We start from the raw sequence: 91,619 nt of genomic DNA, 5'->3' as shown, positions 1-91,619 counted from the left end.
AGAGCAAGAACGCATTGCTGCAGAAAAGGCAGAAGCGGAGCGTTTAGAACAAGAACGCATTGCTGCAGAGAAGGCAGAAGCGGAGCGCTTAGAGCAAGAACGCATTGCTGAAGAACAAGCAGAAGCTGAGCGTTTAGAGCAAGAGAAAGCTGCTCAAGCCGCTGCTGAAAAACCAAAGAAAGAAGGTTTCTTCGCACGCCTTAAAAAAGGTCTATTAAAAACTCGCGTTAATATTGGTTCAGGCTTTGCGTCTATTTTTAGTGGTAAGAAAATTGACGATGAGTTATTTGAAGAACTAGAAACACAATTACTAACAGCCGATTTAGGTGTTGATACAACAATGAAGTTGATTGATAACCTAACCGATGCCGCTGATCGTAAGCAATTAAAAGATGGCGATGCTTTATATGAGTTAATGAAGCAAGAAATGGCTAGTATGCTTAAAACCGCCGAGCAGCCGCTGGTTGTAAGTGGTGACAAAAAGCCATTTGTTATCTTAATGGTGGGTGTAAATGGTGTAGGTAAAACCACCACGATTGGTAAATTAGCTAAGCAGTTCCAAAGCGAAGGTAAGTCAGTGATGCTTGCTGCCGGAGATACGTTCCGCGCTGCAGCGGTTGAGCAGCTGCAAGTATGGGGTGAGCGTAATAGCATCCCAGTGATTGCTCAGCATACAGGTGCAGACAGTGCGTCAGTGGTATTTGATGCATTTCAGGCTGCAAAGGCTCGTAATGCTGATGTGTTAATCGCTGATACAGCAGGTCGCTTGCAAAATAAAGATAACCTAATGCAAGAGCTTGAAAAAATTGCCCGTGTAATGAAGAAAATTGACCCAGATGCGCCGCATGAAGTTATGCTAACTATTGATGCAGGTACAGGTCAAAATGCAATTAGCCAAGTTAAATTATTTAATGAATGTGTTGGTTTAACGGGCATTACTTTATCTAAACTAGATGGTACCGCTAAAGGTGGTGTGATTTTCGCCGTTGCAGATAAATTTAATATCCCAATTCGTTACATTGGTGTTGGTGAAGGTATTGATGATTTACGTACCTTTAATAGTGGTGACTTTATTGATGCACTATTTAGCCAAGACGAGGATGACGCATAATTAACTAAAGGGAGCTTGCTCCCTTTTTCGCTGCAAGATGATTGATAACTAAAATGATAAATTTTCAGCAAGTCAGTAAAACATATCCAGGTGGCCATCGTGCCCTTGAAAAAGTCAGCTTTCATATTAAGCCTGGTGAACTGGCCTTTTTAACCGGGCACAGTGGGGCAGGTAAAAGTACATTATTGAAGCTTATCAGCTTGATGGAGCGTCCATCAGCCGGGCAGGTGCTTATTAATGGTGTTGATTTAAATGCTGTTAAATCGCGCCAGATCCCTTATGTGCGCCGCGATATTGGTATCATCTTTCAGAATCACCGCTTACTAGAACGTTACTCAGTGTTTGATAATGTTGCCTTACCTTTAATCATTGAAGGTACGCACCATAAGCAAATAGCTAAACGTGTTCACGGTGCGCTTGATAAAGTCGGGTTACTTGATAAAGCTAAGTGTAATCCAGCAACCTTATCAGGTGGTGAGCAGCAGCGTGTTGGTATTGCTCGCGCTATCGTTAATTCACCGCCAATCCTATTAGCCGATGAGCCAACTGGTAACTTAGACCCTGAACTTTCGATGGACATTTTACGTTTATTCGAAGACTTTAATAATCATGGTACAACCGTGCTGATTGCAACCCATGATATTGGCTTAATTGCGCGTATGCGTTATCGCAGTCTAACACTTAAAGATGGCCGTATGATTGACGATCCGTTAGCTGAGGGGGCACTATGAGTTTATTGTTTAAAAGCCGCAACAGCCAAAACGAACGTCAGAAGAAGTCATTTTTAGCAGCGCCTTATTTCTTCTTTATTAATCTTATTCGCCAAGGTGTGCACAGCCTCGGTGAAATGTGGCGAACGCCTTTAGCCTCATTGATGACCATTGCGGTATTGGGGTTAAGCTTAACACTGCCAGCGACGCTTTATTTAGTGGTTAAAAATGTCTCGCAAGTGAGCAGTGGCTTTGAAGATGCCGCAGAGATCTCGTTGTTCGTAAAAGAAACTATGAGCGAACAGCAAACGCAAACCTTGGTTAAGCGTTTAGCTCTCTACCCTGAAGTAGATAAAGTGGAGTTTATATCAAAAGGCGATGCCCTCACTGAATTTAAACAAGTATCAGGATTTGGCCAAGCACTTGAATATTTAGATGCGAACCCGTTACCTGATGTTGTGATTGTTACGCCGACAGCACGCTACCGTCAGCCAAATACTGCAAAACAATTACTGCAAAAACTTGAAGGCGAAAGAGAAGTTGATTTTGGTAAACTCGATATTGCTTGGCTTGAGCGATTAAATGCACTTTTAAGTTTATTAAAAGAAAGCGTGATTACCATTGCTCTACTATTATTAACCTCCGTCACCCTGATCATTGGTAATACTATCCGCTTATCAATCATGGATAAGAAAGATGAAATTCAAGTGATGAAGTTAGTAGGGGCGACAAACACCTTTATTCATGCACCATTTTTATGGACAGGGATTTGGTACGGTATTATTGGCGGTTTGTTCTCTTTTATTTGTGTTGCATTAATGATGTGGTGGCTTGGTGCTGCTGTAAGTGATGTTGCGGGTGTTTATGAAACCAGCTTTGACTTAATTGGTTTAACACTCTCAGAGTTTGGCATTTTAGTCGCTCTTGCAACAGGCTTAGGATTTGTTGGTTCTTACCTATCAGTTAACCGCTACATAAAAGAAATTGAACCCGATAAAGTGTAACAATTCGTTGTTACACTGCTCTTTTAGCGATAAATAGTAGTCGCTGTTAATTTGTCAAAATATCACTTCAAGCTAGAATTCATCGCTTATTCAGCGTGTTAGCGTAGACTAAAAATAGATGCAAAAACCACTTGATTTGAACTTTAAAAAAGTTTTTAATTGAAGTTAGCACTCTCGCTTAAAGAGTGCTAAGATGGTTTCAAATGTTTATCACTGAGGTGAAAAATGAGTAAAGATTTATACGCAATGGCACTTACTGCAGGTCAACAGAGCGCAAGTATGGACGGCTACCTTCAAGCGGTTAGCACTATTCCTATGCTTGATGCAGAGAAAGAAAAGCAGTTGGCGACACGTCTTCAGGAAGAAGGTGATCTTGAAGCTGCGAAGCAACTCATTATGTCGCATCTACGCTTTGTTGCTCATATTGCGAAAAGCTATTCAGGTTATGGCTTACCGCAAGCTGATTTAATTCAGGAAGGTAATATCGGTCTGATGAAAGCGGTAAAACGTTTCGACCCAAGTGTAGGTGTTCGCTTAGTTTCATTCGCAGTACACTGGATCAAAGCTGAAATTCATGAATACGTACTGAAAAACTGGCGTATCGTGAAAGTTGCAACTACAAAAGCGCAACGTAAATTATTCTTCAACCTACGTAAAAACAAAAAACGTTTAGGTTGGTTTAACCAAGCTGAGGTTAGCACAGTTGCTAATGAGCTAGGTGTAAGTGAAAGAGAAGTACGTGAGATGGAATCACGTATGAGTGGCCAAGATATGGGCTTTGACTTAACGGGCGACGACAATGACGACGCACCGACAAGCACATACTCGCCAGTACAGTATTTAACAGATGGCAGTGCTGACCTTGCTGATGATATCGAAGAGCAGCAATGGCAAGAACAGTCTCATGCACGTTTATTCAGCGCCTTAAAAACCCTTGATGAACGTTCTCAAGACATCGTAAGTGCACGTTGGTTAGCTGACGATAAAGCGACATTACAAGAGCTTGCTGAGAAATATAACGTTTCAGCAGAGCGTGTTCGCCAGCTAGAAAAAACAGCAATGAAAAAACTGCAATCAGCGATGAGCTAATAGCAATCGCTATAGCAAACCATCTTTAGTAGACTACAAAGCCTCGCAAATGCGGGGCTTTTTGTTTTAAAGGACGCGGTATGTCACAGATTGATTATCAACATGTATTAGATGAAATCACAAAAGAAGTTCAACCATTACTGAGCCAAGGTAAGGTTGCTGATTATATTCCTGCGCTTGCAGAGGTTGAGCCAAACCAGTTTGCCATTGCTATTCATACAGTAGATGGGCAAACCTATTGCGCGGGTGATTGTAGTGCACGTTTTACAATTCAATCTGTTTCGAAAGTAATGACCTTAACTTTAGCACTTCAGCGTTATGGTGATGAGCTGTGGCAACGAGTTGGTAAAGAGCCATCAGGCACCGCTTTTAACTCACTTACACAGCTTGAGTTTGAACAGGGCATACCACGCAACCCATTTATTAATGCCGGTGCGATTGTCACCTGTGACGCGTTATATAGCCGTTTATCTGCGCCGATGCACTCTATGCTTGAGTCGTTTCGCCAGTTATCAGGAAATGCTCAGGTTGTTATTGATAAGAAAGTGGCAAACTCTGAATATGAGTTTCGTCATCGCAACGCCGCGATGGGGCATCTAATGAAGTCATTCGGCAACTTTAATAATGAAGTTGATGATGTGTTATGGGCTTACTTTAACTTCTGTGCCATAGAGTTAAACTGCGTAGAATTAGCAAAAGCTTACAATTACTTAGCAAACCAAGGTAAAGATGCCAATGGCCAAGAAGTACTCAGTGCAAGGCAAAATAAGCAGTTAAACTCGTTACTGTTTACCAGTGGTTTATACGATGCTGCAGGGGATTTTGGCTACCGTGTTGGTATGCCGGGTAAGTCAGGGGTATCTGGTACTATATTAGCTGTGTTACCGAATCAATTTACTGTGGCTGTGTGGGCGCCAAGGCTTAACTCGTATGGTAACTCAGTAGCTGGGATAGCGGCTCTTGAGCGTTTATCCCAGAAACTGGATATTTCGATTTTTTAGTTGCTGTTACTGATCCCAGTAAACTTGCTCTAAACAATCTTCACGTTCAGGTAAGCCACGAGATAAACGTGGCGAGTGCTGAACAAGTACTTCATAACTTGCACGGTTAGCGTATTTACTAATTTGTGCAAGTGATGAGTAGGTCATAGCAGGTTGCTGATGCTTCGCTGAGTTTGCCACATTAAGTTTGTGGTAAACGTTTGCTGATAAGTCATGCAGTACCGCAGCTAGCGCACAGTCGCCCGCACCATTGGTATTTTTAATACTATCTGGGCCGCCCATAAACGGTGCTGTATGGCTGTACGCACGAATAGGGTTTTGGCAGTCGTCTTTACGCATTGCGCGCGAAAATTCATAACGGTTAAAGTCAGCAATCGCGCCTGGTAATAGCGGGTATTCTGTTTCACGCTTGAATGAGTCGTCTACGTAACCGGCCATAAATAAGCCTTTTTCGCCAGCCGTACAAATAACTAAATCAGTCCAATCTAGCGCTTTGTCGGCAGCTAGAAGCGGATCTTCAAAGCCAGTAATCGCAAGACCTTCTTCTTCATTCATAGCAAGAATATCAACATGCTCTTTTACAAAGTCAGCCCACCAAGCAGGGTCTTGTTCAATTAGGAACTTAGTGCCAAGGGTTAAAACCACAGGGACACCTGCATCATTGGCATATTTTACTGCCTGCATGGTGGCTTCTGTCATGGTTTCATCACCTTGAGTACGCATTAGGTATGCGCTGATAACCAGTGCTGATGAATTCTCAATAAGTGCCTGATCGATTGATTCAGGGCGAAGATGATTCATTAGCCCCGCGCTGATTGCGAAGGTACGCTCACCGGTCTCGTCAATTAAGGTAAAACAACGACCAATTGGGCCATCTACAGGCTGAAGGTAGTCAAGGTCAACGCGGCTAGAGGTGTTACATAAAAAACGGTATGCATAGCTGCCGATTTTGATATTTTCACTCATTACCCCTAACAGTACTGATCGGTCGTCAGCTAGGGTAGAGTAGTTGTGCATGGTGTTACCTACCGTACCACCGGCAAACTCATAATCGATCATATTGTCGAGTTTTAGTCTGTCGTATAGCGCGTTGGTAATATCGTTATCGATCACTTGCGACATGCCACGGCGCAATTGAAATTCATCTAGGAAAGCTTGATCAACTTTCGCTTCAATATCTACCACAATTTGGTCGATACCCGTAATATAACTACGTTGTAGTCGGTCGGTTGAGTTAAGTTGATTCGTCAGTGGATCTTTGGCTTCCACCGGAAAATAATGTTTATGCCTGCGGCGTCCAGGAAATTTCATTTGCTACCCGTGTTGTAAGCTAAATAAAAAAAGCGCGAGATTATAGCGCAATATGGGTCCATTGAGCCATGAAAAAGCCACTAAATTTTGCGTTAATTTTTAAGTGTAGCAGTATTTATTGCCGACATTTTTCACTAACTAGGTATAATTACTCACAGTTTTACAAGATTTGTGTGATATATGAGCGAACAATTTAGCGACCAATATTGGATGGAAAAAGCATTAAACTACGCTAATGAAGCGGCTGCGATTAATGAAATTCCGGTTGGTGCTGTGCTGGTAAAAGACAATCAACTGATCTCCTATGGTTATAACCGCTCAATTATCGATAACGACCCATCCGCTCATGCTGAAATGATGGCAATCCGCGAAGCAGGTAAAGTACTTAATAACTACCGATTAATCGATTGCACCCTGTATGTAACGTTAGAACCTTGTTCTATGTGCGCAGGCCTGTTGGTACATAGCCGCATTAAGCGATTGGTATTTGGTGCTAAAGATGCCAAAACGGGATCGGCAGGATCAATTATGAATCTGCTGCAAGAGCCTAGGCTTAATCATCAAGTTGAAGTAACCGGCGATGTTATGAGTGAGCAGTGTGGGGCGGTGATATCTGCGTTTTTTAAGCGTCGTAGAGAAGAGAAAAAGGCGGCAAAGCAGGCTGCTCGCAACGCCTAGTTATACAACCGGCGTTGCAGGAACTTGTGCTTCCATTAACTGCATCGCAAATAAGCGGCGACGCCAAATAACTTTTTTGTGTGTATTACGTAGCATGATACGACGGCGGGTCGCCGTTGAGTAAATAACATTACGCTTGAACTTATGTGTCGTGCGTCTTCTTTTTAACATGAGTGCTCCTTAAGTGAGAGTAAAGCATTATATTGATCTCTACAGGAAGATAATGATCATTTGATGACAAGTAAACAGATTTCGGTGCTTGAAGTTAGTTGTTTTCTAATTCTTGCTGCTCTGAGTTGGTTTGTTGCGTGTTGTCATTTGGCTTTGGCTCGCTTGCTTGCGCTTCAGGTTGAGCTTCTTCAGTGCTTTGTTCTTTTTCGCTTGGGTTAGCAATCGCATCATTTTCATCAAGCCAAACCAGTGCGTCGTAATAGCGACGGATATTATCAACGTACTTTACTGCAACATCGCCACGGGCATAACCATATTTGGTTTTTCGATAGTAGCGCTTTTTAATTAAAAGCGGTAAGCGCTTTTTAACATCAGCCCATTTATCTGGGCTTGCACCTTCTTGCTCGGTAATAATGCGTGCGTCGTTGACGTGTCCCCAGCCAACATTGTAAGAGGCTAAGGCAAACCAGGTTCTGTCGGGCTGCGGAATGCGTTCAGGGATCCAAGAAATCACTTTGGCAAGATAATGCGCACCGCCTTTAATATTTTGCTCAGGCTCTAGTCGATTTGTTACGCCGACCTGTTTTGCTGTTGCTTGGGTTAGCATCATTATGCCACGTACACCGGTTGGTGACTTAGCCCTGGGGTTCCACATTGATTCTTGATAACTCAAAGCTGCCAGTAATCGCCAGTCTATGTTACCTGCGTATTGCTCAAACCAAGGTTGGTATTTAGGTAAGGTGTCTTTTATTGCTTCGATATAAGCAAGCGTGTTCACATAGTTAAACTGACGAACATGGCCGAAGTATTTTTCTTCTAACACATAAAGCTGGTTGCTTTTTTTCACGTCGCCAAAAAATGGCACCATCAAGGCATATAAAGAGTCGTCACCATCTTTTCTTAGTAACCAAGCGATAGGGTCGTTACGGGTAACCGAAAAGCCGATACTCAAATTTGGGTGATAGCGGCGAAACAGCGATAAGGTGTGTGAATCTGCTAGGGTGTAATCAATTTCACCGTCGATAACTGCTTGCAGAAGCTCTTCTTCATCCATGTCTTCTGTTTCGTTCCAGCTAAGTTCAGGATGCAATTGTTTTAATTGCTGTAGTGCCAACGAGTGGCTGCTTTTGGCTAAAACAGTGAGATTACCGGTTAAATCCTCAAACTCTCGAGGGCGAGTACGGCCTTGTTTATAAACTAATTTTTGGCTAATTGTTCGGTAGGTTGGGCCAAATCGATAATGCTCTGCCCGAATCGTATTATAGGTAAGACCTGAAGCTATAATATCTAAATCGCCACTTTCTAAGCGTGCGAACATATCGGATAGATTAAAAAAAGGCACCATCTCGAGCTCTACACCAACATAGTCAGCAAACTCTTGGGCAAGCTCATATTCAAAGCCTTGCACACCTTGTGGAGCCTGATAGTAGTTACTCGCGCCAGCTAATGTGCCTACTCTAATTTTGTTCTGCGCCTTGATATGAGCAAGTTGCGACGGTTGCTGTTGCATATCGCACGCACATAACATGAGCACTAAACTAAAAATAGCGAGTAACTTTTGCATAGATTATAAATGCCCCTTAAACCATTACCTTAGTGTTATAACAAAACTTCTAAGCCACGTCACTTGGCGAATAGTTTTAGTTATCTATTTAAAAATTAATAACTATAACAAGGCAGCTGGTAGATAAGTCATACAGAACAAGTACCTGCAGAGAAATAAAGACGACTAAGATAGTTAATTGTTGCAACCATAAAAGCGGTTATGAAGATTATTTAAATAAAAGCGTAATTTTGAGTTAAATCTAGACGTTATTTGCACTATAATATGCGCCTAAAATATCGTTCAATCCCTAACCCCGGATGAAAATACCTATGTTGATCCTTCGTGGTGCACCAGCACTTTCCGATTTTAGAGTTCAGAAAATTTTAGCGCGTTGCCAACAGGCACAACTTCCAGTCACTGACGTTTATGCTGAGTTCATGCATTTTGCTGATCTTACAGCCGAGCTTTCAGCTGATGAGCAAACCAAGCTGGAAAAACTGCTTACTTATGGTCCAACAATTGCTGAGCATACCCCTGCGGGCACGTTAATTCTTGTAACGCCGCGTCCAGGTACTATCTCGCCTTGGGCATCAAAAGCAACTGACATCGCACATAACTGTGGCTTAAGCCAAGTTCACCGTGTTGAGCGTGGTATTGCATACTACGTAGAAGGTAATTTATCAGCTGAGCAAACAGCTGAAGTTGCAGCGTTATTACATGACCGAATGACTGAAGCAACGCACGCGGATATGGCTGATGCAGCTAAATTATTCCGTCACGATGAGCCGCGTCCAATGTCATCAGTTGACATTTTAGGTGGTGGCCGTGAAGCGCTTGCTAAAGCAAACGTTGAGCAAGGTTTTGCGCTTGCAGATGACGAAATTGATTACTTGGTAGAAAACTTCCAAAAGTTAGGGCGTAACCCGAACGACATCGAATTATTCATGTTTGCGCAAGCAAACTCTGAGCATTGTCGTCACAAAATCTTTAACGCCGATTGGACAATTGATGGCATCGAACAGCCAAAATCATTGTTCAAAATGATCAAAAACACTTACGAGCAAAACCCTGAAAACGTACTATCTGCATATAAAGATAACGCAGCGGTAATGAAGGGTTCGTTAGCAGGTCGTTTCTTCCCTAATGTTGAAGGTGAGTACGCGTACCATCAAGAAAACATCGAAATCTTGATGAAAGTTGAAACTCACAACCACCCAACAGCGATTGCGCCATTCTCAGGTGCATCAACAGGTTCTGGTGGTGAGATCCGTGATGAAGGTGCAACAGGCCGCGGCTCTAAACCTAAAGCTGGTTTAGTTGGCTTTACTGTATCTAACCTACGTATTCCTGGTTACGAGCAGCCATGGGAAACAGACTTCGGTAAGCCTGGTCGTATCGTTAATGCACTTGATATCATGACTGAAGGTCCATTAGGTGGCGCGGCATTCAATAACGAATTTGGTCGCCCTAACTTACTTGGTTACTTCCGTACATACGAAGAGAAAGTATCAAGCCATAACGGTGAAGAAGTACGTGGTTACCACAAGCCAATCATGCTTGCAGGTGGTTTAGGTAACATTCGTTCTGAACATGTTCAAAAAGGTGAAATCCCTGTAGGTGCTAAGCTAATTGCACTAGGTGGTCCGGCAATGAACATCGGTCTTGGTGGTGGTGCTGCCTCTAGTATGACATCAGGTCAATCAAACGAAGACTTAGACTTTGCATCTGTGCAGCGTGAAAACCCAGAAATGGAACGTCGTTGTCAGGAAGTTATCGATAAATGTTGGCAGCTAGGTGATGCAAACCCAATCGCTTTCATCCACGATGTGGGTGCAGGTGGTCTTTCTAACGCATTCCCTGAGCTTGTAGACGACGGTGGTCGTGGTGGTAAATTCCAACTTCGTGACATTCCAAACGATGAGCCGGGTATGGCACCACACGAAATTTGGTGTAACGAATCTCAAGAGCGTTACGTATTAGCTGTTGCAGCAGAAGACTTCGCGCGCTTCGAAGCAATCTGTAAACGTGAGCGTGCAGAATACGCTGTTATTGGTGAAGCAACAGAAGAGCGTCACTTAACGGTTGAAGATAGCCACTTCGGTAACAACCCAGTTGATCTTCCGCTTGATGTTTTACTTGGTAAAGCACCAAAAATGCATCGTGAAGTTGAATCGAAAAAAGCGCAATCTCAACCATTAGACGTTGCTAACATTGATGCTGCAGACGCTGCACAGCGTTTATTACGCTTACCAACGATTGCTGAGAAAACATTCTTAATCACCATTGGTGACCGTACGGTAACGGGTTTAGTTGCGCGTGACCAAATGGTAGGTCCTTGGCAGGTGCCAGTAGCAAACTGTGCGGTAACAGCCGCTGCGTTTGATACTTACCACGGTGAAGCAATGTCATTAGGTGAACGTACACCAGCTGCACTTTTAAACTACGGTGCTTCTGCTCGTTTAGCTGTGGCTGAGTCACTAACGAACATCGCGTGTGCGAACATTGGTGGCCTTGAAAATATCAAGCTATCTGCAAACTGGATGGCTGCAGCAGGCCACCCAGGCGAAGATGCGGGTCTTTACGAAGCTGTAAAAGCGGTAGGTGAAGAGCTTTGTCCGGCGCTCGGTTTAACTATTCCTGTGGGTAAAGACTCAATGTCGATGAAAACTCAATGGGATGAAAACGGCGAGCAAAAATCGGTTACTGCACCATTATCATTGATCATTACTGCCTTTGGTCGTGTTGAAGATGTGCGTAAAACCGTAACGCCACAGCTACGTACTGATAAAGGTGAGTCATCACTATTATTAGTTGATTTAGGTGCGGGTCAAAACCGTATGGGCGCATCAAGCCTTGCACAGGTTTATAAGCAACTAGGGGATGTAACGCCTGACGTTGATAACCCTGTATTATTAAAAGGCTTCTACGAAGCAATGCAAGCGCTTGTTGCTGATAACAAGCTACTTGCTTACCATGACCGTTCAGACGGTGGTTTATTCACTACGGTTGCTGAAATGGCATTTGCTGGTCACACGGGTGTTACTGTTGACCTTGCTGGCTTAACAGGTTCAGACATCGAAGCGCTTTACAATGAAGAGCTAGGTGCGGTTATCCAAGTGGCAAACGCTGACTTAGACGCAGTTAAAGCCGTTCTTGCAGACCATGGCTTAGCAGCTATCAGCCATGAAATTGGCGCACTAAACGCTGATGATCGTGTGGTATTCACTCGTGGTGATGATGTGGTTCTTAACCACACGCGTACTGAGCTTCGTACTATGTGGGCAGAAACAACTTACCAAATGCAAGCACGTCGCGATAACCCTGAGTGTGCTAAGCAAGAGTTTGACGCTAAGTTTGACGCAAAAGACCCTGGTCTTAATGTAAAACTAAACTTTGACTTAAACGAAGATGTTGCAGCGCCTTACATTGCAACAGGTGCGAAGCCGAAAATGGCGATTCTACGTGAGCAAGGCGTTAACTCTCACTTAGAAATGGCTGCGGCATTTAACCGTGCAGGCTTTGCTGCGGTTGACGTGCACATGAGCGACATTCTTGAAGGTCGTTTAACACTTGAGCAATTTAAAGGCTTAGTGGCATGTGGCGGTTTCTCTTACGGTGACGTATTAGGTGCAGGTGAAGGCTGGGCTAAGTCAATCTTATTTAATGAGATGGCGCGTGAGCAGTTCCAAAGCTTCTTCCACCGCGAAGATACATTCAGCTTAGGTGTGTGTAATGGCTGTCAAATGCTTTCAACATTGAAAGAATTGATCCCGGGCACTGAGCACTGGCCTCGTTTCGTAACGAATAAGTCAGAGCGTTTTGAAGCTCGCTTTAGCCTTGTAGAAGTACAAGAAAACCCATCGGTATTCTTTAACGGTATGGCAGGTTCACGTATGCCTATCGCTGTTTCTCACGGTGAAGGTCATGCTGAGTTCGCAAACGGTGATGCAGTTAAAGCAGCGCTTGAATCAGGTACTGTGGCAGTGAAGTTTGTTGATAACTACGGTAACCCAACAACGCAATACCCAGCTAACCCGAATGGCTCGCCAGAAGGTATCACAGGTATTACCTCAACTGATGGCCGTGCAACGGTTATGATGCCGCACCCAGAGCGTGTATTCCGTACTGTTGCTAACTCATGGCACCCAGATGAGTGGACTGAGGATAGCCCATGGATGCGTATGTTCCGCAACGCTCGTAAAAACGTTGGCTAGAACTTAATTGTGTACCTAGCTATACAAGCTAGGTTCATACAAACCGTTTAAACTAAAAAGGCTGCACTATCATGTGTGGCCTTTTTGTTTATAATGATCTGAGAAGCGAGAAGCGAGAAGCGAGAAGCGAGAAGCGAGAAGCGAGAAGCGAGAAGCGAGAAGCAAGGAGAGTTTTTTGAGTTTTAAGCGTGCGTGTGTTGGGTTGCTAGGTATCGTGCTAAGCATGGTGTTGTTGGCGTATCTTTTCAGATTACCACTGACATCGTGGTATTTAACGCCTATGCTCAGTAAAAATGGCGCCGAGCTTCACTGCATTGATTGGTCATTAACTCGCCAGCTTGATTTGAATATTGAGAAATTATGCTTAACTTATCAAGGGCAGCAAATAGAGTTAGCTGACATCCTTGCTAACAAGCAACAGGTTAGTGTTTCTCGAGCCAATCTTATAATTAGCAATCAGACTAATAATCAACAACCTGACGCTTCAAAAACTGAATTTAAAAAGCTTGCCTTGGTATTACCCGAGCAAAGGCCGCTAATTCGAATTGAGCAGCTTGATGTAGTCTCACCGTTTACCGACACCCCTGTTAGGCTGGAGATACAAGAAAAGCGCCTAAATCATTTTACGATTTCGCGGGATCTCAATGCTGACGTTGTAATATCTAATTATGAAGTCAAAGCCAACATCACGTTTGATAAGCAAGTGGCAGAGCGGTTCGTAACATTGCCAACAAGCAGCCATTTTATCACTCAGTCACAATTAAAGTTTGATGGTATTACAGTTGCAATTGAAAGCTCAATTAATGCAAGTTATCAGCATGCAATAAAGCAGTGCGACCTAGGCTTTACCACTGAAGGGCAATTGAGTGCTAAGTATCAATTAAATCAACAGCACTTATACGCGGATTTATCAGCTTTACAAAATCAGCTTAGCGCAAACCGAGATTGCTTAAACACCATAGCAGATCAACAGCATCAATCATTTATTGAAGCGCAGTTACCGCTTACTTGGCAGTTACACATTGAAAAACCAGTCAGTGTAGAAGGTGAGCTGCTATCAATCCCAACTGTAAAGCTGCAAGCTACAGAAGGGCAAAGTGAGGTGACAGTCAGTAATACGAGCCTTTCTTTGCTGGAGCCGCTCGCATCACTTAATAGCCAAGTTAGCATTGATTTTAATAGTAAAGATATAGATGAGCTTAAACTCAATGCGCATTTGCATGAAAGCAGCGTTAGCGCTGATTTTCAACTGTCGGTGGAGTCATTACCAGCATTTTTAGATTTTCAGGCTGACGGTGCTCTGGTTGAGGGTATTGGGGCTAAAGGAAAGCTAGATATCGATGAGTTATTTACTAGTCCTACAGCTAAACTGAATACCAATATCAGTGCTAAAAATGCGCTAATATCAGGTGCACAGTTAGCTGATTTTAGCAGCGCGATTGACGCTGAGTATAATGCCCAGCAGCACCTCGTTGTTAAAGCCAATAGCAAGGTTAAATCATTAAATTATGATGATATGAATGCAGTAAAAATAAGTAATGAGCTAACCCTTAGTACAGACCTCAGTGTGGGGGAATTATTTGCTGATATTGATGCTAAAACCACTGCCGCCAAATTATCAACAGCAGAGCTTAGCTTAAATAAGTTGTCTGTTGTGTCAAAGGCTCTTCAAAGCCGCGCCTTGCAGGCAACGCATCATGTATTTGCAGATGGCTTTGAAGCGCTTGTCAGTCATCATATGTCTGAGGTTGCGCATCCGTTTGAGTTGGTGATACCAGAGCAAGCAGTATCCAAACTTAACCCAATAATTGCTCAGTTTGAGCCGCTTGCTACAGTCACCGACGGAGTCGTTTCGGGCAATATAAAAGGGGATGTAAATCTTCAACAAGCACAGGGCAATTTGCAGATAGATAAACTTAGTGCGCTTTATAATGATTATCTAGCGAATGATTTTGCAGTGAATTTGAACGGCACGTTTAATTCAGGCCAGCTTAATATTGCAGCGACTAAATTTACACTCAATGAACTGCGCGCTGGTGCCGTGGTCAAAAATATACAAGGTCAGTTGCAGGTAACGGCTAATCAGCCTTGCGCAGCTAATTTAACTGGTCAGGTTATGGGCGGCGCATTTGTGGTAAATAAGTACTGCCCACTCAGTGATAACCAAACCGCGACTGTTAAGTTTGAAAATATTGATGCTAGTAAATTGGTCACCCTTGATGCTGAGTCTGGCATTAGCTTAAGCGGGCGCTTAGCAGGCACCTTACCTGTTGTTATAAGCAAACAGGGCATAGAGGTAAAGCAAGGGCTGCTAGTTAATCAGGGCGATGGTAAATTACTGATTTCCAATAACGCAGGTTTTGAAGCTGTAAAAGCGCAGCAACAAGAGCTGAGCACCACGCTGAGTTTACTTGAGAATTTAGATATTAAAAAACTACGTAGCAGTGTTAACCTCAAACCGGATGGATGGTTGCATTTAGGTGTTAATTTAGAGGGTTATAATGAAGCGCAGCAGCAAGCAGTGAACTTTAATTATAATCATGAAGAGAATATATTTACTTTACTTAGAGCGCTGCGTTTAAGTGATGAAATTACTCAAAAAGTTGAGAAAGAGTATGCAAAAAAAGGAAGCAATGATGGCTAAGTGGTTAGTAATGCTGACGGCGGTAGGCATGCTGAGTGCCTGTACTCACCGTGTTGAGGTGGCAGCAAAAGAGCCGATTACAATCAACTTAAATGTAAAAGTTGACCATGAGATCCGCGTAAAAGTGGATAAAGAACTTGATACCTTATTCAGTGATGACAGCGAATTATTCTAAGGAGCACACATGCGTAAATTACAACTTAAAAAACTAAATGTGATCACCTTGATCAGTGCTGTTTGTTTATCTTTCTCTGCTTGGGCTATCAGCCTTGATGATGCAAAGAGCCAAGGTTTAGTGGGTGAAGACAGCTCAGGCTATTTAGGTTTAGTGGTTAATAACAGCGAAGCAAAAGCGGTCGTTGACGAAATTAATGCAAAGCGTAAAGAGCAATATTTAAAACTTGCGAAAAAGAACAACCTTTCGTTAGCACAAGTTGAAGCCCTTGCTGCGGCTAAAACTATCGAAAAAACTAAGCCGGGTCACTACATTGAAGTGAACGGTGAGTGGGTAAAAAAATAACTCACTAAATTTAATAGCTATAAAAAATAAAAAGCCAGCATTGCTGGCTTTTTATCTATTAAACGCCGGTAGGTGTTAGCGCTTATCGATGCAGTTTTGCAGCAGCTGCTGCCAAAAGTCGATGCCTTTGCGTCTTGCTAGTTTAATGTTGTGCTCTGGGATCGATTCGGGTTCATCGTAGCTGTCTAACGCTTCGCTCATGCTGGCTTCACGGATCAAATGCAGTGTTGGGTAAGGTGCACGATTCGTATAGTTTGCAGCGTCGCTGTCATCGCTATCAGCAAACACATAGTCAGGATGAAAGTTGGCTATTTGATACTTACCTTCATAGCCTTGCGCAGCTAAAAGCGCATTGGCTAAATCGACTAAATCTAAGAACTCTTCAAAATCCTTAAAGCCTTGCTCAAACATTAATAAAGTGGTTTCGCGCTCTGCTTGTTGGTCTAACGCGCTACATTGCTCAAGCATATCCATTACTGCATCATCAAGCGTAATAGACTGACTGATTTGATAATGAATGCAATTGCTTTCAACTTCTTTACGGGCAAACGGGCAGAAATTGTATTTTACGATTACGCTTGATACCCATTCGCGCATTTGTATTTCTGGGCGATTCATCGCTTGCTTTGAAGTCACATTATTTCTCTATTCTATTTTACTTTTCTATCTTACTTTTCTAAGTAAAGCTCAATTAAATTAACCGTTTTACTGATGGCGCCTTGATTGTTAGCAACGCATTTCTGAGCTTGTTGACCGAGCTTAATCGTCTTTTGTACATCAGTACTCAAAGCGATAAGTGTGTCAGCAAGGTGATTTTCATCGGTAACGGTTTTAGCTCCTTGAGCACTAATCAGCTCAGGATAAATATGGTCAAAGTTATAGGTATGAGGACCTGCTAATACGCCAACAGAAAACGCTGCTGACTCTAACGGATTATGGCCGCCTCGCTCGATTAAACTACCACCAACATAGCTGATGTTTGCCACACCATATAAGCATTGTAACTCACCTAACGTGTCAGCTAACACAACTTGTTGGTTGTTATAGTTATCTTCACTGCGACGGCTAAAGCTCAAATTTGAGCTTTTTAAAACTTCAGCGACTTTATCAAATTGCTCTGGGTGACGTGGAGCAATAATCAAAAGTGCGTGGGGTAACGCTTTTAACAGCTTTTCATGAGCAGTTAAAATAAGCTCATGTTCAACAGGGTGAGTGGAGCCTGCAACCCAGATAAAGCGCTCGTTGTTATACTGTTTTTTTAGTACTGCAACTTTATTTAATTGCTCTTCTGTAGGCGTGATATCAAATTTAATTGAGCCAAATACGCGTGCCTTTTCAGGTTTTAAACCAAGTTCAATAAAACGTTTGGCATCATCTTGATTATGACTGGCCAAGTCGCTAATTGACCGCATTATCACCTTAGTTAAAGGCATTACCTTTTGGTAGCCTTGCTGTGATTTAGCTGAAAGTCGGGCATTTAAAACAAGTACTTTTGTGCCGTAATTGTTGCTTTGCGCCATAAGGTTTGGCCAAAGCTCAGTTTCTAAAATACACAGTACCTTTGGCTGGATTCGTTTTAAAAATCGATTGGTAGCGAAAAAAAAATCAATCGGTAAATAACTAAAGCTAACCGCATCTTTAAAGTTATTTTTTATTTGCTCGCGACCTGTTGGGGTATTACAGGTTACTAAAATAGTAAGCGCTGGATTTTCTGATTGAACAGCCTTAATAAGCGGGGTTGCCGCTAACACTTCCCCTACAGAGGCACAATGAAAAACAACATCGTGATGAGATAAGTTCGAAAAGCCAAAGCGCTCAGCAAAATGCTCACGGTAACCCTTATTCTTTTTGCCACGTAAAACATACAGGTAAAAAACAACCAGTGGACTTAGTAGGTATAAAAGTAAAGAGTATAAAATGCGCGCCATTGCTTAGCCTAAATGGGTAAAACGTTATGATAGCGTGGAACATACGCGATCTAAATATAAAATGTTAAAAACGGTTATCAATGAGAGTTTTGAGTGTTTCGCAGTGGCATATTTGGTAATATTTCGGTTACTTAATAAATCAACGAAGCAGTTATGAAATTTAAAATGATAAAAGCCACGGTAATTGGTGCTTTTTTTTGTTGCTCAATGCCTTTATTTGCAACACCAACCGCCTACTTACCTATCGGCATGGATGCACAGCTAGATCATCAATTAGATACTTTGTTTGCACTAACCTTTGGCACACCTATGGCTAAACCCTATCGTTTAGCAGAAGTCGAGAAAGCGCTTTTGGTGCTTGAAAAGGAAAAGCCAGAGTTAGCAGCCGCTATTCGCTTTAAAATCAAACCCTATCAAAGTAATGATGCAGTGACTCGTGTCGGTGTAAAATTACAAGTTGATACAGATAATTCAAAGAAAATTGCTAACCAACGCGGACTCAGCTCTGATGAGTGGGGACAAGGCTTTTTCGAAGGTATTTGGCGTGCCAATGACCACATGTTAGTACAAGTTGGTGTTGATTATCGAGCCAAAGCAAATAAGTTTGTAAATTACAATTCGTTTATCAGTTTTGCTGGTGAAGATTTGCAGTTAAATCTGGGTTATAAAGAACACTGGTTCTCGCCGTTTAAGCATTCTGCGCAAATCATTTCTACCAATGCTAAAACTGCACCCTCTATTTCGATTGGCATGGTAAAGCCAGCCCATAATTGGTGGAATTTTGATTTTGAATTGTATTATTCAGAATTAGAACATGTTGATAATGGTATTCTTTATCAAGGTGAACTTCATAGTGGTACGCCTAAACTTGCAGGTACTCACTTCAGTATTGAACCTCTTGAAGGTTGGAAAATTGGTATCAATCGTATGATGCAATTTGGCGGTGGGCCTCGTAAAGTAGATGCTGGTGATGTATTTGACGCATTTTTTGATCCCGCCGGAAATGATAATGTTGCTTTAGTCGGAAGCCCTGATGCGGAACTAGGCGATCAGTTCGCTTCAATTACAAACGTAATAAATTTTAATTGGGGATTACCAACTGAGCTTTATTTTGAATACGGCGGTGAAGATACTAAAGAGCACAAAAACTATCAATTTGGTAATGTTGCTTATAGTTTAGGGGCTTTCTTTCCTAAATTGACAGACTCAATAAGTTTTAGATTTGAACATACCAATATGCACAGCTTTTGGTATAAAAATTATATTTATCCTACTATGGGCAATACAGTAGATGGATTTGTTGTCGGACACTTTGCTGCAGATCAGCGCTACTTTGGTGACGGCGTACCGTCGGAAGTAAATGTTTTAGAAATGACCTATTCTGAATCTTTTCAGTCTTTATGGCGCGCTAAACTGTCGACTATTTCTAATAAAAGCAATTATGAATACGATATAGGTGGATTTAGCGAAGAATATGATGATGCTATTGAACTTCAACTAAGTAACACACGTCAATTAAATGAGCATACACTAGAGGCAACTTTTACCTATGGTGAAGATGTATTTGGCGATAACTATACTTGGTTATCTGTAGCCTATTTTTGGTAAGCAAGCCGTTAAAACTTTTTAAGGAATATTTATGTCTAATCTTGATTCTGTAGCGGCAAGCTACCTCGAAAGTTTAAATCGTCATCAAATGTTATTTGAAACGATGGAAACCTACCACCCTGAAGTAATGCAACTACTTGAAGCTTGCCACAGTGCTTTGCAAGCAGGTGGTAAGGTTATTTGGTTTGGTAATGGTGGTAGCGCGGCTGATGCGCAGCATTTAGCTGCAGAGTTTGTTGTGCGTTATAAATTGGAGCGCGGCCCACTTGCTTCTATCGCATTGACAACAGACACCTCAATTTTAACCGCTCACAGTAACGACTATCATTTTGATACTGTATTTGAGCGACAAGTGCAGGCGTTATGTAAACCTGAAGATTTGGTGATTGGTTTAACCACCTCAGGTACTAGCCCTAACATCAACCTAGCACTGGCAGCGGCAAATGAAATCGGCGCCTTTACTGTGGCATTAACAGGTCGAGATGGTGGTAAGGTAAAAGATATCGCTAAGCTACCTATTATTATTAAAAATGATGAAACCGCGCGTATCCAAGAGGCGCACATGTTTATCGGGCATTGGTTATGCGAAGCCCTCGATATGGTTGTAGCGGAGCAAAAGTAATGGATTTAGCGTTACTAAAAAACCTTTCAAAGGCGCGTATTTTAGTCGTTGGTGATGTCATGCTAGATAGATACTGGCATGGTGACTCAGGTCGTATTTCGCCTGAAGCCCCTGTACCTGTTGTAAAAGTCAGTAAGTTTGAAGACAAAGCCGGTGGTGCAGCAAACGTTGCAAAAAATATTGCCCGTTTAGATGGTAAAGTGGGCCTACTAGGCTTAGTTGGTGAAGATGAAAGTGGGCAAATCCTCGAAACAATTTTAAGTTCAGAGAAAATTGATTCGCAATTAGTGAGTGTTTGCGATTTACCGACTATTTCTAAAATGCGAGTAATCAGCCGCCATCAACAAGTTGTGCGTCTTGATCTTGAAGAGACCTTTACTGAGCAACACAGTCAACTGTTATTAAACCGTTTAGAGCTGGTTTTAAATGACTACGATTTTGTGTTGTTTTCTGACTATAACAAAGGCTCACTGAGCTTAATTCAACAAATGGTTCAGGTTGCAAAGAAAGCGGGTAAAACGGTTCTTATTGATCCTAAATCATCTGATTTAAGCTTATACCGAGGTGCTGATTATATAACACCTAATTTAAACGAATTTAAACTTGCTGGTGGTAAAACTGATTCTGAGCATAGCTTAACCCAAAGCGCTCGTGATCTAATCAATGAGGCTGGTATTGCAGCTATGCTATTAACGCGCTCAGAGCAGGGCATGTCGTTAATTAGCCAAGCAGAAAAACATGATTTTGCAGCCCAACAACTTGAAGTCAGCGATGTTACTGGCGCAGGCGATACCGTAATCGCGACATTAGCAGTGATGCTTGGTGCGGGAATGGCTGCAAAAGATGCAGTTGAAATTGCCAACCTTGCAGCAGGTATTGCGGTGAGTAAACTGGGTGCCGCAACCGTGTCGCCAGAAGAGTTGAGCCGTAAGCTTGGTCAATATTTACAGCAAACTGGCGAGCATTACCAAACGCCTTTTGAAGATGTGCTTCAGCACATTGAGTTTGCTAAGCAAAATGGTGAAAAAATAGTGTTCACTAATGGCTGCTTTGACATTCTACACGCAGGTCATGTGCGCTACCTAGCACAGGCAAAAGCAAGAGGTGACAGACTTGTTGTTGGCTTAAATAATGACGAATCAATCTCTCGTTTAAAAGGCCCAGAAAGACCAATTAATCCGCTGGATGAACGTGCCATGGTATTAAGTGCGCTAGGGTCAGTTGATTGGGTTATTCCATTTGGCAGCATTGAAGAAAATGACACGCCAGCTAAGCTTATTGAGCAAATTAGCCCTGATGTACTGGTTAAAGGTGGTGATTACACCGTTGACCAAATTGCCGGTGCCGATCATGTTCTACGCCATGGCGGCAAAGTCGAAGTACTTGAGTTTCTTAATGGTTGCTCAACTTCTAACGTAATTAGCAAAATTAAGTCTTAAGCAATGCTTGGTAGTCACACACCAGTGACTGCCAATCACTTTGTTGCCAATGCATCACTTCGTTACGGCCTTGCTCTTTTGCAAATGAACGGGCAAGGCGTTTGATATTCTCTGTTTGCCAGCTAGCGTGCGGTTGTTTGATTTCACCGCGGTCAAAGTCGATGATAAACACCTTGCCTGCATCATCAAACAAAATGTTATTGATGTTTAAATCTGCGTGATAGACGCCGTGATTGTGGAACTCGCTGAGGGTGACTGCAATCGCTTTGAGTTCAGACTGGCTGAGTGGGCGCGTGATTAAAATATCTAACACGCTTTTTGCGCCTGTCACTGCCTCGGTAATGATATCGCCGCGATAGATTAAGCCGCGGGTGGTAATTTTTGCCGCAATGGGTGTCGGTACGTTTAGGCCAAGCTCAAGTAAGCGCATCATCAGTGTAAACTCTTTATAGACACGAGTTTGTTTTAAACCAACATATAGGTACTGATCGCTCAGTAACTTACCTACTAACCCACCGCGCCAATAGTGACGCAGAACGCCTGTAAGCTGTTGATGTTTAAAAAACCACGCTGTCGCGCGGCCTTTTTTTGCGCCAACTATTTTATCTTGTTGTTGCCAATAATTGGCATCGAACCACTGTTGCGAGAGCTCATCTTTATAAGCTGGGTGACACAAAAGGGTGGTGTTTTGTAGATGCTGAGTTTCAAACATAACAACTTCAAGATTAAATAAAATTAGCGCTATCTTACCGTATTTTTAGCTTTTCGCATAAGTGCTTGCATTAGCATCAAGTTAATTTAAGATCGCATATTATTTGCTGTAGCTAAGGGCGCACGTGACTCAATCAACCTCCTATTCAGATATTTGTATTTTAAGGCTTTCGGCTATTGGTGATGTATGTCATGCCGTATCAGCAGTGCAAGCAATTCAAAAGGCACATCCGAAGGCAAAAATTACTTGGGTGATTGGTAAAGTTGAGGCCATGTTACTGGCTGATTTACCTGGCGTTGAGTTTGTTGTGTTCGATAAAAAGCAGGGCAAACAGGCTTATCAGCAACTAAAAGATACTTTTAAAGGGCGTAAATTTGATGTGCTCTTACATATGCAAGTTGCACTCAGAGCGAATCTAGCAGCCCGTTGTATTCCGGCAAAGGTCAAAGTGGGGTTTGATTGGGCTCGCTCAAAAGAGTTACATAGCTTGTTTATTAATAAGCGGATTGCCCCGCAATCAGAGGCGCATGTATTAGAAGGCTTTAAAGGTTTTGCTCAAGCAATAGGGACCCCTGATTACAAACCTCAATGGCAAATGCCAATTACTGCACAGCACCAACAAGCAGCCGATGCGCTATTAGGCGATGAGCGTTTAGCCGGGCGTATTTTTGTTATCTCGCCTGCGGCAAGTAAAAAAGAGCGTAATTGGTTACCTGAGCGTTATGCTGCACTTGCTGAACATGCTCATCAACAAGGCTTTTCGGTGGTTATTACTGGCGGCCCAACCCCTTTAGAGATTGAGCTTGCTGAGCAAATTATCGCGCAGAGTTCGGCTCCTGTGCTTAACTTAGTAGGGAAAACTCAACTAAAAGAACTGTTATGTGTTTTGAAACGTGCGGCGTTAGTGTTAGCTCCTGATACTGGGCCTGCACATATGGCGGTAACGGTAGGAACGCCTGTTATTGGTTTGTATGCCCACTCAAACCCAAAACGCACAGGGCCTTATTTATATCAAGATTATGTTGTTGAGGTTTATCACCAAAACTTACGTGAGCAAACAGGCAAAACAGCGCAAGAGCTACCTTGGGGAACACGCGTTAAAGGGGCTGATTTAATGGCGCAAATAAGTATTGAAAAGGTGATTTCGATGTTTGACCACGTGGTAGATAAAGAGCAATTGTAATGAGCAAAGTTTTATTTTTAGACCGTGATGGTGTGGTCAATATTGATCATGGCTATGTATACAAACCTGAAGAGTTTGAATTTGTACCTGGTGTATTTGAGGCGTGCAAAGCCTTCTCTGATGCCGGTTATAAAATTGTGGTGGTAACTAACCAGTCAGGTATTGGCCGTGGTTATTATTCAGAGCAAGATTTTTACAACCTCACTGAGTGGATGAAGGGCGAATTTTTACGCCATGGCGTTGCTATTCTTGATGTCTATTTTTGTCCGCATCATCCAAGCAAAGCAGAACCTGCCTATTTGCAAGAGTGTAATTGTCGCAAGCCTGCCCCGGGTATGCTTTTACAAGCCATTGATGAGCATCAAATCGATCCATCACAAAGTATTATGGTTGGCGATAAGCTTGGCGATCTTATTGCCGCTGAAAGAGCTAATATCGCGACCCGTGTTTTAGTTCGCTCAGGGCAAAGTTATGCCGAGTCAACAGAACAACACGCTGATGTGGTCTGCGAGTCTTTAGCTGAGTTACCTGCTTTAATTTTACAGTCTTAGCAGGTAAGACCAGTTTATTTCGCAACCCTTACGGTCTGCGACGAACTGCAAACAGTGCAATTGTTCGGCTAAGCTTTTACAATAGGCGCAAAATTTAATGTCATGCTAATCATTTCTGGTTAGATACAAGAATATGTGGAGATTACAGATGAGAGCATCTGCGTTTTTTAATCAGTTGCAGCAGCAAATTGATGAAGTGAAAGCTGAAGGCTTATACAAAAGCGAGCGTGTTATCACGTCACAGCAACAGGCTCAAATTGAAGTTGCCTCTGGTGATAAGGTCATTAACTTTTGTGCTAATAACTACCTTGGCTTAGCAAATAGCCCAGAGTTAATTAAAGCAGCTCAACAAGGCCTTGAAGATCATGGTTTTGGTGTTGCGTCTGTACGCTTTATTTGTGGTACTCAAGATATTCATAAAACTTTAGAGCAAAAGATCTCAGAGTTCTTAGAAACAGAAGACACTATTCTTTACTCATCATGTTTTGATGCAAACGCAGGTTTATTCGAAACAATCTTAGGCCCAGATGATGCAATCATCTCAGACGCCCTAAACCATGCTTCGATCATTGATGGTGTGCGTCTTTGTAAAGCAAAGCGTTTCCGCTATGCAAATAACGACATGAGCGACCTTGAAAAGCAACTTATTGCTGCTGATGAAGCGGGTGCTAAAACTAAGCTAATCGCTACTGACGGTGTTTTCTCAATGGACGGCGTCATTTGTAACCTTGAAGCGGTTTGTGACCTAGCTGATAAATATGATGCATTAGTGATGGTTGATGACTCTCACGCGGTTGGTTTTGTTGGTGAAAATGGTAAAGGTACGCCAGAGTATTGTGGTGTACTTGACCGTGTTGATATCATCACAGGTACCCTTGGTAAAGCACTTGGTGGCGCATCAGGCGGTTACACTTCAGGTAAAAAAGAAATTGTTGAGTGGTTACGTCAACGCTCTCGTCCATACCTTTTCTCAAACTCACTTGCACCATCAATTGTTACTGCATCAATTAAAGTACTTGAGATGCTAAGCAATGGTGGCGAATTACGCGCTAAGCTTTGGGATAACGCAAAGTATTTCCGTGAACAAATGGAAGCAGCAGGATTTACCTGTGCAGGCAAAGACCACGCTATTATCCCTGTCATGTTAGGCGATGCTAAAGTTGCCTCAGCCATGGCTGACAAATTACTTGCTGAAGGTATTTACGTAACAGGTTTCTCATTCCCTGTAGTACCAAAAGGCCAAGCACGTATTCGTACGCAAATTTCTGCGGCGCATACAAAAGAGCAATTAGATACCGCTATTGCTGCCTTTACCCGTATTGGTAAAGAAATGGGTGTTATCTAATTTTATTTCCTAAACCGAAGCTTTTGCTTCGGTTTTGTTTAATTGAGTGTAAATCATGAAAGCATTATCTAAATTAAAAGCAGAACCAGGGATCTGGATGACTGATGCGCCAAAACCTGAAGTTGGCCATAACGATCTGCTTATTAAAATCCGCAAAACAGCAATTTGTGGAACAGATGTCCATATTTATAAATGGGATGAGTGGGCACAAAATACAATTCCTACGCCAATGGTTGTTGGTCACGAGTATGTAGGTGAAGTGGTTGATATGGGTCAGGAAGTACGTGGTTTCCAAGTGGGTGACCGTGTTTCTGGTGAAGGCCATATTACCTGTGGTCACTGTCGTAACTGTCGCGCTGGTCGTGTTCATTTATGTCGTAATACAACAGGCGTAGGTGTTAACCGCGAAGGTGCATTTGCTGAATACCTTGTGATCCCAGCTTTCAACGCATTTAAAATTCCAGATAACATTCCTGATGAACTAGCATCAATCTTTGACCCATTCGGTAATGCAGTACACACAGCGTTGTCGTTTGACTTAGTAGGTGAAGACGTATTAATCACAGGTGCTGGTCCTATTGGTATCATGGCTGCTGCTGTTGCCAAACATGTTGGTGCACGTCATGTGGTTATCACCGATGTAAACGAATACCGCTTAGATTTAGCACGTAAAATGGGCGCGACTCGTGCTGTAAACGTAGCAACTGAAAAGCTTGAAGATGTAATGAAAGAGCTTGGCATGACCGAAGGCTTTGATATTGGTCTTGAAATGTCAGGTGTGCCAGTTGCATTTAACAGCATGCTAAACAACATGAATCACGGCGGTAAAATTGCCATGTTAGGTATTCCACCTTCAGATATGGCGGTTGATTGGAACCAGGTTATTTTCAAAGGTCTAATTATTAAAGGTATTTACGGCCGTGAAATGTTTGAAACTTGGTACAAGATGGCGAGTCTAATTCAGTCAGGTCTTGATCTGAAACCAATTATCACTCACCAGTTCTCCGTGGATGACTTCCAAGCAGGCTTTGATACAATGATTTCAGGCCAATCAGGTAAAGTAATCCTCAACTGGGATTAATACCGAGTAATTTGATAAGGCGGCTTTGGCCGCCTTTTTAGTTTAGAGAGTACTATGTCGTATAAACATATTTCAGTGAGCGAAACATTTGCGCTGTTAGATAAAGAAGAGGTTGTGATTGCCGATATTCGCGATCCTAACTCATTTCAAACTGGGCATATCCCAGGCGCTGAGCATTTATCAAATGCTAATATCAGCGAATTTATGATGCATAAAGAGTTTGATCAGCCAATCATCATCGTTTGCTATCATGGTGTGAGTTCTCAAGGTGCTGCGAGCTATTTAGTAGAGCAGGGGTTTGAAGACGTATACAGCATGGATGGTGGCTTTACAGCTTGGCAAACGCAACTTCCGGAGCACATTGAACGATGATTGAGTTGGGTAGCATAAATAATCCTCGCGCCGCACAAGGCTTTATAGATTACATAAAAAGTAAGGGCTTACATGGAGAGCTGCGCTCGCAAGATGGACAAACTGTGATTATTTGTGTTGCTCCAGAGCACTTTCATCAAGCTCAACCACTTTGGCAGGAGTTTGCTGCTAACCCTCATGACGAAAAATACCAACAAGCTTCATGGCAGGTAGGCAGTACACAATCGCCTCTGTCATATCAGGGGCAATCCCTTAATTTAAAAGCCCGCTTTAAGGCATTAAGCTGGCTAAACCGTACGGTTACTTTAGTCTCGATAGCTATATTTATTGCCTTCTTATTAGGTGGTTTTGAAACTATTTACAGTATGTTGCAGTTCAACCCTGCACAGCCACTAACTTGGTTTACACCTGCCATTGTGCATTTTAGCGCTATTCATCTTATTTTTAATTTGATCTGGTGGATGACGCTGGGTAACGATATAGAAAAACGCAGTGGCAAATTAACCTTAGTGGGTTTATTTTTAGTGACGGCATTCATTAGTAACTGGGCACAGTTTTTAGTAGCTGGGCCTAACTTTGGTGGTCTAAGCGGCGTTGTGTATGGCTTACTGGGTTTTTGTTGGATTTACAGCGTAATGAGGCCAACAGAGCCGCCACTAGTGAGTAATAGCATTGTTGGTTTTATGCTGGTATGGCTTATTCTAGGCTTTGTAAATATGTTACCTGTGAGTATGGCGAACTGGGCGCATTTAGCGGGGTTATTGGCTGGTATGGCTTATGCCGTGTCAGACAAGCTGTTTTCAGGCAAATAATCGCGTAAATAAAAATGGCGGCTTATGCCGCCATCTTACAATTAATGATATAAATACTTAGTAAATAACACTTCTCGGACAATTTCTTGTCCTGTTTCTTGTTTTAGCAGTGCTTTTAGCTTTTCGGTGCAGCGCTTTCTGATTTCTTCGCGACCGGTAAGCGATTTAATGTTTTCTTCAGGCTCTTTTGAGAGTATTTCAACAATCGCATCACGTAATAGTGGAGTGTGATGTTCTACGATTGCGATATCAGATAGATCATTGAGCATGAGATCCACCGTAATACGAACATAGCCAAGCTTTTTATTACCTTGACCTATGTAGTTTGTGATGATGTCAGGCTCAAAACCAAAGTAGCCAACATTTGATTCAGCGCGTACAGACCAACTTGTTGCAGTAACAAGTAGCATGCTTATCAAGTAAATTGATAACAATGATTTTTTCATAGTTAAGAATATTCCACCCTTTCAATGATTTTTAGTCTATACCCAAATTCACTCAAGATACAGGCTGTTCTGCGTTTTTTAACCCTGCTTGAGATTAAATCATGACTTTTTCGAAACGTGCAGCAGTGATATCATTTGCACGGTATTTAAAAATAATGAGTCGTTGTGATCACATTCCCAGTTTCATTAGCTGCAAATTGGCAGCCTGCTTCAGCATTTCCAGATTTGACGCAACAACAGCAAGGTTGGTTGCTTGAAGCTGGGTCATTAACAGCCAAGCTTAAAAGTCACTGTCGGGCTTTTTCAGTTGAAGTTTTAAACGAGGCGCCATTTGACCTAACCGCCGAGCAACAAGCGTTACTCAATACCTCTCTAAGTCAGGCATTAAATCGCGAAGTGTTACTTCTATGCGATGGTAAACCGATGGTTTATGCACAAAGCTGGTTGCCGGCAGATGATACATTAAAAAAGCAGCAGTTACTAAGTATGGGAACAAGGCCGCTCGGTGATGTTATTTTTCAAGACCCAAGCTTATCGCGCACAGAAATAGAAGTTGCTGAATTTTCACAGCAGCACGCTATCCAAGCTTTAACATCTGAAATTGGCTTCTCTTCACAACCATTGTGGGGAAGACGCAGTGTTTTTAGCTTATCTAATGCTCATTTTCTCGTGGCTGAAGTATTCTTACCTGGAGCGTATATTTACCTATGAAGCTAGCTGCACTTAAGGTCGCACATATACCTTACTATAAACAGTTAATGCGTACCGATAAGCCAATTGGCACCTTGTTACTATTGTGGCCAACTTATTGGGCGCTGTGGCTTGCTGAGCTTGGCACGCCGAGCTTATTAAATTTTGTGGTTTTTAGTTTGGGCGTCTTTGTGATGCGCAGTGCTGGGTGTGTAATTAATGACTTTGCCGATCGTAAAATAGATGGCTCTGTTAAGCGCACAGCCCAGCGACCGCTGGCATCAGGTTTGGTATCAAGTGGTGAAGCTCTGAGCTTATTTGTACTGCTTATTGTTGTGGCCTTTGGTTTAGTATTAACACTCGGGTGGTCAACGATATTATTGTCGTTTGGTGCCTTAGCACTGGCGTTTTGTTATCCATTTATGAAACGCTACACGCAATTACCGCAAGTTGTGCTTGGTGCTGCATTCAGTTGGGCTATTCCAATGGCCTATATGGCATCAATTGGCTCAGTGCCATTAGAAGCATGGCTACTATTTATCGCGAATCTTGTTTGGACTGTGGCTTATGACACTATGTATGCCATGGTTGATAGAGATGATGATTTAAAGATTGGCGTTAAATCAACAGCAATCTTGTTTGCCAGCTATGACAGACACATCATTTTTTTACTCAATGCCTTGTTTATTACGATTCTTGCTTACATAGGTACGAGTAATCACCTTGGTTTTCCTTATTGGCTGGGCTTAGCTGCAGCGGTTGTTTTTTTACTTTATCAACAAATGCTTATTCATAAACGAGAGCGAGATCCTTGTTTCAAAGCGTTTTTGAATAACCATTATGTAGGGTTAGTGATTTTTATCGGTATAGCAGCATCCTTGCCACTGCCGTTTTAATTACCTTGGTGGGTCGATAATACCGCTGATTGAGGTATTTTTTCTGAACCAGCCCGCAATAGAGTAGCGTACATCGTTTGCGGGTAATACTTCATGCATAAAGCGTTCGCTTTCAAACATCACCAATAAGCCCGCTTGAGGTTTAATGACTATTTCAATGTCTTTACTTTTTGGTTTGTAGATCACCAATTCACCGCCAGACTCTGGCGTATTTAAGTAACAAACCGTTGTAAAAATGCGATTCGAACGGCCTTTGAAGGCATCATAGTGCTTTTTATAAAAGTCACCTTGTTGATACTTTGCATAATGGCATTCATAATCAAATAAGCCTAAATAGAAGCCACGATTTAACTGTGTCTTTATCGCTTCCATGGTCGCAAGATAAGTAATTTGTGCTTGGCTTGAGCTATCAAACCAAAAGGTTTTATCTTTACGCACGGTTTTATCTATTTGTTGGTCGTTTAATCGGCCAATACCTGCAGTATGGAAATGCGGGTTAATGCGATAGCAATCTGCAATTAAATCGGCAATTAAGCTTTCATCAATCGCGTTTTCAACAACAGCATATCCTGTACGTTCAATAGCATCTAAGTATGTGTCGGTAATAAGCGGTGCGGTCATTCATGTGCACAATCAAAAAAAGGTGCGTAAGTGTATATGAAAAATTGTGTGATGCACGCTTTTTATGCAGTAAAAAAATGAAGAAATAAAGGGGATTGGCTAGCCTGATTAATTACAGGCTAGCAGCATATAAAATAGCTTTTAGCTTTGGCTTGATAACGCCGTTTTTTCAATGAGGTCAAGTAAATGACTAACATGAGAATTCTCATTGATTTGTTGATTTGTTTGGATCACAAGCTGCTCGTGTGCGATACCTTTATTGGTTTTCAATAACAGTAAATCTGGGTCTGAAGAGACAATATTTGTGTGTTCAATACTGGCTATTGCGATGTGGTTTGACTTTTTAAGGCCATTCATTACTTGCTCAATACTACCTACTTTGATGCTTGATGTTTTATCAAAAGACTCGATAGCATCGTTTAGCATAGCTTGCACTTGTTTAGACTGTGAAAAACAGCTGTACATTGGGTAGTCTGCAAAGTCGCGTTTACTAATGTCGCTCTTATGCGCAAGTGGGTGGTTTTTAGCTACAAAAATAATCAGTTGATCAGGTAAATGTATATCACTACCAATGCTGTTCATTGCCTGAGAGCATACGCTAATATCAATTTCACCTAATTGCAGTTTACGTACAAGTTCACTTTGCTCTTGTAGTTGCATCTCTATTTTTACATGCGGATACTGCGCTAAAAATTGGCCGCAAGAAACAGGCACGACCGTGCTTGCTTTGTTGGTATAACCAATAACTAATTTTTCGTTAGTGCAACCGTTTAAAGATTCGAATAAACGCTTTTTGGTTTCTTCTAGATTGTCGAGGGTTTGTTTAGCGTACTCAAGAAAAAGTTCACCTTCTTTGGTTAACTTAACTGAGCGTGTAGAGCGGGTAACGAGCTCATAGCCAATTTCATCTTCGAGCGTCTGAATACTGCGAGTTAACGCTGAAGTGCTGATTTGGGTTTTTTCTGCAGCTTGTCGGAAATGCCTCAGCACCCCGAGCGCCACAAATTGTTCAAGTTGTTCAAATCTCACTTTAATAGTCCCTTGTTATAAGTAAGCCTTTTACGTCCAGGCAATATTATTATACTTCACGGTAGGCATAGTAAATTATTGTACCTATTTTGGGAAGTGTTTTACAGAAAAGTTACATCTAATCAGGATAACGGTCCTTAATCTCTAAGAAAAGTGGTAAATTTTCAAGTAATAAGTCGACTAGAATTGGATCAAAATGTTTCGCGCGCTGATCTTTTATGAGAGTTAACGCCTCTTCTAATGGCCATGCCTTCTTATAACAACGGTCGCTGCAAAGGGCGTCAAACACATCGGCGAGGGCGGTTATGCGGCCAACTATATTAATATCGTCTGCCATTAAACCTTGCGGATACCCTGAACCATCCCACTTTTCATGATGCTGGTAAGAAATTAAAGCACCGCATGTCAATATCTCGTTACTTGAGTTTTTTAATATTTCATAGCCGATTTCTGCATGGGTTTTCATTATTTCCCACTCATCATCAGTGAGTTTACCCGGTTTATTCAATATGCTGTCTGGAATGCTGATTTTACCAATGTCATGTAGTGGTGAAGCAAGCTTAATTATTTCACATTGAAATGGATTAAGCTCTGAAAGTTGAGCAAGTAACTCACTATATAAAGCAACACGTTTAACGTGAGAGCCGGTTTCTTTAGAGCGTTTTTCTACTGCTTCTCCAAGAATGTACGACAGCTCTTTTTGCGACTCTTTTACCATTTCTCTGAGTTTTAAATTATCGTAAGCAAGCGCGATATTGTTGGCATAAAACTCTAACAGTTGATGTTCTGTGGCCTGTAACTTACTGCCTTTATGAACATAAAGCATGGTTTCAAGGCCGGCTTTGGTAGGGAAGTAACCAATATAATCATTACTTGTTTTTAGTGATGATTTTCGCTCATGTGCATCTATAAATAAGTTTTTTACTTCATCAGGAATGGTGTTTTGCTGTGGTGTGGGGCCTAAACCTGAGGCTGCAAGCAATTGAAAATCTTTTGCTGGTGACGATTGTAGATTAACGGCTGCAGCACAATAAATTTGCGTGTCATTAATGCCCATCACGTTAGTGACATGGCTTAAAATTGTTGAAGCAAATTCATGAACACTGTCACATTTTAAAAAGTTAGCGGACGCGTTGATGATCTGCTCAAGACCATGCTTGTGCCGGTCTATAATTTGAATATCTCGGTGTGCTCTTAACGCGGAGTAAAGCAAGGTTTTAATTTTAATCGCGGTGAGCTCAGTTTTGTTTTTATAATCGTTAATGTCGTAGTCGCGGATAATCGCTTCTTCTGGGGCTTCACCTGGCTGACCTGTGCGAAGAATTAAACGAATATCGTGGTTTTCTATTTCATCGCGAATGTATTGAATAAGCTCAAGACCAGCATGGTTGGTTTCCATAACCACATCAACTAGAGCAACAGAAAAGGGAATATCTTTTTTTAAAAACTCTTTTGCTTCGGCCGCAGAGTAGGCGTCATAAAAGCGCAGACCTTTATTTTCGAAAGTGAAGCCAGCTAATACTAGTTTCGTAACTTGATGGATATCTTCTTCATCATCAACAACAAGAATATGCCAGTATTCAGGCTCTTCAGTTTCTAAATTATTTTCTTCTAACTGTTCTTCAGAAAATAAGAAATCATCCACAAAAACACCACTTATTGTTGTATCTCATACAATAAGTATAGAGGCAGAAATTTACTCTGCCTTATCTGAAACTGGTTTTTTTTCGATATTCTTTAATTCGATTTCAATAGCATCACAAGAAATGTGGATCTCATACAAAGAGGTGAGAAGTGACAAGGCTAAGCAAGCGAGGCTGATACCAAATAAAATGATTCCTGTAGTATTAAACTCTATAAATAATGCAAACATTGATAAGGTACACATCAGAAAAGAGGCAACACCATAAACCTGCATCACCCGAATGAGTTTAATGCGTTTTCTTAAATTGGTAATTTGTGCAACAACTAATGGGCGGATACTTTCCCCTTCACGTGCATTGAGTTCTCTAATAAGTTGAGCAAGCACCAAAAAACGGTTGGTGTAAGCAAGTAACAGTAAAGAAATTGCTGGGAATAACAATCCCGGTGTTGTTAAAGTCATGTGGCTACCTTGAAATAAGCATTGCAGCGAAGTTAGTTGCTAGCGTAGTTTAGGATTTAAAGATAGAAAAGTAAAAGGGAAGTGATTTGCAAAACAATAATTTAAATCAACCTGCTAAGCAGGACCCATTCGCTTGGGTGAAAGTGTTTCAGGCTGAAAATGGCTTAGAAGCCAACATTATTAAAGGGCTTTTAAAAAGTAAAGGGATCGAATCGCAACTGCAAGGTGAGCTTTTACAAGGGGCGCTTGGGGAGATCCCATTTGAACAAACAGGGGTCGATATACTCGTTTACGCATTAAAAGAGCGCCAGGCGCAAGAAATATTGCTAAACTACCGGCAATTAAAACAATCGGCTCCTGACTGGGTATGCCCTAAGTGTCATGAGCTTAACGGAGCAACATTTGAAATATGTTGGTCTTGTGGGACTGTAAAGAATGACAAAAGCGAATAATTTTCAACGTATTAGAGAATTAAACTATTTGCAAAAAGCGGTATTAGGTGGCGCATTACTTGAGCGTATGCTGCCTAATTACAGCTTATTTAGTGAAGCAACAGGGTTTGGTGATGCCGCGGTTTTTCGTAGCGCATTAAGTGTCTGCTGGGAAAAAATCTTACTACCAAAAAGTAAAATCAGCCTTGAAAAGCAAATTGAAAAAATAGAGCCGAATGTGCCTGAGTTAACTGACTTTGACATGTTCGGGACTTATCCCGCAATCGATACAGCAACTGCTTTGCTTGGCATGTTGCACGGTTTGATAGCTAAAGATGAACAAGAGTTTTTAAATATTAGTAAAATTTCACAAGCTTCAGTGGCTCGTTTCATTGAATATCAACTAACAGTGGATGGTGAAATTGCTGATAACAAAGCTGTTCGTGAACACCCTTTAATGCAGTATGAAATTGATGTGCTTGCAGAGCTTATTGATTTTGTAGAGCAAATGGGCCGAATTACCTCAGAGAACGTAAAAGAGCTTAAGCAACTTGCTGTATCTGACGGCCAAACCAACATCGGTATTGCAATTTAATATTCAGTAATGCGTATTTTCACTGTAAAATACGCGTTTGTTTTTTCTTGGCGGAGTAATTGATGCGAATTTTAGGTATTGAATCATCATGTGATGAAACGGGTATTGCCATTTATGATGATGAACAAGGCTTATTAGCACATCAACTGTATAGCCAAGTAAAAGTGCATGCCGATTACGGCGGTGTGGTACCTGAGCTTGCGTCACGCGATCACGTACGTAAAACCTTACCTTTAATTGATGCCGCACTTGCACAAGCTGGCTGTGGCCCAGAAGACTTAGATGGTATTGCTTACACCGCAGGTCCTGGACTTGTTGGTGCACTCCTTGTGGGAACTTCTATTGGTCGCTCATTGGCCTATGGTTGGAATATTCCTGCTGTTGCTGTTCATCATATGGAAGGCCACCTTCTTGCGTCAATGCTTGAAGAGGACAAACCGGAATTTCCGTTTATCGCACTACTGGTGTCTGGCGGCCATACCATGATGGTTAAAGTATCTGGCATTGGTGAATACGAAGTGTTGGGAGAGTCTGTTGATGACGCTGCCGGTGAAGCATTCGATAAAACCGCGAAGTTATTAGGTCTTGATTATCCTGGTGGCCCACGTTTAGCAAAACTTGCGGAGCAAGGTACGCCTGAGCGTTTTGTATTCCCACGTCCGATGACAGATAAACCAGGCTTAGATTTTAGTTTTAGTGGCTTAAAAACAGCGGCATCGCTTGCGATTCGTGATAGCGACGATGATGAACAAACCAAAGCTGATATTGCTCATGCATTCCAAACAGCGGTAATTGATACCCTAATCATTAAATGTAAACGTGCATTAAAGCAAACAGGTATCAAACGTTTAGTGATTGCCGGTGGTGTAAGTGCAAACGTGCAATTGCGTGCGCAACTTGAACGAGTAATGCAAGGCATGAAAGGGCGCGTTTATTACCCGCGCACAGAGTTTTGTACAGATAACGGCGCTATGATTGCTTATGCTGGTATGCAGCGTTTGAAAGCAGGTCAGTTTGCTAGCCTTGATATGAAAACAAAGCCGCGCTGGCCTATTGATTCACTCGAAGCACTTTAATTTATAACACTATTCCTGCTCTGGGGCTTTTTTCTTAGCCCCTACTTTAGGTTCTTCCCCCGCCATCAAGCGAGTAATATTTGCTCTGTGACGGAAAATTATCAACACGGTTAAAAAGGTAACTGGCAAGGTATACAAAGGTTTTATCCACCAAGTATAAAGAGGTGCTAACGAAACCGTAACCAGTGCCGCAAGTGATGAATAACGTGTGATAGCAACAATTAAGATCCAAGTTGCAATCAACATCCCACCTAGCGATAAACCAATGGGTAATAACGTGCCAAAAGCGGTCGCGACGGCCTTACCACCTTTAAAGCTAAAAAACAGCGGATACATATGCCCTAAACATGCTGCCACACCAATTAAACCTAGCATTAGTGGGTCTATTTTTAAAAAGTAGGCACCCCAAACAGGGATGGTTCCTTTTAAAATATCAAAGACAAGAACTAAAACAGCGGGGACTTTACCACCTAGGCGATAAACATTTGTAGCACCCGGGTTATTCGATCCATGACTGCGTGGGTCTGGTAGTTTAAACAGCCGTGATACAAGGATAGCGGAAGAGACCGATCCCAGTATGTAAGCTAAAACTAACATTAAAACTTCTAACACGCGCTTCCTTATTTTTTAATCTGCACTTTTGGGCTATCATTGGCGGCAAAACCATCTGCCGCTCTCATCGAGTAGAATGTAAGCACCTTATTGCAATGCATCTATCCGTTATTGTAGGGGTAATTTTTATATATTAAAACAGTATGACAGCTTATATAGCGCATTATTGTTATCAATAAGCGTTTAGTATGAGGAGTTGTTTTAATATTCATGTCACTTGGAGTATCAATGGACAAGGTATATATATCACAACTACATGTAGACACCATTATTGGCGTGTATGATTTTGAAAAAGAAAGTAAACAAAGCCTGTATTTTGATATCGAAATGTTATGTGATATTTCTGCCGCAGCGGCAACTGATGATATAAATTTAGCGCTTGATTACGCCAAAGTGAGTGAACGAGTGATTGAGCATACAACGGCAAAACCCGTTGAGTTACTTGAAACTTTAGTTGAGCAATTAGCTGCCATTATTTTAGCTGAGTTTGCTACTAACCAAGTCACTATACGTGTTAGTAAACCAGCCGCAGTACCACAAGCGCAAACGGTGGGAGTTGAGATCACCCGTCGTAAGGCAAACTAACCATGGCGCAAATTTTTATAAGCTTAGGCTCTAATGTCAATAAAGAGCATTATCTTCGACAAGCGCTTATTGCCTTAAAGCCTCACTTTCCAGACTTTATACATTCGTCTGTTTATGAAAGTGAAGCGGTGGGGTTTGCAGGTAGTAATTTTTATAATTCAGTGGTCGCAGCAAAAACAGATATGCCATTAGCTGAACTATGTAAACTACTGAAAAAAATTGAGCTTGATAATGGCCGCACTCGTGAGGATAAAAAGTTTAGTCCTCGCACATTAGACCTTGATTTATTGTTTTATGATGACATTATCTGTGATTCGCCTGCGCAATTACCGCGGGATGAAATAACCAAAAATGCGTTTGTATTGCAGCCTCTCGCTGAAATTGCTCCCGATTTTTATCACCCCGTAGCTAAGCTAACTTTGGCTGAGTTATGGAATAATTATAACAACCCACAACAAAAACTATGGAAGGTGGAGTTTTCTAACCCATGAGTATTATTGAGATAATTGTTTTAGCCTTAATTCAAGGATTGACTGAGTTTTTACCTATTTCGAGCTCAGCACATTTAATTTTACCCTCACAAGTTTTAGGTTGGCACGACCAAGGCTTGGCATTTGATGTTGCGGTACACGTAGGTACGCTAGGTGCTGTGGTACTGTATTTTCGTAAAGAAGTGGTGGATATTCTCGGTGCGTGGTTTAAATCTTTTGGTTCACAAGGCGCAACCGATGATAGTCGTTTAGGCTGGTGGATTATTGTTGCGACCATTCCAGCATTATTAATTGGTTATTTATTTAAAGATTTTGTGGAAAGCTACTCGCGTAATGCCTGGGTTATTGCTACTTCAACCATCGTATTTGGTTTGTTACTTTGGTATGCCGATGTAAAAGCAAAGCAAGTTAAGAATATTTACCAAGTAAACTTTTTCAGTGCGCTTTTATTAGGCTTCTCGCAAGTACTCGCTATGGTATTTCCTGGCACATCCCGTTCAGGTATTACCATTACTGTGGGCTTAATGCTGGGTCTAAATAAGCAAAGCGCTGCACGTTTTTCGTTTTTAATGTCGATTCCGGTTATTGCCGCAGCTGGTTCATATTATGTATATCAATTGGCTACAGCGGGCGAGGCAATTGATTGGCATGCAATTCTATTAGGCGCAGGTTTATCATTTGTATCGGCTTATGCATGTATTTTCTTTTTCTTAAAAGTGATTGAGCGCATGGGCATGATGCCATTTGTTATCTATCGCTTACTATTAGGTGTCGGTTTGTTTGCATTCTTAATGCTGTAAAATAGGCTTTAAACTTAATTAAAAAACACCTCAAGTTGAGGTGTTTTTTTATGTTGGCAATTTGGCAATACTCTAATGCCGTGTAGTAATGGTAAGTAAAGCTTATATTTGGCATTATAACGCCTTACTTATCTCTTATTCATTTTGCTCAGGACAGTAGATGCATATTCACATTCTTGGAATTTGTGGCACCTTTATGGGTGGTATTGCCGCAATCGCTAAATCGTTAGGTCACACAGTGACAGGCTCTGATCAAAATGTGTACCCGCCGATGAGCACGCAATTAGAAGAGCTAGGAATTACACTCACCCAAGGTTATGACGTTGCCCAACTAGAACCCGCGCCAGATATGGTGGTGATTGGTAATGCTATGAGCCGAGGCAACCCTTGTGTTGAATACGTTCTTGATAAAGGCTTGCCTTATACTTCTGGTCCAGAATGGTTAAAGCATAATTTACTGCAAAACTCTTGGGTGTTGGCTGTGGCCGGAACACACGGCAAAACGACTACAGCCAGTATGCTGGCATGGTTACTAGAATACGCAGGAATGAAACCGGGCTTTTTAATTGGTGGTATCGTACAAAACTTTGGTGTGTCTGCTCGTGTTGGCGAAACGCCATTTTTTGTTATTGAAGCCGACGAATACGACACGGCGTTTTTCGATAAACGCAGTAAATTTGTTCATTACTTACCACGCACCTTAATTCTAAATAACCTTGAATTTGATCATGCTGATATTTTTGAAGATTTAAACGCGATAAAGAAACAATTTCACCACTTGATGCGTACATTACCCTGTAGTGGCAAAGTGATTTGGCCAAGCCAAGACGAAGCACTACAAGATGTGATTGAACGCGGCCTTTGGAGCGAGAGCGAAACACTGGCGGGTGATTGGGATTACCGTTTACTAAAAGCTGATGGTAGTGAATTTGAAGTACTACTAAATTCACAAGTGCAAGGTGTTGTCAGCTGGCAAGCCATGGGTGAGCACAATGTCAAAAATGCCATTATGGCTATTGCAGCAGCCAGACATGTAGGCATCGCGGTATCAGTCAGTATTGCTGGATTAGCTGAGTTTATCTCACCTAAGCGCCGTATGGAGCTTAAGGCCGACGTTAACTCAATAAAAGTGTATGACGATTTTGCTCATCATCCAACGGCAATTAAAACGACCTTAGCAGGGCTACGTGCAAAAGTAGGCACTGATAAGATAATTGCTATTTTAGAGCCTCGTTCAAACACCATGAAAATGGGCGTGCATCAACAAACCCTGATTGATTCACTCGATGCAGCAGATGATGTGTATTTATTTGAGCCAGAAAATTTAAGCTGGTCGTTAAAAGAATACGCAGACAAAGCAGGTATGCATTGCATGAAAAGCACTGAGGAAATCATTACTCAGGTTGTTGGCAACAGTGCGCCGTCACAGCATATTTTAATTATGAGTAATGGTGGTTTTGAAGGTATTCATCAGCGTTTAATCACAGCCCTTGAGCAAAACTAACCAGTATACGGAGCTTAACTGTATGCAATTTAAAGATAAAATAACGTTAGCTTTTAGCGGTGCTTCAGGTGCTCCCTATGGCTTACGGTTACTAGAGGTATTACTTGAACAGCAGTTTCAGGTGTATGTATTGATCTCAAGTGCGGCAAGAGTGGTCTTTGATACAGAATCGAATATCAAACTTTCGGGTAATGAAGACAAAGCGACAGAGCAGCTTAGTACACTTTTTAATGCCGCTCCTGAGCAACTAAAAGTATTTGGTAAAGACAACTGGTTTAGTCCTGTTGCATCTGGTTCAGCCGCGCCGAAAAAAATGGTGGTGTGCCCTTGTAGTGCAGGTTCAGTATCTGCAATTGCGGTCGGCGCATCAGATAACTTACTCGAACGCGCTGCTGACGTGGTTATTAAAGAGCGTGGGCAACTGATTTTAGTCCCGCGTGAAACGCCATTTAGCGAAATCCACCTTGAAAACATGCTGAAGCTAGCACGACTAGGCGTAACTATTATGCCTGCAGCACCGGGGTTTTATCATCAACCAGAGCAGATTTCAGATTTGGTTGATTTTATGGTGGCGCGAATTTTAGATCATTTAAATATTGAACATACTTTGACGAAACGTTGGGGTTATGGAGAGGGCAAACAGTGAGCGAAAAAACGATCGCATTAAATATTGAAGGCCTACAAAAGGTTTATAAAAATGGTGTTGAAGCCGTAAAAGGCATTGATTTACAAGTTCAGCAAGGCGACTTCTTTGCTTTACTTGGACCAAATGGTGCTGGTAAATCAACCACTATTGGTGTTATCTCATCGTTAGTGAATAAAAGTGCCGGCCGTGTCCAGGTATTTGGTCACGATATTGATACAGACCTTGAAGCTGCTAAGTCTGAACTAGGCTTAGTACCGCAAGAATTTAATTTCAGTCAGTTTGAAACACTAAATCAAATTTTGGTTAACCAAGCAGGCTATTACGGTGTACCAAGAAAGCTGGCGCATGAGCGTGCCGAAAAATACTTAAAGCAGCTAGGCTTATTTGAGAAAAAAGATAAACAAGCGCGCACCCTTTCAGGTGGTATGAAACGCCGTTTAATGATTGCTCGTGCACTGATGCATGAACCTAAATTACTCATTTTAGATGAACCAACAGCCGGTGTTGATATTGAGCTACGTCGCTCTATGTGGGACTTTCTTCGCGAGATTAATAAGCAAGGTGTGACCATCATCTTGACCACCCATTATCTAGAAGAAGCTGAGCTGTTATGTAAAAACATCGCGATTATCGACAGTGGTGTGATTGTTGAAAACACCACCATTAAAGCATTACTTGCCAAGCTTGATAAAGAAACTTTCGTACTTGATTTAAAGCAGCCAGTACAGCCAATTAGCATTGAAGGTTATAAATACACACTGACCGATGATCACACTTTAGAAGTTGAAGTGGCTAAGTCTCAGGGCTTAAACCAGGTGTTTAGTGCGCTGACTGAACAAGGTAATACTGTGCTGAGTATGCGAAATAAAGCAAACCGTTTAGAAGAGCTGTTTGTAGGGTTATTAGAACAAGGGCGAGGCGAATAATGTTTAGATATGGAGTAGCGCTAAAAAGTATTTGGATCAAAGAGTGTATTCGCTTTTTACGTATTTGGGTGCAAACCTTAGTTCCACCGGCAATCACGATGAGCCTGTACTTTGTGATTTTTGGTAATCTGATAGGTTCTCGTATCGGTGATATGGGTGGCTTTAGTTATATGGAGTTTATTGTCCCGGGTCTGATTATGATGTCGGTGATCACCAACTCTTACTCGAATGTTGCCTCGAGTTTTTATTCCACTAAATTTCAAAAAAGCATTGAAGAGCTCTTAGTTGCACCAGTGCCAAACTACATCATTGTACTTGGCTACATGGGCGGTGGTATGACACGAGGTATGCTGGTTGGTTTAATTGTTACCTGTGTCTCTTTGCTATTTGTTGATATTCAAATTCATAATATTTTTGTGATTATGGCTACGGTTATTTTAACGTCGGCTGTATTTGCGTTAGGCGGACTTATCAATGCAATTTATGCTAATAGTTTTGATGATATTAGTATTATCCCGACCTTTATTTTAACGCCGCTGACTTATCTCGGTGGGGTGTTTTACTCTATCACCTTGTTGCCAGAATTCTGGCAAGGCGTATCGCAAGTAAACCCAATTATTTATATGGTAAATGCATTTAGATATGGTTTCTTAGGTGTGTCTGATGTCGACTTATCGGTAGCATTTGGTGTACTTGGTTTATTTATTGTGGGTTTATTTACGTTAGCATTAACCCTTATTAAACGTGGTGTGGGGCTTAGACACTAATGACGGATGCAAATTCGAGAAGTATTGTATCGAATCAACATAGCTTACATGAAAAGCTAGACGAAATTGTTTTAAAGCACCTAAGTGCTGAATTTAAAAAGCCGATTGCAGAGCATACGCAAGCGGCTTTTGATCAGGTAAACGAAAAGGTGCAGGCATTTAACGGGCCTATTATTCTTGATTCGTGTTGTGGTGTGGGTGAAAGCACCGCTAACTTAGCTAAACGTCACCCTGATGCATTGGTGATTGGTATTGATAAGTCATCACATCGTTTAGATAAGCATGATATCGAGTACAAGCAAACAGATGCAGGGCAGTACATTTTAGTACAAGCTGATTTAAACGATTTTTGGCGCTTAGCAGTGGCTGCAAACTGGCAACCTAGTCATCATTACCTGTTGTATCCAAATCCTTGGCCAAAAGCAAAGCACTTTCAAAGACGCTGGCACGGTGCTGCAATTTTTCCGTATATCGTTAAATTAGGCGGCCGCTTAGAGCTGAGAAGCAACTGGGATATATACGTAAAAGAGTTTGCCCGCTCATTAGAGCTTGCAGGGCATAAGTGCGATGTTGAGCTGTATGAAAGCGATACTGCAATTACCCCATTCGAACGTAAATATTGGGCCAGTGGTCAACAAAGTCACCGTTTGGTGATCAACCTTTAATGAATATAGGGAGTCGGCGGTGCAAAATGACTCCCTTGCATTAAAGTAACACCTGCTCGAGCAAGCGCGTCAGCTATTTGTTCGTTCTCAACTTGCTCAGCAATTACATCTAATTTTAATTGCTGAGCATATTTCACCAAGTTTTCAATAAATAGATAGTTATCAGTATTGGTATGAATTTGGCTCACCAACCCTTTATCTAGCTTCAAGCCATCAATTTCTAGCTTCCTAATGTGGGGTAAGTTTGAAAAGCCCGCGCCGAATTCATTGATAATAACCTGAGCACCTTTATTTTTTAGGGTGTTAATAAAGGTTTTTACTTCACTAAAGTAAGCAATGGCATCACGCTCATAAAACTGAAAAATAATATTATGAGGCTGCGGATAGCGCCTAAGTTGTAACTCTAAAAACTCGCTTAAGCTTGGGTCGAGAATATCTTGTGCGGTAATGTTGATACTCCATCGCACATTGGTTTTTCTAAACTGCTCAATGCAGCGAGTAAACATGGTGCGCCTTAAAAGACCGTCCATACGTGAGCGCTTTAGCACCATCATAAAGTAATCTGGCGCATGAATACGACCCGTGGCACTGGCCATTCTGGCTAGGCATTGATAATGGTCAATGTGTTTGCTTTGGTTATTATAGACCGCTTGAAAGTAAGGTACGATACGGTTGTTATCGAAGGCTTCTTTTACTTCTTTGGCAAGCGTAACATTGCTTCTAAACTTCTCTTCAACCTGCTTAAACACATTTTCATAACGTACAATACGCTGATTATTTAGCTTTGCTTGTTGCAGCGCAACATGGGCATTTTCAATCAGCATTAATTTATTACCTGTAGCAATACCTGCATACAAGCTCACGTAGATATAAGGCTCTTTTAACGCAGGAATAGCATAGTTAAAAGCATTAATAACATCATCGATATTACGCTCATCACTATGCGTTCGTAATAGCGCAATTTTATTCGTTGCTAATCGATAGACAAATCCTTCGCTAGGCATCCTTGATTGAAAATAGCTAAGCAAGTTAGCCATTACTTTGTCGCTCACTTCAGTGCCATAAAAACTGCTAATATCTTCTAACTCATTAATGGCAATAACTGCTAGCTCCATACGGTGTTTGGTGGTTTTCTTTATGTAGTATTCCAGCGCGACATGGTTAGCAAAGCCGGTGCGGGCATCTGTTGAGAGGGAGCGTTTTAGTTGTAAAAAATACAGCCCAGCAATTAGCGCTGCAATAAAGAAAAAGAAGCAGCCTGTGATCATTGCACGGGTCACACTGTACTGCAGCTGCTGATTTAAGTCACTAATGGTTATGTCGGCACCAGTTATATAGGTGTGACCATTATCATCAACAAAAGTGACAAAGATGCTTTTAAAATAGCCCCATTGATCTTTTGATACCTCAAATACCGGCTCTGTTGAAAAAAAAGCTTCTTTGTTAAGTTCTGTCGCTTCGGGGTAGGCATCTAGAAACTGTGTTACGCGGCCATTGTTTTGATCTTTTTGCGTGTAACTCGACGCACTAAAGTAGACTTTGCCGTCGCGCAGTACCATTGCGTACACATAGGCAAGCTGCACTTGTTTTGCATACTCAGATAGGGCTCGGCTTTTGTCTTTATATATTGCCGAAGAGATTGGTAAGCCCGCATTAACTATATTGTGATAGTCATCACCTAGGATATGTTTGACACTGACCGCAGCATTAAGCAGTTTGGTATCGATATTCTCCATGATCTCACTACGCGTGGTTTCATAGGTGTAATAGATATAGCCAAATAAGCTAATAAAAAATGCGGCGAAGCCATATAGCAGCCAGCTGGTTTTTTGCATTCCTTTGGGCATAGAGGTTCCCTTTGCAGTTATCGTTTGATTATACTCAAAAAAAGCGTGTCTGATAGTATAAAATGACTGCAAATTTCATTAACTGATCACTTTTTTGTCATCGAAATTAGCGCTTTTTTGCTTTATGCGAGACATTTTCGTGATATTCCAGTAAAGTTAGCCAATTTCGTAGAAACAGTGCCGCAAAAGTGCTTACCTAGATGTCCCATCATCGGGTGCATTTTTAGCTGCTAATTATGGGTATTAGGATGGATCAAAAGCGTTGTGCCGTCGCCTCTAAAGAAAGCTTGATTCGTATTTTTACGGTGCCAGAAGCACCAGACTCGACATTAAGTAAAATCGAATCTGAAATTTCTAGCAACTTAGCTGGGTTCTTAAATGAGAACATAGCTGCTATCGAAAAGCCTTTGCACGAAATTGAAAAAGACTTTCAAACGGCTACTATTCCAGAAGAGCCGACCTTTGTATCTGACTATGCTCAAGACATTATGGAGCAGTTGGTTGCTCATTCTGTTCATACCGCTGCGCCGAGCTTTATTGGCCATATGACCTCAGCATTACCGCATTTTGTGTTACCGCTGTCTAAGTTAATGGTCGGTCTTAACCAAAACCTAGTAAAAATTGAAACTTCAAAGGCATTTACGCCTCTTGAAAGACAAGTTTTGGGCATGATGCATCACCTTGCATATGGTGAAGACGACAGCTTTTATAGTAAATGGATGCACAGTGCGAAAACGTCATTAGGCGCATTTTGTTCAGGTGGCACTGTTGCTAACATTACTGCACTATGGATTGCCCGCAACCGTTTATTAAAAGCGGATGGTGACTATAAAGGTATTGCTGCACAAGGTTTAATCGCTGGAATGCTGCATTATGGTTATAAAGGCTTAGCTGTGCTTGTTTCTGAGCGAGGCCATTACTCATTAGGCAAAACCGTTGATTTACTGGGTATTGGTCGCGATAACATTGTCGCAATTGCAACCGCCGAAAACAATAAAGTCGATGTTGATGCGATGCGTAAAAAGGCTCATGAGCTTGAAGCCTCTGGCATTAAGGTAATGGCACTCGTGGGTGTTGCTGGGACGACTGAAACAGGCAGCATAGATCCACTTAATGAAATGGCTGATTTGAGCGAAGAACTTGGCTGTCATTTTCATGTCGATGCTGCATGGGGTGGTTCAACCTTATTATCTTCAAATTACCGCCACCTATTGAGCGGTATCGAACGCGCTGATTCAATAACCATTGATGCACACAAACAAATGTATGTACCAATGGGGGCAGGTCTGGTGTTATTTAAAGACCCAGCTGCGACGGATGCTATTGAGCATCATGCGGAATATATTCTTCGTAAAGGCTCAAAAGATTTAGGCAGTCATACCCTTGAGGGCAGCCGCCCTGGTATGGCAATGTTAGTGCATGCTTGCTTACGTGTTATTGGCCGTAAAGGCTACGAGATGCTAATTGATCGCAGTATCGTGAAAGCACGCACTTTTGCCGACATGATCACGCAGGATGAAGACTTTGAGTTAATCTCAGAGCCTGAGCTTTGCTTATTAACCTATCGTTATGTACCAAAAGAAATCCAAGCGAAGCTTAAAGATGCTGACGAAGAAACGAAATTAGATATTTACGCTTCATTGAATCGCTTTACTGCAAGCATGCAAAAACGTCAGCGTGAAGCGGGTCGTTCTTTTGTATCGCGTACACGTTTAACACCTGCAAAATATGACCATCAACCTACCGTGGTATTTCGTGTTGTATTAGCTAACCCGTTAACCTCTAAAGCAATTCTAAAAGATATTTTAGCGGAGCAAAAAGAGTTGGCGAAAACTGATCCGGTATTTAAAAAGTACTTGAGTAAGTACATGGATTAGAAAAGGGAGCGTGATGCTCCCCTTTATTATACCCAAGCCACCTCAAGATGCAGAATTCAGCGTTTCACAGGTGCTTAATATCAAGGCGTTACTTTGCAAGAATGGTAGTCCCTTTTAAGAAGTAACAACGATGAGAGTAAGTGCCTGTGAAGCGCCCGAAGGGTTGGTTTAAAAGCGATTTATACTGCGTTATTGATTTTAAAAATAGAACCACTATTACTTGCAATCAATGCCTTGGCTTTTAATTCCAACTGAAACTCGCATCTTGAGGTGGTTTGGGTATATTACTAAAGCAGCTTGCTTTAATCATGTCACTGATAATCGCTTGCGAAGGTTTTATTTTTTCCATCGCCAAAAACTCATCTGGCTGGTGGGCTTGGTTAATTGAGCCAGGTCCCATGACGATGGTTTCACAGCCAAGCTGTTGAATGAAAGGAGCTTCTGTACAATAGTTTACAGCGACAGCAGGTTGACCTGAGACTTTTTCGGCCAGCTTTACAAGTGCTGTATCAGTGCTACCACTAAATGCTGGGATAGGTTCATGCATGTCGATAACGCTCACTGCATTTGGGTATTGGGCATTAATTTCTTCTGCAGCTGTTAGCAAAATCGCTTGTAGTTCTTGCACACTTAAACCAGGTAAAGGCCGCATATCAATGTGCATTTCACAACAACCACAAATGCGGTTGGCATTATCGCCACCATGGATATGGCCAAGGTTTAAAGTAGGGTACGGAATTTCAAAGTGCTCAACTGAATATTTATTCTTTAATTCTTCTTTGATGATTAACAACTTTGTAATCATTTTATGCATGACTTCGATGGCGTTTAAACCACGTTCAGGATCAGAGCTATGGCCTGAGCGACCAATTACCCGGATCGCTGTACTCATATGGCCTTTATGAGTAAATACCGGTGTCATATCAGTTGGCTCACCAATGATGCAGCGCGCTGGTTTTAAGTCTGGGTGGCGGCAAATTTGTTGTGCACCCGCCATTGTGGTTTCTTCATCGGCTGTGGCTAAAATTAAAAGTGGCTCTGTTTGCTTCGTAGCATCAAGCTCACTAATTGCTTGCAATACAAAGGCAAAAAAGCCCTTCATATCAATACTACCTAAACCATAAAGTTTATTGTCATGCTCGCTGAGTTTAAACGGATCGTAGTTCCAGCGGCTATCATCAAATGGCACAGTATCAGTATGACCTGCAAGCATTAAACCGCCATCTCCTTCACCGCGTTTCGCTAATAAGTTGTAACGGCCTTTACCGTTTTCAAGCTCTGTGATTTCACATGTAAAACCCAGGCTTTCACACCAGTCTGCGAGCAAGGTAATAACCCCTTTATTGCTCATGCACAAAGAATCTTCAATCGCACTAATTGAAGGGGCAGCAATCAGCTGCTGATACATAGATATAAAAGAGGGTAGCGACATAAAAAAATCCAAAAATAATTATTCAATCTAATTGCATAACAATATAAAAGTATTTATGATGAATATCAATTCACTTTTTAAGCATAAATATTAGTAAAGCTGTACGATGAACACGAAACGACGATAACCTGATTTCATTACTTTAGACAGTGTTTTTATTCGCAATTGAGCGAGTAATTTTAGGCGTATCGATAAATAGATTTAATAGGTAAAAGTAAGCAATGAATGTAGTGATTATTGGCGCAAGTGGTTATAGCGGCGCAGAGCTAGCAAGTTTAGTTGCTAAGCACCCAAAACTGACCCTACAAGCATGTTATGTGTCTGAAGGGAGTTTAGATAAAGGTAAATTATTAAGCGATTTATACCCTGAGCACCTTGGATTGTTAGAGTACCCACTACAACCTCTAACTTCTGAAGCGTACAAAGATATCGAAAGCAATGCTGACTATGTATGCCTGTGTACAGATCACAAGGTCAGTGTTGATCTTGCGCCGCAATTTTTAGCCATGGGTAAAAAAGTATTCGACCTATCTGGTGGTTTCCGTTTAGCTGGGAATGAGGATTACCTGACTTATTACGGTTTCGCACATGAACACCCAGATCTTTTAGATCAAGCAGCATATGGTTTAGCTGAATGGAATGGCGATGCGATTAGTAAAGCGAACCTTGTAGCTGTAGCGGGTTGTTACCCTACAGCAGCACTTAATTCTTTAAAACCACTTAAAGAAGCAGGGCTATTAGCTGATCAAGCCATTATTGTTAATGCGGTGTCAGGTGTTACAGGCGCTGGCAGAAAAGCCAGTGTTAACACGCACTTTTGCGAAGTGTCACTTGCTCCTTATGGCTTGTTTAACCACAGACACACACCTGAGATTGAGCAGCACCTTGGTCACCCTGTGCTATTCACGCCACATTTGGGTAACTTCCCCCGTGGAATTTTAGAAACTATTTATGTGCAATTAAAACCAGGCGTAACTGCAGAGCAAGTGAATGCGGCTTATCAAGTATTAGCTAACGAGCCGTTAATTCGTTTACTTGGCAATAAAATTCCAAGCATTAAAGGCGTGGCTAAGCAACCATTTGTTGATATTGCATGGCAACAAAAAGGTGAGCAACTCATCGTTATGTCAGCGATTGATAACCTTCTAAAAGGTGCAGCTGGGCAAGCATTACAGTGCATTAATTTAGCCATGGGTGAACCTCACCATACTGGCTTAGTAGGAGCGCTGTAATGAAAACTTGGATCATTAAAGTCGGTGGTGCTGTGTTAAATAGCGCAGATGCCGCAAAAGCGCTTTTTGATGTTTTAGCCTCTGAGCAACAAGATAACTTTGTGATTGTTCATGGTGGTGGAGCCTTGGTTGATGCTTGGCTTAAAGACGCCGGATTTGTAACTGCAAAACATCAAGGCTTACGTATTAGCCCAAATGAGCAAATGCCATATATTGTTGGTGCTCTTGCCGGTTGTGCCAATAAACAATTGATGAGCCAAGCAATCAGCGCTGGCCACAAACCTGTGGGTTTAAGCCTTTATGAAGCGGGTGTACTGGTATCTGAAAAACTTAAAGTATTGGCGCAAGTAGGTCAGTGCTCAGGTAGTTGTGACAGTGTGCTACCTAGCATGCTTGAACAAGGTCGTTTACCCCTAGTGAGCTCTATTGGCTTTGGAGAAGATGGCCAATGGTACAACGTCAATGCAGATGAAGCTGCAGCGGCTATCGCTAAAGAGCTTAATGCAGAACTTATTTTTATGACAGACGTAGAAGCTGTGCTTGATGCCAATAAGCAGCCTCTACATCAACTTAATACGCAGCAAATCGAAACACTTATCCTTGAAGGAGTCATTCAGGGCGGGATGGAGGTCAAAGTAAAGACCAGCCTTCTTGCTGCCCAACATTTACGACGTGGTGTGTATATCTCAAGCTGGCTGAAGCCAGAGAATTTAGTCGCTTTATTAAAAGGCGAGCATGTAGGAACGAAAATTACACCATAGGTATTTCATGTTAAAGAATTTCTTAAATGGTCTTGAGTTAGACCAAAAAGGTGCACTTAAATTACTAAACTTAGCGCAAAAAATTAAAGCAAACCCAGCAGACTTCAGCCAAGCATTAGCGGGCAAATCAGTGGTTACATTGTTTGAAAAGCCAAGTTTACGTACTCGTTTATCATTTGATATTGGTATTAATAAACTGGGTGGTCACGCAGTTTATTTAGATTCACAAAATGGTGCCATGGGTGCTCGTGAATCAGTTAAAGACTTTGCTCTTAATATCTCAACTTGGGCTGATGGCATTGTTGCTCGCGTGAATGCGCACAAAACACTGACCACGCTTGCTGAATATTCATCGGTGCCTGTTGTTAATAGCTTATGTGACTTATATCACCCTTGCCAAGCGCTTGCTGACTTTTTAACACTGCAAGAAGTGCATGGCGATGTTAGTAAACTAAAGCTTGCTTACTTAGGTGAAGGTAACAACGTCACACACTCTCTAATGTTATTAGCCGCTACTTTAGGCACTGATTTTGTTGCAGTTTGTCCTAAAGGTAGCTCGCCAGATTCGCAAATTCTTAAGCAAGCAGAGCAAATTGCAGCAATGAATGGTGCCTCTGTCATGGTGAGTGACAGAATTGAGGCGGCAGTTGGCGCAAATGCAGTCTATGCTGATACCTGGGTTTCAATGGGTGATAAAACACCGCTTGAGCAGGTTAAAGCTAAATATATGCCATATCAGCTTAACCAAGCCCTACTAGAGAAAACCGGTGCGCAAACGGTACTGCATTGTCAGCCAGCGCATCGTGAGTTTGAAATTACCTCTGAGGTAATGGATGGCCCAGCATCAAAAATTATTCAACAAGCAGAGAATCGTATGCACGCACAAAATGCTCTACTTGTCACATTATTAAATCCAAATTTTGTTTAAGGAACACCAATGAGTTCAATTAAAAAAGTCGTATTAGCCTATTCTGGTGGTCTTGATACATCGGCAATCGTGCCATGGTTAAAAGAAAACTACGGCTGTGAAGTAATCGCGTTTGTTGCTGATGTTGGCCAAGGCGCAGAAGAGCTTGAAGGCGTTGAAGAAAAAGCCATTGCTTCAGGTGCATCGGAATGTCATATCGTTGACTTAAAAGACGAAATGGTCAGTGACTATATTTACCCAACTTTAAAAACGGGTTCTATTTACGAAGGCACTTATTTACTAGGTACGTCTATGGCGCGTCCAATCATTGCTAAAGCGCAGGTTGAAATTGCCCGTAAAGTAGGTGCTGATGCGCTTTCACATGGTTGTACTGGTAAAGGTAACGACCAAGTACGTTTTGAGTCATGTTTTGCAGCCCTTGCACCAGATTTAAAAGTGATTGCACCATGGCGTGAGTGGGACTTATCAAGCCGTGAGTCATTACTTGATTACTTAGCTGAGCGTAATATTCCGTGTTCTGCATCAGCAACAAAAATTTATAGCCGTGATGCGAATGCTTGGCATATTTCTCACGAAGGTGGTGAGCTTGAAGATCCATGGTGCCAACCAAGTGATCAAGTATGGACTTGGACTAACTCGCCAGAGCAAGCACCCAATGAAGCAGAATATGTAACATTAAACGTTGTTGAAGGTGAAGTGGTTGCTGTTAATGGTGAATCGCTTAAACCATATGACTGCTTAGTTAAACTAAATGACATTGCTGCGCCGCATGGTGTGGGTCGTGTTGATATCGTAGAAAACCGCTTAGTGGGTATGAAGTCGCGTGGCTGTTATGAAACACCAGGGGGCACTGTGATCATGGCTGCTCTTCAAGCTATTGACGAGCTAGTGCTAGATAAATCAAGCCGTAAGTGGAAAGAAGTACTTGGTGGCGAGTTCTCTCACTTAGTCTATGACGGTCGTTGGTTTACGCCATTAAAAGACTCGATTCTTGCAGGTGCTGAATCACTGTCTAAGTTAGCAACGGGTGAAGTAGTGCTTAAGCTTTATAAAGGCCAAGTCACTGCGGTACAGAAAAAATCACCAAATAGCTTATACAGCGAAGACTTTGCAACCTTCGGTGAAGATGATGTATATGACCAATCACATGCTGAAGGATTCATTCGTTTATTCTCGCTATCTAGCAGAATCTCAGCACTAACGAAAAAGTAATTTAATTATTGCCCTGCACTAGCAGGGCAATAGCCGAATTTGGAGACAGTTCAATGGCACTATGGGGCGGACGTTTTTCTACGGGTCCAGATGAAGCGTTTAAACAATTCAACGATTCACTTCCTTTTGATTATCAACTTGCAGAGCAAGATATTATTGGTTCAGTTGCTTGGGCGGGGGCGTTAAAACAAGTAAACGTTCTAAACCAGCAAGAATACGATGACTTAGTTGCAGCACTTAATAAGCTGTTAGATGAAGTTAAAGCAAACCCACAAGCAGTGGCTGTAGCTGGGCATGAAGACATTCATTCTTATGTTGAATCAGCACTGATTGATAAAGTGGGTGACCTTGCTAAAAAGTTACACACCGGTCGCAGCCGTAATGACCAAGTTGCAACAGATTTCCGCTTGTGGTGTCGTGATACAGCTGAGCATATTCTTGAAGCAATTGCAGAGCTTAAAGGTGAGTTTATTGCTTTAGCTGAGCGTGAGCTTGGCACTATTTTACCTGGTTACACACACTTACAGCGCGCACAACCTGTGCTATTTAGTCATTGGTGTATGGCCTATGTTGAAATGCTTGAGCGTGATGAAAGCCGCTTAACCGATGCCAAAAATCGTATGAATTATTGCCCACTTGGTAGCGGTGCATTAGCCGGGACTGCGTACCCAATTGATAGGCAAACTCTTGCCGAAGGGTTGGGTTTTACCGGTGCCACACGCAATAGCCTTGATGCTGTATCAGATCGTGATTTTGTAGTTGAGCTATTAAGCTGTGCATCGATTTCGATGATCCACTTGTCGCGCATGGCTGAAGATTTAATTTTCTATAACTCGGGTGAAGCGGGCTTTATTGAGCTTTCTGATGGGGTAACATCAGGCTCTTCACTAATGCCGCAAAAGAAAAACCCAGATGCACTTGAATTAATCCGTGGTAAAACAGGCCGTGTTTTTGGCGCATTCAGTGCCATGATGATGACACTTAAAGCGCTACCACTTGCTTACAATAAAGATATGCAAGAGGACAAAGAAGGCTTATTTGATGCTATGCCAACTTGGCTGGCATGTATTCATATGGCGCAAGCGTGTATCAAAGGTATTAAAGTTAATGCAGATAAAACATTAGCTGCTGCAAAAGGCGGCCACTCAAATGCGACTGAACTTGCTGACTATTTAGTGGCTAAAGGTATTCCATTTAGAGAAGGTCACCACATTGTTGGTACGCTTGTGCAAATGGCTATTGCACAAGGGAATAACTTAGAAGATTTAAGTTTAGAGCAATTTAAGTCTGTGCATAGCATTTTCGAATCAGATGTATATCCTGTATTAGAAATAGACGCCTGTATTAAAGCAAGACAAGCTCTGGGTGGCACCTCTCTTGAGCAAGTAACTAGTGCCATCAAATACGCAAAAAAAAACAGCAAATAGCGGTACGTGACGCAACCTTAAATGATGTTGAGTCCATCGCTAAGCTTATTCAGCATTGGGCTACGGTAGGTGAAAACCTACCACGCGCTAAGAGCGACATGATTCACTCAATTAATGAGTTTGCTGTCACAGAAGTTGAAAACCAAGTTGCTGGCTGTGCTTCGCTGTATATTTACGACACTGGCCTTGCTGAAATTCGCTCGCTTGGGGTGGACCCCGAATCACGAATTGCCGGGCAGGGGCGTCAACTTGTTGAACATTTGCTAAAAAAAGCCAAAAGCTTGGCGCTTAGTCGGGTAATTGTCCTGACAAGAGTGCCAGAGTTTTTTGCAAGCCAAGGTTTCAGCTTTTGTAGCAAAGACAGTTTGCCAGAAAAAGTGATCAAAGATTGTGAGCTTTGCCTTCGCAAAGAGAACTGCGATGAAGTGGCAATGGAATATATTTTAAAGCCAAGTAATAGCGCGGTGATCCCGTGTAAACACGTGGCTTAAATTCCCTGGATGAGAAAAACGCACGGTTACCCCTGTGCGTTTTTTTATACCTGAAATTTAGATTTGCTGATTTTTATGATCAAAAAGATCAAAACTTATAAAAGTTGGATCGTTAATTGCTTTTATTATCAGCGCGGTGGCAACGTCGCGATGAAGTATAAAAAAGCGTCAAAAAAATGAGAACGCTTAACTCAGCTTGCAAGCTATTGTAAGCTGTACTGAAAAAACAATTAACTTAAAGGAATTAACTTATGCAAGTTTCAAACAATAGCCAATTGCAAATGCAAGCTTACAGCCAAATGCAACAAACAAAGCCTGCTTTGGAACAAACTACTAGTAATAAAACCCTGCAATCTGATACAGTAACTTTATCGAGTGAAGCCTTGGCTTTATCCGGCGGGGCTGAAATCCAACGTGGTGGTGGTGCAATGCTCCCGCCTAGTAAGAAAGAGCAATAGGTACTGAATGTCTTTTATTGAGCAACTAGGTTTTTTTTCCCTATCTGCAATGAGTGCATGGGGATTTTTAATGGCATTTTTTTTTAATATTTTTGTTTATTGTATAGATGAAAATAAAAGAAAAACCACGTTGCTCATAAGCTCATTCATAATGATGTTCTCCTACTTAGCTGGAGATTACTTTTTTAATTGGATAACTTACACCGCTACCACTTTTCTAGATTGGGCACTGTATGATCTAGCAACACTTACATTTTTGGCTATTTCTTTCTATTTTGTAAGACGCACTACACCTTCATTTATTTATCTCATTGCTGGCTTGATAATCAATACAATCTTGTTCCTTTCTGTTTATGTAGACGTTGAAGTCTACCAGAACACAACTCATTGGATTTTATGGGATGTATATTCGATTGGGGTTAATATTGTTGATTTTACAATGATCATTGCTCTAATTGTTGATCGTGACTTCCTACTATTGAACAAACTAAAAAGCCTTGTATTGTCTTCTGCAAATAACCATAAGTTAGCTTAATATTAAAAGCCATGTATATAAGTGATGTTGTTGGAAGTTTGATAGGATCCTTCATTGAATGGGGGTTCTTGATGGTTTTTCTTTTTAGTTTAGTGACCCACATTAATAAACCTGATAAACGCTTGGTTATCTTGGCGTTTATAATGATGATTTCATACTTTCTAAGTGGTATTTTTAACTTATCTATCTATAGCTATCTAAACTGGTTTTATTTCGACCTGCTAACCATAACAACAATTTTAGCGTGGACTTACTATGCAAAAATAGGCGCTTTTAATGCGATCTACTACATAGTCTTGGGATTGTTTTTAAACGCAATTTTGATGATTTGCATATTTATAGATATTGTAGTTACCGAAAACAGAACACCTTGGGCACTCTGGAGTATCTATTCGTTTGGAGTAAATACCATTGATATAATGATGCTCATTGCATTGATTACAAATCGCGACTTTTTACAATTTCATAAATTTTGCAGTTATATGAAATATAAAATTAGACCGTCATTTTTAGATAAATCAGAGCACCTTACTAACGCTTAATGAAACTCGCCGTATTTTAAGAGTATCTGAATTTTAAGACTTACTTCATGCTTAAACTAATCCAAGACAATTTTGGAGTATACCTCGCAGCATTTATCATGTGGGGTTTCTTGATGTCGTTTCTTTATAACATGGTAAAGAAATCATCAGCGCCAAATGGTGACAAAACAGTAATGTGGATCTCACTTGCACTGTTTATCTCCTACATGATGAGCGATCCATTACTTAATGTGGCGCTTGGCTACGATATCTTAGATTCAAGCTTTGCTTATGTTATTTGGGCGCTATCTGATTTAACAATACTACTCATTGTGTGGTTAATTGCTCGAAAGCGAAGTCTTACTCAGGCTCCTGCTAAACTTTATATATACACAGGGCTTTTAGTTAACTCATCACTGTTTTTAGGCATGTATTTCGATATTAACTACGCCTATACAGGAAGCTGGTGGTTTTGGGATGTCTACAGTATCACAGTGAACCTGATGGATATCATGATGCTCATCGCACTTTTCAGTAATAAAGACTTTTTAGGGCTTGTGAAGCTATACAGGAAAGTTCGAGGCCAAGCTGAACCAGCTTGACCTCAATTAGTTAGAAACGGTATTCCCAGCTGGTTCTAAGGGCTGTTTTTGTTTCTGACTCATCACCAATTTCATCCTTTGAAATAAGCCCTGTCACTTTCCACAGGCCGTTAAACACAGATTGCTGATAACCGAGTTCTAACTGCAGCTGACTCATCTCTGATGCGAGCTCAGCATGTGTGGTTTCGCTTTCAATCCAACGAAGCTTAGCATGGCCACCATAACCATTTAGAGTGTGGTAATAGGCGCCAAGGATAGCCGATTTACTTTGTAGTGGTGTTGAGCTGCCAATTAAGCGCGAGCGTTGTGTATAGCTGCCAGAGCCATATACGCAATCGCTAATTTGATCACAGCTTTGCTCTGTATTTGAGTATTCAAAGTAGCTTTTTAATAGGCTCTCTTTCGAGCCAAAATAGCTTTCTACGCCTAGCGTATAAAATGGCTCACTTGGAGCTAAGCCACTTTCATTTCGACCCATTACTTCAGCATAAAATGCCACAGGTTGCGCCGCTAAAGTGGTTGAGTACTTAACATCTAAGCTCGTTAAACGGTGTGTTGATTCACTGCTTTCGAGTGTAACAGGATCAATTTCGAGGCTAGTTAAATAATCAGAGCCAGCACTATTAATTGCAATTTCAAGGCCTGTTAATGGGGTACTTGCAAATCGGAGCGCCCAAAAGTCACCGTCATCTGAGCTATTTAGATATGGCTTTTGTTTGGCGTAAATACCCGTTAACTGCCAGTTACCGATAAATGATAACCAACTTGGGCCGACATATTGGGTATTTGCTCTGGTAAAGCGCACGCCTTTCATTGGCGCCGCATTATTTGATAGTAGTAGGGCGTTATCGTTACTTGGCCCCCACCAATGACTAACTTGCTCCGCACTAAGTGACCAATTACCCAGGAGTACGGCTAAATAGCTATCTTGGTAAGTAACATGCTGCTTATCAAGGGCGTCATCGGCATAATTTACACTCACTTTAGCGCTAACACGCTTTCCTGTGATTGAACCATAACTATTTATACCGCTTTCTTGCTGGTGGCGTTTACCAAACCCTTGCTGAGAGTGTGGTGCGCTATTGTAGTTTAGGCGAATACCTGAGTTGGTTTTTTGTTTTGCATTATCAAGAGCATGTTTTACATGCTGATAGGCAAATAAGCTTTGCTCATCAAGTTGGCTGGTATTGGCAACATCTAGATCGCGTGCGATACCCTGCCACATTAATGGGTAGCTATTAATCGGCTGTTTAATAATACCTTGGTTAAATAGCATTTCGATTGAAGCGCGAAGTAACGGGTCGTCGCTTTCTATCCATGGTCCTGCAACACTTGGCGCAGAGATCATTAGTAATGCAGTTAAGCTAATGAACTTTTTTAATTTCATCCGTGAATTTTATCCTGTAAGGCTTTAGCTACAATAGGGTCAACAAACTCGCTCACATCGCCATTGTGGCGTGCGACTTCTTTGACGAGAGTCGATGAAATAAATGAATTTTTTTCTGCCGGTGTTAAAAATACACTTTCTAGATCTGGATTCAGGCGACGATTCATATTCGCTAACTGAAATTCATAGTCGAAGTCAGACACCGCACGAATACCACGAATAAGCACTTCGGCTTTATGGTCCCGAGCTAAATCAGCTAATAAGCCTGAAAAACCAATTACACTCACATTATCAAGATGCGCCAAAATTTTATTAGCAAGCTCAACGCGCTCATCAAGAGTAAAGCAGGGTTGCTTACTTGGGTTATGCGCAATGGCAACAATTACTTTATCGAACATTTTTGCCGCGCGATGAATTAAGTCTGTATGGCCATTTGTAAGTGGGTCGAAAGTGCCCGGATAGATTGCAGTAACGTTCATAACTATCAGCGATTTATAAATTTGCCTGCTATATTAACAGTGTTTTCTCGACTATGCAGCTTAGAAAATACGCGTATCGGATTAGGAACCTTCACCTATATAAGGTACTAAGCCGATTGAGGTTAATATTTTTCAAGGTAGTATTTAATTGTCGCGCATTTGTTTATACTGCTCGGCTGGGGACCGTAATAATCATAAAAAAACAGAGTAAATAGGCTATGAGCACAAAGGACAAAATCATACACACCAGCATCGAATTATTTAATCGCCACGGTGAGCGTGCCATAACAACCAACCATATCGCTTCGCATATGGGGATAAGCCCAGGTAACTTGTATTATCACTTTAAAAATAAAGAAGATATTATTCGTCACATTTTTGCTTTGTATAGCGACCATCTACACACTCACTTTAAGCCACTGACTCCAGACGATGATGCGCTAGAAAACCTGGCGGGCTACCTAGATTCACTGTTTGAACTCATGTGGCGCTTTCAGTTTTTCTACGACAACTTAGGCGATATTTTATCTCGTGATGAAGAGCTGAAAAAAGGCTACATTGCGTTTCAAGCTGAGCTTTTAGAGCAAGTTAAAGATGTACTGTTTGCATTACGTGAAGGCGGTGTTATTTGCATTGAAGACGAAGATGTTACAGAGCTTGCGCATATGCTTAAAATGACCGTAAGCTTTTGGACGCCTTACATCAAAGCTCGCCGCTTAAGTGGTGAACTTGCCAGAGCTGATATTTATAACGGTATTTTAAAAGTATTACTGTTATTAAAAGCTCATTGCACCGAGCAACATCTAGAGCAAGTTAACCAATTAAGAGCTAAGTACTTGGCCCTTGCTGAAACAGAGCAAAGCGAACAATAATCCCGCAAAGCAGTTTATTTCCTAGACGCTATAATTTTTGTTATAATCGCGCGCCCTTGAGGTTGCTATACCTCAGGGCGTGTGAAATCCACAGTCTAAGAGTGAACTATGCTTAAATTTATCGTCAAATTACACCCTGAAATCGCGATCAAGAGTAAATCTGTTCGTAAGCGTTTTACCAAGTTATTAGAAAATAACATTAAGATCGTTTTGCGTCGTGTTGACGAAAAAGTTCAGGTAAGAAACAACTGGGACAATATCTCTGTTGTAAGCTTGCTAGAATCTGAGCAAGTTCGCTTAGATATTATCGATGGCTTAAAACGCATTCCAGGTATCGTACAGTTTATCGAAGTAACAGAAACAGACTTCGACTCAATCGACGATATTTACCAAAAAGCACTTGAACTAATCGGCCACACGATTGCGGGCAAAACATTCTGTGTGCGTTGTAAACGTTCTGGTAAGCATGATTTCACATCGAGCGATGTAGAGCGCTACGTAGGTGGTGGTTTAAACCAGCATGTTGAAGGTGCGCGCGTTAAGTTATCTCACCCTGAAGTGACTGTTCGCTTAGAAGTACGTGATGATAAAGCATACATTGTTACTCAAACTCACTTAGGTATGGCGGGCTTCCCGTTGCCAACACAAGAAGATGTATTATCGCTTATGTCTGGCGGTTTTGACTCTGGTGTTGCCAGCTATCAAATGATCCGTAAAGGTGCACGTACTCACTTCTTGTTCTTTAACTTAGGTGGTGCTGCGCACGAAATCGGTGTTAAGCAGGCGAGTTATTATATCTGGAAACAGTTCAGCTCTACTCATAAAGTGAAGTTTGTTACTGTTGATTTTGAACCTGTTGTAGCAGAAATCTTAGAGAACGTTGAAAACAGCCAAATGGGTGTTGTGCTTAAGCGAATGATGATGCGTGCCGGTAGCCAAGTTGCAGAAAAACTAGGTGTACAAGCACTGGTAACTGGCGAAAGTATTGGTCAGGTTTCAAGCCAAACACTGGCTAATTTGAGTGTGATTGACCGTGTGACAGAAACTTTAATCATTCGCCCGTTAATCCAACACGACAAGCAAGATATAATCAATATTGCGCGTCAAATCGGCACGGCTGAGATGGCAGAAAGTATGCCTGAATACTGTGGCGTAATTTCTAAAAAGCCAACAGTTAAAGCTAAAATCAAAACGATTCTTGCCGAAGAAGCTAAGTTTGACTTCGACGTGCTAAATACAGTTGTTGAAAATGCGCGTGTGATGGATATTCGCGATATCGACACCGAAGCAAAAGAAGAAGTGAAAGAAGCTGAGTCTGTATCTGATTTACCTGAAGGGGCGGTTGTTGTTGATATTCGCTCACCTGATGAAGAAGATGCAAACCCATTAGAGCTTGAAGGTATTGAAGTTGTACATTTACCTTTCTTCCGCTTAGCGACTAAATTTGGCGACTTACCAAAAGATAAAGAATATTACTTATATTGTGCTAAAGGTGTGATGAGCCAACTACAAGCGCTGATCTTGCACGAAGAAGGCTACAACAACGTAAAAGTGTATCGTCCGTAAGGGATGCTAATAAAAGCGCGACATGTTCGCGCTTTTTTAATGTCTGAAATAATTACGAGAAACGAGAAACGAGAAACGAGAAACGAGAAACGAGAAGCTAGTAACTTTACTCTTTCTCCTTTCCCCTTGTAGCTTAACTTTTTACTCTTTCCCCTAGTAACTAGCAGCTAATTAACTTTTTATTTTTATCATACTCAGCATGGCCTGATTATAGGGAGTTTTTACCCCTAACTTAGCGCCTTGCTCGCACACATAACCACAAATTGCATCAATTTCAGATTCTCGATTATGGCTGATGTCTTGCTGCATAGAAGAAAAGTTTTCAGCGGTGGCTGTCATCACAGAATAGGCTTGATCCAGCGCCTCGCTGAGTTTTACTTTAACCCCTTGTTTATTGGCGACTAGGCACGCTTCATTAAGTAAATTAATAATGCGCGTGCTAAATTGCGGTGCACGTAGCTGGCCATTTTTTACGTTATGAATCGCTGTTAACGGGTTAATAGCAATATTCACTAACAGTTTTTGCCATCGCAATGAGTGAATATCATCGCTCACAGAAAAGTGTGGTAAGTAACTAAACTGCTGCTTAAGTTCACCGAGGTTTTCGCTTGCAGCTGCATTACATGCACCTAACACGCTTTCACCATTACCTGTATGGCTCACACTATAAGGCGTTGTTTTAAAACCAGCTAAACGCGTTGTTAAAAAAGCTAAACCTTGCGTTTTTAATAGCTGAGCATTCAGTTCATCAACATTCCCCATGCCATTGTGAGAAAGAACAATTTGGCATGTTTTACTGAGGTAAGGTTTTACTTGTTCAAAGGTAGTTTGCACCTGAAATGCTTTTACTGTTATTAACACCAAGTCAAAGGGGTCCGATTGACTTAGCTCTTTGTGGTGAATAAGGCGAGCTTTAATTGGGTGTGATTTACCATTACTCGTTTGATAAAAACGCGTGGTCAGGGTTGGCTTACGGGTCAGCAATGTAATGTCATGTTGTGCTGATAAAAAATGACTAAACAATAGGCCAATTGCACCGTCGCCAACAATTAAAATGTTAGCCATTACGTTGCTTACTACCTAAATGAAAACCAAGTTTAATGATAAAGTAGCTAACTGCACCGATAAAATCAGCGACAAAATCCCCAACCGAAGCTTGACGATAAGGCAGCATATCTTGCATAAACTCTATGGCTGCACCATATCCGGCTAACAGTAAAATTTGCAGCATAAGTGGCAATTTAAAGGCTTTATCCATCACCATGGCCAGTACAAAGAAAATACCAAAATGCGCTACTTTATCAACGTGTGGAAAGAGGTTGCTCACCCCTTTAATTTCTTTGGCAAATAAAATTGTAAAGCCAATAATACTGGCTAAAAAGATAACTTGGTAAACACGCCTTGTCACAATAAACCCTAAAAAATGCCGAAATTGAATGGCCAGTATACCAAACAATTTTTGCATCGCACCTGAACAAGTCGGATAAAAATAGAAAGAATCGACAAATAAGCGTTATAATTGCCAACCATAAATGAATTTAAAAAAGACTATGTTAGGAGAACCCCATGCCTTCATTTGATATTGTTTCTGAAGTAGAAATGAACGAAGCGCAGAATGCAGTAGATAATGCAAAGCGTGAACTAGAGACGCGTTTTGATTTTCGTGGTGTTGATGCATCAATCGAACTAAGTGACAAAGTAATCAAGTTAAAAGCAGAAGCACCACAACAAGTTATGCAACTTTTTGACATTCTTGCTGCGAAAATTTCAAAGCGTGGCTTAGATGTATCTAGCCTTGAGCTTAAAGATGAGTCGCGTAGCGGTAAATACGTAATGCGTGACGTTGCTCTTAAGCAAGGTATCGAAAAAGACGTAGCGAAGAAAATCGTTAAGTTAATCAAAGACTCAAAGATCAAAGTACAAGCTGCCATTCAAGGTGAAGAATTACGTGTAACTGGTAAAAAGCGTGATGATTTACAAGAAGCAATGCAAGTTGTTCGTACTGCTGATTTAGGTCAACCATTCCAGTTCAAAAACTTCCGCGATTAAAACTTATAGCTTTAAGCTATAAGCCTACAAGTTTCTGAACTTTACAAGGAGCGTATTTTGAGACAAATATTAGGTTACAGAGAAAAAGATATCTTCTAGCTATTTTCAGCTAGAGGATATTTATGTCAGTAAAAAACAAAGCAATAGATCGTAATAAACACGGTAAAATAAACAGAAAATACACAGGCCCACACAGTACTTATTTTTACCAACAAACACCAAGTTGGTGGGTGAAAATGACGATGACCAAGCCAAGAAGACGTTTAAATAAAGCTCTTTGTAAGCTTGTGCTGAATGGTGCTGACCCAGAAGGAATTGTTTTTCCGTTAGGAAACTCGAAACCTCATGAGTATTTCTGGTAATCATTGTTTTATAAAAGCCAATCAGCCATGCTGATTGGCTTTTTTACTTTCGGCTTACAGCTTAAAGCTTAAAATTTCATTTTAGCAGTATAGCCGTCCATTGACTTTCTTCCCCAAAATCATCACAATAACGGCCTATTTTCGAGGTGCTTGCTGTATCTTCAGATACGTTTTATTTCAAAGGGTGAAATAGTCGCAAGATAATCGGGAAGTCGGTGCGTTTTCAGGGAGAAAACAATGCCAACACTGCCCCCGCAACGGTAATGTATATGCCATGCATTTACAGAGTCCGGAGACCGGCCTTGAAGTAACTTACTATTCGCGTGTGCGGTGGGCACAGGCTAGGGGATATCATGCTAAATAAATCTGCGTTAGGCGTAGCGGTTGCTGCTGCGTTGTCTTTTTCTGTATCTGCTGACGAGCAATCGATCGAGCACATCACAGTTACTGCCAATAAATTCGAACAATCAATTAATGATGTATTAGCCAGCGTTACTGTTATAGACCGTGCTGATATTGAAGCAAGGTATGTTCGTGACTTACCAAGCTTACTGGCCACTCAGGCAGGCTTTCAAATTAATGCTAATGGTGGTTTTGGGCAAAGCTCAGGTGTGTCATTACGTGGTGCAAGTTCTCGTCATACGCTAATTTTAATTGATGGTGTACGCACCGGCTCTGCAACACTTGGCTATAAAAGTATTAGCAATATTCCTTTAAACAGTATTGAGCGTGTTGAAGTAATTAAAGGCTCACGTGCTGCTGTATATGGTTCTGATGCGCTAGCTGGTGTGATTAATATCATTACGCGTAAAGCACAAAATACGACCTTAGATGTTACTTTTGGTTCAGACTCTTACCAAGAGTACCAAGTAGCGACAGGTGGTCAGTTTGCGGGTGTTGATGCGGCCGTTAATGCCGGTTATGAAAAAACAGATGGGTTTGATGTTCTGCAAGGCTTAGCGCCAGATGAAGACGGCTACGAGAACAAAAACCTTGGTTTTAACCTAGGTTATCAAAATGAGCAGTTAGGTGAGTTTTTAGCGCAAGCACAATACTCAGAAGGCGAAGCAAAATACGATAGCGCTTATAGCCCTGCAGACAGCACTGTAGAAAAAGGCGAGTTCGAAAATTACCAAGCTTCACTAGGTTGGAAAAAAGCTTTCGAAAAACACAGCCATGCCATTGATATTGCAATATCAAGTGATAGTTCAGATGACTCACGTATTGATTACACAGGCGCAACGGTGGTCGATAAGTTTGAAACTGAGCGTGAGCAAATCGATTACAATGGCCAATACTTTTTTAATCAAGCTCTGACTCTTAGTGGCGGTTTGAATTGGTATAAAGATGAAGTGAACACTAACTCAGGTACTTACTTAAAAGACAGCCGTGAAGTATTCGCTGCGTTTGTTGGTGCTTATTATGACGACGAGCAAGTGCTGGCAAACCTAACCGTTCGCCAAGATGATGATCAGCAGTTTGGGGATGAAACAACTTACACCGCAGCTGTTGGCTATCACTTAAATGACATCGCGACATTCCGCGTAAGTCAAAGCACAGGTTTTAAATCTCCAACATTTAATGACCTATATTACCCGGGCTCAGGTAACCCAGAGTTAAACCCTGAAACATCAGATAACCAAGAGCTTGGCTTATCACTCAATGTGAATGATATCAGCCTTGATATTGCGATTTTCCGCAGCGAAATCGACAACAAAATCGCTTGGGCACCAAATGCATCAGGGCAGTGGATCCCAACTAATATAAACGAAGCTCGCCATGAAGGTGTTGAGTTTAGCTTTAAAAACCAAGTGTTTGGCTTTGATCACAGCTTTAACTTTACCTATCTTTCAGCGGAAGATACTGAGACAGGTCAGTCACTAACCTATGTGTCAAATCACAGTGTGAATTGGTCATTAAACAAAGCATGGGGGGATTTTGATGCCGGTATCGATATGCAATACCGTGGTGACCGTGATGGCAAGTTAACGCACTTACCTTCGTATACGTTATGGAATTTAGTAGGTCACTACCAAGCAACTGACAACTTAACTGTGTCACTACGTGTAGAAAACCTATTCGATAAAGAGTACAACGCCGTTGATGCCTATGGTACAGACCTAGATGGTGATTACATCAACGACGAATTTTTTTACTACAACACGGCCGAGCGTCGCCTGTTTGTAGGTGCCCGCTATCAGTTCTAATAACCAATAAGGTCAGTTGAGCTGTTTGCTTAAAGCGAGTAATTGACATTAATTTGCCCGTTGATGTCATTAGTCTTAAGTTAAAACAAGCTCAGCGTTATTATTAGTTCTGCGTCTAAAAGCTCGCTACCTACTTAGCGGGCTTTTTTCATTTTAGTTTATCTGCGTAATACTGTTCGAACTTAGCAAGCTTAGGGGCAATCAGAATACTGCAATAACCTTGATTTGGGTTTTCATTGTAATAGTCTTGATGGTACTGCTCTGCAGGGTAAAAGTTTGTAAGCGGGCTAAGCTCGGTGACAATCGGCTCACGAATTTGCTTTTGTAAGGCATCAATCATGGCTTGAGATTCTGCTTTTTGCTTTTCATCATGATAGTAAATAACACTTCGATACTGGGTGCCGACATCATTACCTTGGCGGTTTAACTGTGTGGCATCGTGTAAAGTGAAGAACATTTCAAGCAGGGTGTTATAGCTTACAATACTGCTGTCAAAATCGAGCTGAACCACTTCAGCGTGACCCGTTAAGCCAGTACAAATTTGCTGATAACTTGGGTTTTCAATCTCACCGCCGGCATAGCCAGAGCTGACATTAAGCACGCCTTTTACACGTCTAAATGCAGCATCAATACACCAAAAGCAGCCGCCGCCAAAAGTAGCGATTTGTATGTTGTTATCCATATTTCACTCCCTTACCGTTTTGCTGACTATAGCCGAAAAAACAAAACGCCGTAAAGACGGCGTTTTGTTAAAGCTTAAGCTCGTTTAAATTTCTTCTAACGGCTTGTCTTTTGCTTGTTGTTCTAACTTGCTCTGCAAGTACTCAGGCGACTGGGTATTTCGAGCAAGTGCGCTGTATGCTGCAGGTACTACGAATAAGGTCAGTAAGGTTGCAACAATAACACCTGTAAATACCACCACACCAATTACCATGCGACTTTCTGCACCTGGGCCACTTGCAAGAACTAGCGGTACCGAGCTCATCACTGTGGTTAGTGAGGTCATAATAATTGGGCGTAAACGCTGCGTTGCCGCTTGGCTAATCGCTTCGTTAAACTCAACGCCTTTATCGCGCAGCTGGTTTGCAAACTCAACAATCAAGATACCGTTTTTCGCACTTAAACCTATCAGCATTACGATACCAATTTGGCTGTAAATATTTAGAGTAAGTCCGGTGTACCACAAGCCAAATAACGCACCCACTAAACCAAGTGGCACAGTAAGCATGATCACAAATGGGTGAATAAAGCTTTCAAACTGGGCTGCAAGTACTAAGAAGGTGACTGTCAGTGCTAGTATGAATACATAGGTCATTGCAGATGCGCCTTCATAGAACAGCTGCGATTCCCCCTTGTAGTCAATTGCACCGTCGATGTCGTTTTCTTCTGCTGCCACTTGATTTAAGAAGTTAAGCGCTTCTTCTAGGGTATAACCATCTGCTAAGTTCGCACTTAACGTAATTGCGCGCATACGGTTATAACGGTTTAAACGCGATGCAGTGGCTTCTTCTTTTAAGCTAATTAAGCTATCTAGCGGCACTAATTCACCACTGCGTGATTTTAAATAGATATTTGAGATATCAGTCGGATTAGCAAAGTCTTCTTTGGTGCCTTTTAAAATCACATCGTATTCTTCACCACGATCGATAAATGTTGTTACGCGGCGTTGGCCTAACATGGTTTCTAGCGTGCGACCCACATCCGATATAGAAACCCCTAAATCAGCGGCTTTGTTTTTATCAATGTTGATTAAAAACTGCGGGAATGTTTCTTTGTAATCATGATCGATTCTTACCAAGCCTGGGTTTTTCTCAGCACGCTTAATAATACGGTCTCGCCAATCGGCTAGCTGGTCGTAATCGTTACCTTGCAGTACAAATTCAATCGGGCGAGATGAACCACCGCCACCAATACCACGGCGCATAATGGCAAACGCACGAACATCGGTCACTTCAGTCATTTTACCGCTGATTTCATCCATTACTTCCCATGTAGAGCGCTTACGCTTATCCCAGTCGGCCATACCAATGATAGCAACACCACCTTGGCCGCCCCATCCAGGTACACGAACAAGCACTCGGCTCAATTCACCAGACTCAGAGTAAGGCATTAAACGTTCTTCAATTTTAGCCATGTTTGCAGCGTTATTTTCATAACTCGCGCCCTCAGGGCCACTCATCATGATAAAGAAAGTACCGCGGTCTTCTTTTGGCGTAAGCTCTGATGGTACTTTTTGAAACAGCATAAAGCTGGCAACACCGGCCAAAATCATAGTCAGTAGTAAGCTCCACTTACGGCCCATATTTGAAGCCAGAGAGTTACGATAGGCATTTTCGATTTTGTTAAAGGTTCTATCCATCCACTGGCTAAACTTGCTTTCTTTTTCTGAAGCTTTTAACACTTTAGAACAAAGCGCCGGAGAAAGGGTTAATGCCGTAATACTAGAAAAGAACACCGCGGCACTTACTGCCATCGCAAATTCTGTGAATAGGGCACCAATACGGCCATCCATAAACACCAGCGGTACGAACACCGCAATCAATACGAGGGTAGTGGCAATAATTGCAAAGCCAACTTCACGGGCACCACGAAACGCAGCAAGCAGTGGTGGTTCACCCAGCTCTATACGGCGGTGAATATTCTCAAGCATTACAATCGCATCATCTACCACTAAACCGATAGCAAGCACGAGTGCCAGAAGAGTTAACAAGTTGATTGAGTAACCCATAGCCAGCAAGAACATAAAGCTGCCTACTAACGCCACTGGTACGGTTACAGCAGGTACTAGGGTTGCGCGGATATTGCCTAAAAATAGGTAAATAACCAAGACAACTAGCGCCATTGAAATCCCAAGGGTTCTATACACTTCATCAATAGACTCTTTGATGAAAATAGATGAGTCATAGCTGTCTTGAATGGTGGTGCCTTCTGGCAGGTTACGCTTAATTTTTTCAAGCTCTGCGCGGGCATTATCAACCACGGTTAGGGTATTGGCTTTGGCTTGTTTTACAATACCCAAACCAATCATATTACGGCCATTACCACGGAATAAGCTTTCGTCGTCAGCAGCTTCTAAGTGAACATCAGCCACTTCACCTAAACGTACTAAATAGCCATCATTGCCACGTTTGATTACTAGGTTTCGAAAGTCTCGCTGATCTTTATAACTACGCGCGGTACGTACTGTAAAATCACGGTCGATAGATTCGATTTCACCGGCAGGTAATTCAACGTTTTCAGTGCGTAAGGTGTTTTCAATATCGCTACTGGTAATACCGCGTGCTGCCATCGCTTTACGGTTTAACCAGATTTTCATTGCGTATTTACGCTCGCCACCAACGCGTACGTTAGAGACACCATCAACAACGGCTAATCGGTCAACAATAAAGCGCTGTGCGTAATCAGATAACTGCAATGAATCCATAGTAGTACTGTTTAGTACGAACCAGGCAATTGGGCTTTCATCACTATTTGACTTAGAGACCTCTGGTGGGCGAACTTGCTCTGGTAAGCTATCAAGGGCACGGGCTACACGTTCGCGTACATCGTTTGATGCGGCATCGATATCGCGGCTGATATTAAACTCAATGGTGATATTTGAGCGACCATTTCGGCTTGATGAGTTAATACTTTTAATGCCTTCGATACCCGAAATGCGGTTTTCGAGTACTTGGGTGATTTTAGTTTCAATAATCTCTGCGCTGGCACCTGTATAATCAGTGCTAACGCTGACAATCGGTGTTTCAATATCTGGGTATTCGCGCAGTGGTAGCATAGAAAAAGCTACCAAACCAAAAGTAAGTAACAACAGGTTTATTACGATCGCAAAGACCGGGCGTTTAACGCTAGTATCAGTAATTTTCATGTTTAGCCCTTGATACTTACTTTGCTGCCAGTACGGATCTTAATGATGCCTTCAGTCACGACTTGCTGACCATTTTCAAGGCCTTTATCAATAGCTACCCAGCCATTGTGACGACCCGCCACATGTACTTCGACTTTGTTAGCAACGCCATCTTCAATTTGGAACACGTAGTGTTTGTCTTGCTGAGGGATGACGGCTTTCTCTGGTACCATAAGCGCTTGGTTTGAGCTTAACTCTAATGCGGTGTTTAACAGCATACCTGGGCGTAATAGGCCTTTTTCATTGATAAAACTTGCAGTCACTTCAACGCTACGAGTGACTGAATCGATACGCGAGCTAATATGCGTCACTTTACCGTTAAAGGTTTTATCTGGGTAAGCATCGTTTTGGGTCATCACTTTCATTCCTAGCTGTAACTGCGCTAGGTATTTTTCTGGTACTTTAAAGTCGACTTTAATGATGCTGATATCATCAAGGGTGGTGATGTTTGTAGTATTGCTAACATAAGTACCAATTGAAATTTCACGCTTACCAAGTAAGCCAGAAAACGGTGCTTTAATCGTCATTTCTGCCAGCTTTGTTTTAGCGCTTTCAAGTTGTGCTTCGGTTGCGTCTACGCGTGATAGCTGCTCTTCTAGTAACGATTTAGCCGTAGCCTGTGAGCGAGATAGCTCAGTAAGGCGTTCAAGTTGACGGCGTTCTTCACGTAAATTAATGCTTAGCTCTTTCACTGCTAACTCTTCTTCTTGAGATTGCAATTGAACCAGTTTTTGACCTTTACTGACTAAGTCGCCATCATTGAAAAAGATATCGGTAACATAATCGTTTTGTGCACTGCGAATATAAATAGCTTGGTTAGCACGAGCACTACCAATTGCTTCTATTAGCACAGCATTTTCTTCGGCTGTAACAGTGTGCGCTGTCACTTGAGTTGCACGGTCGCCAAAGTTGCTTTGCTCACCTTGGCTTGAAGGTAAATACAAATAAATACATAACCCTAGTAAAAGGGTAATAATAAAAGGAAAAAGTGCTTTACCAGATTGTGTAGAATACATCATCGTGTTACCAGAAAATTAGTTGAGTGTAGTGTACAAAATTAGTACGTGCCCCGTATGTCAGGTATCTCATAAATTTGTGCATTTGGCGTAAAAGTTAAAAGTTCGGCTAGTTTGTTCCTTTATTGTGACTAAAAGAGAGGTTTTAGTATGGGTAAAGAGCCAAAATGTAATTATTGTTTAACGCTTAGAAAGATAGTTTTGGTCACAATTGTGATGTTTATTTTTTACTTTTCTGTTTATGGATAAGAAACCTCCTGCACTTAGAGTGCGCGCACAAGCATCCCGCCATGGTAGTGAGTTTTTAATTGTGGGCGGTATTGGGTTAATCATTATTATGCTAGTTAACCTATTGAGGCCCGGTGAAATTAGCATTGTTGAGATTTTTTTAGCCACAACCTGCATAGCGGCAATTTTTGTTGGCTTTTTAAAAACTCAAGAACCATACTTTAGCCTAACATTTACTCAGAATTTACTTATTTATCATCACAAAGTTGGGAATTGGCAGCTAAATCATGCTAATTTTCATCATAGTGGTATACCAAAAGTGGAACAGGGCTTAGAATACCTTGAGTTAAATGCAGTTGGTATTAAACTCAATAACATAGATGAATTTTTAACACAGATTCACCCAAGAATTGCCGGACGATTACTAATAGAGCAGCGTCATCTATTTATGCAAGTTATTCAAAAACATTGCAAAAATGGTGATTGCCCATCAAAATGGTTAATAGAAGAGACGGACTACACTGCCCCAAGTGGTCAGCTTTACAAAGGATTGATTGCCATGTTTGCCAATCGTACGCAGCATTTAAGGCAGTTGACAGGATACGACTTATTATTGCCTGCCAATGTACTTGATGTTGATATTTGGCAATTTAGTGCTGATTTGAATCGTTGGAAACTGAATCCTAGTGAGTTTATAGAGACTCGCTTACTGAAAAAGTAAGCTATAGGTGGCAGTAAGTAGTAGGAAAAGGCTATGAGTCAAGAACGTTCTTTTATTAAAAGCGGTCGAAACACAATTATACATAAAGATAAAAAACTCGACTTAGTGGTTGTGAATGGTGAGAACCATCCACGCATTAAAGTTACTCAAAACGGTTTAGAGCCGTTTAAAGAAGATCTGCCAAAAAACCGTCGTGAAGCCAAAGAACGCTACTTAGAGATGGTGTATGTATCAAGCCCAGATGTATTTGCAGAAGAAAAACGTTTGTTGTTTATTCAAGCCCTTGATGGCAGAGAGTACAAAGTTGATTACAGTAAAATAGGCACTAAGCTCTTCGTACGTATTCACCAAGATAGTTATTTATAATTCCTAGTCTGGCACTTTAATTGCTTGTTATTAGCTTATTTGGCAGTCGGCCATGACCGACTTTGCATTTTAAGGTGGTAAACATGAGATTAGTGCCTCTTACCCTAGTTGCATTAACGACATTAACAGCCTGTGGCGGCGGTGGTGGTTCGAGTGATTCGAACCCAGTCGCAGCAACAGTTAATGCAGGCTCAGATCAGCAAATTATTGAAAAAAGTGAATTTACTGTCTCTGCCCAAGGCTCCCCAGCTGATGGCACCTTTACTTGGGAGCGAGTCAGTGGCCCCGCACTAGAAGGTTTTCCTGCAGAGGGCGCAGAACAAACCATTACCGCGCCTGATATTAAACTCGACTCTGAACTTGTTTTAAAAGTGAATTATCAAACCGATGGGCAACTTGTTTCCGATCAGGTCAGTATTTTTATTACATCAAATAATCAACTGCCTGTTGCAGTGATCACGCAAACAGCTCCAGAAGAATTGCCATCACAATATAATGATGTGATCACATTAAGTGGCGAGGAGTCTGCTGATATTGATGAAAATGGCTCAGTTGACAGTTACTTGTGGACTCAACTTGATGGCCCAGATTTAACGGCTGACAGTTACAACAATCAAACCATTAGCTTTACTCACCCACTACTTGAATCAAATACAGCGATGACATGGCGTTTAACTGTAACGGATGATGAAGGTGGCTCAGCAAGCACTGAAGCATCGTTTACCTTAAACAAAACCGTTGAGGTAATTATTGCGGATGCAGGTGAAGATCAGCAGGTTATTGAGTTTGATACCGTAACCCTCGATGCCAGCAATAGTGAAATTGTGACGGCAACAAAGTCATGTTTTTGGGAGCAATTAACAGGCGAAACTGTGACCTTGGCAAACCAGAACCAGTGTATCACGACGTTTGTAGCCCCAGATGTTGATACCGATTCAGAGCTGAGTTTTGAAGTTACCGTGACTGACAGTAAATCGCGAAGCGACACAGATACTGTGATAATTGATATTAGCCCAAAACCACTCGGTTTAATTAACGATACAGGCATGAGTGATTGCTATAACAACTCACAAAAAATAAATTGTGACAGCGAAGACTTCCCAAGCCAAGACGCCGATGTAGGTCGTGATAGTGTCGCAAACCAACTAGATAAAGTAGGTCAGGGCGACTTAGCGTTTGATTTTACTAAAATGAATGAATTTGCCGACGAACTCCCTGATGATGCTACCAGCTTTAGTTGTGTTCGAGATAATGTGACGGGCCTTATTTGGGAAGTAAAAGAAGCCAGTTCAACATTACCACCGTCGACAGCTGATCGTGCAGCAACAAACCATTATACCTGGTATTTAAATGGTTCAAGTGGTGTGCAAACGGGTAGTGTGCAAGGGGCTGCCGGCTCTACTTGCCCAAGCACCAGTGACTGTGGCCTGCAAACTTACATTAATGATGTGAACAGCAGCGATTTTTGCGGTGGTACAAATTGGCGTGTGCCAACTTACACCGAATTATTAGGGTTATTAGATTATGCCAAGCAAGGTGAGCCTACATTGCTTAATAGTGATTTCTTCCCTAATCAACCAAGTGATACTCAGCTAAGCAGTGATAGTAGCTCATTCATGCCTTATTGGACTTCACAAACAGCGGCAGATGGTACGAGTTTATCGCAAGCTTATATTATCGATATGAGTAGTGCTAATGACTTAGCATATCCAAAAAGTAATACCGCCTTTGTGCGCTTAGTTAGAACGCCGGGAGAGTAAAATATGCGAAAGTTACCTTTAATCACAGTAATTACCGGTATTGCTCTGCAATCGGGTTTTGCTGCTGCGCAAGTATGTTACAGCGCCGTCAATGAGACGACCCCTGATAGCCGTTTTGTAATTAACGAAGATGGCACTGTGAGTGATAGCGAAACGGGTCTTATGTGGCAACGTTGTACGTTTGGTCAAAGTTATGATAGTGACACGGATACTTGCGAGGGCACGAGCCAGCAGCTTACATGGGGCGAAGCTTTACGCGGGGCTGAAAATGCAACCTTTGCTGATTACAGTGATTGGCATGTGCCAAATGTCAAAGAATTAGCAAGTATTTTAGAGCATAGTTGTGTGCAGCCTAGTATTAACGAAAACGCATTTTTATCGACTAAGCTGCAAAACTACTGGAGTAGCACTTCAGGGATCAGTCGCACTGATCTAGCTTGGGTGTATCAATTTGATAAAGGCATCAACAGCCTTCACGCAAAAACGTCCGATGTTTATTTGCGTTTAGTGCGCTACGAAAAGTAGCCTTTAATAATCTCTAACCGCGCTTGCTCAAGCGCGGTTTTTATTTCTGCGCCTTTAATACCTTGTGCAATAAACTGTTGCGGGTTGACTGCTCGTGCTTGCGTGGCTGCATTTACTAAAGAGTCATAGCTGGCTACTGGCTGTTGCTGGCTTATCTCTAGCACCTTTAATACTTGCTCAAAACGTTCAGGACGACGCCATAAATCAAGTTGGTTAAAGCAGGCAAAAACAGCCTCGCTAGATGGTTTTTCTGCACTTAACGTTGTTTGATGTGTTTGGCTAAATAGCGCTAAATCGCGCACTTCATTAGGTATGCGTATCTTGCAAGCTATCGCTTTTATCTCGTCGCTTGAAAGCGCTAAGGTAACTTGGCTAAATAATAACGCAGTGTTACTAACTTGCAGTTTATTCGCATAGGCAAAGCGAGCTTGTAAAGTATGGTAAAGCTCATCACACCATTTACTTTCAAGCTCAGAGCTAATTACATGCAGGCCGCCAATGCTGGCAAGTACATTTAAAAACTCGCAAAATGCGCCATCGCTTAGAGATTTTTCGCATTCTAGCCAAACGCGTTCAGCTGTTAGTGTGTTTAGCTCTTTGGCTTTGACCATATCAATTAAAAGTGCCTTGGTTTCTGGCGCAATAGTAAAGCCGAGGTAATGATAACGAGCAGCAAAACGCGCTACGCGTAATATACGTAGAGGGTCTTCACTAAAGGCATCGGAGACATGACGTAACACACGATTCTCAAGGTCTTGTTGGCCAGAAAAAGGGTCAACTAAGCTGCCATCTTGAGCTTGAGCAATGGCATTTACGGTGAGATCTCGACGAATTAAGTCTTGCTCTAATGTGACATCTGGCGTGAAATCACAAATGAAGCCGGTGTAACCTTGGCCCTGTTTTCGCTCGGTGCGCGCTAGCGCATATTCTTCTTTACTTTGTGGGTGTAAAAATACCGGAAAATCTTTACCAACTTGTTGATAGCCTTGGCTGATCAGTTGCTCAGGCGTTGCACCAACCACCACATAGTCGCGCTCTTTAACGTCACGACCAAGTAGGGCGTCTCTGACTGCGCCACCGACTAAATAAACCTGCATAAAACACCTATAATTTTGCCTTTTCGCTATTTTACGTTATTTAGCCAATAAAATGTAAACAAGGTTTTAAGTAGCGATGTTTTTTGCCATTATAGACCGTGATTTTAAACGCAAGGAATAACACGGTGTATTTAAGCTATTTTGGCTTGTCAGAAAAACCCTTTTCGATTGCCCCAAATCCTGAGTATTTATTTCTTAGTGAGCGCCATAAAGAGGCATTAGCGCACCTTACCTATGGATTAGGTGAAGCGGGTGGCTTCGTTTTGTTAACAGGCGAAGTGGGTACAGGTAAAACAACACTAACAAGAAGTCTGCAAGAGCAGTTACCTGAAAACACCCAAGTGGCACAAATTCATAATCCGGCTTTGTCACAGCTTGAACTGCTTGCCAGTATTTGTGATGAATTAAAGATTGAGTACGACGGTACTAATGCGACTCTGAAGACCCTAACTGATGTGATTAAAAAGCACCTTGAGGCAAATAATCAAGCGGGCGGTCACACCATCTTAATTATTGATGAAGCACAACTACTCGCACCTGATGTGCTAGAGCAGCTGCGCTTGTTAACCAATATCGAAACAGATCATAAAAAGCTGCTGCAAATTGTATTAGTAGGGCAACCTGAGCTTCAAGAACTACTAAAACGCACTGAATTAAGACAACTTGCCCAGCGTATTACTGCGCGTTATCACTTATTACCACTCACTGAAGGACAAGTGTTTGCCTATGTTAAGCACCGTTTATTTAAAGCGGGCACAGAGCAAGCATTGTTCTCAGGGGATGCGTTAAAAGCGATTTATCAGGTTACTCAAGGCGTACCAAGATTGATCAATTTATTATGTGAGCGCTGTTTAGTGGGAGCTTTTTCACAGCAAAAATTGAGTATCGACAGCGAGCTTGTGATGCGCTCAGCCGCAGAAGCACTGCCGCCAACCAGCACTCCTGTTGCTGTAGCAAATAAAGAGCCGAGTTATGTTTGGCTTTACCCAGTTTCATTTTTAGCCGTATTAGGAATGGGTATTGGTTTATCCTACCTAATATAACGAGTGTTCATTTATGTCATTATTACTAGATGCAATTAAACAATCTGATCAGCACGCACAAACTGCCGTTGATCATGACCAAGCCGCACTTGCGCTCAAACAACAGCAAGAATTAACACGGTATCGACGCTTAGCTTTTTCATTTGGGCTATTACTGGCGGCAATATTGACGCTTATGGCAGGATTTTCGATTGGTAAATGGTTACAGCAAACTAAACCTGCTGCTGAGCAGCCAAAGCTTGTTAATAACAGCAATGAAACCACAGAAAACGTTGCCACTGAGGCTCAGGCAAGTCCTGAAACACAGCAACCCGCTAAGCAACAGCAAGTAGCGCAAAGCCAAAACCCGCAAGCGACCAATAACCCAGCCCAAGTAACAACGATGCAACAAGGGCAAGTGCAACAATCTGTACCGCAACAAATGATGCAGCAGGTGCCAGTGCAAGGTCAGCAATATCAGTGGGTACAAGTTCCGGTAAATTCAGCCCCTATGTATGCAAATCAAGGTTATCAAGTACAACCTCAGTACCAGCAACAAGTTGTGTATCAAAATCAGCCAGTGTATCAATCACAGCCACAGTTTTCGCAGCCAATGCAACAAATCAACCCGCAGCAAATGAGCAGTAATGGCATTGATTTAAGTAAATACAAGGTGCTAGGCAAGCCACTTAATGGTCAGCCAACTCAACCAGCTTCTCAATCATCAACAAATGATGAGCTCAAAGATGTACCAGATACATTGAAAGATGCTTTTGCTAAAGCGGTTGAAGATGTTGATAACAAACATAGTGTTGATATTACCCGTAGCACTAAAAATACGTCTTATGCAGAGCCAATTGAGCTCTTGCCTGATGCATTACAAAGTCTCATTCCTACCATTAAATACCAAGCGCATATTTATGCTTCAGAAACATCGAAGCGTTGGATCAAGTTAAATGGGCGTGAGTTATACGAAGGCGATAACATAGGTGTGTTATCAGTAATTGAAATCACTCCAGAGCAGAGCCTACTAAGCTACGATGGCTATGAGTTTACGTTAAAAGCATTGCAAGACTGGCCTGAGTAGCCAGTCTTTATTTTAGGGCTAAGGTAGAATCGCACTCTTAAAAAAGCGGATCAGGTCGATGTTAAAGTCTCTCGGCCTGACTGCTGATTCTAAGCTATCGTGACAACGGCTGTTAGCCAAATCAATATCTTGCACTTCGGTATAGCGTGCATGTTTAGCGTTATAAAACACTTTCACTTGAGGTTTTAAAGGACTTGTAGGGTTACTGTGTGTGACCAAACCTAATTTTTGGCTTTCAAGTTTAACTAAGGTACCAACCGGGTGAACACCGATGCACTGAATAAACTTAGTGACTAGATCTCCGTCAAAGCTATCTGGGCAGCCATCTTTGAGTATTTTAAATGCTTTAATTGGCTCCATTCCTGCTTTGTAGACCCGCTCAGCGGTCAATGCATCATACACATCAACAATTGAAGCCATGCGTACGTACAAGCTTATCTCGTCACCACTTTTACCAAACGGGTAGCCACTGCCATCTAAACGTTCGTGATGGAAGCCTGCTATATCTACAGCAATCCCGCTCAAGCCTGCTTGCTCTAAAATTTCTTTACTGAAACGAGCATGATCTTGAATAGCTTTGTACTCTTCGTCGGTTAACTTGCCAGGCTTATTGAGTATCTCATCGGGAATATTGATCTTACCAATATCGTGAAGTAAAGCACCGGTCGCAAGCTCTTCAATAACGGCTTTTTCAATACCTAAGTGTTTAGCAAAAATACTCATCAAAATTGATACATTGATAGAATGCTCAAGTAGGTAAGCATCTTTTTCACGCATTCGAGTGATACAGGCAAGCGCATCTTGATTACGAAAAACTGAATCAATAAAGCCACTTGCGAGTTCTTTAAAAGGGGCAATATCAATTTTGTTGCCATCGCGGATATCGTCAAAGGCTTTGCTTTGCAATGATCTTGCTTCGTTATATAAGCTGTTTGCTTTGCCCATTTCTGCAGACACACTGTGAGTAGTGTGCCAAGGGTCAAAAGCGCTAGTCTCGCCAACAGGTTGCGGATTATGTTGCTGCTCAACCACTTTATTCTCACTGTCTAAGGTCAGTGTTTTGTCTGGGTCTATCGCTATTTCTAATATGCCAGCCTTGATCAGCTTGTCTATGCTTCCCTGTGTTTTTACCCAACCTTGGTTTTTTATACGGATCTTGCCTTTTTGTTTTGTCACACTTTGGACAAACATGCCGGGCTTAAGTTGATTGATAGGGAGTGTTTTCAAAGCCTTTACTTCTAGTCGAATACATTACTATAAAACTAGCAGAAAATTTGTAGCTCGGTAAACAAGAATAGTAAAAAGGTATCTGTAAAAATCAAAAGCCCCCGCAAATGCGAGGGCTTTTAATTAACTCAGGAAAGCTTAATTTCCTTTAATTTATACGATTACTCGTCGTCTTCAACCAAGGTCATTAGTGATGTGTTACCACCTGATGCGGTTGTATCAACACTGATTGTTTTCTCAGTGAGTAAGCGCTTGATTAGCGTGTCGTAGTACTCAGAGCTGATCACTGGCAGGATTGCACCTTTACGTTGTGCTAGCTGCTGGCTAAAGTAGCCTAAACGTGATGAACGAGCTGCAACAACCGCACCTGCAAGGTGAGGGTGCGCCAAGATAGCTTGTAACTGATTAGGTTTAGCAACTTGGAATACACCTTCAGCAATACCTGTTGAGATAAACTTATCTTTAAACGCAACCGCTTCGTCAAAGAATAACTCAGAAGCAACCGTGATTACTGTGTTACCAGCAGCAAGTGCTGTGATAATCGAAATTGCCCAGAAGTTAAATGACGTACTCTTATCAGCATAACAAACCACACAGCCACGAGGCTCTAAGTGAAGTGTGTTTGACTCACCCGTTGGTCCAGGTAACACAGTGTGCTTACGCATGTGTTTTTCAAGACGGTTAAGTTGCGCACGGGCATCAGCTAGCGTTAATGCTAAATCATCTGCAAGCTCGTCGATAATTTCTACAGTTGCTACTTTTGCAAGTAATTGACGTACAGCAGAAACTCGGTCGTTCAGTGGTGTTGCACGCCAGATTTTCTCGTCGCGTAATGAGTTATCCATTAGCGTAGCAACCTGCTCAGCTGCACCTGAATAGTGGTGAGTATCTAGCTCATCAGGTGTTAGGTTAGTCATTTGCACGTTATCTGGTGATGCTTTTTCTTTCACTAGACGTTGTAGGTAGTTAGGGCCACCCGCTTTAGGACCAGTACCAGATAAACCACGGCCACCGAAAGGTTGTACGCCAACAATCGCACCGATCATATTACGGTTGATGTAAACGTTACCTGCACGTGACATTTTCGCTAGGTATTCACAGCGCTCTTCGATACGCGAATGCACACCCATTGTTAAGCCAAAGCCTGTGCCATTGATTTGGTCAATCACGTTATCAAGCTCTGTGCCTTTAAAGCGGATGATATGTACACATGGGCCAAATACTTCGCGCTTAAGTACAGATAAATCTTTGATTTCGTATAAACGAGGCGCAAAGAAGTAAGCACCATTTTCATTGTTATCAGGAATAGCACACTCATAGTGAAGTGTTGCATTACCTTTTAAGTATTCAACATGGTCATTTAAATTTTTCAGTGCTTTTTCGTCGATAACAGGACCGATATCAGTTGAAAGCAATGACGGGTCGCCAACGTGAAGCTCTTTTAAAGCACCTTTGATCATCTCAATGATGCCATCAGCAACGTCTTCTTGTAAGAATAATACACGCAGTGCAGAACAGCGTTGACCAGCACTTTGGAAACCTGAACTGATCACATCGTCAACAACTTGCTCTGGTAGAGCGGTTGAGTCAACGATCATACAGTTTTGACCGCCTGTTTCAGCGATAAGCGGTACTTGAATATCATTACGCGCAGCAAGTGTTTGCGAAATAACAGTACCTGTTTCTGTAGAACCTGTGAACATAACAGCTTGAATGCGCTCATCAGGAACGATAGTTTTACCTACTTCGCTACCACGAGCAATAACAGGTTGTACAACGTGCTCTGGTAAACCTACAGATAGCATCAGTTCAATGGTGCGAAGTGCGATTAAGCTTGTTTGCTCAGCAGGTTTAGCAATAACTGTGTTACCAGTCACGATTGCTGCAGCTACTTGACCTAAGAAGATTGCAAGTGGGAAGTTCCATGGGCTGATACATAAGATCACCCCACGTGCTTCAAAGCGCTCATCTTCAGAAAGTTCTTCAGCGCGTGCCGCGTAGTAGCGGCAGAAATCCACTGCTTCACGAACTTCATCGATACCATCTTGGGTAATTTTACCAGCTTCTTTAATACAGATAGCAACAAGCTCATCGTGGTGACGTTCTAAGATGTCAGCAACACGACGTAATAAGTTTGCGCGCTCTTTAACAGGCGTTTGTGACCATGACTCAAATGCTTTTTCTGCATTTTCTAAAAGAGCTGTCATTTCGTCAGAAGATTGCAGCTTCACATGACCAATAATCTCTTTGTGATTTGCAGGGTTCTTCACAGGAAGAGAGCCTTCTGGCACATCGCTTAATTCAATGCGGTGCTCATCAAACCAGGTATCAAGGTTTTCTTTAAATGGTGTGATTACATTGATATCAGTTAAGTCCATGCCTTTTGAGTTAGCACGTTCTTCACCGTATAAATCAATTGGCATCTTGATTTGCGTGTTGTACTTGTTACGTAAACCTTGCAGTGTTTCTACAGGGTCAGGTAATAGTGATTCAACAGGCTTAGTGGTATCAACAATCGCATTTACGAATGATGAGTTAGCACCGTTTTCTAATAAACGACGTACTAAGTATGCAAGTAAGTCTTCGTGTTGACCCACTGGTGCGTAAACACGACATTGAATTTTCTCTTGGGTTACGATTTGGTCGAATAACGACTCACCCATACCGTGTAGGCGTTGGAATTCAAAACCTTCGTTATCACCTTTTGCAACTTCTAAGATTGTTGCTGCAGTGTAGGCATTGTGTGTAGCAAATTGCGGATACAGTACATCACGTGCTTCAAGTAATTTGATAGCACAAGCTTTATAAGAAACGTCAGTGGTCGCTTTACGTGTAAATACCGGGTAATGATCTAAACCATCTTGTTGAGTGGTTTTGATTTCTGTATCCCAGTATGCACCTTTGACAAGGCGAACCATTAGTTTACGACCAACGCGACGAGCAAGTTCTGCAACCCACTCAACGACAAAAATAGCGCGCTTTTGGTATGCTTGAACTGCTAAACCAAAGCCGTTCCAGTTACCTAAATCGTCATCACTGAATACCGCTTCAATAACATCTAAAGAAATATCTAAACGGTCAGCTTCTTCAGCATCAACAGTAAAACCGATATCGTAGCTTTTCGCTGCAAGCGCAAGCTCTTTTAACTTAGGTACAACTTCAGCAATAACACGTTCGCGGTGAGTGAATTCATAGCGAGGGTGAATCGCAGAAATTTTAACTGAGATACCAGGGCTCTTGATTGGTCCACGGCCATTTGCTGCTTTACCAATCGCGTGGATAGCTGTCATGTAGCTGTTGAAGTAACGCTCTGCATCTTTCATTGTGCGTGCGCCTTCACCTAGCATATCGTATGAGTAAACGTAGCCTTTTTGCTCTTTTTCTGCTGCACGTTCAATTGCTTCGTCGATAGTACGACCCATAACGAATTGCTTACCCATGATCTTCATCGCGAAGTTCACAGATTTACGAATAACAGGCTCACCTAAACGACCAATTGTTTTCTTAAGTACACCGAATTGCTGCTCTTTTGACTTGTCGCTGTAGTTAACCATTTTACCGGTTACTAACAGACCCCAAGAAGAGGCGTTTACAAATAAAGAATCGCTGCTACCTAAATGCGAGCTCCAGTCACCTTTAGCAAGTTTGTCACGAATTAGTGACTCTTGCGTTGCTTTATCTGGAACACGTAATAGTGCTTCTGCAAGACACATTAATACAACGCCTTCTTCACTTGAAAGTGAGAATTCATTTAATAGTGCATCTACACCGCTTTGACCATCCTGATCGCGACGGATATTTAAAACCATTTGACGAGCACGTTCCCACGCTCGGCTACGCGCTTTCACGCCTACTTCAGCCAAAGGCAAAATATGATCAATAACCGCATTTTCGTCAATACGGTAGAAATCACGGATCTTTTGTCTAATTGGACATTCAGTTGTCAAATCGCCATTAAATAGCATATGTAACCCTCTGGTATGTGGAGTCTAAAAAATGAACTAATTGCATTTCTTACCATTGATATAATTCGTGCATTCTAATTAAAATCCAGCAGAATATGCTGGTTAAATTTTTCGATTTACGATAATTTACAGGGCATACCGTTAACTTAGCCGCATAAAATTCTGTTATGACCAGTCCGAATAGATTACGCATGTTAGATCGCATCGATTTAGCAATTTTAGACGCTCTGCAAAAAAATGGCAGAATATCGAACGTAAACCTCGCAAAACAGGTAAATCTGAGCCCAAGCCCGTGTCTAGATCGTGTAAAACGTTTAGAGCAAGAAGGCTACATCGAAGGCTATTACGCAAAGCTTAGCGAAGCAAAGCTTAACCAGAGCTTGTTAGCACATGTACAGGTCTCGTTGGTGACCTCGAATACATCGGTATTTAAAGTCTTTCGTGAATATATTTTAAATATTCCACAAGTAGTTGAATGCGACATGGTTGCTGGTGGCTATGACTACTTATTAAAAGTACGTGTGTCTGATATGGACGAATACCGTCAGGTGCTGGGAGATTTAGTTGATATACCAGGGGTGGGTACGCATCACACCTATATGGTGATCGAAAAAATTAAACAAGATACCGGACTAAGGTTCGATATATAGATACAAAAAAAGCACCATCAGGTGCTTTTTTATTGACTATTTAGTGGCTTATGCCCAGCCGTCGTAACGTTTACGGCGAGATAACACCACGGTTAAGATAATACCTAACAGTAAGCCGATAAATGCAATTGCGCCGCCATATGTAAGTAGCTGACGCTTCTCTTTAGCACTGGCTGTTTGCTTTGCATTGCGCTCAGACTCAATGGTGTTCTTAAGTGTTTCGATTTGCTTGCTAAGAGCTAGGTTTTGCTCTGTTAGTGATTTGTTCTGCTCTTGTAGTTGTGGCAACTCAATTTCAGCTTGGCGAAGCTGCTCTTGCATTACCGTCATGTCGTTATTCAGTGCTTGAAATTGTTGTTGAATACCCGCGTTTTCAGTAATAAATTTTGACTCAACCCAACCTTCACGATCTTTATCATCACGAATTTTAAAGTAGCCATTATCCTCACCTGACAACAACACAACTTGTGTACCCGCATCAACTGAACCCAAAATGCGGTAGTTTTTGCTTGGGCCTGAGTGCATAAAGGTATACAGGTTATCGACTATGTAGGCGGTGTTTTGGCTGTCGCTGCTTGGTGCTTCTTCTGCGTAGCTAATAAAAGAGGTGGCCGCAAGGAGCAACCCAAAAATACACTGTTTTAACATCAATCTACCTTGTTAATGTGATCTTGCCTAGAAGTGGCTAAATTTATAATTTCTTTATGTATAGAGATAGTAGGGATTTCAACTATTAATAGCAAGGCTGATATTGTAATCCGTGCGTGGGCTTAACCGTAAAAAACAGGAAAAAATTTGCATTAACAGTCTGCTTTGTTTATTTTGATCACTTATTTATTTTAAATGTACTCCGCAAAGCGAATGGATACTGAGATAGAACTGAAGTTTTTGGTGTCAGATGCCGTTGTTCCACTGATCCCCGCATTAATTACCCAATTTGCAAAAACCGTTACTAACAAACCGTCACGCAATTTACAAAATGCTTATTACGATACGCCAAGCCGAGAATTACGCGCTTTAGATATTGGCCTTCGTACTCGCTGTTGTGATGGTGAGTGTGAACAAACTATCAAGCTTGCTGGCGAAGTGGTTGGCGGCTTACATCAGCGCCCAGAATACAACTTACCACTGTCAGGTAACCGCCCTGATTTACTCGCATTTGATGCTGCTATTTGGCCGCATGGCATGCAAGTGTCTGGTATTGCTGAAAACCTATACCCAATTTTTAGCACTAACTTTATACGCCGTACTTGGTTACTCGAAACCGAAAATGGCGCAAAAATTGAAGTGGTATTAGATAAAGGTGAAGTTGCTGCCTCGGGTCAGGTTGAGCCAATCTCTGAACTTGAAATCGAACTGATTGAAGGTAGTCGTAATGAGTTGTTTGCTTTGGCAGATAAACTGGTTAGTGAAAGCCATGTTCGCTTAGGGCTTTATTCTAAAGCTGCTCGAGGTTATCGTCTTGCAGATGACAAACCATTAAAAGCAAGCAAATCAATTGGCTTTGTGCCACTAAAACGTGGTGCAACCCAAGAACAAGCTTTAGTAGAAAGCATTAACTACGCGATTCGCTTTGTACAAAAACATGAAGCCTGCTATTTCATAAAACCAAGCTTAAAAACCCTTAAGCGTGTTACAGACGGTATTCGTTTAATTCGCCATACATTTTGGCTGTTTGACGATATTGTTAGTAAAGACGATACCGACTCATTGCGTACAGAGTTAAAGTGGTTATTGAGCGAATTAGCGTGGGTTGAAAATGCTATTCAGCTAAAAACCTACACATCTAAGCGCCACGCATACTACAAAAAAATCAACAGTGCGCCTGAGCTCACACAAGTTATTAATGACTTAAAAGAGTTACAGCCAAGCATTGATGATATTGAAACTCTTTTTCATAGCACCCGATACAACCGCTTATTATTACAATTAACAACCTGGTTAATTGAAAAACAGTGGCGCAAATCATGGGGGCAGGCTGAGTTTCAGGCTGCAGAAAAACCAGTTGCCGATATTGCTAAGCGTTTATTTGCTAAAGATTGGCACGACATGCACGAGCTTATTCCTGAGCAGCAAGTGTTTACAGATAAAGACTATTTGGCACTGCGCACCCGCCTTGAAAACTCATTACTCAGCGGCAACTGCTTAGGTGCCTTGTTCGATAAAGAAGATCGAAACGAGTTTCGTATGCCATGGGTTGATATCTCTCATGGTATTTATGAGTTAAGCACCCTTGAGTACTTAAAGCAGTTATGTGCAGGGCAAGACGACTTAGAGCTGACCAAAATTCAATCATGGCTTGATCAAAAGTCAGAGTTTCTGGTCAGTGCGATGGAGCAAAGTCGCCACGCGTCATTTAATACAGACCCTTATTGGTTTTAAATAAATGCGCTTGTGCCTATGGATAGGGTTAGCATGTTTGAGTCTCTCGGCAGTAGCTAACCCTATTGAATGGCAAACCTACAAACAGCAAGACGGCATAAAGGTTAGCTATAAAAAGCATAAAACCGGTATTATTGAAATTAATGCTTCTGTGCTAGTAAAAAATGCCAAAGCCAGTGACTTTATGGCATTACTCAGTGATACCGACAATGCTGCTAACTGGCTTGAAAATGTCAAAAGCGTGACCTTAATGGAGCGCTTAAGCCCCTCAGAAACCCTTGTTTATACTCATTTTAATTCACCTTGGCCGGTGTCAGATAGAGATTTAGTTAGTTACTCTTGTTATCACGCTTTAGATGAGCACAAAACCGAGTTACAAATCAAAAGCCAACCTTATGCAAAAGCCGAAGTCTCTGGCGTTGTGCGTATTAAAGACCTCACCGCCTATTGGCGTTTAGAGCAGCAACAAAGTAATTTGTTGGTCAGCCATCAAGCCTATGCTGATCCAAGTGGTTCAATTCCGCATTGGTTAAGTAACAAGGTATCGCTAAAAAGCGTTTATAAAACGCTACAAGCACTGAGAGAACAATTAACTAATAATCAGTTTTCCCGCGCAAACACCAGCAGTATTCCAGGTGATTGCTAGCGTTTAATCAAGCGTATTTGGGTGACAGAGTAAGAATTTATTATTATGATCAGGCTAATTCTGAGCGGGTAGGTAAAAAATGAAAGAACCAAAAATTCCCCTAGTTAATAAGCCAAATGGTATTGGCTTTGGGCGTATTTTAAAAGCAACCAAGTGTTCTATTAAAGGCTTTAAAGCGGCATTTAAAGAAGAGTCGGCATTTCGTTCTGAAATCTATTTAGGGGTGTGTTTATTACCCTCGTCAGTGGTTCTTGCGCAGTCATTAAATCATTGGTTAGTGTTGTTTATTCCTTACTTGTTATTATTAATTGTTGAGTTACTGAACTCGTCGATAGAAGCGCTCACTGACCGGGTAGGGATTGAGTATCATGTATTATCGGGACGAGCTAAAGATATGGCTTCTGCGGCAGTGACATTGAGCTTGCTAATTCTAGCCTTAGTTTGGGGTGTCGCAGTTTACGAAAAGATAGTTACCTACCTTTAAAACAGACATAAAAAAAGCGCCAAAAGGCGCTTTTTTCATTTTATCAAACCTATTACAGGCCAGCAGCTGCGCGAAGTGCGTCTGCTTTGTCTGTACGCTCCCAAGGGAACTCATCACGACCGAAGTGGCCGTATGCCGCAGTCGGTTGATAGATAGGACGCTCAAGATCAAGCATTTGGATTAAGCCGTAAGGGCGTAGGTCGAAGTGCTCACGTACTAATTCGATTAGACGCGCTTCTTCTAATTTACCTGTACCAAATGTCTCGATGCTGATAGACGTTGGCTCTGCAACACCGATAGCGTAAGAAACTTGTAGCTCACATTTGTCAGCAAGGCCAGCAGCAACCACGTTTTTAGCAACGTAACGAGCAGCATATGCAGCTGAACGGTCAACTTTTGATGGATCTTTACCAGAGAAAGCACCACCACCGTGACGAGCCATACCACCGTATGTATCAACGATGATTTTACGACCTGTAAGACCACAGTCACCCATTGGGCCACCGATTACGAAACGGCCAGTTGGGTTGATGAAGAACTTAGTTGCGCTTGAGATTAGCTCAGCAGGAAGAACCGGCTTAATGATAGTTTCCATTACCGCTTCAACTAAGTCGTTTTGTGAGATTGAATCACAGTGTTGAGTTGAAAGAACAACTGCATCAATACCAACAGGCTTGCCATCTTCGTATGCAAACGTTACTTGAGATTTTGCATCTGGGCGTAACCAGTTAAGCTCACCACTTTTACGAACTTCAGCTTGGCGCTGAACAAGACGGTGCGAATAAGTGATAGGTGCAGGCATTAAAACGTCAGTTTCATTACATGCGTAACCGAACATTAGACCTTGGTCACCAGCGCCTTGCTCTTCAGGGCGAGCACGGTCAACACCTTGGTTGATGTCTGGAGATTGTTTACCGATAGTGTTTAGGATTGCACAAGAGTCAGCATCGAAACCCATGTCTGAGTGCGTGTAACCGATTTCACGTACTGTTTTACGTGTGATTTCTTCGATATCAACCCAAGCGCTAGTTGTGATTTCACCACCAACCATCACCATACCGGTCTTAACGTAAGTCTCACATGCAACACGGGCATGAGAATCTTGTTCAAGGATAGCATCTAGAACCGCGTCAGAGATTTGGTCCGCGATTTTATCCGGATGACCTTCAGAAACAGATTCAGAAGTAAATAAATGTTTTGCCATTGTATTTCTGCTCACAAATATTGCGCTTCACAAACGTCGGTAATAGCGCTAAAAAATTAAGGGGCGTATTTTATCTAAAACAAATATGTTTGCATAGTAATTTTACGCCTAGACGTCTATTTAAAATTACTAATAACGTATTGTTCTTAACAAACGCCCATAATTGGTGCATTTAATGCGGATTTTTAATTGCACTGTACCCTTACAATAAGTAAGAATGGGGCTTCATAAACAACCAGCGCAAATACATAAAGGTAGGAGAATTCATGCCATCACGCAAAGAACTTGCAAATGCTATTCGCGTCTTATCAATGGACGCAGTACAACAGGCCAAATCTGGTCACCCTGGCGCCCCTATGGGCATGGCAGATATCGCAGAAGTACTATGGCGCGATTATCTAAAGCACAATCCAACGAATCCAGAGTGGGCAGACCGAGATCGATTTATTCTTTCTAACGGCCACGGTTCAATGCTGATCTATTCTCTACTGCACTTAAGTGGCTATGACTTACCACTAGAGGAAATTAAAAACTTCCGTCAAATGCACTCAAAAACACCAGGTCACCCAGAGTATGGGTATGCACCAGGTATTGAGACTACTACGGGTCCATTAGGTCAAGGGATCACAAATGCAGTGGGCATGGCAATTGCCGAAAAAGCGCTAGCTGCACAGTTTAACCGTGAAGGCCACGATATTGTTGATCACTTCACGTATGCATTCATGGGTGATGGCTGTTTAATGGAAGGTATTTCACACGAAGCCTGTTCATTAGCCGGTACATTAGGCCTAGGTAAACTAGTTGCGTTTTGGGATGACAACGGCATCTCAATTGATGGTGAAGTAGAAGGTTGGTTCAGCGATGACACACCAGCGCGCTTCAAAGCATACGGCTGGCACGTAGTAAGCGATGTTGATGGTCATAACCCAGATGCAATTCGCGCCGCTATCGAAGAAGCGCGTAGTATCACTGATAAGCCATCATTAATTTGTTGTAAAACAGTGATTGGTTACGGTTCACCTAACAAATCAGGTAGCCATGACTGTCACGGTGCGCCACTAGGTGAAGACGAAATTAAAGCATCTCGTGAATTCCTAGGTTGGACTGGCGATGCATTTGAAATCCCTGCTGATATCTACAGCGAGTGGGATGGCAAAGAAAAAGGTAAGCAACTAGAAGCAAGCTGGGACGAAAAGTTTGCAGCATACGCAAGTGCACACCCTGAACTTGCTGCTGAGTTTAAACGCCGTACAAATGGTGAGTTACCAGCTGATTGGGCTGAAAAGTCACAAGCTTACATTGAAGAGCTACAAGCAAACCCAGCAAACCCAGCAACACGTAAAGCATCACAAAATGCATTAAATGCGTTTGGCCCGTTACTACCAGAATTCATGGGTGGCTCTGCTGACCTTGCAGGTTCTAACTTAACACTTTGGGATGGCTCAAAAGGCCTAGAAGCAAACGATGCTAGCGGTAACTACATTTTCTACGGTGTACGTGAATTTGGTATGTCAGCGATTATGAATGGTATTGCATTGCACAAAGGCTTTATTCCATACGGTGCAACATTCCTAATGTTCATGGAATACGCACGTAACGCAGTACGTATGGCGGCATTAATGAAGCAGCCAAGCATCTTCGTTTACACACACGATTCAATTGGTTTAGGTGAGGATGGCCCAACGCACCAACCGGTAGAGCAAATTGCAAGCATGCGTTTAACGCCTAATCTAGTGAACTGGCGCCCATGTGACCAAGTTGAGTCAGCGATTGCATGGCAACAAGCAATTGAGCGTAAAGATGGCCCAACATCACTGATTTTCACTCGCCAAGGCCTTGAGCAACAAACGCGTACTGCACAGCAGTTAGCTGATGTGAAAAAAGGTGGTTACGTACTTAGCTGTGACGGTGAGCCAGAGCTTATCCTTATTGCAACAGGTTCTGAAGTACAGCTTGCACAAGATGCCGCTGCAGAACTGCGTTCACAAGGTAAAAAAGTACGTGTGGTATCTATGCCTTCAACTGATTTATTTGATGAGCAAGACGCTGCGTATAAAGAAAGCGTATTACCAGCAAGCGTAACACGCCGCGTAGCAATCGAAGCGGGCATCGCAGACTACTGGTACAAATACGTAGGCCTAAACGGCGCAGTAGTTGGTATGACGACCTTCGGTGAGTCAGCACCTGCAGGCGAGTTATTCAAGCACTTTGGTTTCACTGTTGAAAACATCGTAAACAAAGCAAACGCCTTGTTCTAAGCTTTAGTCGCTAAAATTTAAAAGCCCGCCCTGTATAACCACAGCGCGGGCTTTTTTATTCCCCCGTAGGTTGAGTAGAACGGAGTGAAACCCAACGCACTCAGAGCTGGTAGCTTTCAGCCATCAGCTGTCAGTTTTAAATACCTCACTGTAAGCGTGAAATTTATTTCGCGTGAAAGTTATGCTTTTTGATTGAATACCAGAAGCCAAATTTAAGTTTTTAAGATGAGGGTTATGCGCCAAAAATTGGATTCACATCCATACTTTTGTGGAGGATACGAATGATCTCGATATTTTGACTGCCGATTTGACGATAAAAGATTACGTGGCTTCCTTGTGGGAATTTCCTATAGCCATCGCGAATCTCGTCACAGGCTTTACCAATGTCAGGGTTTTCGGCTAACAGCCAGAATGAGTCATCAAATTGTTTTAGATAAATGTTTCGCTGTTCACGACCCCAGCGTCGAGAGGTAAACAAGGCTACATCTTTTAAATCAGATTTTGCCTTGTTAGTTAATTGAAAGGGCTTCATTTTCTTTCTTCGTTGTCTAACTCATTGATAAACGAATCAAGGTCATAATCCGCAACTCCACTATTTTCACCTTCAACAAGTAATTGGCGTAAAGTGTTCATTTTCGTCTCCTGGCTTTCAAGTAAACGTAAAGCGGAGCGTATGACTTCACTCGCCGAGCCATAGCGACCACTTTGAATTTGATTTGCTATAAAACTGTCAAAATGGTCACCCAAAGTAATACTAGTGTTTTTAGCCATGATTTAGCCCTTAATACCAATAGATACCTAATTATGGTATCAGTTGAGCTTGGATGCAAGGTATGTAACAAAGCGTTCAAGCCATATTTTTGAACTCAAACTAAAGTAAGAAGGATGTGCTTATCATGCTGATACTCGTGCTAAAGCACGACCTACCACAATTGCACCTTCGGCTTAAAACTGACAGCTTACAGCTATCCCGACTTGATTATTTCTCACCCAGCTCCCCTTGAATGCTAAACCGACAACTGGCACTGTCTGTAACTTAATAATAAAACAACAGGAGTGAGGATGTCTCAGTTTGATAATGTAAGTGTGCTGAAAAAAGCCAATGTGTATTTTGACGGTAAAGTGTCTAGCCGTTCTGTGGTATTTGCTGATGGCAGCACCAAGACGTTAGGCTTTATGCAACCGGGTGAGTTTGAGTTTGCTACGAGCAAAAAAGAGTTGATGGAGCTTAACGGTGGCAGTTGGCAAGTGCTATTACCCGGTGAGAGCGAATGGCAAACAATGCAAGCTGGAGAGTCATTTACCGTTGATGCAAATGTTACCTTTCTAGTAAAGGTCAGCGAATTTGCTGATTACTGTTGTTCGTATAGTTAATGAGCAGTTGTTAACCTCTCTGAAAAGCCCGTGTGATGCGGGCTTTTGCATATTTTATCCGCAACGCATGATCTAAATCATCTGTGGTTACAATCAATTACTAATTATCTGCAATTTTCGCTTGTGTTAATTCAATTCGCCCCCAATACTAACTGTGAGGTAACAAGAAAAAAGGATACCCTATGAAGATTAATATTTCTGGTCATCATGTTGACGTTACTGAGGCTGTTAGAGCTCATATCAACGAGAAGTTCTCGAAAATTGCTAGCCATTTTCCATCATTAATATCACTCGATATTATTCTTTCAAAAGAACACAATAAGTATCAGGCTGAGATTAGTACAACCTATGAAGGCGCACGTTTATCAGTAAAAGCTGAAGATGATGTGATGTACCCAGCTATCGCAGGTGCTGCAAAAAAACTTGATGCATCACTAAAACATCGTAAAGGGCAAATGAAAGCGAAACTACACGAAAAGCCGGTCAGTACTACACCGGAAATTGCCCACGAAATCATTCAGGAAATGAACCTGAGCTAATCACAGAGCACTAGCCTAAGCGGCTAGACTTAAAACTAAATCTGAAAAAGCCAACCGTTGCGAAACGCTTGGCTTTTTTGGTTTTAATATTTAACTATTAGCCGTCAGCCGTCAGCCGTCAGCCGTCAGCCGTCAGATTGAAGTTCTAAAAGTTAGCGAGTTACTAGGGGAAAGAGTAAAGTTAGTGAGTTAGAAAGAGTAAAGGGGAAAGTTTGCGATATACGAGACGTAGGAGGCGTTTTAACGCCGAATAAAAATGGAGATATTAGATATCAGTCGTTAGAAGTCAGATTAAATAAACAACGGCTTGACAAAAGTGGTAGGCAGTCTAGTGTTGCTAACTTGCTAACTTGCTAACTTGCTAACTTGCTAACTTGCTAACT

At 41.8% G+C, this 91,619-nt stretch carries 86 protein-coding genes, 1 pseudogene and 1 riboswitch; of the genes and pseudogenes, 59 read left to right on the top strand and 28 right to left on the bottom strand.

Going from position 1 to position 91,619, the window contains the following annotated elements:
- The 5 genes from ftsY to glsB form a co-directional block, all read left to right on the top strand.
- A partial coding sequence (gene ftsY / locus AN213_RS08510; RefSeq protein ID WP_055198317.1) for a signal recognition particle-docking protein FtsY occupies nucleotides 1-1,111 on the top strand: 1,111 nt, incomplete at its 5' end.
- A 53-nt stretch (nucleotides 1,112-1,164) separates the two neighbouring features.
- The gene (gene ftsE, locus AN213_RS08505) at nucleotides 1,165-1,842 is read left to right on the top strand and encodes a cell division ATP-binding protein FtsE (protein WP_054560978.1); all 678 of its coding nucleotides are present in this window, start codon (nucleotides 1,165-1,167) and stop codon (nucleotides 1,840-1,842) included.
- A complete protein-coding gene (ftsX, locus tag AN213_RS08500) occupies nucleotides 1,839-2,825 on the top strand; it encodes a permease-like cell division protein FtsX (RefSeq protein ID WP_055198315.1) in 987 nt (328 codons plus the stop codon). Before ftsE ends, ftsX begins: the two co-directional genes overlap by 4 nt.
- A gap of 225 nt (nucleotides 2,826-3,050) precedes the next feature.
- A complete protein-coding gene (rpoH, locus tag AN213_RS08495; RefSeq protein WP_055198313.1) occupies nucleotides 3,051-3,914 on the top strand; it encodes an RNA polymerase sigma factor RpoH in 864 nt (287 codons plus the stop codon).
- 80 nt (nucleotides 3,915-3,994) lie between these two features.
- Nucleotides 3,995-4,915, top strand: coding sequence for a glutaminase B (gene glsB / locus AN213_RS08490; RefSeq protein ID WP_054560977.1), 921 nt, complete (start codon nucleotides 3,995-3,997; stop codon nucleotides 4,913-4,915).
- Between the two features lie 6 nt (nucleotides 4,916-4,921).
- On the opposite strand, the gene AN213_RS08485 is transcribed toward glsB, so the two are convergent.
- On the bottom strand, nucleotides 4,922-6,226 hold the full coding sequence (locus tag AN213_RS08485) for an inosine/guanosine kinase (RefSeq protein WP_054560976.1): 1,305 nt from the start codon (nucleotides 6,224-6,226) through the stop codon (nucleotides 4,922-4,924).
- Between the two features lie 180 nt (nucleotides 6,227-6,406).
- On the opposite strand from AN213_RS08485, the gene tadA reads away from it, so the two are divergent.
- Nucleotides 6,407-6,904, top strand: coding sequence for a tRNA adenosine(34) deaminase TadA (tadA, locus tag AN213_RS08480; RefSeq protein ID WP_054560975.1), 498 nt, complete (start codon nucleotides 6,407-6,409; stop codon nucleotides 6,902-6,904).
- Here the strand turns inward: tadA and AN213_RS20255 are convergent, their stop codons facing one another.
- Nucleotides 6,905-7,075 carry a hypothetical protein gene (locus AN213_RS20255; protein WP_165385080.1) on the bottom strand — a complete coding sequence of 57 codons (171 nt, stop codon included), beginning with the start codon at nucleotides 7,073-7,075 and terminating at the stop codon, nucleotides 6,905-6,907.
- Between the two features lie 94 nt (nucleotides 7,076-7,169).
- A complete protein-coding gene (gene mltF, locus AN213_RS08475) occupies nucleotides 7,170-8,639 on the bottom strand; it encodes a membrane-bound lytic murein transglycosylase MltF (protein WP_055198311.1) in 1,470 nt (489 codons plus the stop codon).
- Nucleotides 8,640-8,950: 311 nt separating this feature from the next.
- On the opposite strand from mltF, the gene purL reads away from it, so the two are divergent.
- The 4 genes from purL to AN213_RS08455 all read left to right on the top strand — a co-directional run bounded on the left by purL (nucleotide 8,951) and on the right by AN213_RS08455 (nucleotide 15,999).
- Nucleotides 8,951-12,835 (top strand): phosphoribosylformylglycinamidine synthase, encoded by a 3,885-nt coding sequence (gene purL / locus AN213_RS08470; RefSeq protein WP_055022378.1) that lies wholly within the window; start codon nucleotides 8,951-8,953, stop codon nucleotides 12,833-12,835.
- A gap of 175 nt (nucleotides 12,836-13,010) precedes the next feature.
- Nucleotides 13,011-15,479, top strand: a complete 2,469-nt coding sequence (locus tag AN213_RS08465; protein WP_055198309.1) for a YdbH domain-containing protein — start codon at nucleotides 13,011-13,013, stop codon at nucleotides 15,477-15,479.
- Entirely contained in the window at nucleotides 15,472-15,654 is a 183-nt protein-coding gene (locus tag AN213_RS08460; protein ID WP_054551055.1) for a YnbE family lipoprotein, read from the top strand. The genes AN213_RS08465 and AN213_RS08460 overlap by 8 nt, the downstream gene beginning before the upstream one ends.
- 9 nt (nucleotides 15,655-15,663) lie before the next feature.
- Entirely contained in the window at nucleotides 15,664-15,999 is a 336-nt protein-coding gene (locus tag AN213_RS08455) for a YdbL family protein (RefSeq protein WP_054551056.1), read from the top strand.
- A gap of 75 nt (nucleotides 16,000-16,074) precedes the next feature.
- Here the strand turns inward: AN213_RS08455 and AN213_RS08450 are convergent, their stop codons facing one another.
- Together AN213_RS08450 and waaA are read right to left on the bottom strand one after the other, a co-directional pair.
- Nucleotides 16,075-16,617, bottom strand: coding sequence for a DUF1415 domain-containing protein (locus AN213_RS08450; protein ID WP_054561196.1), 543 nt, complete (start codon nucleotides 16,615-16,617; stop codon nucleotides 16,075-16,077).
- A 50-nt stretch (nucleotides 16,618-16,667) separates the two neighbouring features.
- Complete coding sequence (waaA, locus tag AN213_RS08445) at nucleotides 16,668-17,927, bottom strand: lipid IV(A) 3-deoxy-D-manno-octulosonic acid transferase (protein WP_055198307.1); 1,260 nt, start codon at nucleotides 17,925-17,927, stop codon at nucleotides 16,668-16,670.
- A 153-nt stretch (nucleotides 17,928-18,080) separates the two neighbouring features.
- Between waaA and AN213_RS08440 the strand changes: the two genes are divergently transcribed.
- The 3 genes from AN213_RS08440 to hldE are packed head-to-tail and all read left to right on the top strand — an operon-like array spanning nucleotide 18,081 to nucleotide 21,596.
- A complete protein-coding gene (locus AN213_RS08440) occupies nucleotides 18,081-19,535 on the top strand; it encodes a capsule assembly Wzi family protein (protein ID WP_095209722.1) in 1,455 nt (484 codons plus the stop codon).
- A gap of 31 nt (nucleotides 19,536-19,566) precedes the next feature.
- Entirely contained in the window at nucleotides 19,567-20,157 is a 591-nt protein-coding gene (locus AN213_RS08435; protein WP_055198305.1) for an SIS domain-containing protein, read from the top strand.
- The gene (hldE, locus tag AN213_RS08430; RefSeq protein WP_055198303.1) at nucleotides 20,157-21,596 is read left to right on the top strand and encodes a bifunctional D-glycero-beta-D-manno-heptose-7-phosphate kinase/D-glycero-beta-D-manno-heptose 1-phosphate adenylyltransferase HldE; all 1,440 of its coding nucleotides are present in this window, start codon (nucleotides 20,157-20,159) and stop codon (nucleotides 21,594-21,596) included. The genes AN213_RS08435 and hldE overlap by 1 nt, the downstream gene beginning before the upstream one ends.
- Here hldE and AN213_RS08425 read toward each other — a convergent pair.
- Complete coding sequence (locus tag AN213_RS08425) at nucleotides 21,586-22,308, bottom strand: 3-deoxy-D-manno-octulosonic acid kinase (RefSeq protein ID WP_055198301.1); 723 nt, start codon at nucleotides 22,306-22,308, stop codon at nucleotides 21,586-21,588. The two genes, hldE and AN213_RS08425, sit on opposite strands and share 11 nt — an antisense overlap.
- Nucleotides 22,309-22,432: 124 nt before the next feature.
- Between AN213_RS08425 and AN213_RS08420 the strand changes: the two genes are divergently transcribed.
- The 6 genes from AN213_RS08420 to glpG all read left to right on the top strand — a co-directional run bounded on the left by AN213_RS08420 (nucleotide 22,433) and on the right by glpG (nucleotide 27,652).
- Nucleotides 22,433-23,491: a glycosyltransferase family 9 protein gene (locus AN213_RS08420; RefSeq protein ID WP_055198299.1), complete on the top strand. Its 1,059-nt coding sequence runs from the start codon at nucleotides 22,433-22,435 to the stop codon at nucleotides 23,489-23,491.
- The gene (gene gmhB / locus AN213_RS08415; protein WP_055198297.1) at nucleotides 23,491-24,042 is read left to right on the top strand and encodes a D-glycero-beta-D-manno-heptose 1,7-bisphosphate 7-phosphatase; all 552 of its coding nucleotides are present in this window, start codon (nucleotides 23,491-23,493) and stop codon (nucleotides 24,040-24,042) included. The genes AN213_RS08420 and gmhB overlap by 1 nt, the downstream gene beginning before the upstream one ends.
- 148 nt (nucleotides 24,043-24,190) lie before the next feature.
- Nucleotides 24,191-25,387: a glycine C-acetyltransferase gene (locus AN213_RS08410; RefSeq protein WP_055198295.1), complete on the top strand. Its 1,197-nt coding sequence runs from the start codon at nucleotides 24,191-24,193 to the stop codon at nucleotides 25,385-25,387.
- Between the two features lie 55 nt (nucleotides 25,388-25,442).
- Nucleotides 25,443-26,468, top strand: coding sequence for an L-threonine 3-dehydrogenase (gene tdh / locus AN213_RS08405; protein ID WP_054551064.1), 1,026 nt, complete (start codon nucleotides 25,443-25,445; stop codon nucleotides 26,466-26,468).
- A 54-nt stretch (nucleotides 26,469-26,522) separates the two neighbouring features.
- The gene (gene glpE, locus AN213_RS08400) at nucleotides 26,523-26,840 is read left to right on the top strand and encodes a thiosulfate sulfurtransferase GlpE (RefSeq protein WP_054560963.1); all 318 of its coding nucleotides are present in this window, start codon (nucleotides 26,523-26,525) and stop codon (nucleotides 26,838-26,840) included.
- Nucleotides 26,837-27,652 carry a rhomboid family intramembrane serine protease GlpG gene (glpG, locus tag AN213_RS08395; protein WP_055198293.1) on the top strand — a complete coding sequence of 272 codons (816 nt, stop codon included), beginning with the start codon at nucleotides 26,837-26,839 and terminating at the stop codon, nucleotides 27,650-27,652. Before glpE ends, glpG begins: the two co-directional genes overlap by 4 nt.
- 41 nt (nucleotides 27,653-27,693) lie before the next feature.
- Here glpG and AN213_RS08390 read toward each other — a convergent pair whose 3' ends face one another.
- On the bottom strand, nucleotides 27,694-28,062 hold the full coding sequence (locus tag AN213_RS08390; protein ID WP_371351978.1) for a flagellar basal body-associated protein FliL: 369 nt from the start codon (nucleotides 28,060-28,062) through the stop codon (nucleotides 27,694-27,696).
- A 201-nt stretch (nucleotides 28,063-28,263) separates the two neighbouring features.
- Between AN213_RS08390 and AN213_RS08385 the strand changes: the two genes are divergently transcribed.
- Nucleotides 28,264-28,809: a chorismate lyase gene (locus AN213_RS08385; RefSeq protein WP_055198291.1), complete on the top strand. Its 546-nt coding sequence runs from the start codon at nucleotides 28,264-28,266 to the stop codon at nucleotides 28,807-28,809.
- Nucleotides 28,806-29,684, top strand: coding sequence for a 4-hydroxybenzoate octaprenyltransferase (gene ubiA, locus AN213_RS08380; RefSeq protein WP_055198289.1), 879 nt, complete (start codon nucleotides 28,806-28,808; stop codon nucleotides 29,682-29,684). The genes AN213_RS08385 and ubiA overlap by 4 nt, the downstream gene beginning before the upstream one ends.
- Here the strand turns inward: ubiA and AN213_RS08375 are convergent, their stop codons facing one another.
- From AN213_RS08375 to AN213_RS08360, 4 genes are all read right to left on the bottom strand, one after another.
- Nucleotides 29,685-30,305: a 2OG-Fe(II) oxygenase gene (locus AN213_RS08375; protein WP_054560959.1), complete on the bottom strand. Its 621-nt coding sequence runs from the start codon at nucleotides 30,303-30,305 to the stop codon at nucleotides 29,685-29,687.
- A 141-nt stretch (nucleotides 30,306-30,446) separates the two neighbouring features.
- Nucleotides 30,447-31,334 (bottom strand): LysR family transcriptional regulator, encoded by an 888-nt coding sequence (locus AN213_RS08370; protein ID WP_055198287.1) that lies wholly within the window; start codon nucleotides 31,332-31,334, stop codon nucleotides 30,447-30,449.
- Nucleotides 31,335-31,452: 118 nt separating this feature from the next.
- A complete protein-coding gene (locus AN213_RS08365; protein ID WP_055198285.1) occupies nucleotides 31,453-32,979 on the bottom strand; it encodes a response regulator in 1,527 nt (508 codons plus the stop codon).
- Between the two features lie 51 nt (nucleotides 32,980-33,030).
- Nucleotides 33,031-33,438 carry a DUF2721 domain-containing protein gene (locus tag AN213_RS08360; RefSeq protein ID WP_054560956.1) on the bottom strand — a complete coding sequence of 136 codons (408 nt, stop codon included), beginning with the start codon at nucleotides 33,436-33,438 and terminating at the stop codon, nucleotides 33,031-33,033.
- Between the two features lie 86 nt (nucleotides 33,439-33,524).
- On the opposite strand from AN213_RS08360, the gene AN213_RS08355 reads away from it, so the two are divergent.
- The 3 genes from AN213_RS08355 (at nucleotide 33,525) to tsaD (ending at nucleotide 35,540) form a co-directional block, all read left to right on the top strand.
- Nucleotides 33,525-33,890: a DUF2007 domain-containing protein gene (locus AN213_RS08355; RefSeq protein ID WP_055198283.1), complete on the top strand. Its 366-nt coding sequence runs from the start codon at nucleotides 33,525-33,527 to the stop codon at nucleotides 33,888-33,890.
- Nucleotides 33,874-34,464, top strand: coding sequence for a YjaG family protein (locus tag AN213_RS08350; RefSeq protein ID WP_054551075.1), 591 nt, complete (start codon nucleotides 33,874-33,876; stop codon nucleotides 34,462-34,464). Before AN213_RS08355 ends, AN213_RS08350 begins: the two co-directional genes overlap by 17 nt.
- A 62-nt stretch (nucleotides 34,465-34,526) precedes the next feature.
- Complete coding sequence (tsaD, locus tag AN213_RS08345; protein ID WP_055198281.1) at nucleotides 34,527-35,540, top strand: tRNA (adenosine(37)-N6)-threonylcarbamoyltransferase complex transferase subunit TsaD; 1,014 nt, start codon at nucleotides 34,527-34,529, stop codon at nucleotides 35,538-35,540.
- A 9-nt stretch (nucleotides 35,541-35,549) separates the two neighbouring features.
- Here tsaD and plsY read toward each other — a convergent pair whose 3' ends face one another.
- The gene (gene plsY, locus AN213_RS08340; RefSeq protein ID WP_082401545.1) at nucleotides 35,550-36,152 is read right to left on the bottom strand and encodes a glycerol-3-phosphate 1-O-acyltransferase PlsY; all 603 of its coding nucleotides are present in this window, start codon (nucleotides 36,150-36,152) and stop codon (nucleotides 35,550-35,552) included.
- 228 nt (nucleotides 36,153-36,380) lie between these two features.
- Between plsY and folB the strand changes: the two genes are divergently transcribed.
- The 8 genes from folB (at nucleotide 36,381) to AN213_RS08300 (ending at nucleotide 42,536) form a co-directional block, all read left to right on the top strand.
- Nucleotides 36,381-36,737, top strand: coding sequence for a dihydroneopterin aldolase (gene folB / locus AN213_RS08335; RefSeq protein ID WP_055021570.1), 357 nt, complete (start codon nucleotides 36,381-36,383; stop codon nucleotides 36,735-36,737).
- A gap of 2 nt (nucleotides 36,738-36,739) precedes the next feature.
- Nucleotides 36,740-37,228 carry a 2-amino-4-hydroxy-6-hydroxymethyldihydropteridine diphosphokinase gene (folK, locus tag AN213_RS08330; RefSeq protein ID WP_054560952.1) on the top strand — a complete coding sequence of 163 codons (489 nt, stop codon included), beginning with the start codon at nucleotides 36,740-36,742 and terminating at the stop codon, nucleotides 37,226-37,228.
- Entirely contained in the window at nucleotides 37,225-38,028 is an 804-nt protein-coding gene (locus tag AN213_RS08325; protein WP_054560951.1) for an undecaprenyl-diphosphate phosphatase, read from the top strand. The genes folK and AN213_RS08325 overlap by 4 nt, the downstream gene beginning before the upstream one ends.
- Before the next feature lie 160 nt (nucleotides 38,029-38,188).
- A complete protein-coding gene (gene mpl, locus AN213_RS08320) occupies nucleotides 38,189-39,532 on the top strand; it encodes a UDP-N-acetylmuramate:L-alanyl-gamma-D-glutamyl-meso-diaminopimelate ligase (RefSeq protein ID WP_055198280.1) in 1,344 nt (447 codons plus the stop codon).
- Between the two features lie 22 nt (nucleotides 39,533-39,554).
- On the top strand, nucleotides 39,555-40,178 hold the full coding sequence (locus tag AN213_RS08315; RefSeq protein ID WP_054551081.1) for a flavin prenyltransferase UbiX: 624 nt from the start codon (nucleotides 39,555-39,557) through the stop codon (nucleotides 40,176-40,178).
- On the top strand, nucleotides 40,175-41,104 hold the full coding sequence (locus AN213_RS08310; RefSeq protein ID WP_055198278.1) for an ABC transporter ATP-binding protein: 930 nt from the start codon (nucleotides 40,175-40,177) through the stop codon (nucleotides 41,102-41,104). Before AN213_RS08315 ends, AN213_RS08310 begins: the two co-directional genes overlap by 4 nt.
- Nucleotides 41,104-41,871: an ABC transporter permease gene (locus AN213_RS08305; protein WP_054560948.1), complete on the top strand. Its 768-nt coding sequence runs from the start codon at nucleotides 41,104-41,106 to the stop codon at nucleotides 41,869-41,871. Before AN213_RS08310 ends, AN213_RS08305 begins: the two co-directional genes overlap by 1 nt.
- Complete coding sequence (locus AN213_RS08300; RefSeq protein WP_055198276.1) at nucleotides 41,871-42,536, top strand: tRNA (guanosine(46)-N(7))-methyltransferase TrmB; 666 nt, start codon at nucleotides 41,871-41,873, stop codon at nucleotides 42,534-42,536. The genes AN213_RS08305 and AN213_RS08300 overlap by 1 nt, the downstream gene beginning before the upstream one ends.
- On the opposite strand, the gene AN213_RS08295 is transcribed toward AN213_RS08300, so the two are convergent.
- Nucleotides 42,533-44,383 carry a GGDEF domain-containing protein gene (locus AN213_RS08295; RefSeq protein ID WP_055198274.1) on the bottom strand — a complete coding sequence of 617 codons (1,851 nt, stop codon included), beginning with the start codon at nucleotides 44,381-44,383 and terminating at the stop codon, nucleotides 42,533-42,535. The genes AN213_RS08300 and AN213_RS08295 overlap by 4 nt on opposite strands.
- A gap of 248 nt (nucleotides 44,384-44,631) precedes the next feature.
- Here AN213_RS08295 and panP point away from each other — a divergent pair, with 248 nt between their 5' ends.
- A complete protein-coding gene (gene panP, locus AN213_RS08290; protein ID WP_055198272.1) occupies nucleotides 44,632-46,260 on the top strand; it encodes a pyridoxal-dependent aspartate 1-decarboxylase PanP in 1,629 nt (542 codons plus the stop codon).
- Between the two features lie 241 nt (nucleotides 46,261-46,501).
- Here the strand turns inward: panP and argE are convergent, their stop codons facing one another.
- Complete coding sequence (gene argE / locus AN213_RS08285; RefSeq protein ID WP_055021564.1) at nucleotides 46,502-47,692, bottom strand: acetylornithine deacetylase; 1,191 nt, start codon at nucleotides 47,690-47,692, stop codon at nucleotides 46,502-46,504.
- A gap of 221 nt (nucleotides 47,693-47,913) precedes the next feature.
- Between argE and argC the strand changes: the two genes are divergently transcribed.
- The 8 genes and pseudogenes from argC (at nucleotide 47,914) to AN213_RS08235 (ending at nucleotide 55,859) form a co-directional block, all read left to right on the top strand.
- Nucleotides 47,914-48,924, top strand: a complete 1,011-nt coding sequence (argC, locus tag AN213_RS08280; protein ID WP_055198270.1) for an N-acetyl-gamma-glutamyl-phosphate reductase — start codon at nucleotides 47,914-47,916, stop codon at nucleotides 48,922-48,924.
- The gene (gene argB / locus AN213_RS08275) at nucleotides 48,924-49,685 is read left to right on the top strand and encodes an acetylglutamate kinase (RefSeq protein WP_054560942.1); all 762 of its coding nucleotides are present in this window, start codon (nucleotides 48,924-48,926) and stop codon (nucleotides 49,683-49,685) included. The genes argC and argB overlap by 1 nt, the downstream gene beginning before the upstream one ends.
- A gap of 7 nt (nucleotides 49,686-49,692) precedes the next feature.
- Nucleotides 49,693-50,613, top strand: a complete 921-nt coding sequence (locus AN213_RS08270) for an ornithine carbamoyltransferase (RefSeq protein WP_055198268.1) — start codon at nucleotides 49,693-49,695, stop codon at nucleotides 50,611-50,613.
- Between the two features lie 9 nt (nucleotides 50,614-50,622).
- Entirely contained in the window at nucleotides 50,623-51,825 is a 1,203-nt protein-coding gene (locus tag AN213_RS08265) for an argininosuccinate synthase (protein ID WP_054551091.1), read from the top strand.
- A 53-nt stretch (nucleotides 51,826-51,878) separates the two neighbouring features.
- Nucleotides 51,879-53,743 (top strand): annotated as a pseudogene (argH, locus tag AN213_RS08260) (argininosuccinate lyase).
- A gap of 251 nt (nucleotides 53,744-53,994) precedes the next feature.
- Nucleotides 53,995-54,201, top strand: coding sequence for a hypothetical protein (locus tag AN213_RS08250; RefSeq protein WP_055021560.1), 207 nt, complete (start codon nucleotides 53,995-53,997; stop codon nucleotides 54,199-54,201).
- A 7-nt stretch (nucleotides 54,202-54,208) separates the two neighbouring features.
- Entirely contained in the window at nucleotides 54,209-54,736 is a 528-nt protein-coding gene (locus AN213_RS08245; protein WP_055021559.1) for a hypothetical protein, read from the top strand.
- A 589-nt stretch (nucleotides 54,737-55,325) separates the two neighbouring features.
- Nucleotides 55,326-55,859, top strand: a complete 534-nt coding sequence (locus AN213_RS08235; protein WP_055198262.1) for a hypothetical protein — start codon at nucleotides 55,326-55,328, stop codon at nucleotides 55,857-55,859.
- Between the two features lie 10 nt (nucleotides 55,860-55,869).
- On the opposite strand, the gene AN213_RS08230 is transcribed toward AN213_RS08235, so the two are convergent.
- Together AN213_RS08230 and coaD are read right to left on the bottom strand one after the other, a co-directional pair.
- The gene (locus tag AN213_RS08230; RefSeq protein ID WP_055198260.1) at nucleotides 55,870-57,246 is read right to left on the bottom strand and encodes a capsule assembly Wzi family protein; all 1,377 of its coding nucleotides are present in this window, start codon (nucleotides 57,244-57,246) and stop codon (nucleotides 55,870-55,872) included.
- Nucleotides 57,243-57,725, bottom strand: coding sequence for a pantetheine-phosphate adenylyltransferase (coaD, locus tag AN213_RS08225; RefSeq protein WP_054551099.1), 483 nt, complete (start codon nucleotides 57,723-57,725; stop codon nucleotides 57,243-57,245). Before coaD ends, AN213_RS08230 begins: the two co-directional genes overlap by 4 nt.
- Before the next feature lie 218 nt (nucleotides 57,726-57,943).
- Here coaD and AN213_RS08220 point away from each other — a divergent pair, with 218 nt between their 5' ends.
- Both AN213_RS08220 and thiI read left to right on the top strand, forming a co-directional pair.
- The gene (locus tag AN213_RS08220; RefSeq protein ID WP_054560933.1) at nucleotides 57,944-58,597 is read left to right on the top strand and encodes a TetR/AcrR family transcriptional regulator; all 654 of its coding nucleotides are present in this window, start codon (nucleotides 57,944-57,946) and stop codon (nucleotides 58,595-58,597) included.
- Between the two features lie 108 nt (nucleotides 58,598-58,705).
- Nucleotides 58,706-60,163 carry a tRNA uracil 4-sulfurtransferase ThiI gene (gene thiI / locus AN213_RS08215; RefSeq protein ID WP_055198259.1) on the top strand — a complete coding sequence of 486 codons (1,458 nt, stop codon included), beginning with the start codon at nucleotides 58,706-58,708 and terminating at the stop codon, nucleotides 60,161-60,163.
- Nucleotides 60,164-60,334: 171 nt separating this feature from the next.
- On the opposite strand, the gene AN213_RS08210 is transcribed toward thiI, so the two are convergent.
- Together AN213_RS08210 and AN213_RS08205 are read right to left on the bottom strand one after the other, a co-directional pair.
- On the bottom strand, nucleotides 60,335-61,228 hold the full coding sequence (locus tag AN213_RS08210) for a ketopantoate reductase family protein (protein ID WP_055198257.1): 894 nt from the start codon (nucleotides 61,226-61,228) through the stop codon (nucleotides 60,335-60,337).
- Entirely contained in the window at nucleotides 61,221-61,571 is a 351-nt protein-coding gene (locus AN213_RS08205) for a VanZ family protein (protein WP_055198326.1), read from the bottom strand. The genes AN213_RS08210 and AN213_RS08205 overlap by 8 nt, the downstream gene beginning before the upstream one ends.
- Nucleotides 61,572-61,729: 158 nt before the next feature.
- Between AN213_RS08205 and AN213_RS08200 the strand changes: the two genes are divergently transcribed.
- The 3 genes from AN213_RS08200 to AN213_RS08190 all read left to right on the top strand — a co-directional run bounded on the left by AN213_RS08200 (nucleotide 61,730) and on the right by AN213_RS08190 (nucleotide 64,781).
- On the top strand, nucleotides 61,730-62,212 hold the full coding sequence (locus AN213_RS08200; RefSeq protein WP_054551104.1) for a YajQ family cyclic di-GMP-binding protein: 483 nt from the start codon (nucleotides 61,730-61,732) through the stop codon (nucleotides 62,210-62,212).
- A 122-nt stretch (nucleotides 62,213-62,334) separates the two neighbouring features.
- Nucleotides 62,335-62,574 carry a hypothetical protein gene (locus tag AN213_RS08195; protein ID WP_054551105.1) on the top strand — a complete coding sequence of 80 codons (240 nt, stop codon included), beginning with the start codon at nucleotides 62,335-62,337 and terminating at the stop codon, nucleotides 62,572-62,574.
- 165 nt (nucleotides 62,575-62,739) lie between these two features.
- A riboswitch (cobalamin riboswitch) is annotated at nucleotides 62,740-62,894 on the top strand.
- Nucleotides 62,895-62,927: 33 nt separating this feature from the next.
- Nucleotides 62,928-64,781, top strand: coding sequence for a TonB-dependent receptor domain-containing protein (locus tag AN213_RS08190; protein ID WP_055198252.1), 1,854 nt, complete (start codon nucleotides 62,928-62,930; stop codon nucleotides 64,779-64,781).
- 148 nt (nucleotides 64,782-64,929) lie between these two features.
- Here AN213_RS08190 and msrA read toward each other — a convergent pair whose 3' ends face one another.
- From msrA to AN213_RS08175, 3 genes are all read right to left on the bottom strand, one after another.
- Nucleotides 64,930-65,463: a peptide-methionine (S)-S-oxide reductase MsrA gene (msrA, locus tag AN213_RS08185; RefSeq protein WP_054560929.1), complete on the bottom strand. Its 534-nt coding sequence runs from the start codon at nucleotides 65,461-65,463 to the stop codon at nucleotides 64,930-64,932.
- 84 nt (nucleotides 65,464-65,547) lie between these two features.
- Nucleotides 65,548-68,646 (bottom strand): efflux RND transporter permease subunit, encoded by a 3,099-nt coding sequence (locus tag AN213_RS08180; protein WP_055198249.1) that lies wholly within the window; start codon nucleotides 68,644-68,646, stop codon nucleotides 65,548-65,550.
- Between the two features lie 2 nt (nucleotides 68,647-68,648).
- A complete protein-coding gene (locus tag AN213_RS08175) occupies nucleotides 68,649-69,701 on the bottom strand; it encodes an efflux RND transporter periplasmic adaptor subunit (protein ID WP_055198324.1) in 1,053 nt (350 codons plus the stop codon).
- A 241-nt stretch (nucleotides 69,702-69,942) separates the two neighbouring features.
- On the opposite strand from AN213_RS08175, the gene AN213_RS08170 reads away from it, so the two are divergent.
- The 4 genes from AN213_RS08170 to AN213_RS08155 all read left to right on the top strand — a co-directional run bounded on the left by AN213_RS08170 (nucleotide 69,943) and on the right by AN213_RS08155 (nucleotide 73,301).
- Nucleotides 69,943-70,650 (top strand): DUF2982 domain-containing protein, encoded by a 708-nt coding sequence (locus AN213_RS08170; protein ID WP_054560927.1) that lies wholly within the window; start codon nucleotides 69,943-69,945, stop codon nucleotides 70,648-70,650.
- Between the two features lie 33 nt (nucleotides 70,651-70,683).
- A complete protein-coding gene (locus tag AN213_RS08165) occupies nucleotides 70,684-71,016 on the top strand; it encodes a hypothetical protein (protein WP_054560926.1) in 333 nt (110 codons plus the stop codon).
- Nucleotides 71,017-71,099: 83 nt separating this feature from the next.
- Nucleotides 71,100-72,776 (top strand): DUF1566 domain-containing protein, encoded by a 1,677-nt coding sequence (locus tag AN213_RS08160; RefSeq protein WP_055198247.1) that lies wholly within the window; start codon nucleotides 71,100-71,102, stop codon nucleotides 72,774-72,776.
- A gap of 3 nt (nucleotides 72,777-72,779) precedes the next feature.
- Nucleotides 72,780-73,301 (top strand): DUF1566 domain-containing protein, encoded by a 522-nt coding sequence (locus AN213_RS08155; RefSeq protein ID WP_054560924.1) that lies wholly within the window; start codon nucleotides 72,780-72,782, stop codon nucleotides 73,299-73,301.
- Here AN213_RS08155 and AN213_RS08150 read toward each other — a convergent pair.
- Entirely contained in the window at nucleotides 73,289-74,398 is a 1,110-nt protein-coding gene (locus AN213_RS08150) for a tRNA nucleotidyltransferase (RefSeq protein ID WP_055198245.1), read from the bottom strand. The genes AN213_RS08155 and AN213_RS08150 overlap by 13 nt on opposite strands.
- Before the next feature lie 125 nt (nucleotides 74,399-74,523).
- Here AN213_RS08150 and AN213_RS08145 point away from each other — a divergent pair, with 125 nt between their 5' ends.
- Together AN213_RS08145 and AN213_RS08140 are read left to right on the top strand one after the other, a co-directional pair.
- Nucleotides 74,524-75,441, top strand: coding sequence for an ExeA family protein (locus tag AN213_RS08145; RefSeq protein ID WP_054560922.1), 918 nt, complete (start codon nucleotides 74,524-74,526; stop codon nucleotides 75,439-75,441).
- Nucleotides 75,442-75,454: 13 nt separating this feature from the next.
- A complete protein-coding gene (locus AN213_RS08140) occupies nucleotides 75,455-76,507 on the top strand; it encodes a general secretion pathway protein GspB (RefSeq protein ID WP_055198243.1) in 1,053 nt (350 codons plus the stop codon).
- Nucleotides 76,508-76,525: 18 nt separating this feature from the next.
- On the opposite strand, the gene AN213_RS08135 is transcribed toward AN213_RS08140, so the two are convergent.
- Nucleotides 76,526-77,734: an HD-GYP domain-containing protein gene (locus tag AN213_RS08135; RefSeq protein ID WP_055198241.1), complete on the bottom strand. Its 1,209-nt coding sequence runs from the start codon at nucleotides 77,732-77,734 to the stop codon at nucleotides 76,526-76,528.
- Nucleotides 77,735-77,895: 161 nt separating this feature from the next.
- On the bottom strand, nucleotides 77,896-81,699 hold the full coding sequence (putA, locus tag AN213_RS08130; protein ID WP_055198234.1) for a bifunctional proline dehydrogenase/L-glutamate gamma-semialdehyde dehydrogenase PutA: 3,804 nt from the start codon (nucleotides 81,697-81,699) through the stop codon (nucleotides 77,896-77,898).
- Nucleotides 81,700-81,866: 167 nt separating this feature from the next.
- Between putA and AN213_RS08125 the strand changes: the two genes are divergently transcribed.
- Nucleotides 81,867-82,349, top strand: coding sequence for a winged helix-turn-helix transcriptional regulator (locus tag AN213_RS08125; RefSeq protein WP_054551119.1), 483 nt, complete (start codon nucleotides 81,867-81,869; stop codon nucleotides 82,347-82,349).
- Nucleotides 82,350-82,397: 48 nt separating this feature from the next.
- Here the strand turns inward: AN213_RS08125 and AN213_RS08120 are convergent, their stop codons facing one another.
- On the bottom strand, nucleotides 82,398-82,997 hold the full coding sequence (locus tag AN213_RS08120; protein ID WP_055198231.1) for a TIGR04211 family SH3 domain-containing protein: 600 nt from the start codon (nucleotides 82,995-82,997) through the stop codon (nucleotides 82,398-82,400).
- A gap of 213 nt (nucleotides 82,998-83,210) precedes the next feature.
- Between AN213_RS08120 and AN213_RS08115 the strand changes: the two genes are divergently transcribed.
- The 3 genes from AN213_RS08115 to AN213_RS08105 all read left to right on the top strand — a co-directional run bounded on the left by AN213_RS08115 (nucleotide 83,211) and on the right by AN213_RS08105 (nucleotide 85,861).
- Nucleotides 83,211-84,731 carry a CYTH and CHAD domain-containing protein gene (locus AN213_RS08115; protein WP_054560917.1) on the top strand — a complete coding sequence of 507 codons (1,521 nt, stop codon included), beginning with the start codon at nucleotides 83,211-83,213 and terminating at the stop codon, nucleotides 84,729-84,731.
- A gap of 37 nt (nucleotides 84,732-84,768) precedes the next feature.
- Nucleotides 84,769-85,377, top strand: a complete 609-nt coding sequence (locus tag AN213_RS08110; RefSeq protein ID WP_055021548.1) for an START domain-containing protein — start codon at nucleotides 84,769-84,771, stop codon at nucleotides 85,375-85,377.
- 79 nt (nucleotides 85,378-85,456) lie between these two features.
- Nucleotides 85,457-85,861 carry a diacylglycerol kinase gene (locus AN213_RS08105; RefSeq protein ID WP_055198229.1) on the top strand — a complete coding sequence of 135 codons (405 nt, stop codon included), beginning with the start codon at nucleotides 85,457-85,459 and terminating at the stop codon, nucleotides 85,859-85,861.
- A 52-nt stretch (nucleotides 85,862-85,913) separates the two neighbouring features.
- Here the strand turns inward: AN213_RS08105 and metK are convergent, their stop codons facing one another.
- Nucleotides 85,914-87,065: a methionine adenosyltransferase gene (metK, locus tag AN213_RS08100; RefSeq protein WP_055198227.1), complete on the bottom strand. Its 1,152-nt coding sequence runs from the start codon at nucleotides 87,063-87,065 to the stop codon at nucleotides 85,914-85,916.
- Between the two features lie 266 nt (nucleotides 87,066-87,331).
- Between metK and tkt the strand changes: the two genes are divergently transcribed.
- Nucleotides 87,332-89,323, top strand: a complete 1,992-nt coding sequence (tkt, locus tag AN213_RS08095) for a transketolase (RefSeq protein ID WP_054560913.1) — start codon at nucleotides 87,332-87,334, stop codon at nucleotides 89,321-89,323.
- Nucleotides 89,324-89,555: 232 nt separating this feature from the next.
- Here tkt and AN213_RS08090 read toward each other — a convergent pair whose 3' ends face one another.
- A complete protein-coding gene (locus AN213_RS08090; protein ID WP_055198223.1) occupies nucleotides 89,556-89,855 on the bottom strand; it encodes a type II toxin-antitoxin system RelE/ParE family toxin in 300 nt (99 codons plus the stop codon).
- Nucleotides 89,852-90,094 (bottom strand): type II toxin-antitoxin system ParD family antitoxin, encoded by a 243-nt coding sequence (locus AN213_RS08085; protein WP_054560911.1) that lies wholly within the window; start codon nucleotides 90,092-90,094, stop codon nucleotides 89,852-89,854. The genes AN213_RS08090 and AN213_RS08085 overlap by 4 nt, the downstream gene beginning before the upstream one ends.
- A gap of 291 nt (nucleotides 90,095-90,385) precedes the next feature.
- Between AN213_RS08085 and AN213_RS08080 the strand changes: the two genes are divergently transcribed.
- Nucleotides 90,386-90,697 (top strand): pyrimidine/purine nucleoside phosphorylase, encoded by a 312-nt coding sequence (locus tag AN213_RS08080; RefSeq protein ID WP_055198221.1) that lies wholly within the window; start codon nucleotides 90,386-90,388, stop codon nucleotides 90,695-90,697.
- Nucleotides 90,698-90,879: 182 nt separating this feature from the next.
- Nucleotides 90,880-91,236: a ribosome hibernation-promoting factor, HPF/YfiA family gene (hpf, locus tag AN213_RS08075; protein ID WP_054551132.1), complete on the top strand. Its 357-nt coding sequence runs from the start codon at nucleotides 90,880-90,882 to the stop codon at nucleotides 91,234-91,236.
- Nucleotides 91,237-91,619 lie beyond the last annotated feature (383 nt).

Source organism: Pseudoalteromonas sp. P1-8, assembly GCF_001399985.1.
Lineage (GTDB): Bacteria > Pseudomonadota > Gammaproteobacteria > Enterobacterales > Alteromonadaceae > Pseudoalteromonas.
Note: the sequence above shows the minus strand (reverse complement) of the source record. Positions and strands in the feature narration are given on the sequence as shown.

What these genes read in the sequence shown, in the direction of transcription:
- AN213_RS08235 (WP_055198262.1), top strand. Translation starts at nt 55,326, where the DNA reads ATGCTTAAACTAATCCAAGACAATTTTGGAGTATACCTCGCAGCATTT.
- hldE (WP_055198303.1), top strand. Translation starts at nt 20,157, where the DNA reads ATGGATTTAGCGTTACTAAAAAACCTTTCAAAGGCGCGTATTTTAGTC.
- argB (WP_054560942.1), top strand. Translation starts at nt 48,924, where the DNA reads ATGAAAACTTGGATCATTAAAGTCGGTGGTGCTGTGTTAAATAGCGCA.
- AN213_RS08105 (WP_055198229.1), top strand. Translation starts at nt 85,457, where the DNA reads ATGAAAGAACCAAAAATTCCCCTAGTTAATAAGCCAAATGGTATTGGC.
- panP (WP_055198272.1), top strand. Translation starts at nt 44,632, where the DNA reads ATGGATCAAAAGCGTTGTGCCGTCGCCTCTAAAGAAAGCTTGATTCGT.
- AN213_RS08150 (WP_055198245.1), bottom strand. Translation starts at nt 74,398, where the DNA reads ATGCAGGTTTATTTAGTCGGTGGCGCAGTCAGAGACGCCCTACTTGGT.
- argC (WP_055198270.1), top strand. Translation starts at nt 47,914, where the DNA reads ATGAATGTAGTGATTATTGGCGCAAGTGGTTATAGCGGCGCAGAGCTA.
- folK (WP_054560952.1), top strand. Translation starts at nt 36,740, where the DNA reads ATGGCGCAAATTTTTATAAGCTTAGGCTCTAATGTCAATAAAGAGCAT.
- AN213_RS08300 (WP_055198276.1), top strand. Translation starts at nt 41,871, where the DNA reads ATGACGGATGCAAATTCGAGAAGTATTGTATCGAATCAACATAGCTTA.
- AN213_RS08245 (WP_055021559.1), top strand. Translation starts at nt 54,209, where the DNA reads ATGTCTTTTATTGAGCAACTAGGTTTTTTTTCCCTATCTGCAATGAGT.
- hpf (WP_054551132.1), top strand. Translation starts at nt 90,880, where the DNA reads ATGAAGATTAATATTTCTGGTCATCATGTTGACGTTACTGAGGCTGTT.
- AN213_RS08305 (WP_054560948.1), top strand. Translation starts at nt 41,104, where the DNA reads ATGTTTAGATATGGAGTAGCGCTAAAAAGTATTTGGATCAAAGAGTGT.
- ubiA (WP_055198289.1), top strand. Translation starts at nt 28,806, where the DNA reads ATGAAGCTAGCTGCACTTAAGGTCGCACATATACCTTACTATAAACAG.
- metK (WP_055198227.1), bottom strand. Translation starts at nt 87,065, where the DNA reads ATGGCAAAACATTTATTTACTTCTGAATCTGTTTCTGAAGGTCATCCG.
- AN213_RS08250 (WP_055021560.1), top strand. Translation starts at nt 53,995, where the DNA reads ATGCAAGTTTCAAACAATAGCCAATTGCAAATGCAAGCTTACAGCCAA.
- gmhB (WP_055198297.1), top strand. Translation starts at nt 23,491, where the DNA reads ATGAGCAAAGTTTTATTTTTAGACCGTGATGGTGTGGTCAATATTGAT.
- AN213_RS08155 (WP_054560924.1), top strand. Translation starts at nt 72,780, where the DNA reads ATGCGAAAGTTACCTTTAATCACAGTAATTACCGGTATTGCTCTGCAA.
- AN213_RS08435 (WP_055198305.1), top strand. Translation starts at nt 19,567, where the DNA reads ATGTCTAATCTTGATTCTGTAGCGGCAAGCTACCTCGAAAGTTTAAAT.
- folB (WP_055021570.1), top strand. Translation starts at nt 36,381, where the DNA reads ATGGACAAGGTATATATATCACAACTACATGTAGACACCATTATTGGC.
- mltF (WP_055198311.1), bottom strand. Translation starts at nt 8,639, where the DNA reads ATGCAAAAGTTACTCGCTATTTTTAGTTTAGTGCTCATGTTATGTGCG.
- AN213_RS08455 (WP_054551056.1), top strand. Translation starts at nt 15,664, where the DNA reads ATGCGTAAATTACAACTTAAAAAACTAAATGTGATCACCTTGATCAGT.
- glpE (WP_054560963.1), top strand. Translation starts at nt 26,523, where the DNA reads ATGTCGTATAAACATATTTCAGTGAGCGAAACATTTGCGCTGTTAGAT.
- AN213_RS08160 (WP_055198247.1), top strand. Translation starts at nt 71,100, where the DNA reads ATGAGATTAGTGCCTCTTACCCTAGTTGCATTAACGACATTAACAGCC.
- glpG (WP_055198293.1), top strand. Translation starts at nt 26,837, where the DNA reads ATGATTGAGTTGGGTAGCATAAATAATCCTCGCGCCGCACAAGGCTTT.
- AN213_RS08230 (WP_055198260.1), bottom strand. Translation starts at nt 57,246, where the DNA reads ATGAAATTAAAAAAGTTCATTAGCTTAACTGCATTACTAATGATCTCT.
- coaD (WP_054551099.1), bottom strand. Translation starts at nt 57,725, where the DNA reads ATGAACGTTACTGCAATCTATCCGGGCACTTTCGACCCACTTACAAAT.
- AN213_RS08485 (WP_054560976.1), bottom strand. Translation starts at nt 6,226, where the DNA reads ATGAAATTTCCTGGACGCCGCAGGCATAAACATTATTTTCCGGTGGAA.
- AN213_RS08390 (WP_371351978.1), bottom strand. Translation starts at nt 28,062, where the DNA reads ATGCTACTTGTTACTGCAACAAGTTGGTCTGTACGCGCTGAATCAAAT.
- AN213_RS08325 (WP_054560951.1), top strand. Translation starts at nt 37,225, where the DNA reads ATGAGTATTATTGAGATAATTGTTTTAGCCTTAATTCAAGGATTGACT.
- tkt (WP_054560913.1), top strand. Translation starts at nt 87,332, where the DNA reads ATGCCATCACGCAAAGAACTTGCAAATGCTATTCGCGTCTTATCAATG.
- AN213_RS08115 (WP_054560917.1), top strand. Translation starts at nt 83,211, where the DNA reads ATGGATACTGAGATAGAACTGAAGTTTTTGGTGTCAGATGCCGTTGTT.
- AN213_RS08440 (WP_095209722.1), top strand. Translation starts at nt 18,081, where the DNA reads ATGAAATTTAAAATGATAAAAGCCACGGTAATTGGTGCTTTTTTTTGT.
- AN213_RS08270 (WP_055198268.1), top strand. Translation starts at nt 49,693, where the DNA reads ATGTTAAAGAATTTCTTAAATGGTCTTGAGTTAGACCAAAAAGGTGCA.
- AN213_RS08220 (WP_054560933.1), top strand. Translation starts at nt 57,944, where the DNA reads ATGAGCACAAAGGACAAAATCATACACACCAGCATCGAATTATTTAAT.
- thiI (WP_055198259.1), top strand. Translation starts at nt 58,706, where the DNA reads ATGCTTAAATTTATCGTCAAATTACACCCTGAAATCGCGATCAAGAGT.
- argE (WP_055021564.1), bottom strand. Translation starts at nt 47,692, where the DNA reads ATGTCGCTACCCTCTTTTATATCTATGTATCAGCAGCTGATTGCTGCC.
- AN213_RS08180 (WP_055198249.1), bottom strand. Translation starts at nt 68,646, where the DNA reads ATGAAAATTACTGATACTAGCGTTAAACGCCCGGTCTTTGCGATCGTA.
- AN213_RS08165 (WP_054560926.1), top strand. Translation starts at nt 70,684, where the DNA reads ATGAGTCAAGAACGTTCTTTTATTAAAAGCGGTCGAAACACAATTATA.
- AN213_RS08125 (WP_054551119.1), top strand. Translation starts at nt 81,867, where the DNA reads ATGACCAGTCCGAATAGATTACGCATGTTAGATCGCATCGATTTAGCA.
- AN213_RS08265 (WP_054551091.1), top strand. Translation starts at nt 50,623, where the DNA reads ATGAGTTCAATTAAAAAAGTCGTATTAGCCTATTCTGGTGGTCTTGAT.
- AN213_RS08200 (WP_054551104.1), top strand. Translation starts at nt 61,730, where the DNA reads ATGCCTTCATTTGATATTGTTTCTGAAGTAGAAATGAACGAAGCGCAG.
- AN213_RS08350 (WP_054551075.1), top strand. Translation starts at nt 33,874, where the DNA reads ATGACAAAAGCGAATAATTTTCAACGTATTAGAGAATTAAACTATTTG.
- AN213_RS08140 (WP_055198243.1), top strand. Translation starts at nt 75,455, where the DNA reads ATGTCATTATTACTAGATGCAATTAAACAATCTGATCAGCACGCACAA.
- AN213_RS08360 (WP_054560956.1), bottom strand. Translation starts at nt 33,438, where the DNA reads ATGACTTTAACAACACCGGGATTGTTATTCCCAGCAATTTCTTTACTG.
- AN213_RS08175 (WP_055198324.1), bottom strand. Translation starts at nt 69,701, where the DNA reads ATGTATTCTACACAATCTGGTAAAGCACTTTTTCCTTTTATTATTACC.
- ftsX (WP_055198315.1), top strand. Translation starts at nt 1,839, where the DNA reads ATGAGTTTATTGTTTAAAAGCCGCAACAGCCAAAACGAACGTCAGAAG.
- msrA (WP_054560929.1), bottom strand. Translation starts at nt 65,463, where the DNA reads ATGGATAACAACATACAAATCGCTACTTTTGGCGGCGGCTGCTTTTGG.
- waaA (WP_055198307.1), bottom strand. Translation starts at nt 17,927, where the DNA reads ATGGCGCGCATTTTATACTCTTTACTTTTATACCTACTAAGTCCACTG.
- AN213_RS08090 (WP_055198223.1), bottom strand. Translation starts at nt 89,855, where the DNA reads ATGAAGCCCTTTCAATTAACTAACAAGGCAAAATCTGATTTAAAAGAT.
- AN213_RS08085 (WP_054560911.1), bottom strand. Translation starts at nt 90,094, where the DNA reads ATGGCTAAAAACACTAGTATTACTTTGGGTGACCATTTTGACAGTTTT.
- AN213_RS08295 (WP_055198274.1), bottom strand. Translation starts at nt 44,383, where the DNA reads ATGCCCAAAGGAATGCAAAAAACCAGCTGGCTGCTATATGGCTTCGCC.
- tadA (WP_054560975.1), top strand. Translation starts at nt 6,407, where the DNA reads ATGAGCGAACAATTTAGCGACCAATATTGGATGGAAAAAGCATTAAAC.
- AN213_RS20255 (WP_165385080.1), bottom strand. Translation starts at nt 7,075, where the DNA reads ATGTTAAAAAGAAGACGCACGACACATAAGTTCAAGCGTAATGTTATT.
- AN213_RS08375 (WP_054560959.1), bottom strand. Translation starts at nt 30,305, where the DNA reads ATGACCGCACCGCTTATTACCGACACATACTTAGATGCTATTGAACGT.
- AN213_RS08210 (WP_055198257.1), bottom strand. Translation starts at nt 61,228, where the DNA reads ATGGCTAACATTTTAATTGTTGGCGACGGTGCAATTGGCCTATTGTTT.
- purL (WP_055022378.1), top strand. Translation starts at nt 8,951, where the DNA reads ATGTTGATCCTTCGTGGTGCACCAGCACTTTCCGATTTTAGAGTTCAG.
- rpoH (WP_055198313.1), top strand. Translation starts at nt 3,051, where the DNA reads ATGAGTAAAGATTTATACGCAATGGCACTTACTGCAGGTCAACAGAGC.
- AN213_RS08170 (WP_054560927.1), top strand. Translation starts at nt 69,943, where the DNA reads ATGGATAAGAAACCTCCTGCACTTAGAGTGCGCGCACAAGCATCCCGC.
- AN213_RS08190 (WP_055198252.1), top strand. Translation starts at nt 62,928, where the DNA reads ATGCTAAATAAATCTGCGTTAGGCGTAGCGGTTGCTGCTGCGTTGTCT.
- tdh (WP_054551064.1), top strand. Translation starts at nt 25,443, where the DNA reads ATGAAAGCATTATCTAAATTAAAAGCAGAACCAGGGATCTGGATGACT.
- ftsE (WP_054560978.1), top strand. Translation starts at nt 1,165, where the DNA reads ATGATAAATTTTCAGCAAGTCAGTAAAACATATCCAGGTGGCCATCGT.
- tsaD (WP_055198281.1), top strand. Translation starts at nt 34,527, where the DNA reads ATGCGAATTTTAGGTATTGAATCATCATGTGATGAAACGGGTATTGCC.
- mpl (WP_055198280.1), top strand. Translation starts at nt 38,189, where the DNA reads ATGCATATTCACATTCTTGGAATTTGTGGCACCTTTATGGGTGGTATT.
- putA (WP_055198234.1), bottom strand. Translation starts at nt 81,699, where the DNA reads ATGCTATTTAATGGCGATTTGACAACTGAATGTCCAATTAGACAAAAG.
- AN213_RS08315 (WP_054551081.1), top strand. Translation starts at nt 39,555, where the DNA reads ATGCAATTTAAAGATAAAATAACGTTAGCTTTTAGCGGTGCTTCAGGT.
- AN213_RS08410 (WP_055198295.1), top strand. Translation starts at nt 24,191, where the DNA reads ATGAGAGCATCTGCGTTTTTTAATCAGTTGCAGCAGCAAATTGATGAA.
- AN213_RS08120 (WP_055198231.1), bottom strand. Translation starts at nt 82,997, where the DNA reads ATGTTAAAACAGTGTATTTTTGGGTTGCTCCTTGCGGCCACCTCTTTT.
- AN213_RS08460 (WP_054551055.1), top strand. Translation starts at nt 15,472, where the DNA reads ATGGCTAAGTGGTTAGTAATGCTGACGGCGGTAGGCATGCTGAGTGCC.
- glsB (WP_054560977.1), top strand. Translation starts at nt 3,995, where the DNA reads ATGTCACAGATTGATTATCAACATGTATTAGATGAAATCACAAAAGAA.
- AN213_RS08450 (WP_054561196.1), bottom strand. Translation starts at nt 16,617, where the DNA reads ATGAATCGCCCAGAAATACAAATGCGCGAATGGGTATCAAGCGTAATC.
- AN213_RS08195 (WP_054551105.1), top strand. Translation starts at nt 62,335, where the DNA reads ATGTCAGTAAAAAACAAAGCAATAGATCGTAATAAACACGGTAAAATA.
- AN213_RS08425 (WP_055198301.1), bottom strand. Translation starts at nt 22,308, where the DNA reads ATGTTTGAAACTCAGCATCTACAAAACACCACCCTTTTGTGTCACCCA.
- AN213_RS08080 (WP_055198221.1), top strand. Translation starts at nt 90,386, where the DNA reads ATGTCTCAGTTTGATAATGTAAGTGTGCTGAAAAAAGCCAATGTGTAT.